This is a genomic window from Ottowia sp., assembly GCF_047975795.1.
GTDB lineage: Bacteria > Pseudomonadota > Gammaproteobacteria > Burkholderiales > Burkholderiaceae_C > Ottowia.
This window is the reverse complement of record NZ_JBKEEE010000008.1, coordinates 1-89,793: the sequence shown is the minus strand read 5'-3', so window position 1 is coordinate 89,793 and position 89,793 is coordinate 1. Positions and strand designations below refer to the sequence as shown.

The 89,793-nt window shown below is 61.9% G+C and carries 72 protein-coding genes and 1 pseudogene; 41 read left to right on the top strand and 32 right to left on the bottom strand.

Translation table 11 applies throughout. The annotated features are described in order from the left end of the window. The 5 genes from ACK5NW_RS00925 to ACK5NW_RS00905 all read left to right on the top strand — a co-directional run. The coding region (locus tag ACK5NW_RS00925) for a hypothetical protein (protein WP_416924369.1) at window positions 1-279 on the top strand (279 nt) is incomplete at its 5' end. Next, window positions 239-3,022 carry a preprotein translocase subunit SecA gene (gene secA, locus ACK5NW_RS00920; RefSeq protein ID WP_416924368.1) on the top strand — a complete coding sequence of 928 codons (2,784 nt, stop codon included), beginning with the start codon at window positions 239-241 and terminating at the stop codon, window positions 3,020-3,022. The genes ACK5NW_RS00925 and secA, both read left to right, overlap by 41 nt. Before the next feature lie 120 nt (window positions 3,023-3,142). Continuing rightward, entirely contained in the window at window positions 3,143-4,384 is a 1,242-nt protein-coding gene (argJ, locus tag ACK5NW_RS00915) for a bifunctional glutamate N-acetyltransferase/amino-acid acetyltransferase ArgJ (RefSeq protein WP_416924367.1), read from the top strand. Window positions 4,385-4,444: 60 nt separating this feature from the next. Continuing rightward, window positions 4,445-5,323, top strand: a complete 879-nt coding sequence (locus ACK5NW_RS00910; RefSeq protein ID WP_416924366.1) for an ATP-binding protein — start codon at window positions 4,445-4,447, stop codon at window positions 5,321-5,323. After that, window positions 5,307-5,795 carry an NUDIX domain-containing protein gene (locus ACK5NW_RS00905; protein WP_416924365.1) on the top strand — a complete coding sequence of 163 codons (489 nt, stop codon included), beginning with the start codon at window positions 5,307-5,309 and terminating at the stop codon, window positions 5,793-5,795. Before ACK5NW_RS00910 ends, ACK5NW_RS00905 begins: the two co-directional genes overlap by 17 nt. Before the next feature lie 85 nt (window positions 5,796-5,880). Here ACK5NW_RS00905 and ilvA read toward each other — a convergent pair whose 3' ends face one another. Then, on the bottom strand, window positions 5,881-7,458 hold the full coding sequence (gene ilvA / locus ACK5NW_RS00900; RefSeq protein ID WP_416924364.1) for a threonine ammonia-lyase, biosynthetic: 1,578 nt from the start codon (window positions 7,456-7,458) through the stop codon (window positions 5,881-5,883). A 402-nt stretch (window positions 7,459-7,860) separates the two neighbouring features. Here ilvA and ACK5NW_RS00895 point away from each other — a divergent pair, with 402 nt between their 5' ends. Beyond that, window positions 7,861-8,310 (top strand): OsmC family protein, encoded by a 450-nt coding sequence (locus tag ACK5NW_RS00895; RefSeq protein WP_416924363.1) that lies wholly within the window; start codon window positions 7,861-7,863, stop codon window positions 8,308-8,310. Between the two features lie 94 nt (window positions 8,311-8,404). On the opposite strand, the gene coq7 is transcribed toward ACK5NW_RS00895, so the two are convergent. Then, window positions 8,405-9,037, bottom strand: a complete 633-nt coding sequence (coq7, locus tag ACK5NW_RS00890) for a 2-polyprenyl-3-methyl-6-methoxy-1,4-benzoquinone monooxygenase (RefSeq protein ID WP_416924362.1) — start codon at window positions 9,035-9,037, stop codon at window positions 8,405-8,407. Window positions 9,038-9,313: 276 nt separating this feature from the next. Between coq7 and ACK5NW_RS00885 the strand changes: the two genes are divergently transcribed. Further along, a complete protein-coding gene (locus tag ACK5NW_RS00885; protein ID WP_416924361.1) occupies window positions 9,314-10,270 on the top strand; it encodes a porin in 957 nt (318 codons plus the stop codon). A 323-nt stretch (window positions 10,271-10,593) separates the two neighbouring features. Then, complete coding sequence (locus ACK5NW_RS00880) at window positions 10,594-11,538, top strand: porin (RefSeq protein WP_416924360.1); 945 nt, start codon at window positions 10,594-10,596, stop codon at window positions 11,536-11,538. Window positions 11,539-11,697: 159 nt separating this feature from the next. Here ACK5NW_RS00880 and ychF read toward each other — a convergent pair whose 3' ends face one another. Next, the gene (ychF, locus tag ACK5NW_RS00875; RefSeq protein ID WP_416924359.1) at window positions 11,698-12,792 is read right to left on the bottom strand and encodes a redox-regulated ATPase YchF; all 1,095 of its coding nucleotides are present in this window, start codon (window positions 12,790-12,792) and stop codon (window positions 11,698-11,700) included. 348 nt (window positions 12,793-13,140) lie between these two features. Between ychF and ACK5NW_RS00870 the strand changes: the two are divergent. Next, window positions 13,141-14,308: pseudogene (locus ACK5NW_RS00870) on the top strand (acyl-CoA dehydrogenase family protein). 132 nt (window positions 14,309-14,440) lie between these two features. Here ACK5NW_RS00870 and ACK5NW_RS00865 read toward each other — a convergent pair. Then, complete coding sequence (locus ACK5NW_RS00865; RefSeq protein ID WP_416924358.1) at window positions 14,441-17,131, bottom strand: GNAT family N-acetyltransferase; 2,691 nt, start codon at window positions 17,129-17,131, stop codon at window positions 14,441-14,443. A gap of 416 nt (window positions 17,132-17,547) precedes the next feature. Between ACK5NW_RS00865 and ACK5NW_RS00860 the strand changes: the two genes are divergently transcribed. From ACK5NW_RS00860 to ACK5NW_RS00815, 10 genes are all read left to right on the top strand, one after another. Beyond that, window positions 17,548-18,192, top strand: a complete 645-nt coding sequence (locus tag ACK5NW_RS00860) for a TetR/AcrR family transcriptional regulator (protein ID WP_416924357.1) — start codon at window positions 17,548-17,550, stop codon at window positions 18,190-18,192. A 46-nt stretch (window positions 18,193-18,238) separates the two neighbouring features. Continuing rightward, entirely contained in the window at window positions 18,239-20,035 is a 1,797-nt protein-coding gene (locus tag ACK5NW_RS00855) for an acyl-CoA dehydrogenase C-terminal domain-containing protein (RefSeq protein ID WP_416924356.1), read from the top strand. Between the two features lie 206 nt (window positions 20,036-20,241). Further along, entirely contained in the window at window positions 20,242-20,613 is a 372-nt protein-coding gene (locus ACK5NW_RS00850; protein WP_416924355.1) for a DUF2147 domain-containing protein, read from the top strand. Window positions 20,614-20,627: 14 nt separating this feature from the next. Beyond that, window positions 20,628-23,027: a 3-hydroxyacyl-CoA dehydrogenase/enoyl-CoA hydratase family protein gene (locus ACK5NW_RS00845; RefSeq protein WP_416924354.1), complete on the top strand. Its 2,400-nt coding sequence runs from the start codon at window positions 20,628-20,630 to the stop codon at window positions 23,025-23,027. A gap of 7 nt (window positions 23,028-23,034) precedes the next feature. After that, window positions 23,035-23,481 (top strand): endonuclease domain-containing protein, encoded by a 447-nt coding sequence (locus tag ACK5NW_RS00840; RefSeq protein WP_416924353.1) that lies wholly within the window; start codon window positions 23,035-23,037, stop codon window positions 23,479-23,481. Beyond that, window positions 23,478-24,683, top strand: a complete 1,206-nt coding sequence (locus tag ACK5NW_RS00835; protein WP_416924352.1) for an acetyl-CoA C-acyltransferase — start codon at window positions 23,478-23,480, stop codon at window positions 24,681-24,683. The genes ACK5NW_RS00840 and ACK5NW_RS00835 overlap by 4 nt, the downstream gene beginning before the upstream one ends. Before the next feature lie 52 nt (window positions 24,684-24,735). Continuing rightward, window positions 24,736-25,686, top strand: a complete 951-nt coding sequence (locus ACK5NW_RS00830) for a serine aminopeptidase domain-containing protein (protein ID WP_416924373.1) — start codon at window positions 24,736-24,738, stop codon at window positions 25,684-25,686. A 59-nt stretch (window positions 25,687-25,745) separates the two neighbouring features. Beyond that, window positions 25,746-26,597 (top strand): acyl-CoA thioesterase, encoded by an 852-nt coding sequence (locus tag ACK5NW_RS00825; RefSeq protein WP_416924351.1) that lies wholly within the window; start codon window positions 25,746-25,748, stop codon window positions 26,595-26,597. An 18-nt stretch (window positions 26,598-26,615) separates the two neighbouring features. After that, window positions 26,616-27,401: an enoyl-CoA hydratase gene (locus tag ACK5NW_RS00820; RefSeq protein WP_416924350.1), complete on the top strand. Its 786-nt coding sequence runs from the start codon at window positions 26,616-26,618 to the stop codon at window positions 27,399-27,401. Between the two features lie 132 nt (window positions 27,402-27,533). Beyond that, window positions 27,534-28,019, top strand: coding sequence for a thioesterase family protein (locus tag ACK5NW_RS00815; protein ID WP_416924349.1), 486 nt, complete (start codon window positions 27,534-27,536; stop codon window positions 28,017-28,019). Window positions 28,020-28,103: 84 nt separating this feature from the next. Here ACK5NW_RS00815 and ACK5NW_RS00810 read toward each other — a convergent pair whose 3' ends face one another. Further along, complete coding sequence (locus tag ACK5NW_RS00810; RefSeq protein WP_416924348.1) at window positions 28,104-28,589, bottom strand: acyl-CoA thioesterase; 486 nt, start codon at window positions 28,587-28,589, stop codon at window positions 28,104-28,106. A gap of 44 nt (window positions 28,590-28,633) precedes the next feature. Between ACK5NW_RS00810 and ACK5NW_RS00805 the strand changes: the two genes are divergently transcribed. From ACK5NW_RS00805 to ACK5NW_RS00785, 5 genes are all read left to right on the top strand, one after another. Continuing rightward, a complete protein-coding gene (locus ACK5NW_RS00805; protein WP_416924347.1) occupies window positions 28,634-30,466 on the top strand; it encodes an ABCB family ABC transporter ATP-binding protein/permease in 1,833 nt (610 codons plus the stop codon). 167 nt (window positions 30,467-30,633) lie between these two features. Beyond that, on the top strand, window positions 30,634-31,530 hold the full coding sequence (locus ACK5NW_RS00800; protein ID WP_416924346.1) for a transporter substrate-binding domain-containing protein: 897 nt from the start codon (window positions 30,634-30,636) through the stop codon (window positions 31,528-31,530). 133 nt (window positions 31,531-31,663) lie between these two features. Then, window positions 31,664-32,425 (top strand): amino acid ABC transporter permease, encoded by a 762-nt coding sequence (locus ACK5NW_RS00795; protein ID WP_416924345.1) that lies wholly within the window; start codon window positions 31,664-31,666, stop codon window positions 32,423-32,425. A gap of 1 nt (window position 32,426) precedes the next feature. Further along, window positions 32,427-33,092, top strand: a complete 666-nt coding sequence (locus ACK5NW_RS00790) for an amino acid ABC transporter permease (RefSeq protein ID WP_416924344.1) — start codon at window positions 32,427-32,429, stop codon at window positions 33,090-33,092. 21 nt (window positions 33,093-33,113) lie between these two features. After that, the gene (locus tag ACK5NW_RS00785) at window positions 33,114-33,851 is read left to right on the top strand and encodes an amino acid ABC transporter ATP-binding protein (RefSeq protein ID WP_416924372.1); all 738 of its coding nucleotides are present in this window, start codon (window positions 33,114-33,116) and stop codon (window positions 33,849-33,851) included. A 363-nt stretch (window positions 33,852-34,214) separates the two neighbouring features. Here ACK5NW_RS00785 and infA read toward each other — a convergent pair whose 3' ends face one another. The 6 genes from infA to purB all read right to left on the bottom strand — a co-directional run bounded on the left by infA (window position 34,215) and on the right by purB (window position 39,699). Next, entirely contained in the window at window positions 34,215-34,484 is a 270-nt protein-coding gene (gene infA / locus ACK5NW_RS00780) for a translation initiation factor IF-1 (protein ID WP_416924343.1), read from the bottom strand. Between the two features lie 336 nt (window positions 34,485-34,820). Continuing rightward, window positions 34,821-35,525 carry a hypothetical protein gene (locus tag ACK5NW_RS00775; RefSeq protein ID WP_416924342.1) on the bottom strand — a complete coding sequence of 235 codons (705 nt, stop codon included), beginning with the start codon at window positions 35,523-35,525 and terminating at the stop codon, window positions 34,821-34,823. Window positions 35,526-35,551: 26 nt separating this feature from the next. Beyond that, a complete protein-coding gene (locus tag ACK5NW_RS00770) occupies window positions 35,552-36,949 on the bottom strand; it encodes an FAD-dependent oxidoreductase (protein ID WP_416924341.1) in 1,398 nt (465 codons plus the stop codon). 78 nt (window positions 36,950-37,027) lie between these two features. Beyond that, the gene (locus tag ACK5NW_RS00765) at window positions 37,028-37,801 is read right to left on the bottom strand and encodes a tetratricopeptide repeat protein (RefSeq protein WP_416924340.1); all 774 of its coding nucleotides are present in this window, start codon (window positions 37,799-37,801) and stop codon (window positions 37,028-37,030) included. Between the two features lie 113 nt (window positions 37,802-37,914). After that, window positions 37,915-38,223: a putative signal transducing protein gene (locus ACK5NW_RS00760; protein WP_416924339.1), complete on the bottom strand. Its 309-nt coding sequence runs from the start codon at window positions 38,221-38,223 to the stop codon at window positions 37,915-37,917. A 69-nt stretch (window positions 38,224-38,292) separates the two neighbouring features. Next, complete coding sequence (gene purB / locus ACK5NW_RS00755) at window positions 38,293-39,699, bottom strand: adenylosuccinate lyase (RefSeq protein WP_416924338.1); 1,407 nt, start codon at window positions 39,697-39,699, stop codon at window positions 38,293-38,295. A gap of 159 nt (window positions 39,700-39,858) precedes the next feature. On the opposite strand from purB, the gene ACK5NW_RS00750 reads away from it, so the two are divergent. Beyond that, window positions 39,859-40,482: a glutathione S-transferase N-terminal domain-containing protein gene (locus ACK5NW_RS00750; RefSeq protein WP_416924371.1), complete on the top strand. Its 624-nt coding sequence runs from the start codon at window positions 39,859-39,861 to the stop codon at window positions 40,480-40,482. A 364-nt stretch (window positions 40,483-40,846) separates the two neighbouring features. Here the strand turns inward: ACK5NW_RS00750 and ACK5NW_RS00745 are convergent, their stop codons facing one another. The 4 genes from ACK5NW_RS00745 to ACK5NW_RS00730 all read right to left on the bottom strand — a co-directional run bounded on the left by ACK5NW_RS00745 (window position 40,847) and on the right by ACK5NW_RS00730 (window position 45,071). After that, on the bottom strand, window positions 40,847-42,484 hold the full coding sequence (locus ACK5NW_RS00745) for an FAD-dependent oxidoreductase (protein WP_416924337.1): 1,638 nt from the start codon (window positions 42,482-42,484) through the stop codon (window positions 40,847-40,849). Between the two features lie 20 nt (window positions 42,485-42,504). Next, window positions 42,505-42,840 carry a hypothetical protein gene (locus tag ACK5NW_RS00740; RefSeq protein WP_416924336.1) on the bottom strand — a complete coding sequence of 112 codons (336 nt, stop codon included), beginning with the start codon at window positions 42,838-42,840 and terminating at the stop codon, window positions 42,505-42,507. Continuing rightward, a complete protein-coding gene (locus ACK5NW_RS00735) occupies window positions 42,837-44,444 on the bottom strand; it encodes a polyamine aminopropyltransferase (RefSeq protein ID WP_416924335.1) in 1,608 nt (535 codons plus the stop codon). The genes ACK5NW_RS00740 and ACK5NW_RS00735 overlap by 4 nt, the downstream gene beginning before the upstream one ends. A gap of 147 nt (window positions 44,445-44,591) precedes the next feature. Further along, window positions 44,592-45,071, bottom strand: a complete 480-nt coding sequence (locus ACK5NW_RS00730; RefSeq protein ID WP_416924334.1) for a winged helix-turn-helix transcriptional regulator — start codon at window positions 45,069-45,071, stop codon at window positions 44,592-44,594. A 147-nt stretch (window positions 45,072-45,218) separates the two neighbouring features. Between ACK5NW_RS00730 and ACK5NW_RS00725 the strand changes: the two genes are divergently transcribed. Continuing rightward, window positions 45,219-46,565, top strand: coding sequence for a D-amino acid dehydrogenase (locus tag ACK5NW_RS00725; protein ID WP_416924333.1), 1,347 nt, complete (start codon window positions 45,219-45,221; stop codon window positions 46,563-46,565). A gap of 35 nt (window positions 46,566-46,600) precedes the next feature. Here ACK5NW_RS00725 and ACK5NW_RS00720 read toward each other — a convergent pair whose 3' ends face one another. The 6 genes from ACK5NW_RS00720 to ACK5NW_RS00695 form a co-directional block, all read right to left on the bottom strand. Then, window positions 46,601-46,912: a hypothetical protein gene (locus ACK5NW_RS00720; protein ID WP_416924332.1), complete on the bottom strand. Its 312-nt coding sequence runs from the start codon at window positions 46,910-46,912 to the stop codon at window positions 46,601-46,603. Window positions 46,913-47,024: 112 nt separating this feature from the next. Beyond that, window positions 47,025-48,149 (bottom strand): 3-deoxy-7-phosphoheptulonate synthase, encoded by a 1,125-nt coding sequence (locus tag ACK5NW_RS00715; protein WP_416924331.1) that lies wholly within the window; start codon window positions 48,147-48,149, stop codon window positions 47,025-47,027. A gap of 335 nt (window positions 48,150-48,484) precedes the next feature. Continuing rightward, on the bottom strand, window positions 48,485-49,945 hold the full coding sequence (gene tldD, locus ACK5NW_RS00710) for a metalloprotease TldD (RefSeq protein WP_416924330.1): 1,461 nt from the start codon (window positions 49,943-49,945) through the stop codon (window positions 48,485-48,487). Between the two features lie 185 nt (window positions 49,946-50,130). Continuing rightward, the gene (locus ACK5NW_RS00705) at window positions 50,131-51,504 is read right to left on the bottom strand and encodes an aspartate aminotransferase family protein (protein ID WP_416924329.1); all 1,374 of its coding nucleotides are present in this window, start codon (window positions 51,502-51,504) and stop codon (window positions 50,131-50,133) included. Window positions 51,505-51,674: 170 nt separating this feature from the next. Further along, entirely contained in the window at window positions 51,675-53,000 is a 1,326-nt protein-coding gene (locus tag ACK5NW_RS00700) for a hypothetical protein (RefSeq protein ID WP_416924328.1), read from the bottom strand. Between the two features lie 237 nt (window positions 53,001-53,237). Next, window positions 53,238-57,476 (bottom strand): YhdP family protein, encoded by a 4,239-nt coding sequence (locus ACK5NW_RS00695; protein ID WP_416924327.1) that lies wholly within the window; start codon window positions 57,474-57,476, stop codon window positions 53,238-53,240. 106 nt (window positions 57,477-57,582) lie between these two features. On the opposite strand from ACK5NW_RS00695, the gene glnE reads away from it, so the two are divergent. Then, a complete protein-coding gene (gene glnE, locus ACK5NW_RS00690; RefSeq protein WP_416924326.1) occupies window positions 57,583-60,444 on the top strand; it encodes a bifunctional [glutamate--ammonia ligase]-adenylyl-L-tyrosine phosphorylase/[glutamate--ammonia-ligase] adenylyltransferase in 2,862 nt (953 codons plus the stop codon). A gap of 342 nt (window positions 60,445-60,786) precedes the next feature. Here the strand turns inward: glnE and ACK5NW_RS00685 are convergent, their stop codons facing one another. The 5 genes from ACK5NW_RS00685 to purE all read right to left on the bottom strand — a co-directional run bounded on the left by ACK5NW_RS00685 (window position 60,787) and on the right by purE (window position 65,504). Then, window positions 60,787-61,560 (bottom strand): TerC family protein, encoded by a 774-nt coding sequence (locus tag ACK5NW_RS00685; RefSeq protein WP_416924325.1) that lies wholly within the window; start codon window positions 61,558-61,560, stop codon window positions 60,787-60,789. 221 nt (window positions 61,561-61,781) lie between these two features. Continuing rightward, window positions 61,782-62,696 carry a GDSL family lipase gene (locus ACK5NW_RS00680; RefSeq protein WP_416924324.1) on the bottom strand — a complete coding sequence of 305 codons (915 nt, stop codon included), beginning with the start codon at window positions 62,694-62,696 and terminating at the stop codon, window positions 61,782-61,784. 111 nt (window positions 62,697-62,807) lie between these two features. After that, the gene (locus tag ACK5NW_RS00675) at window positions 62,808-63,800 is read right to left on the bottom strand and encodes an L-threonylcarbamoyladenylate synthase (protein ID WP_416924323.1); all 993 of its coding nucleotides are present in this window, start codon (window positions 63,798-63,800) and stop codon (window positions 62,808-62,810) included. Window position 63,801: 1 nt separating this feature from the next. Then, a complete protein-coding gene (locus ACK5NW_RS00670; protein WP_416924322.1) occupies window positions 63,802-65,001 on the bottom strand; it encodes a 5-(carboxyamino)imidazole ribonucleotide synthase in 1,200 nt (399 codons plus the stop codon). A 5-nt stretch (window positions 65,002-65,006) separates the two neighbouring features. Further along, on the bottom strand, window positions 65,007-65,504 hold the full coding sequence (gene purE, locus ACK5NW_RS00665) for a 5-(carboxyamino)imidazole ribonucleotide mutase (protein WP_416924321.1): 498 nt from the start codon (window positions 65,502-65,504) through the stop codon (window positions 65,007-65,009). Between the two features lie 68 nt (window positions 65,505-65,572). On the opposite strand from purE, the gene trxA reads away from it, so the two are divergent. Beyond that, a complete protein-coding gene (gene trxA / locus ACK5NW_RS00660; RefSeq protein ID WP_416924320.1) occupies window positions 65,573-66,526 on the top strand; it encodes a thioredoxin in 954 nt (317 codons plus the stop codon). Between the two features lie 36 nt (window positions 66,527-66,562). On the opposite strand, the gene ACK5NW_RS00655 is transcribed toward trxA, so the two are convergent. From ACK5NW_RS00655 to ACK5NW_RS00640, 4 genes are all read right to left on the bottom strand, one after another. Beyond that, window positions 66,563-67,186 (bottom strand): class I SAM-dependent methyltransferase, encoded by a 624-nt coding sequence (locus ACK5NW_RS00655; protein ID WP_416924319.1) that lies wholly within the window; start codon window positions 67,184-67,186, stop codon window positions 66,563-66,565. Between the two features lie 49 nt (window positions 67,187-67,235). Continuing rightward, window positions 67,236-68,018, bottom strand: coding sequence for a 16S rRNA (adenine(1518)-N(6)/adenine(1519)-N(6))-dimethyltransferase RsmA (gene rsmA / locus ACK5NW_RS00650; protein ID WP_416924318.1), 783 nt, complete (start codon window positions 68,016-68,018; stop codon window positions 67,236-67,238). Between the two features lie 135 nt (window positions 68,019-68,153). Next, the gene (locus ACK5NW_RS00645) at window positions 68,154-69,611 is read right to left on the bottom strand and encodes a peptidylprolyl isomerase (RefSeq protein ID WP_416924317.1); all 1,458 of its coding nucleotides are present in this window, start codon (window positions 69,609-69,611) and stop codon (window positions 68,154-68,156) included. After that, complete coding sequence (locus tag ACK5NW_RS00640) at window positions 69,604-72,009, bottom strand: LPS-assembly protein LptD (protein WP_416924316.1); 2,406 nt, start codon at window positions 72,007-72,009, stop codon at window positions 69,604-69,606. Before ACK5NW_RS00640 ends, ACK5NW_RS00645 begins: the two co-directional genes overlap by 8 nt. A gap of 125 nt (window positions 72,010-72,134) precedes the next feature. On the opposite strand from ACK5NW_RS00640, the gene ACK5NW_RS00635 reads away from it, so the two are divergent. From ACK5NW_RS00635 to ACK5NW_RS00600, 8 genes are all read left to right on the top strand, one after another. Then, entirely contained in the window at window positions 72,135-73,292 is a 1,158-nt protein-coding gene (locus ACK5NW_RS00635) for an aminoglycoside phosphotransferase family protein (RefSeq protein ID WP_416924315.1), read from the top strand. Window positions 73,293-73,388: 96 nt separating this feature from the next. Further along, window positions 73,389-74,675, top strand: coding sequence for a solute carrier family 23 protein (locus tag ACK5NW_RS00630; protein WP_416924314.1), 1,287 nt, complete (start codon window positions 73,389-73,391; stop codon window positions 74,673-74,675). A 42-nt stretch (window positions 74,676-74,717) separates the two neighbouring features. Further along, window positions 74,718-75,293: a superoxide dismutase family protein gene (locus ACK5NW_RS00625; RefSeq protein WP_416924313.1), complete on the top strand. Its 576-nt coding sequence runs from the start codon at window positions 74,718-74,720 to the stop codon at window positions 75,291-75,293. A 427-nt stretch (window positions 75,294-75,720) separates the two neighbouring features. Next, window positions 75,721-77,289, top strand: a complete 1,569-nt coding sequence (locus tag ACK5NW_RS00620; protein ID WP_416924312.1) for a type I restriction-modification system subunit M — start codon at window positions 75,721-75,723, stop codon at window positions 77,287-77,289. Further along, window positions 77,282-78,280 carry a RhuM family protein gene (rhuM, locus tag ACK5NW_RS00615; RefSeq protein WP_416924311.1) on the top strand — a complete coding sequence of 333 codons (999 nt, stop codon included), beginning with the start codon at window positions 77,282-77,284 and terminating at the stop codon, window positions 78,278-78,280. Before ACK5NW_RS00620 ends, rhuM begins: the two co-directional genes overlap by 8 nt. Further along, window positions 78,277-78,468: a hypothetical protein gene (locus tag ACK5NW_RS00610; protein ID WP_416924310.1), complete on the top strand. Its 192-nt coding sequence runs from the start codon at window positions 78,277-78,279 to the stop codon at window positions 78,466-78,468. The genes rhuM and ACK5NW_RS00610 overlap by 4 nt, the downstream gene beginning before the upstream one ends. 17 nt (window positions 78,469-78,485) lie before the next feature. Then, window positions 78,486-79,679: a restriction endonuclease subunit S gene (locus tag ACK5NW_RS00605; protein WP_416924309.1), complete on the top strand. Its 1,194-nt coding sequence runs from the start codon at window positions 78,486-78,488 to the stop codon at window positions 79,677-79,679. Between the two features lie 90 nt (window positions 79,680-79,769). Then, complete coding sequence (locus tag ACK5NW_RS00600) at window positions 79,770-82,868, top strand: type I restriction endonuclease subunit R (protein ID WP_416924308.1); 3,099 nt, start codon at window positions 79,770-79,772, stop codon at window positions 82,866-82,868. A gap of 407 nt (window positions 82,869-83,275) precedes the next feature. On the opposite strand, the gene ACK5NW_RS00595 is transcribed toward ACK5NW_RS00600, so the two are convergent. Then, entirely contained in the window at window positions 83,276-84,184 is a 909-nt protein-coding gene (locus ACK5NW_RS00595; RefSeq protein ID WP_416924307.1) for a nucleotidyl transferase AbiEii/AbiGii toxin family protein, read from the bottom strand. Beyond that, complete coding sequence (locus ACK5NW_RS00590; protein WP_416924306.1) at window positions 84,181-84,780, bottom strand: type IV toxin-antitoxin system AbiEi family antitoxin domain-containing protein; 600 nt, start codon at window positions 84,778-84,780, stop codon at window positions 84,181-84,183. The genes ACK5NW_RS00595 and ACK5NW_RS00590 overlap by 4 nt, the downstream gene beginning before the upstream one ends. 193 nt (window positions 84,781-84,973) lie before the next feature. On the opposite strand from ACK5NW_RS00590, the gene ACK5NW_RS00585 reads away from it, so the two are divergent. From ACK5NW_RS00585 to ACK5NW_RS00565, 5 genes are all read left to right on the top strand, one after another. Then, window positions 84,974-85,456: a hypothetical protein gene (locus tag ACK5NW_RS00585; RefSeq protein ID WP_416924370.1), complete on the top strand. Its 483-nt coding sequence runs from the start codon at window positions 84,974-84,976 to the stop codon at window positions 85,454-85,456. A 137-nt stretch (window positions 85,457-85,593) separates the two neighbouring features. Continuing rightward, complete coding sequence (locus tag ACK5NW_RS00580; RefSeq protein ID WP_416924305.1) at window positions 85,594-87,159, top strand: recombinase family protein; 1,566 nt, start codon at window positions 85,594-85,596, stop codon at window positions 87,157-87,159. Further along, window positions 87,156-88,055, top strand: coding sequence for a plasmid partitioning protein RepB C-terminal domain-containing protein (locus ACK5NW_RS00575; RefSeq protein WP_416924304.1), 900 nt, complete (start codon window positions 87,156-87,158; stop codon window positions 88,053-88,055). The genes ACK5NW_RS00580 and ACK5NW_RS00575 overlap by 4 nt, the downstream gene beginning before the upstream one ends. After that, the gene (locus ACK5NW_RS00570) at window positions 88,052-88,936 is read left to right on the top strand and encodes a plasmid partitioning protein RepB C-terminal domain-containing protein (protein WP_416924303.1); all 885 of its coding nucleotides are present in this window, start codon (window positions 88,052-88,054) and stop codon (window positions 88,934-88,936) included. Before ACK5NW_RS00575 ends, ACK5NW_RS00570 begins: the two co-directional genes overlap by 4 nt. A 3-nt stretch (window positions 88,937-88,939) precedes the next feature. After that, window positions 88,940-89,793: DUF3987 domain-containing protein (locus ACK5NW_RS00565; RefSeq protein ID WP_416924302.1), on the top strand; the 854-nt coding region annotated here is incomplete at its 3' end.

Below are 89,793 nucleotides of genomic sequence, written 5' to 3'. Positions count from 1 at the left end.
TTATGGGGTGAGGTGATCGACACAAGGGGCGGCGGGCTAAAATGCCCAGTTGCGTTGCGGCGCCCCCGATGGTATTGGCACTTAGGATTTTTTGACTGCCTTGTTGAGTACCTTATTGGCTTGTTAATTGCGATTGGGCCGCCACCTTCGCACCTTGTACTAAAGACGATCAAAGGACTGCTGTTTTCTGGCTGGTGCGCGCTGCTTGTAGCGCGCATGGGCTGGGCGGCATCACTGCATGGCCACCACTTTCCTCACCAAGCTGTTTGGCAGCCGTAACGACCGGCTGCTCAAGCAATACCGCAAAACCGCTGCGCGCATCAACGCGCTGGAGCCTGAGTTTGAAAAACTCAGCGACGAGGCCCTGCGCGCCAAGACGCAAGAGTTCAAAGAGCGGGTTGGAAAAGGCGACACGCTCGAGCAGTTGCTGCCCGAGGCGTTTGCCGTGGTGCGCGAAGGCTCCAAGCGGGTGATGAAGATGCGCCACTTTGACGTGCAACTGATGGGCGGCATGGCGCTGCACGAGGGCAAGATTGCCGAGATGCGCACTGGCGAGGGCAAAACCCTCACCGCCACGCTGCCGGTGTACCTGAACGCGCTGTCCGGCCAGGGCGTGCACGTGGTCACGGTGAACGATTACCTGGCAAGCCGCGATGCGCAGTGGATGGGGCGGCTGTACAACTTTTTGGGCCTGTCGGTGGGCGTGAACCTGCCGCAGATGCCGCGCCAAGACAAACAAGCCGCCTACCACGCCGACATTACCTACGGCACCAACAACGAATACGGCTTTGACTACCTGCGCGACAACATGGTGTACGAGCAGACTGACCGTGTGCAGCGCAAGCTCAATTACGCCATCGTCGACGAGGTGGATTCCATCCTGATCGACGAGGCGCGCACGCCGCTCATCATCAGCGGCCAGGCCGAAGACCAGACCGCGCTGTACCTGGCCATCAACAAGGTGGTGCCCACGCTGACCAAGCAAGAAGGCGAGGCCGACCCCATCACGGGCCGCGGCGTGATGACCCCGGGCGACTTTGTGGCTGACGAAAAGTCGCACCAGATTTACCTGACCGAGCAGGGCCATGAGCACGCCGAGCAACTGCTGGCTTCGCACGGCCTGATTCCCGAAGGCACCAGCCTGTACGACCCGGCCAACATCGCGTTGATGCACCACTTGAACGCCGCCTTGCGCGCGCACCACATGTTCCATCGCGACCAGCATTACGTGGTGCAAAAGGGCGAGCAGGGGCAGACCGAAATCGTCATCGTCGATGAGTTCACGGGCCGCCTGATGAGCGGGCGCCGCTGGAGCGATGGCCTGCACCAGGCGGTGGAGGCCAAAGAAGGCGTGCCGATCCAGGCGGAAAACCAGACACTGGCCTCGATCACCTTTCAGAACTACTTTCGCCTCTACAACAAGCTGGCGGGCATGACGGGTACCGCCGATACCGAAGCTTATGAATTCCAGGAAATCTATGGCCTGGAAACCGTGGTGATTCCGCCCAACCGGCCCAGCAAGCGTGACGACCAGTTGGATCGCGTCTACAAAACCACCAAGGAAAAGTACGCCGCCGCCATTGCCGACATCCGCGACTGTTTTGACCGTGGCCAGCCGGTGCTGGTGGGCACCACGTCGATCGAAAACTCTGAGCTGATCGCCGACTTGCTGCAAAAAGAAAAGCTGCCGCACCAGGTGCTGAACGCCAAGCAGCACGCCAGCGAGGCCGAAATCGTGGCCCAGGCCGGGCGCGCCAAGATGATCACCATCGCCACCAACATGGCGGGCCGCGGCACCGACATCGTGCTGGGCGGCAATGTGGACAAACTGCTGGCTGCGGTTGAGGCCGATCCGGCCCTGGACGATGCCGCGCGCCAGTCGCGCGTGGCTGAGTTGCGCAGTCAGTGGACGCAAGACCACGATCACATCAAAGCGCTGGGAGGCTTGCGCATCATCGCCACCGAACGGCACGAAAGCCGCCGCATCGACAACCAGTTGCGTGGCCGCTCGGGCCGCCAGGGCGATCCGGGTTCATCCCGCTTTTACCTGAGTCTGGACGATCAGTTGATGCGCATTTTTGCGGGCGAGCGCGTGCGCGCCATCATGGATCGGCTGAAGATGCCCGAGGGCGAGGCAATCGAGGCGGGCATGGTCACCCGCAGCATCGAAAGCGCGCAGCGCAAGGTTGAGGCGCGCAACTTCGACATGCGCAAGCAACTGCTGGAATACGACGACGTGTCCAACGACCAGCGCAAGGTGATTTACCAGCAGCGCAACGACATTCTGGACGCTGAGGATTTAGCCGCCCAGATCACTGGCCTGCGCGAAGGCTGCATGACCGACGTGGTGCGCCAGTATGTGCCCGCCGAATCGGTGGAAGAGCAGTGGGACATTCCGGGGCTGCAAAAAGCGCTGGCCGAAGACTGGCACCTGGACGTGCCGGTGCAAAGCCTGGTGGAAGGCTCCAGCGCGATCAGCGACGAGGATATCGTTCAACAGGTGGAGACCGCTGCCAATCAGGCTTACGCGGCCAAGCTGGAGCAGGTGGGGGTGGACAACTTCCGCCAGTTCGAGCGCGCCGTGCTGCTGCAAGCCATTGACCTGCACTGGCGCGAGCATCTGTCGGCGCTGGACTACCTGCGCCAGGGCATCCACCTGCGCGGCTATGCGCAAAAACAGCCCAAGCAGGAATACAAGCGCGAGGCGTTTGAGCTGTTTGGCCAGATGCTGGACATCGTCAAAAACGAAGTCACGCGCACGCTGATGACGGTGCGCATCGCTTCTGGCGACGATGCCGAACAGGCTGCTGAAGCGATGGAGCAGCGCGGCGAGCGGGTGTCCAACGTGACCTACACCGCCCCTACCGAAACCGGCGAAGCCCAAGCCGTGCCGCAGTCTGGCGTGGGGGCTGCGGCGCTGGCGGGTGCCGCAGCCGATGCCGTTCCCCGCGTGGGCCGCAACGATCCTTGCCCGTGTGGCAGCGGCAAAAAATACAAGCAGTGCCATGGCGCTTTGAGCTAATCCGCAGCCCTCTTTTTGGCGATCACCAGCGGCGGGTTTCGGCCCGTTTGCTGTTTGTGGCAACCCCTACACTTGGCATCTGCACATCTGGCATCTACCCCATTTCAGGAGCACTCCATCATGCCCGTCAACCTGTCTGCCCCCGATCCCAGCACCTTATTGGCCGTGCCAGGCGTGCGCATTGGCGTGGCTGAAGCGGGCGTGCGTAAAGCGGGCCGCAAAGATGTGACCGTGTTCTTGTTGGATGAAGGTGCCAGCGTGGGCGGGGTGTTCACGCAAAACCGTTTTTGTGCCGCGCCGGTGCAGCTTTGTCGTCAGCGATTGGTCCAGGGGACGGCGAAAGGGTCATCCATCCGCGCCCTGGTGATCAACACCGGCAACGCCAATGCGGGTACGGGCGAAGATGGCCTGAAGCGGGCGCAGGCCGTGTGTGATGTGCTGGGCGGCTTGCTGCAAGTGCCTGCGGCCCAGGTGCTGCCGTTTTCCACTGGCGTCATCATGGAGCCGCTGCCGGTCGATCGCATCGTCGCTGGCTTGCCCGCTGCCATCGCCGATGCCCAGCCCGGCCACTGGCTGCGCGCGGCCGAAGGCATCATGACCACCGACACCGTGCCCAAAGCCTTCAGCGCCAAGGCGCAAGTGGGCGGCAAGACGGTGACCATCACCGGCATCAGCAAGGGCGCGGGCATGATCCGCCCCAACATGGCCACCATGCTGGGTTTTTTGGCCACTGACGCCTGTGTGGACCAGTCGGTCATGCACCAGTTGGCACGCGAGCTGGCCGAAGGCTCGTTCAACCGCGTCACGGTCGATGGCGATACCTCGACCAACGATTCTTTCATCGTCATCGCCAGCAACCAGGCGGGCCACGCGCCCATCACGGCGCTTGATTCCGCCGACGGCCAGGCGCTCAAAACTGCCTTGCTGGGCGTGGCGCGCCAACTGGCGCAGGCCATCGTGCGCGACGGTGAAGGGGCCACCAAGTTCATCACCGTGCAGGTCGATGGGGGCAAAACCGCTGATGAATGCCGCCGCGTGGCCTACGCCATTGCGCATTCGCCGCTGGTCAAGACGGCGTTTTTTGCCAGTGACCCCAACCTGGGCCGCATTCTGGCGGCGGTGGGTTATGCAGGCATCGACGATCTGGATCAAACCCACATCGAGCTGTACCTGGACGACGTGCACGTGGCCACGCGCGGCGGCCGCAAACCCGAATACCGCGAAGAAGACGGCCAGCGCGTGATGCAGCAGGCCGAATTGACGGTTCGGGTGCATTTGGGGCGCGGCGCGGCCAGCGACACGGTGTGGACGTGCGACCTGAGCCACGACTACGTCAGCATCAACGCCGACTATCGTTCCTGAGCCTGAAGACTATCAAAATAATAGCTGATTGCGCTTGTGTCGCAATCTTTAAACGCCAAAATGACCACCAATTTTGAACACCTGATTCTGCGCGCCGAACAGCTCATCGGCCGCATCGAAGCCGTGCTGCCGCAGCCACTGGGCGCGCCTGACTGGTCGCAGGCCGTGGCCTGGCGCTACCGCCAACGCGCCAGCGGCCACGGCGTGCTGGAGCCGGTGCGCCACATCGGCAGCCTGGCGCTGAACGACTTGAAAGAAATCGACGCGCAAAAAGCCAAGATCGAGCGCAACACACGCCAGTTTGTCGAAGGCCGCCCGGCCAACAACGTGCTGCTGACCGGCGCGCGCGGCACGGGCAAATCCTCGCTCATCAAAGCCTGTCTGAACGCCTATGCGCCGCAGGGCCTGCGCCTGATCGAGGTGGACAAGGCCGATTTGACCGATCTGCCCGACATTGTGGATGTGGTGGCTGACCGGCCCGAGAAGTTCATCATCTACTGCGACGACCTCAGCTTTGAAGAAGGCGAGGCGGGCTACAAGGCGCTGAAAAGCATTCTGGATGGCAGCGTGGCCGCCAGCACGCCCAACGTGCTGGTCTACGCCACCAGCAATCGCCGCCACCTGCTGCCCGAGTACATGAAGGACAACCTCAGCACCACCCACACCGACGACGGCGAAATCCATCCCGGCGAGGTGGTGGAAGAGAAGGTTTCGCTGTCCGAGCGCTTTGGTCTGTGGGTCAGTTTTTACCCTTTCAGCCAGGACGAATACCTGGCCATCGTGGCGCAATGGCTGGGCGCTTTAGGTGCCACGGCCCAGCAGATTGCCGCCGCCCGCCCGCAGGCGCTGGTGTGGGCGCTGGAGCGCGGATCGCGCTCGGGCCGCGTGGCGTATCAGTTTGCGCGCGACTACATGGGCCGTGATGGCGCGGCCGACTGATTCAAACTCCGCCGCTGGAGTGCTGACCGCCGACGCCCACTTGCGCCGCACGCAGCAGGGCGACCGACCGGTGGTGGATGTCGCTGTCGGCGTTTTGATGCAGCCAGATGGCCGCTTTTTGCTGACCTCGCGCCCCAAAGGCAAGGTGTACGCTGGGTACTGGGAATTTCCGGGCGGCAAGCTGGAGCGGGGCGAAACCGTGGCCCAGGCGTTGGCGCGCGAGCTGCATGAAGAGTTGGGCCTGATGGTCGAATCCACCGACGTGCACGCTTGGCGTGAACAACTGGTGGACTACCCGCATGCGCTGGTGCGCCTGCATTTTTGCAAACTGCATGCGTGGCGCGGCGAGTTGCACATGCGCGAAGGCCAAACCTTTGCATGGCAGACGTTGCCCGTGACCGTACAACCCGTGCTACCGGGTGCCATGCCGGTGCTGCAATGGCTGGCGCAGGAGGCGGCAGGAAAAGCCTGAAAGCATCAGGCTAAATGAGCTTTTGAGCAGATGCGACAAGCCTGATCTGCTATTGTTTTTAATGCGTTTGGCAGTCTGATGCGATTCAGGGCTGCAAGAACAGTTTGTACGCCGGATTGTCGGTTTCTTCGACCCAGGGGTAGCCCAGATCGGCCAGAAACTGCTGGAACGCCGCATCGTCGCCCTGCGGCACCTGCATGCCGACCAGAATGTGGCCATGGTCAGACCCCTGGTTGCGATAGTGAAACAGGCTGATGTTCCAGCTGGGCTGCATCAGCTTCAGAAACTTCAGCAGCGCGCCTGGTCGCTCGGGGAATACAAAGCGCAGCAGCCGCTCATCGTGCGCCAGCGGGGTACGTCCGCCGACCATGTAGCGCACGTGTTCCTTGGCCAGATCGTCGTGCGTCAAGTCCACGGCACCAAAACCGGCGCGTTCAAACGCCGCAGCCACGCGCGGTGATTCGCCCTTGCCCACGGTGGTCAGGCCCACGAACACATGCGCCTGGCCGGTGTTGGCGGCGTTGCTGATGCGGTAATTGAATTCGGTCACGTTGCGTGGCCCGCCCGGCAACTGGCCGATCAGCTCGCAAAAACGGCGAAAGCTGCCGCGCGCCTCAGGAATGGTGACGGCCAGCAACGCCTCGCGCTCTTCGCCCACTTCGGCGCGCTCGGCCACGAAACGCAGGCGATCGAAGTTCATGTTGGCACCGCACAAAATGGCGGCGTAGGTTTCCCCCTTGGTCTTGTGCGTGCTGACGTACTGCTTGACGGCCGCTACCGCCATGGCACCCGACGGCTCGACGATGCTGCGGGTGTCGACGAACACGTCTTTGATGGCGGCGCACACGGCGTCGGTGTCGACGGTGATGAACTCATCCACCAGCCCGCGCGCCAGACGGAAGGTTTCTTCGCCCACCAGCTTGACGGCAGTGCCGTCGGCAAACAGGCCCACATCGGCCAGTTGCACGCGCTCGCCTGCGGCCACCGACTGCGCCATGGCGTTGGAATCGTTCATCTGCACGCCAATCACCTTGACTTCGGGCCGCACAGCCTTGATGTAGGCACCCACCCCGCTGATCAGCCCGCCGCCGCCAATGGCCACGAACACCGCGTGCAGCGGCCCCTGATGCTGGCGCAGCATTTCCATGGCGATGGTGCCCTGGCCTGCGATGACCAGCGGGTCGTCAAACGGGTGGATGAAGGTCAGCCCCTGCACAGCCTGCAACTGCACGGCGTGTTCATACGCGTCGGAATAGCTGTCACCGGCCAGCACCACCTCGCCGCCCAGCGCCTTGACGGCATCTATCTTGACTTGCGGCGTGGTGGTCGGCATGACGATCACCGCCCGCGTGCCCAGTTTGTGTGCACCCAGCGCTACGCCCTGGGCGTGGTTGCCCGCGCTGGCACAAATAACCCCTTTGTCGAGCTGCTCCGACGTGAGGTGGGCCATTTTGTTGTAAGCCCCGCGCAGCTTGAAACTGAACACCGGCTGCTGGTCTTCGCGCTTGAGCAGCACCTTGTTGTGCAAGCGGCGGCTGAGCGTGGGGGCAGAGTCCAGCGCGGATTCAATCGCCACGTCGTACACGCGTGCCGTCAACACTTGCTGAAGGTAATGGACAGCGTCGCCAGGCAAGGCTGCGGCAGGGCTGCGGGGGGCGGACATTTTTTTAGGTACAGAAGATCGGGAAGGCATGGTGTGAAGCGCAGGTAAGCCCCACATGATACGAAGGGCGGACGGCCCTGGACAAGCCGTGAGCCAAAGGACGTGTGCGCCGCAACAAAAAAAAGCCCCAAACCACAAGGGCTGGGGCTTTGAATCCACCTATTGAAGGGGTGGAGGAGACAAAAGGTGCTTGTGAATAAAGGATTTATCTACAAGCTCAGGACGAAGTGTAGCGCAAGCGACAGAAAAAAGAACGGTCGTTCATCTGATTTTGCTGCAATGCAACACTCAATCTGGCAGATTTGCGACTTTTGTCCACATCAAGGCCATGGCAGCGCGGCTTCAAGGCCAATCCGCTACGCTTGCCAGCTTGGTAAAAACGCTTTTTTAAGGGATACAGACATGGAGTGCACAGTGAGTTGGACGGGCGCAGCGGGCACGCGCTCAGGCATGGGTTTTGTGGCCGAAACCGGCTCGGGCCACGTGTTGGCCATGGACGGTGCGCCCGATGCGGCCAAGCCCGACAACGGCGGCCAGAACCTGGCCCCACGCCCCATGGAAACCGTGCTGGCAGGCACCGGTGGCTGCACCGCTTACGACGTGGTGCTGATTCTCAAACGTGGGCGGCACGATGTGCGCGGCTGCTCGGTCAAGCTGACCAGCGAGCGTGCTGAGCAAGACCCCAAGGTGTTCACCGCCATCCACATGCACTTCACCGTCACTGGCCGTGGCGTGCCTGTCAGCGCGGTGGAGCGGGCTATTCAGCTCAGCCATGAAAAGTACTGCTCGGCCTCTATCATGCTGGGTAAGACGGCCGTCATAACGACATCGTTTGATTTGGTAGAAGCCTGATTTTGCTATTTAATAGATAGCAAACTTTGGTTGTAGTAGCAGCGGAAAGGTCAAATTTTAATACGAATTTTGTGTGGTGACTGGACGAAATGCATCAAATGCGATGCGCAATGGTGGTCATCACCTTGGCGGCCGCCCGCATCAGGCTGCGCACAGGCGCAGGCAGCGGCGTGCCGCCCGCGTGCAAGGCGGCATCGGCATGGGCGGCTTCGTCGGCTTTCATTTGCGCCACGATGGCACGCGAGGCGGCATCGGCAGCGGGCAGTTGGTCAAGGTGGCTGTCCAGGTGGGCTTCAACTTGGCGTTCGGTCTCCACCACAAAGCCCAGGCTCAGCCGATCACCGCCCACAGCCCCTGCCAGCAGGCCAATGCCGAAGGCCCCCGCGTACCACAGTGGATTGAGCAGCGACACGCGGTCACCCAATTGATCCAACCGCTCTCGTGTCCAGGCCAGGTGGTCGGTTTCTTCGCGCGCAGCGGCCTGCAACTGGCTGCGCAACTGGGCATCGCACGTGCCGAGTGCTTGCGCCGTGTACAGCGCCTGCGCACAGACCTCGCCCACATGATTGACGCGCATCAACGCGCCTGAAAGGCGTTTGTCGGCTTCGGACAGTGTGGGAGCAGGCTGTGCGACTACCGGGCTGGGGCGGGCACTTTTGGGTGCAGCCAGCACCGTGCGCAAAGCGCTGTCGGCGGCTGACAACACGCGGTCGGTCAAGGTGTGCATGGTCTCAATGGTAATCTCAGGATATACCCGCGAGTTGCCTTTTTTAAGGCAAAACCAAGGGTAATGCATAAGGCGTAATCGTTGTGTCATGGCAACGGTTTGCGAGAAATCCCGGTTTTATTCAGCCCAATGTTGTGCTTTGACGCTGCGTCTGGTGTCTAATTGGAAACAGCTTCCGGTGAGGTGGCTGACGGACGCGGAAATCGCGGCATCACGCAGGCGTCCTTTGTTGCTCCGAAGCCTGTTTCGCATCTCAAATTTCTTGGAGAACCTGCAATGAAAAAATCTCTGATTGCCCTGGCTGTTCTGGGTCTGTCTAGCGCCGCGATGGCTCAATCTTCTGTCACGCTGTATGGTGTGGCTGATGCTGGCGTGGGCCAGATCAAGTCTGACGGTGTTGGCAGCAACGATGCCAGCACCAAAACCGAATTTCTGGGTGCCAGCACCATGAACAACGGTACCAGCCGTCTGGGCGTGCGCGGTGTGGAAGATCTGGGCGGTGGCCTGCAAGTCGGTTTCAACTTTGAAACCGGCCTGGATCTGGACAACGGCGCTCAAGCCAGCAGCGGTGGCACCATGTGGGGTCGTCAAGCCAACATGTGGCTGGGAGGCAACTGGGGTACTGTGAAACTGGGCCGTCAGTTCACGCCCAGCTATCTGGTTGAGTCGACTTATGACCTGACCGGTGCAGCCAACTACTCTGCTCTGGCCAATACGTACAACTATGGTACGAACCAGAACGTGGGATCGCGTGCGCCTAGCGCGTTCGCTTATGTGTCGCCTACCTTCTATGGCTTCAAAGTGGCCGCTGCTTATGTGACCAAGCATGATCTGAACGGCGATTCTGATGCCTACGATCTGGGTGCTTTGTACAACCAAGGCCCCATCGCTATTGGCGCATCGGTCAACAAGGTTGAAGACCATAAAACAGCTTACCAAGTGGGCGGTAAGTACAACTTCGGCATGTTTGCCGTGGCAGGTTCTTACTCGCAAACCACCGATGGCGATCTGCGCCGTCGTGGCTTCAGCCTGGGTGCATCGGCCAACTGGGGTGCCTTCACCCTGACTGGCGATGTGACACGCGACTCCAAGAACGAGCTGACTGGCAAAAAGTACACCAACGGTGTGGTTGAAGCCAAATACGCTCTGTCGAAGCGCACCTTTGTTTACGGCGCATACCTGCGCTTTGACGGTGACAACAACTGGGGTCTGGGCGTTCGCCACAACTTCTGATCCAAAGTTGATCATTTAAAAGAAGAGGCCGCTGCTCAACTTCTTGAGTAGATCAGGCCAGCCGAAGAGTTTTCTCTTTGGTTATCGCAGCCAGTAGAACGTGGTTAATAGCCAACGTTTTGCTGGCTGTTGTTGTTTGTGCGCTACGAATTGAACCTAGGGGTTCTACTAGATCGGCTCTGAAGCCTTTGCAAGTTCTCTAACGCTCTGGTGCAATAGTTACAGCTTCCCGGTTGGGGAGGTTGGCCCCGAGGGGGCGGCGAATGTCGCAGCCTAACCCTTCAGCATCGGCGCCCTATGTGTTTAAACCTTGGAGACTTGCAATGAAAAAATCCTTGATCGCCTTGGCCGTGTTGGGCCTGTCCGGTGCCGCGATGGCGCAATCTTCCGTCACCTTGTATGGTGTGGCTGATGCGGGTATCGGCAAAATCGAACATGGCAATGGCACGCTGAATGATGGCAGTGACAAAGTCGAATTTCTCAGTGCCAGCCGCATGAACAACGGCAACAGCCGTTTGGGCGTGCGCGGTGTGGAGGACTTGGGCGGTGGTTTGCGCGCAGGTTTCCAGTTTGAAACGGGCCTTGATCTCGACGAGGGTTCAGTGCAAGGCTCTGGCGGTGGCTACTGGGGCCGTCATGCCTTCATGTGGTTGGGTGGCAACTGGGGTACCGTCAAGCTGGGCCGTACGTTGAATCCTACGTTCTACTCGGTGGCTGCCTGGGAACTGACGGGTATGGCCAACTACACCATCGCCAACGCCTACGGTTGGGGTGCCGGTGGCCCTCGTAACAGCAGCCAATTCGCCTATAAAACGCCTACTTTCTTTGGTGGTTTGACCGCTGAAGTTGGCTATATCACCAAGCACGACAACGCCGACAAAGCCAAGTGGGACATGAACGTGATTTATTCCAGCGGCCCGCTGGTAGCCAGCGTTGGTGTGAACAAAACCAAAGATCAGAAAACCCACTATGTAGTGGGTGGCCGTTACGACTTCGGCATGTTCCGAATTGCCGGCGGTTATGCGCAAGCCAGTCAGGGTGATTTGTATCGTCGCGGCTTCATGCTGGGCGGCACGATGACCTTCGGTGCGGCTTCGTTGACGCTTGATTTTTCGCGCGACACCAAGAACCAATGGAGCGGTGAAAAATACACCAACGGCCTGATCGAAGGCAAGTATGCCCTGTCCAAGCGCACTTTTGTTTATGCGGTGTACCACCGCTATGACGACACCGACAACTACGGCCTCGGTATTCGCCACAACTTCTGATGACTGGTTGAACAGCGTAGCCATGTACAAGCATGGCTGCATTGTTTAGTAAAGCCGCTTTCGAGCGGTTTTTTTGCTGGCACGGCTGGATGGGGGCAAGTCAGCGTCAACAAACTGTCACAAAACAACGGAAACAGATTCCAAACCTGGCAAGAGCGGTCAGACGTTGAACAAAAAATTCATCACATCCCCGTCGTGCACCACGTACTCCTTGCCTTCGGCGCGCATCTTACCGGCTTCTTTGGCACCTTGTTCGCCTTTGAACTGGATGAAGTCGTCGAAGGAGATGGTCTGGGCGCGGATGAAGCCGCGCTCGAAGTCGCCGTGGATCACGCCCGCCGCCTGCGGTGCGGTGTCGCCGGTGTGGATGGTCCAGGCGCGCACTTCTTTGACGCCAGCGGTGAAGTAAGTTTGCAGGCCCAGCAGCTTGAAGGCGGCGCGGATCAGGCGGTTCAAGCCCGGTTCGGCCTGGCCCATTTCTTCGAGGAACAGGGTTTTGTCGTCGTCGCTCATGTCGGCCATCTCGGCTTCCAGCTTGGCGCAGATGGCGACGACGGGGGCGCTCTGGCTGGTGGCGTAGTCTTTTAGCCGATCCAGCAGGGGGTTGTTGTCAAAGCCGTCTTCGCTGACGTTGCCGACGAACATGGCAGGCTTGGCGGTGATCAGGCACAGGGGTTTGAGCAGTGCTTGCTCGTCCTTGCTCAGCTCAAGCGTGCGCACAGGCTTGCCTTCGTTCAGTGCGGCTTGTACGGGGCCAAGCACTTTGAGCATGGCGGCGGCTTCTTTGTCGTTGCCGCTTTTGCTGGCCTTGGTATAGCGCTGCATGGCTTTGTCCACCGTGCCCAGATCGGCCAGGCACAGCTCGGTTTGGATCACTTCGATGTCGGCAATCGGGTCGACCTTGCCCGCCACGTGGATGACGTTGGCGTCTTCAAAGCAGCGCACCACGTTGACGATGGCGTCGGTTTCGCGGATGTGGGCCAGAAACTGGTTGCCTAGGCCTTCGCCCTGGCTGGCGCCGGCCACCAGGCCCGCAATGTCGACAAACTCGACAATGGCGGGCAGCACGCGTTCGGGCCTCACGATCTCGGCCAACGCTTGCAGGCGTGGGTCAGGCACCTCGACCACGCCGGTGTTCGGCTCGATGGTGCAAAAAGGGTAGTTTTCGGCGGCGATGCCGGCTTTGGTAAGGGCGTTGAAAAGCGTGGACTTGCCCACGTTGGGCAGGCCGACGATGCCGCATTGCAGGCTCATGGCGGGGCTTTCAGGGGATAGAAAAGAAAAGACCGATTTTACCGGTCAGCGTCAAAGATTAGACAAAATCAAAACAACAAATTGGTCTTTTGTGCAGGTGCTTCATGCAGTGACAGCTATCAAATTGATATTAACAAAGTGTTGAGAGGTTAGCTGATCAAGTTGGGGCAGTGCCAATATTCAGCCACCACACCAGGTGTGATGACAAGCGGCTAAAAAATGCGCAAAGAGTGCAGACATCAAGATAAGCTTTTGGCGCATGTCCAAACTGGCGTTGGCCTTGACCCAATGCTACGCTGTCGCCAGATTGGATAGACACCCTGTCTTGCGCACTGAATAATAGGGGGCATGAAAACACTGACCTCCCCCCTTTTTACGCCCGACCACGACGCCTTTCGCGACCAGGTGCGGCGCTTTTGCGAGAAAGAAATCGCCCCCCAGCATGCCGAATGGGAAGCCGCTCACGGCGTGCCGCGCGCTGTCTGGAAGCAGGCGGGCGATAACGGCCTGCTGTGCTGCTGGGTGCCCGAGGCGCTGGGTGGGCCGGGGGCTGATTTGCTGTTTGACTTCATCGTGGCCGAAGAGCTGGGACGCATTGGGGCCACCGGGCCGGGCTTTTCGCTGCATTCGGTGATCGTCACGCCGTATCTGGTGGCGCACGGCACGCCTGAGCTGCAACAGGCGCTGTTGCCTGCCATGGTGGCGGGCGACAAAATCGCCGCCATCGCCATGACCGAGCCAGGCACTGGCAGCGACGTGGCCGCCATTCGCCGCCCACGCCCGCCGCGAGAGCGACGCTTCGGGCGATCATTACGTGCTGAACGGGCAAAAAACCTTCATCACCAACGGCCATAACGCCGATGTGGTGGTGGTGGCCTGCAAGACCGATCCTGAACTGGGCACGCGCGGCGTGTCGCTGCTGGTGGTCGAGCGCGACATGGAGGGCTTCACGCGCGGGCGCAACCTGCTCAAGATTGGCCAGCATGCGCAAGACACAGCCGAGCTGTTTTTCGACAACGTGCGCGTGCCTGCCAGCCACCTGTTGGGAGAAGAAGGCCAGGGTTTCAAATACCTGATGCAAAAGCTGGCGCAAGAGCGCCTGCTGGTCAGCGTGCAATGCCAGGCGCGCGCAGAGGCGGCGCTGGCCTGGACGGTGGATTACGTCAAAGAGCGCAAAGCCTTTCGCCAGCGCGTGGCTGATTTTCAAAACACACGCTTCAAACTGGCTGCACTGACCACCGACCTCGCGGCCGGGCGCGCCTATTGCAACCAGTTGATCGCCCAGCATCTGGCTGGCGAGCTGGACGCTGTGGGCGCTGCCGCAGGCAAGTTGTGGCACAGCGAGCTGCTGGGCCGCGTCACCGACGAATGTCTGCAACTGTTTGGCGGCTATGGCTACATGCACGAATACCCCATCGCCCGCGCCTATGCCGACGCGCGGATCGAACGCATCTACGCTGGCACGTCAGAGATCATGAAAGAAATCGTCGCGCGCGATTTGCTGGACAAGCCCTGAGTTCGTAAGCAAAGGCTTGCGGAGCAAGCCATGCGCGAGACCGCCGTGGCCCAGCTTGCGCCGGCCAGTGGGCGGTGTCTTCCCCTCAGAGGAAGGCGCTTTCAGCGCCTCAAGGAAAGCGTCACAGGGGCGTCATAGCCCATGCGTGACCAGCCGGAAGTCGGGGTCTTCGGCATAGGCTTTCACCTCATAACCCAGGCTGCGCATCAGGCGCAGCATGCCGTCGTTGTGCGTCAGCACCAGGCCGATGATTTCTTCCAGGCCCTTGTCGCGCGCCACGTCCATGATGCTGAGCATCAGGCGCGAGCCCAGGCCCTGGCCAGCAAAGGCGTCGTCCACCACCAAGGAGAACTCGCAGCTTTTGTGGTCGGGGTTGGTGATATAGCGCGATACGCCGATGATGCGCTCGCGCGTGGTTTTGCTGCCGTCGTCAGCGGTCACCTCGTCTTCGATCACGGCGCACAGCGCCATTTCGCGGTCGTAGTCGATCAGCGTAAAGCGCGCCAACATGGCCGGTGGCAGCTCTGCCATGCTGGAGACGAAGCGGAAGTAGCGGCTTTCGGACGACAGGCGTTTGACCAAATCTTGCAGACCCTGCGCGTCGTCTGGGTGGATGGGGCGCACGGTGTATTCATCGCCACCTTTGAGCGGCCAGCGCTGCTCGTAGCGCGCCGGGTAGGGCAGGATGGACAGGTGTCCATAGCCGCCTGCACGGCCCGGCGCAGTTTGCGCCGCCGCGCCGATGACGATGCGCGCGTCCACCGCCAGCGCGCCGCGCTCGTCGACGATGATGGGGTTGATGTCCATCTCGCGCAACTGGGGCAGCTCGCACACCATCTCGGACACGCGCAGCAGCACCTGCTCCAGCGCGGCCATGTCCACCGCAGGCGCGCCGCGCCAGGCGTCCAGCGTTTCAGCCACGCGCGATCGCTCGATCAGGCGGCGGGCCAGAAACTGGTTCAACGGCGGCAGCTCCATGGCGTGGTCGTTCATCAGCTCGATCATGGTGCCGCCCGCGCCAAAGGCGATCACGGGGCCAAACGGGTCGTCGCGCACCACGCCGATGTACAGCTCGCGTCCGCGCGGCTTGCGCGCCATGGCCTGCACCGTTACACCGTTGATGCGTGCATCAGGCTGACGCTGGCGCACGGCGTCCATCATGTCGTGCCAAATGTCGCGCACAGCGGCGGCGTTCATCACATTCAGCGCCACACCGCCCACATCGCTTTTGTGGCTGATGTCGGGCGAATCGATTTTCAGTGCCACCGGAAAGCCCAGTTGGGTGGCAATCATCATCGCCTCGCTGCTGCTGCGCGCCAGCAAAGTCTGAGTGACGGGGATGTGAAAGGCCGACAGCAGAGACTTGGATTCCATCTCGGTCAGCACTTTGCGCCGCTCGGTCAGCACGCCTTCAATCAGCAGGCGTGCGCCTTCCACGTCGGGTGCTGCCAGGTTGGAAAGCGGCGGCGGGGTTTGCTGCAGCAGTTGCTGGTTTTGATAAAAGCTGGCGATGTTGCCAAACGCGCCCACCGCTGCTTCGGGCGTGCGAAAGCTGGGGATTTGCGCCGTTGCCAGTTCATGCCGCGCGCCCTGCACCGACACGTCGCCCATCCAGCAGGCCACCAGCGGCTTGCTCATCTTGGGCTTGGCCTGCACCATGGCCTGGGCCACGGCGTCGGCATCGCCATCGAATTTGGGTGAATAAATCACCAGCACGCCGTCGATCTGGCGGTCTTTGCTGGCGACTTCGATGGCCGCGCGATAGTGCTCGGCGGTGGCATCCTCGGTCAAATCCATCAAATCGGCCAGCGAGGCGTGCGCAGGCAGCAAGGGCTGGAGTGCGCGCACGCTGTCTTCGCCCAGCACGCCCAGCGACAAGTCCAGCTCGCTCACCCAGTCGGCGGCCAACACGCCGGGGCCGCCGCCGTTGGTGATGACGGCCAGCCGCCTGCCCACTGGCCGGTAGCGCGAGGCCAGGCATTTGGCGGCCGAAAACAGCTCGACAAAAGAGCGCACCCGCACCGCCCCGGCGCGGCGCAGTACAGCGTCGAACACGTCGTCGCTGCCGACGATGGCGCTGGAATGGGTTTGCGCCGCCGCATTGCCCGCCGATTTGCGCCCGGCCTTGAGCACCACCACCGGCTTGGCGTTGGCCGCTGCGCGCAAGGCGCTGGTAAAGCGGCGTGCGTTGGCAATGCCTTCCATGTAGACCACGATGCCCTGGGTGTAACGGTCGGCAGCCAGAAAATCCAGCGTGTCGGCCAGCGTGACGCCGGTGTGCGGCCCTAGTGCCACCACGGTCGAAAATCCCACACTGTTTTGCTTGGCCCAGTCGAGAATGGAGGCCGTCAATGCGCCCGACTGCGACACCAGCGCCAGCTGCCCATTGGCCGCCAGATGGCCCGCCGAACTGGCGTTCAGCCCCAAGTGTGGACGCTGATAACCCTGACTGTTTGGCCCCAGCAGCCAAAAGCCGTGGCGCTGCGCAATGCGCACCATGCCCGCGGCCTGCGTGGCCCCAATGCCGTTGGACATCACCAGCGCGGCCTTGACGCGAATGCGCCCGGCCATCTCCAGCGCGGCGGTGATTTCGTCCGGTGGCAGGGCGATCACGGCCACGTCGGCCTTGACCTGCGCCAGATCGGCCAGCGTGCCGGTGGTGCGGGTGTCCAGCGGGGTAATGGTGCCCTTGAACTGCTGCGCCTTCAGGTGCGCCAGCAAGGCACGCGCCTGCGGGGTTTGCTGCTCAGGCGCGTCTTGCGGCCCGGTGAACAAGGCGATGGACTTGGGTTCAAACAGGGGGGAGAGGTAATGCAGATCCATGATTTTTTCCTGCCCGCGCCTTGCAAGAAAGTAAAGGCGCTGCAAAGCGTCATTTTGCGCCTCAGGGCGTCAGCATGACAGGGGCAATAGCGTAAGTTTGATGCAATGCAACAAACTATAGCCTGTGCCTGTGCAATGTGGCGTGGTGACGGGTGCGCTGCGGACGGTATTGCTGCAATGCAGTATGACGTCGCGCTCGCGTCGAGACAGCTTTCTTCCTCGCGACATGAGCCACCGTCCAAACTCAGGGGAAACACTGAGCTTGCAGGCCCCCTGGAGGCTTGGCAAGAAAAGCTTGTTCTTACAAAATAGCACGATCGTTCGTTTTGTGAATGTCCGTTGAAACGCCCGCTGATTTTTGTGCGATTGGTTTTTTCTTTATGCTCCGCTCTGCGCTTCGTTCACCTGTACGTGTGATGTCTTCTGCGCGCGCTACACCTTTGAGGGCTGCGCGTTCTGTGCGCGCGCAAGCCAAGGGCCAACAAACCAGACAAGCCATTGTCGATGCAGCGCTGCGCATTTCTGCGCAACTGGGGCTGGAAGGCTTGTCCATCGGTGGGCTGGCTGATGCCATGAATATGAGCAAATCCGGCGTGTTCGCGCACTTTGGCGCGCGCGAAGAGTTGCAAATTTCCGTGGTGCGCGAATATTACGCGCGCTTTGAACAGCAGGTGTTTCAGCCCGCTTTGCAAGCGCCGCGCGGGCTGCCGCGCGTGCGTGCGCTGTTTGATCACTGGATGCGCTTTACCAGCGTGGAGATTGAGTCGGGCTGCCTGTTCATCAGCGGCGCGGTAGATTTTGATGACCGGCCCGGCCCCGTGCGCGATGCGCTGGCCGCCGCTGTCAACGCCTGGATGGATGCCATGGCGCGCGCCGTGGCGCTGGCGCGCAGCGAAGGGCATTTGAAAGCCGACGCTGATGCTGACCACCAAATTGCCTTTGAAATCCACGGTCTGATTCTGGCGCTGCACTACGAAGCCCGCTTTTTGCAACGCCCTGGTGCCGTTGAACGCGCGCAGCGGGGTTTTGACAACCTGCTGGCGCGCTACGCCGCCGTCTGAAATTCACTGAACCCCTCTTGACTGGACCTTGAAGGAGAACGCACGCATGCCTACCTACACCCCACCCCTGCGCGACATGCAGTTCGTCATGCACGAGGTGCTCAACGCTGTGGACGAACTCAAAGCCATCCCCCAGCACGCCGATCTGGACGCCGACACGCTGAATGCCGTGCTGGAAGAAGGCGGCCGGTTTGCCGCCGAAGTGACGCAGCCGCTCAACCTGAACGGCGATGCGCAAGGCTGCGTGCTGGACAAGGACACGCACGAAGTCAAAACCCCAAGCGGGTTCAAACAAGCCTATGCCCAGTACGTCGAAGGTGGCTGGCCTGCGCTGTCGTGCGATCCGGCCTTTGGCGGGCAGGGCTTGCCAGTGTTGATCAACCAGTGCATTTACGAAATGCTCAACAGCGCCAACCAGGCCTGGACCATGTACCCCGGTCTGTCGCACGGTGCTTATGAAGCGCTGCACGCGCACGGCACGGATGCGCAGAAAAAAACCTATCTTGGCAAGCTGACCAGCGGCCACTGGACTGGCACCATGTGCCTGACCGAGCCGCATTGCGGCACCGACCTGGGACTGCTGCGCACCAAAGCTGAACCGCAAGCCGATGGCACCTACAAAATCACCGGCAACAAGATTTTCATCAGTGCGGGCGAGCACGACATGGCCGAGAACATCGTGCACCTGGTGCTGGCGCGCCTGCCCGATGCACCCAAAGGCAGCAAGGGCATCAGCCTGTTCCTGGTGCCCAAGTTCATGGTGAATGCCGACGGCAGCCTGGGCGCGCGCAACCCCATCTTCTGCACCGGACTGGAGCACAAGATGGGCATCCACGGCAACGCCACCGCGCAGATCGCGCTGGACGGCGCGGTGGGCACGATGGTGGGTCAGCCCCACAAGGGTCTGGCCGCCATGTTCGTGATGATGAACGCTGCGCGCCTGGGCGTGGGCAACCAGTCGCTGGGCTTGACCGAGGTGGCCTATCAGAACGCCCTGGCCTACGCCAAAGAGCGCCAGCAAATGCGCAGTCTGTCTGGCCCCAAGGCCAAAGATCAACCGGCCGATCCCATCATCGTGCACCCCGACGTGCGCAAGATGCTGCTGACGGCCAAGGCGTATGCCGAGGGCGGCCGCGCCATGGCGATGTACTGCGCCATGATGCTCGACAAGTCGCTCCATCACCCGGATGAGAAGGCACGCAAGGATGCCGATGAAATCGTCGCCCTGCTCACCCCCATCGTCAAAGCTTTCATTACCGACAACGGCTTTGCCGCCACCAACGCCTGCATGCAGGTGTTTGGCGGCCACGGCTACATCCATGAAACGGGCATGGAGCAATTTGTGCGCGACGCGCGCATCAACCTGATTTACGAGGGCACCAACACCGTCCAATCTCTCGATTTACTGGGCCGCAAGGTGCTGGCCAACCAGGGCGCGTCGCTGCGCAAGTTTGGTAAACAGATCGAGGCGCTGATCCAGCAAGAAGGTGTGAACGAGCAGATGGCCGAGTTCATCAATCCGCTGGCCGGGTTGGCCGAGCAGATGACCAAATTCACCACTGAAATCGGCTTCAAGGGCTTGACCAATCCGGACGAGGTGGGCGGTGCCAGCGTGGACTATCTGCGTGTGGCTGGCCATCTGGTGTTTGGCTATTTCTTCGCCCGCATGGCCAGCGTGGCGCTGCAAAAAATCGCCGAAGGCAGTGCCGACCCGTTCTACACCGCCAAACTGCAAACCGCGCGCTTTTACTTTGCGCGCCTGTTTCCTGAAACCGCCAGCCTGATGCGCACGGCCCGTTCCGGCGTGGCCAACCTGCTTGATACTGACGCTGCCCTGGCATGAATAGGCGTACCCCCCTGAGCCGCCTGCGGCGTCTTCCCCCCTCTTGCTTCGCGAGGGGGAACAATGCCACTGGCCGGGGAAACACCGGCCACGACGTTCTTCAACCGACTGGTCTGCTTTGCGGTCTTTTGAAGTTTTCTGCATTTGTGGCGCGTTATGGATGGGTGCTTTGGGCTATCTTTTTAGGTGCATCTGCGTCGGCTCAGATGACGCCTGTGGGCACCTGGCGCATTGTGGACGACCAGGCGCAGCAAGCCACGGCGTATCTGGTCATCGTTGAGCGCGATGGTCTGCTGTGGGGGCACATCGACGAACTGCTGCGCCCCAGTGATCGTCTGGCGGTTTGCCGCGCATGCAAGGATGATTTGAAAAACCAGCCTATTTTGGGACTGGAGATTGTCCGCCACGCCAAAAAAGCAGAGGGTGAGGATGTCTGGGACGACGCCAGTCTTCTCAGCCCCGAAACCGGCGAGTTTTATGCCTTGCGCATGCGGCCGGTGGATGGCGGGCAGCAACTGGAAATGGACGTGCTGGTGGACACCCGCTGGCGCACACAAGCCTGGCAACGGGTGAAGTAAAGGAAAAGCAGCGCATGTCACGTTTCAGTGTCAAAAAAGTCGCCGTCCTCGGCGCGGGGGTGATGGGCGCGCAGATCGCGGCCCATCTGGTCAACTGCAAGGTGCCTGTGGTGCTGTTCGATTTGTCCGCCAAGGAAGGCGACAAGAGCGGCATCGTTTTGAAGGCCATCGATCACCTGAAGAAGCTCAAACCCGCGCCGCTGGCGGTGGCGGGCGACGCCGCGCTGATCGAAGCGGCCAACTACGCGGACGACCTGAAAAAACTCAAGGGCTGCGACCTCATCATCGAGGCCATTGCCGAGCGCATGGACTTCAAGAGCGAGCTGTACGCCAAAATTGCCCCGCATGTGGCTGGGCACGCTCTGCTGGCCAGCAACACATCGGGCCTATCGATCACGAAGCTGAGCGAGGCTTTGCCCGAGGCGCTGCGCCCGCGCTTTTGCGGCATCCACTTTTTCAACCCGCCGCGCTACATGCAACTGGTGGAGCTGATTGCTACGCCCGCCACTGAAGGCCAGGTGCTGGACAAGCTGGAAACCTTTGTCACCACCGCACTGGGCAAAGGCGTGGTGCGCGCCAAGGACACGCCCAACTTCGTCGCCAACCGCATCGGCACAGCGGGCATGCTGACCACCATGCGAGAGGCGGAGAAATTCGGTCTCAGCGCTGACGTGGTGGACGACCTGACCGGCAAGCGCATGGGGCGCGCCTCCAGCGGCACCTTCCGCACTGCCGACGTGGTGGGGTTGGACACTCTGGCCCACGTCGTCAAGACCTTGCAAGACAACTTGAGCGCACAGGCCGACACGTTTTACGCCAGTTTTGGCACCCCACCCGTGTTGGCCAAACTGCTGGAGCTGAAGCATCTGGGCCAAAAAAGCGGCGCGGGTTTCTACAAGAAAGTCGGGCGCGACATCCTGCGTTTTGATTTGACCTCGGGTGACTACATGCCCGCAGGCCAGAAGGCCGACGAGGTGTATGGCCGCATGCTCAAACGCCCGGCAGCGGAGCGGCTGAAATTGCTGCGCGATTCGCAAGGGCCGCAGGGACAATTTTTGTGGGCCATTTTGCGCAACAGTTTTCATTACGCTGCGGTGCATTTGCAAACCATCGCCGAGACCGCACGCGACGTCGATCAGGCCATGCGCTGGGGTTTCGGCATGAAGCAAGGCCCGTTCGAGCTGTGGCAAGAGGCTGGCTGGCTGGAAGTGGCCGAGATGGTGCAAGCCGACATTGATGCGGGCAAAGCGCTGAGCAAGGAGCCGCTGCCCGACTGGGTGTTCAAGGGACCGGTGGCTGAAGCCGGCGGCGTGCACACCGCCGATGGTTCTTGGAACCCCACCAGTGGCCGCTTTGAGCCACGCCGCCAGTTGCCGGTGTACCAGCGCCAGCTGTTCCCCGAGCTGCTGCTGGGCGAGGCCGGGCCGCGCCCAGACACGGCAGGCACCACGCTGGATGAGGACGACGCCATCCGCATCTGGACGCTGGACGGCGAGGTGCTGATTGCCACTCTGAAAACCAAAATGCGCGCCATCAGCCCTGTGGCTGCCGAAGGGCTGGCGCGCGCCGTGGCGTTGGCTGAAGGCGGCTACCAGGGGCTGGTGGTGTGGCCGGGCGACGACCCGTTCAGCGTCGGTGCCGATCTGCAAGCCATGCTGCCGGGTTATGTGGCGGGCGGTGTCGAACTGATCGACTCGATGGAGCAGGAATTGCAGCAAGTGATGCTGCGCCTGCGTTACGCCAGCGTGCCCACCGTGGCTGCCGTGCGCGGCATGGCGCTGGGCGGCGGTTGTGAGCTGGCGGTGCACTGCGCGCGCCGTGTGGCGGCGATGGAAAGTTACATGGGGCTGGTGGAAGTCGGCGTCGGCCTGGTGCCTGGGGCGGGTGGCTTGACGTACATCGCCCGCCGTGCGGCCGAGAACGCGCAGGCCAGCACGGGCAAGGATTTGCTGCCATTTCTGACCGAAGGCTTCACCGCCGCCGCCATGGCCAAGGTGGGCACCAGCGCGTTGGAGTCACGCCAGTTGGGCTATCTGCTGTGGAGCGACGTGATCGTGCCGCACAAGGACGAACTGCTGTACGTGGCCATCCAGCAGGCCAAGGCTATGCATGCTGCGGGCTACCGCCCGCCCATGCCGCGCCCGTTTGCCGTGGCCGGGCGCGACGGCAAGGCCACCATTTTGGGTCAGTTGGTCAACATGCGTGACGGCGGCTTTATCAGCCCGCATGACTTTCACGTTGCCGAACTGATTGCCAATGTGGTGACAGGCGGCGAGGTTGATCCCGGCACGCTGGTGGATGAAGAGTATTTGATGGCGCTGGAGCGTCGCGCCTTCACCGCGCTGCTGGGCCACCCCAAAACGCATGAGCGGATCATGGGCATGCTGTCCACGGGTAAACCCGTGCGCAATTGACGCGGCGATGATGACGGTCGAGCGCGCCTCCGATTCCCTCTCCCGCGCGCGGGAGAGGGTTAGGGTCAGGGCCAGCGAACTCCGCACCAACGCCACCGAAGCTGAATCGCTGCTCTGGCACCATCTGCGCGACCGCCGCCTCGGCGGCTTCAAGTTCCGCCGGCAGCGCCCCATCGGCCCGTACTTCGCCGACTTCGCCTGTATCGAGGCGCAACTCGTGATTGAGCTGGACGGTGGTCAGTACGTCGAACAGGCGGCAGCCGATGCCCAGCGCACGCGCTTCATCGAGCAGCAGGACTTTCGCGTGCTGCGGTTCTGGAACCACGAGGTGCTGACGGAAACCGAAGCGGTGCTGGAGCGAATTGTGCAGGCTTGTCAGAACTCTCCCACCCTCACCCCAACCCTCTCCCGCGCACGGGAGAGGGGGCAAGACACAGAAGGACATCGGTCATGAAACAAATTCAAGACGCCTACATCGTCGCTGCCACGCGCACGCCGATCGGCAAGTCGCACAAGGGCTATTTCAAGAACACCCGGCCGGATGATTTGCTGGCGCATGTGCTGCGCGTCGCCGTGGCGCAGGCGCCGGGGCTGGATCCGGCGGCCATTGAGGACATCGTTTGCGGCTGCGCCATCCCCGAGGCGCAGCAGGGGCTGAACGTGGCGCGCGTGGCCGCCGTGCTGGCTGGGTTGCCCCAAAGCGTGGGTGGTGTCACTGTGAACCGCTTCTGCGCCTCGGGCCTGTCGGCGGTGCAGATGGCGGCCGACCGCATCCGCGTCGGCGAGGCCGAGGTGATGATCGCCGCCGGCGTGGAAAGCATGAGCCTGGTGCCGATGATGGGCAACGCGCCCAGCCTGTCGCCGGCCATCTTTGCCGACACGAACAACATCGACGACTACGGCATCGCCTACGGCATGGGCCTGACGGCCGAGAAGGTGGCGCAGCAGTGGAAAGTGAGCCGCGCCGCGCAGGACGCGTTTGCCCTGCAGTCCAACCAGCGGGCGGTGGCGGCCATCGCGGCGGGTGAGTTCAAGGACGAAATCACGCCGATCACCGTGACCGAACGCCGCATCAACCTGACGGCGGCCGAGGTCGCCACCAGCGAGCGCGTGGTCGACATCGACGAAGGCCCGCGCACCGACACCACGCTGGAAGGGCTGGCCAAACTGCGCGCCGTGTTTGCCGCCCGTGGCAGCGTGACGGCGGGCAACAGCAGCCAGACCAGCGACGGCGCGGGGGCGTTGATCCTGGCCAGCGAGACGGCGGTCAAGCGCTTTGGTTTGACGCCGCTGGCGCGCTTTGTGTCGTTTGCCGCACGCGGCGTACCGCCGCAGATCATGGGCATCGGCCCGATCGAGGCGATTCCGGCGGCGCTGAAGAACGCCGGGCTGAAGCAGGACGATCTGGACTGGATCGAGCTGAACGAGGCCTTTGCCGCCCAGTCGCTGGCGGTGATGAACACGCTGGGGCTGGATGCGGCCAAGGTGAACCCCATGGGTGGTGCCATCGCCCTTGGCCATCCGCTGGGCGCCACGGGTGCCATTCGCTCGGCCACCGTGGTGCACGCGCTGCGCCGCCACAACAAAAAATACGGCATGGTCACCATGTGCGTGGGCATGGGGCAAGGCGCAGCGGGCATTTTTGAACGTGTGTGATGGTGCGGCATGCATGACGCAGCAAGCGATTCAATCCATAGCCATTAACGCCATGACCGATGCGGTGGAAAACGAAGTGTTGATCGAGTCGCCTGACGGTGGCCGTGTCGCCGCGCACGTGTTCGAGCCGCCAACGGGCTTGTCTGTCACGCGGCAGGTGGTGATCGCCCCGGCCATGGGTGTGGCGCAAAGCCGTTATGCCGCGTTTGCATCTTGGCTGGCTGTGCAGGGCGTGCGGGTGCTGACGTTCGACTACCGGGGCCAGGGCGCATCGCTGCTGCTGGCCGATAGCGGCAAGTTGCGGCGCGTGCGCGCCACGCTGGACGATTGGCGGGCCGATTACGAAGCGGCAACACAGTATTTGCACGCTCGTGCGCCCGATCTGCCGCTGACCCTGATCGGTCACAGCCTGGGCGCACAACTGCCGGGTTTGTTTGAACGCACCGGACACATCGGCGGCCTGCTGTCGGTGGCCTCGGGCAGCGGCTACTGGCGCGAAAACGCGCCTGCCTTGCGCGCACGGGCGCTGCTCATGTGGCATGGCATGGTGCCGCTGTTCACCCCCTTGTTCGGTTACTTTCCGGGGCGGCGGCTGGGGGCGGTGGGTGACTTGCCTGCGGGCGTGATTCGTCAATGGCGGCGCTGGTGCCTGCACCCGCGCTACAGCGGTGCGGAGGGCGATGAGGCGCTGGCGCGCTATGCGGCAGTGCGCTTTCCGGTGCTGGCGCTGTCGGTGACCGACGACGAGATGATGACGCTGCGTGGTACTCAAAGCCTGCTGGCGCTGTACGCGGGCGCGCCCAGCCGCATCGAGCGTGTGGCCCCAGCCGATTTTGGGCTGCCCCGCATTGGGCACCTGGGCTGGTTTCACCCGCGCCATCAAGATACGCTGTGGCTGCATGCGCGCGATGCCTTGTTCAACCTGCACGCGCGGGTGGCGGCGGGCGCGGAGCCGGGCATTGACTCAGATGGACCTTCAGGCGCGTGGGCGACAGCCAGTTGATGGCTGCGTGCTAATGTTTAAAGACGCCATTTTTCTGTCAAGCCGCATTTCTTTAAGCCATGACACACCCTTTTGACCAAGCTCTGACGCTTGACTTGCAAGCCCTGCCGCCTGATGCGGATCAAGCGCAGGCCGCGCGCGTATTTGCAGGCCGTACCCATCCTGACTACGCCAACATGGTGGGGCCGTTTGGCGGTGTGACGGCGGCGCAAATGCTGCAAGCGGTGCTGCGGCACCCTGACCGGCTGGGCGATCCGTTGGCGCTGACGGTGAACTACGCCGCAGGCTTGCGTGATGCGCCTTTTCGCATCGAAGCGCGGCCCGCCCGCACCAACCGTTCCACCCAGCACTGGACGCTGTCGCTGGTGCAGGTGGATGAAGGCGGACAGGAATCCACCTACGTCACAGCCACTGCGGTCACGGCAGCGCGCCGCAGCACCTGGAGCGCGGTAGAAGCGCCCATGCCCAGCGATGTTCCTGCGCCGGAGAGCACCGAACGCGTGGCCGCACCTGGGCGCGTGCGCTGGACCGATCGTTACGACATGCGCGCCATCGCAGGCCGCTTGCCCATGCAGTGGGACGGCACCGAGGCCGACAGCGTGACCCGGCTGTGGGTGCGCGATGATCCGCTCCGTCCGCTGGACTTTGCCAGCCTGGCGGCCATGTCGGACGTGTTCTTTCCCCGCGTGTGGCGTCGCCGCGCGCACATGACGCCTGCGGGCACCGTGTCGATCACGGTGTACTTTCACGTCAGCGCCGACGGGCTGGCCGCCACCGGCACCGGCTGGCTGCTGGGGCAGGCGCGGGCGCAATCGTTTTTCAATGGTTTTTTTGACCAGAGCGCAGAGCTGTGGAACGAAGCGGGCCACCTGCTGGCCACCACGCACCAGATTGTTTACTACAAGGAATAGGCAAGGAGATTAAGGCTTATGACCCAGGAAATTTTGGAACACCAGGACGGCGCGGTACTGACGCTGACCTTCAATCGGCTGGCGCGCAAAAACAGCATCAACACCGCCATGTACGAAGCGCTGGCCGCGGCCGTCAAACGCAGCGCCACCGATGATTCGGTGCGCGTGCTGGTGATGCAGGGGCACGAAACCGTGTTCTCGGCGGGCAACGACATTGAAGATTTTTTGCGCATGCAAAAAACAGAAGCATCAAACGGCAGCCAGGGCGAAGCAGCGGTGTTCCGGTTTTTGCGTGACCTGGCCGCCTATCCCAAACCCGTGGTGGCAGCCGTGTGCGGCCCTGCGGTGGGCATTGGCACCACTTTGCTGATGCACTGCGACTTGATCTATGCGGGCGACAATGCGGCGTTTTCCATGCCCTTCGTCAACCTGGGGTTGTGCCCGGAAGCGGCGTCCAGCCTGTTGGTGCCGCGGCTGTTTGGTTACCAGCGCGGGGCCGAAGTGCTGTTGCTGGGCGAGCCTTTCATGGCCGAGGCCGCGCTGGAGGTCGGCCTGGTCAACCGGGTGGTGCCGCCCGCCGAATGCAACGCATTGGCGCAAGCGCAGGCGCACAAACTGGCGGCCAAGCCGCTGTCCAGCGTGGTGGCGATCAAGCGTTTGATGAAAGGCGATGTGCAAGACGCCGTACAGCGCCGCATGGACGAAGAAAACGCCGAATTCGCCCGCCTGCTGCCCTTGCCCGCCGCCCGCGAAGCCATGACCGCCTTCATGGAAAAGCGCAAGCCGGATTTCAGCCAATGCTGAAATCTGAGCGCACCGTCAGGTGCGAGGCCGCGCAGCGGCGTGCGCAGCTTTCGATAAAAGCGCAAGCCGGATTTCAGCCAATGCTGAAATCTGATCAAGACTCAAACGCCTCTATATGAAGATGACCGCACCATGACCCGGCATGCCCCCACACCGCCCGTGCCGTTTGAGCCTGAGTTCACGCAGCGCCTGCGCCACATTTTTGAAGAGCTGATCGTGTTCAACCAGGTGCTGGGCCTGAAGCTGATCGACATTGCCGCCGACCACGTCAGTGGCCGCGTCGATATGCGTCCCGAGCTGATTGGTCACTTTGGCCATCAGCGTCTGCATGGCGGTGTGATCAGCGCCACGCTGGACGCCATGGGTGGGGTGGCCGTGATGGCGGCTATCGGCGCGCGCCACATGGACGAGCCGCCTGAAAAGCGGCTGGAACGCTTTGGCAAGTTGGGCACGATCGATTTGCGCATCGACTATTTGCGCCCTGGACTGGGTGAGTTTTTCACCACCCATGCCGAGGTGATGCGCCTGGGTTCGCGCGTGGCCACCACGCGGATGGAATTTCGCGATGCGGCGGGCAAGCTTCTGTCCACCGGCTCTGCGGCGTACATTGTTTCTTGATTTTTGCTATATAAAAAGAAGCTGCTTTCGCTTTCTGGAAAAGCGCTGAAGGCAGATTTGTCTTAAAAGTTCAGAGCACTTGATCTACAGCAGGCTTTGTGGCACCGCCCGGGGCTTGCCATGGTCGTCAATGGCCACGTAGGTCAGAGTGGCCTCGGTCACCTTGATGTAGCGGCCCTGGCTGGCAAAGCGCTCGGCGTAGACGCCGACGTTGACTGTCATTGAGGTGCGGCCAATGCGCTCCATCCTGGCGTAGAACGACAAAATGTCGCCCACGCGTACCGGCTGCTTGAAGATGAACTGGTTCACCGCTACCGTGGCCATGCGCCCTTGTGCGTAGCGTGCGGGCAGCACCGACCCGGCCAGATCCACCTGCGCCATCACCCAGCCGCCAAAGATGTCGCCGTTGGCGTTGGCATCGGCGGGCATGGGAATCACCTTCAGCACCAGCTCATGGTCGGCGGGTACCTGTGCTTCGGGGGCGTTGACCGGCGTGGTGTTCGGTTGGCGCAGATGAATGTGTGCAGGAGTATGGGCCGGGGCGTGGGCGGGATTGGATGAATCAGACATGGGCACAATCCGGGAACAAGAAGTTGAATCAAGGATTGTCCACGATGCGCGGCGACGGCGAGCGTTCTTTGTCAAATCCGGCACCTGAAAGCGCCAACCCACACCAGTCCGACTGGCGCACCCTGAGGCGTCTGGCGCCTTACCTGTGGCAATACAAATGGCGCGTGGTGGTGGCGCTGCTGTTTGTGGTGGGTGCCAAGGTGGCCAACGTGGGCGTGCCGGTGCTACTGAAAAATTTGGTGGACGCCATGACGCTCAAGCCTGGCGAGCCTGCCGCCTTGCTGGTGGTGCCGGTGGGGCTGCTGCTGGCTTACGGGCTGTTGCGGCTGTTGACATCGATATTTACCGAGTTGCGCGAGTTGGTGTTTGCCAAGGCCACGCAAGGTGCCGCACGGCACATTGCGCTGCAAACGTTTGAGCACCTGCATGGCTTGAGTCTGCGTTTTCACCTGGAGCGGCAAACCGGCGGCATGACGCGCGACATCGAACGCGGTGTGCGCGGCATGGAGTCGCTGGTGTCGTTTTCGCTTTATTCGATCGTGCCCACACTGGTGGAGCTGGTGCTGGTGTTGGGTATTTTGGCGCTGCGCTTTGACGCTGGGTTTGCGTGGATCACCGGGGCCGCCCTGGCGATCTACATCGTTTTTACGGTGAGCGTGACCGAGTGGCGCACGCAGTTTCGCAGGCAAGCCAACGAGTTTGATTCGGCCGCGCACACCAAGGCTATCGACACGCTGATCAACTATGAAACGGTCAAATATTTTGGTAACGAACACTTCGAGGCACGCCGTTACGACGACAGCCTGGAAAAGCTGCGTCTGGCCCGGTTGAAAAGCCAGACCTCGCTGTCGCTGCTGAACACGGGACAGCAAATCATCATCGCCACGGCTTTGGTGGCGGTGCTGTGGCGCGCTACCCAAGGCGTGGCCGATGGCCGCCTGACGCTGGGCGATTTGGTGATGATCAACGCTTTCATGATCCAGCTTTACATCCCGCTCAATTTTCTGGGCACGATCTACCGCAGTCTCAAGCAAAACCTGACCGATGTGGACAAGATGTTCCGCCTGCTGGACAGCCCGCGCGAAGTGGCTGACGCGTCCGGTGCGCAGCCGCTGCACACCAACGGCCCGGTGGACGTGCGCTTTGACGACGTGTCTTTCGCTTATGAAGCGGATCGGCCGATTTTGTCGGGCGTGAGCTTTCATATCCCTGCAGGCCGGACGGTGGCGGTGGTGGGGCCGTCAGGCGCGGGCAAATCCACGCTCGGCCGGTTGCTTTACCGCTTTTACGACGCCCAGCAAGGATCGGTTCTGGTTGCCGGACAAGACGTTCGCCATGTCACGCAGGCCAGCGTGCGCCATGCCATCGGCATCGTGCCGCAGGATACGGTGTTGTTCAACGACACGGTGGCCTACAACATCCGTTATGGCCGCACCGATGCCACCGATGCCGAGGTGCAAGCCGCTGCGCGTGCGGCGCATATCCACGACTTCATCATGAGCACACCGCACGGCTACCAGACCATGGTGGGCGAGCGCGGGCTGAAACTGTCCGGCGGCGAAAAGCAGCGCATCGCCATCGCGCGTACGCTGCTCAAAAATCCGCCCATTCTGATTTTTGATGAAGCCACCAGTGCGCTCGACTCGGCCAATGAACGCGCCATTCAACGCGAATTGCAGCGCGCCGCTGAAGGCAAGACCACGCTGGTGATTGCGCACCGTTTATCGACGGTAGTGGATGCGCACGAGATCCTGGTGATGGCGCAAGGACGCATTGTCGAGCGTGGCACGCATCCTGCATTACTGGCTGCGCAAGGCGTTTATGCACGCATGTGGGCATTGCAGCAGCATGCCGGGCATGCGAGTGTGAGCGATTGAAATGGGTTCAGCACTCGCCCCCCGTTTGTAGGGCAAGAAAGCGCACCAAAAACAAGACAGGCGCGCACCACAATGGGGTTAACCATGAGTGCCGCGTCCGTAGAATGGCGTTGTAGGGGTGGCGAGTCAGTTCACCGCTATTTATATTTTGTGAAAGGGTATTTCGAATGAAAAAGCACATCATGGCCTTGACGGTTTTTGCGTTGGCAGCGGGTGCGGCCTATGCGCAATCGAATGACACGCTGGCGAAGATCAAAGCCAGCGGTGAAGTGAGTCTGGGCGTTCGGGATTCCTCTGGTCTGGGCTTCACCATTGGTGGCGGCAAATACGTCGGCTTTCATACAGAGATGGCCGAACGCATCATTGACGACCTGAGCAAACAGGTGGGCGCACCGCTGAAGATCAAGCATCAGGTCATCACCTCGCAAAACCGCATTCCGCTGCTGCAAAACGGCACCATCGACTTTGAATGCGGATCCACCACCAATAACGCCACGCGCCAAAAAGACGTGGCATTTGCGGTGACCACCTATGTGGAAGAAGTGCGCATTGCGACCAAGGCCAACTCGGGCATCAAGTCCATCAAGGATCTGGATGGCAAGACCGTGGCGGTGACTACAGGCACCACGTCGGTGCAGCACCTGCGCAAGCACGAGCGCGGTGAGGGTGTGAATTTCAAGGAAGTCATGGGCAAAGACCATGCCGACAGCTTTTTGCTGCTGGAGTCTGGCCGCGCCGATGCGTTTGTGATGGACGGCTCTATCCTGGCGGCCAACATCGCCAAGTCCAAGTCGCCCAAAGACTTCGCCATCGTGGGCGAGGTGGTGAACGTTGAGCCAATTGCCTGCATGCTGCGCAAGGACGACCCAAAAATGAAGACCGCCATAGACGAGAGCATCAAGCGCCAGATCAAGGATGGCTCGCTGGCCAAGTTGTATGACAAGTGGTTCATGCAGCCGATTCCGCCGAACAACGTAACGCTGAATATGCCTTTGTCTGAAAGCACCAAGGCCGCGTGGGCCAACCCCAACGACAAGCCGATGGAAGACTACGCCAAGAAGTGATCTTGGGTGATGCAGGCTGATGATTCATGGGCCTGCTGAACTTAAGCGCCCGTCAGGCATGTGATCTGGCGGGCGTTTTTGGTTGAACGGCCACAGGCTTTTTCTGGAATGATTTGAGGAGCGGAGGCATGCAATGCTGAACATGAACTGGGCGGTGTTCTGTCAGGACACCGTGACAGGCGACGCGATTTCTGGCTGCTTCGGCACGGGCCAGGACTTCACGTACCTCGACTGGATTTTCAAAGCCTGGGGCTGGACAGTGGGCGTGTCGCTGACGGCGCTGCTGGTGGCCTTGGTGGCGGGATCCATCATTGGCGTGATGCGCACTTTGCCCGACAGCCCGTGGCTGGTGCGCTTTGGCAATGCCTGGGTGGAGTGGTTTCGCAACATTCCGCTGCTGGTGCAGATTTTTTGCTGGTATTTCGTGGCACCGTCGATCATCACGCCCATGCAGGCTTTGCCGCCTTTCGTGCTGGTGGTGCTGGCATTGGGTTTGTTTACCTCGGCGCGCATTGCCGAGCAGGTGCGCGCAGGCATTCAGGCTTTGCCCAAGGGGCAGCGGTATGCGGGCATGGCCCTGGGCTTTACCACGCCGCAGTATTACCGCTATGTGATCTTGCCGATGGCGTACCGCATCATCATTCCGCCGCTGACCAGCGAATCGATGAACATCTTCAAAAACTCGTCGGTGGCGTTTGCGGTGTCGATCTCTGAGCTGACCCAGTACGCCATGCAGGTGGGTGAAGAGACTTCACGCCCGGTCGAGGTTTATCTGGCTGTCACAGTGCTGTACGTGATTTCAGCGCTGGTCATCAACCGCATCATGGCCTTCATTGAAAAGCGCGCACGTGTTCCGGGCTTTGTTGCGTCGGGCGCTGGGGCGGGGGGGCATTGAAATGAACCTCGATTTTTCCCTGGTCAATTGGCAGCTGATTCAAGGTTTTATCCTCAAAGGGCTGTGGTTCAGCATCGTGCTGACGGCGGTGGCTACGCTGGGCGGCATTTTCTTTGGCACCTTGCTGGCCTTGATGCGTCTGTCGGGCAAAAAGTGGCTGGACGCGCCCGCCGCCATCTACGTCAACGGCATGCGTTCCATCCCGTTGGTGATGGTGATTCTGTGGTTCTTCCTGCTGGTGCCCTTCATCATCGGACGGCCCATTGGGGCGGAGTATTCGGCCTTCGTGACCTTTATCGCGTTCGAGGCAGCGTACTTTTCCGAGATCATGCGTGCGGGCATTCAGTCCATCCCGCGCGGGCAGGTATTTGCGGGTCAAGCGCTGGGCATGAGCTATCAACAGAATATGATGTTGGTGATCTTGCCGCAAGCTTTCCGCAACATGCTGCCGGTGCTGCTGACGCAAACCATTATTCTGTTCCAGGACACCTCGCTGGTGTACGCCATCGGTGCGTATGACCTGCTCAAGGGCTTCGAGACGGCAGGCAAAAACTATGGTCGCCCGATCGAGATGTACCTGCTGGCCGCTGTGACCTACTTTGTCATTTGCTTTTCGCTGTCTGCCGTCGTCAAGCGGATTCACCGCAAGATCGCCATCATTCGATAGAGGTTATTCATGTCCGATCACATGATTCAAATTAAAAACGTGTCCAAGTGGTACGGCCCGGTGCAGGTGCTCAGCGACTGCTCGGTCAACATCGACAAGGGCGATGTGGTGGTGGTGTGCGGGCCTTCTGGCTCGGGCAAATCCACGCTCATCAAAACCGTGAACGCGCTGGAGCCGTATCAAAAAGGCGAAATCGTGGTCAACGACATCTCGCTGTCTGATCCCAAGACCAATCTGCCGAAACTGCGCAGCCAGGTGGGCATGGTGTTCCAGCACTTCGAGCTGTTTCCGCACTTGTCGGTGACCGAAAACCTGACGATTGCACAGGTCAAGGTGCTGGGCCGCAGCGCCGACGAAGCCAAAGCGCGCGGTCTGAAAATGCTTGACCGTGTGGGTTTGATGGCGCACAAGGACAAGTTTCCCGGTCAATTGTCAGGCGGCCAGCAGCAGCGTGTGGCGATTGCGCGTGCGCTGTCGATGGATCCGGTGGTGATGCTGTTCGACGAACCTACTTCTGCGCTCGATCCTGAGATGGTGGGCGAGGTGCTGGACGTGATGGTCAGCCTGGCTGGCGAAGGCATGACCATGATGTGCGTCACGCACGAGATGGGTTTTGCACGTAAGGTCGCCAGCCGGGTGATCTTCATCGACGTGGGCGGCCACATTCTGGAAGATTGTTCCAAAGACGAGTTCTTTGGCAACCCCGAGGCGCGTCAGCCGCGCACCAAAGATTTTTTGAGCAAGATATTGAACCATTGATATCGGTACAAAGCCTGCTCCCAGGCTGCCCAAGCTTCGCGTTGCTTCTCTATCGCCTCAAGAAGACTCCGCTATTGCTTGGAGATTTCTTGGCCACAGTGATGCTCGGGTGGTGGTCAGTTTTGCGACCTTGGGTTTGCTCGCGGGTGGGAGAAAAGGTGGGATGTACGGATGCTCCTTGCCGCAGCGTGAAGCACGCTTGCCCAAAAATGCTTGCAGTAACGGATGGGTAGGCGCAGGAGGCTATGCCAGCGACAGCGTTTGAAATTGAAAAGGCCCTCGTCAAAGGGCCTTTGATTGGTGCGACAGGATATACCTGCTACATCGCGAGCGCGGTCTCTGGTGCTACGCCCGTGCCGTGCTTCAACGGCGGCGCTGGCCTTGTCCGCCCGGCGGTGGGCCATCAGTGCGGCGCTCCAGGTGGCGGAAGTTGATGCGGCCCTTGCTCAGGTCATAAGGCGACATCTCCAGCGACACGCGGTCGCCCGCCAGAATGCGGATGCGATTTTTTTTCATTTTGCCGGCTGAATAGGCCACCAGCTCATGGCCGTTGTCCAGTGTGACGCGAAAGCGCGTGTCTGGCAGCACTTCGTTGACGATGCCTTGCATCTCGATCAGTTCTTCCTTGGCCATGCGGGCCTCTCCTTGTGCGTCCTGCACATAAATCTGACCTCCCTGCCGCGCCTTCTGGACGCAGGCGATAGCGCGACGGAGATTGACGGTGGCCGGAAAAATGGGGGTGCTGAAAGACTCAAAATTGTTCGTCCGTGGAACCTAAAAGCCATTTCCAGCAATGGTCAGAAATCAATGCGTTGAAGCATGTTCTGCGCCGCAAACCCTCCACCTGGGCCGCGCACAGCCCACACCGCCGCGCTGGCTACCGATGGTCTGACGAACTGCGCATTATAAATCACGAGGTCATTTTTGTGTGGTTCAAACCACACATCGAACGGCTGGCTGGTGGTAGTTTCAGGTACCGACTTTTTCGTCCACCACCTTCGCAGGCGCGCTTTGGCGGGCTGCGGGCACGGCGCATTGGATAGCTTCGGCATGGCTGCGCAGATCGACCAGACGGGTGGCGATATGGTCGAGCACCGGCGGGGGCAGGGGTTGCTGAAATTCGTAATCTAGCCGGGTCACCTCGGCCACCAGAAAGTTGCAATCGGCCTGCTGCTGGCCTGGTGTGCTGAACGCGACAGGTTGCGCCACTGTGGTGGTTGCGCTGCTACCGGTTGATCCGGCCACACCGTTGGCGTCCATGCCGGTGACTCCAGGCGGCGGCGGCGGATTGGCAGCTTCAGGGCAGGGAGCGTTGGTGTAGGTGACGTGACCGTCCACCACACATTTGTTGACCGCACCACCTATCACGGCCGGGGCGATCATGCCCTGGCTGGAATCGGACACCAGGGGGGATGTATTGGGCACTGATGCGGGCGGTGTGGGTGCGGTGGCGTGGGTTGCCTCCATGGGCGCAGGGGCTGTGACTTCGGCATTAACGGCCACGGCGCGGCGGCGAGCAATGTCACCCACCAGCCAGTTATAGGCCATGTAAGCACCCACGCCCAGCAAGGCCAGCGTCACCATGTTCACGATCCAGCGACCCAGGCTGGTGCCAGCAGAAGACTCAGGTGGCAAAAGAGGGCGGTCGTCAGAGCTAAGAGTGTCGGGCTTCATGGTGGCACGGCAAGTAAGGCTTGATTTTATTGAATTGGTGCGTCCAGTTTGCCGATGCCGTCCAGCCCCAAATACGTGCCTTCATGGCGCAACCGCGCTTGCAGTGCAGCCACGTCGATTTGGCGCGGCGACACGCCCGCTTGCAGCGCCAGCGCAGCACCCGTGCCCGCTGCCTGTCCCATCACGAAGCAGCCGCCCGACACGCGTGCCGCTGACTGGCCACCGTGCGTCATCGACGCGCAGCGCCCAGCCACCAATAGGTTGCTCTGTCCGCGCGGCAGCAGCATGCGCCAGGGCAAGTGGTTGAAGCCGCGCACCTGCGGGATGTCGGCAAAGCGAAATTGCACATCGCCCGCCACATGGTCTTCCACCATCCAGCCGTTGACGCCGATGCTGTCGTCAAAACTGGCGCATTGCAGCACGTCGGTCTCAGTCAACTGGTAGTCGCCCAGTACGCGGCGAGTTTCGCGCACGCCCACCTGCGGGGCAATTTCCAGCAGATAAGCATTTTCAAAGCCTGGCGCGTAGCTGCGCAAAAAGGTCATGAACTGGGCGATTTGCTGGCGGCCCTGTACTTCGGCCGCGCTGAGTTGGCGCGCATCGGTACCGTCAACCGGACTGCCGTCGGCGTTGGCCAGTTGGGTGACATTGGCGCGCCACTCCGCAGGATTTTTTTGCGGGCGAATAATGGGCGCTTTACGTGCAAAGCGCAGACCGTCGCGCTCGGCGCGTGCCATCAGCGGGTCAAAGTGGTTCCAGGCATCGCCCGCACGTGCCGCATCCACACCGTGAATGCGGAACATGGTGGATGGGTACATCATGGCGTTGCCGCTGGTGGAATCGTCGCCTTTTTCAAAATCAGCGCCCGCCCACGCCGTCAGATCGCCGTCGCCTGAAGCGTCAATGAACATTCGCCCCAGCACCGCCTGGCGGCCTGACTTGGTTTCAATCAGCAGCGCCTTGATTTCGCCAGGCGCACGCATCAGCGCCCCCACCGCCTGCGCATGAAACAGCACCTGCGCTTTGCTGCCCAGCACCAGCGCATCGGCTGCCAGCTTGAAGGCCGCGTTGTCGTAAGCCTGCGCGGCGATGCGACCGTCAAACAATAAATGTGGTTCGTTCAACCCGCCCAGCGCGCGCATGTGACCCAGCAGCTCGTCTGCCAAGCCGTGCACCACCTGCTGGATGTGGCCGAATACGTTCGCGTGCAGGCCACAGAAATTGGTCACCCCCGCTGCCGTGCCCATGCCGCCCAGAAAGCCGTAGGCTTTTACCAGCAGTGTGCGGCAGCCCGCGCGCGCCGCCGCTGTGGCCGCCATGATGCCCGCCGGGCCACCGCCCAGCACCACCACGTCAAATTCGCCAAATACCGGTGTCTGGCGAGCGGGTTCGGTCAGGGTGGCGGGATGGGCCGTAGACGGCATTGTGTTTGTTGATTGTTTGGGCTGTTTTTTTGCAGTACCAGAAAGCGATAAAAGCTATATAAACAGTAGCATTTTGAGCTATCCCCGTGATTCGGCTGATGGCTTGCTGGCCAGTGCGCGTGCTGTCTTCAGGCGCTGAAACACCGGGGCGTTCAATTCGCGTGTTTGCGGGCCCCAGCGGGCAGAGATTTTTTCCAGCTCGGCGTGCAGGCGCTGGGCGGTGGCGGTGTCGCCCGTGGCGTAGGCCCAGATGGCGTATTCGGCCTTGGCCTCATAGGTGCCAAATTTGTCCATGGCCGATGCGTATTCTTGCTGCGCCTCGGCCGCGCGCCCGGTGCCGGCCAGCGCGCGGGCGATGAGCAACGACACGGCTTCGGGATAGTAATCAGGCCGCTCGGTGCGCAGCGGCTCCAGCTGGCGCAGGGCGTCGGCATAGCGCTCGCAGCCGACGTAGGCGCGGGCGGTGCCCAGGCGAACTTCGGGGTCGGTGGCAAAGGGGCCGCGCAGGCATTGCTCGTATTGCTGCACGGCACCCGGCGCGTCTCCCACATCCAGCAAAGCAGCGGCCAGGCGCATCTGGTTTTGCGCCGTGGGCGTGTCTTCAAACGCGGTGCGCGCTTCGCGCACCTCGCGCTGGGGATCGATGGCGCGTACGGCGGCCGACACTACCTTGCCCGCATGGCGCTGCAAGCGCGAATTGGGCAGATAGATGGCAAAAAAGTACACCGCGCTGCCCAGCAGCGGAAACGCAAAAAGGATAAACAGCCAATACGTGTTCTGGCCCGTGCGCACCGCGTGGATGGCGCACAGCACGGCCAGCACAACGTGCAGTCCTAAACCGGCAAATGGCATGGCGCAAAGCTCCCTTTATTAAATGATGGTGTGGTCAAGCGCGGCAATGATAGCGCTCGGGTGGTGCCAGCGTGGCGGCGTGCGGCGTTGTATGTGGCGCTCTGTACGTGGCATCAGGCTGCCGGTGCCCAGGCCCCACAGGCCCAACATTGGTCAAAGCCGCCTTCGACCAGCTCGCCGCAGCCTGCGCATGTCCAGCGCCGCTGGGGCAGGCGTTCCAGCTCGGCCAGCAGAGCGCGCGCGGCAGTTTCATGCTCAGGGTGGCGCAGCCACAGCTCGGGCAGGCACTGGTCGGGCGGCAGCTCGCCTGCCAGGCCGTTCAAATAGCGGCGCTCGACCACCGTGGGGTAACCGGCTTCGCACAGCAAATCGGCCCAGATTTGGGCGATGGCGGCGTTGGGGGCCTGCATCAGGCGGTGCATGGGGCGGTGCCGAGATGAGGTGTTGTCGATAACGTCAGTCCACTGGTAGACCGCACTTTGAACACGCTCTTAAACCCGCTGGGCCAGCTCGACCGCCTTGCCCACGTAAGCCGCAGGTGTGAGCGCCAGCAGGCGGTCTTTTTCGGCTGGCGGGATATCCAGCCCGCGGATCAGCCCATGCAGCGCCTCGCGCGTCACCGCTTGCCCGCGCGTGACTTCCTTGAGTTTTTCATACGCGCCGGGCACGCCGTAACGCCGCATCACGGTTTGAATCGGCTCGGCCAGCACCTCCCAGGCGCTGTTCAGATCGGCTGCCAACTGGGCCTGGTTCAGCTCCAGCTTGTTCAAACCCGTCAGCAGCGACTGGTAGGCCAGCACGGCGTACCCTAAGCCCACGCCCATGTTGCGCAGCACGGTGGAATCGGTCAGATCGCGCTGCCAGCGGCTGATCGGCAGCTTCTCGCTCAAGTGGCGCAGCACCGCATTGGCCAGGCCCAGGTTGCCTTCGGCGTTCTCGAAGTCGATCGGGTTGACCTTGTGCGGCATGGTCGACGAGCCGATCTCGCCCGCCTTGGTCTTTTGTTTGAAGTAGCCAACGCTGATGTAGCCCCACACGTCGCGCGCCAGGTCGATGCAAATGGTGTTGGCACGTGCCACCGCGTCGAACAGCTCGGCCATGTAGTCGTGCGGCTCGATCTGGATGCTGTAGGGCTGAAAGGTCAGGCCCAGGCCGAAGGGCTGGCTGGCGTCGCCGCCAGCCGTAAGCTCAGGCGTTTCGAGCACGCGGCGGCTGAAGGCCTCCCAGTCAAAGTCGGGCCAAGCCGACAGGTGGGCGTTGTAGTTGCCGACAGCGCCGTTCATCTTGGCCAGCAGCTTGACCGAGGCTATGGCGGAGCGCGCGGCATTCAGGCGCACCACCACGTTGGCCAGCTCCTTGCCGACGGTGGTGGGGCTGGCGGTCTGGCCGTGGGTGCGGCTGAGCATGGGCACGGCGGCAAATTCCCGCGCCAGTGCGCGCAGGCGTTCGATCACCCCGTCCAGCGCGGGCAGCAACACGGCGTCGCGCCCGCTTTTGAGTTGCAGCGCGTGGCTGGTGTTGTTGATGTCCTCGCTGGTACAGGCAAAGTGCACGAACTCGCTGGCTGCTTCCAGCTCGGGCTGGTCTTTGAACTGATTTTTGATCCAGTACTCGACGGCCTTCACGTCGTGGTTGGTGGTTTTCTCGATGTCCTTGATGGCTTGGCCGTCAGCTTCGCCAAACTGTTGCACTAATTTTTTGATGTAAGCGCGCCCTTCCTTTGAAAGCGGCTTGAATTCATCAAACCCGGCATCCGACAGAGCGACAAACCAGGTCAACTCGACCTGCACACGGCGGTGCATGTAGCCCAGCTCGCTCATGATGGGGCGCAGGGGAGAGAGCTTGCTGGCGTAGCGGCCATCCAGCGGCGAAACGGCGGTCAGTGCAGTGAGGTTCATGCCTAAATTGTAGAAGCCGCGCGCCCCCGTTTGAGTGCTGTTCGGATGCTGGCATGGTGCATGACCCCATCCCCCATTTGATTGATGCCGCTGCCCGCAGGCTTGCCCTAGAATGGCCGACACTTTTTTATTCGCGCCAGCGCCCACGCACCCATGTCCATGCGATTGATCGGCTCTCTGACCAGCCCCTACGTGCGCAAGGTGCGTGTGGTGATGGCGGAGAAAAAACTGGAGTACCAGTTCATCAGCGAAAACGTCTGGGCCGATGACACGCAGATTGCCGCGTCCAACCCGCTGGGCAAAGTGCCGTGCCTGGTGATGGATGGGCAAGAGGCGGTGTTTGATTCACGCGTGATCGTTGAATACCTGGAAACGCTGTCGCCCGTGGGCAAACTGATTCCCGCAGCAGGCCGCCAGCGGGTGGAGGTGAAAACCTGGGAAGCGCTGGCCGATGGTTTGTGCGACGCCGCCATTTTGGCGCGCATGGAGCGCACCTGGACGGGCCGTACCGACACTGAGCGCAGCCAGAGCTGGATCGACCGCCAGATGCACAAGGTAGACACCGCGCTGGTGGCCATGAGCCGTGGCCTGGGCGATAAACCGTGGTGTTCGCCTGGCGTGCACTTGACCTTGGCCGATCTGGCCGTGGGTTGCGCGCTGGGCTATCTGGACTTTCGATTTCCTGAGTTGGACTGGCGCAGTCGTCACGACAATCTGGCGCGCCTGCTGGACGAACGGTTGATGCAGCGTGCCAGCTTTGTGGACACTGCGCCCAAGGACTGAACGTCCCCGCTACCCCCCAACCCCGTCCGGGGTTTTTTTATGCCCAACCCAAAGCGAAGCGCCGCCTGCGGTGCTTAACCCGAGGCGGCGCGTTCTGAATAAAAAAGCTGCCAGAGCGGCCTGAAGCGAATGAGGAGGGAGGGAGGGAGGAGGAAGTGCGCTTCAGGTTTTCAAAAGACTCACAGAGACCAAAGGCTCGGCAGCGTCAAGGTTGATTCATTCAACCACTCACATTACATGGGTTCAGAGGCGACTTGCACAAGAGGAGTTCCGCAAATTCCGAAACCAATGCGTAAAGAACTGTGAACTGGCGCACGCGTTTGTCAGTGCAGTCACGTATCGGCCTATGCGTATCCAGCGGTTTTCAGGCCAATGCCACCCCGGCAGCATGGCCCAGAGCAAAAGCTTCTTCAAACACCGAATAGCCCGACCAGTCAGCGTGCGCAAAGGCCAGTCGGGGTGCATCGGCAAATCGCAGCGCGGTGGTACGGGCGGCACTGGTGGGCAATGCTCCCGCCTTGATTTGCCGCACCTGCGCCAGTGTGCCCTGCGTCGGTATGGTCATGGCGTGGCCGTAGCGGGTCAAATCCATGCGCAGCAGTTTGCCCGCCAGATCGGGGTGGGGCACTGACAATTCGGCCAGGATCTGGTCGCGCCAATGCGTCCACGGGTGTTGCAGCAGCTCGGCGCGGCCATTCGGCCCATCGCCCAGCGCCCGGTAATACGTCAGCACTGTGGGGCCGGGCACGGTTTGCAGGCTTTGGTGCATGGCGTCGACATAGCCCAGTCCGGCGTTGCCGTACAGCACGTTGTCCCACGCCGGTGCGGCGCCGGGGCGATCTTGCAGCGGCGCGCGCAGGCGCAGGTTGGCGACCAGCCAGGGCGCGGTGGCCTGGTGCGTGGCTATGTGGGTGGCGCGTGCGCGCAGCGCTGCCGGGGGCGTGGCCAGCACGCGCGCGGCCACGTGCACTGGCAGCGCCACCACCACTTGCGCGGCTTGCCAGCGCTCCAGCCGACCGCTGGGTACATGCAGGGCATCGACTGTCACGCCGTGGCGGCCTTCGGTCACGCGGCCCACCACACGTTGCGTGTGCAAGCGTTCACCCAGCGGGGCGGCCAGGCGCTCGCTCAGCCAGCCGTTGCCTTGCGGCCAGGTCAGCAAGCCTTCTTCGCCATCGCCAGCGTGGTCATCGCCGGGGGCATGAAAGCCGTGTCGACTGGCAAAGTAATGCAGACCGGCCCAGGCCGACACTTGCGTCAAACCCGCGCCATAGTCGTCGCGGCAGCAGTAGTCCAGGTACCAGCGCAGGTGCGGGTCGGTCAAGCCATGTTGTTGCAACCAAGCATCAAAAGTTATAGCGTCCTGCGTATGTTGAATGGGCGCAAACGCTGACTTGTGCACCGGAATGGCATAGTGCGCTGCCTGCTGCGCCGTATTTACTTCGGCGGCAAACCGGCGGTACTGTGCCAGCGTTGACGGCCCCACGCCTTGCATGGGCAACAGCCCTTCTTGCCACTGACCACCAAAGAACAGGCGCTCTTGCGGGCTGTGGCACAGGTGGCGCTCGTCGTAGCGCCAACGGCCCGCCACGTGCTGGCGCAGGCCCAGCTCTTCCAAAAAATCCTGTACTTCAGGCACATCGTCGCCGGGCAGCGGCAAGTAGTGCGCGCCTTGCGGGCAGGCAATGCCCAGCACTTCAGTGCCACGACTGTTGCCGCCCGCTGTGTCTTCCAGTTCCAACAAAACGAAATCATCGTGCCCCGCCAGCCGCAGTGCCCGTGCAGCCGCCAAACCGGCAATGCCGCCACCGACGATCAGGGTGTGTACGCGGCGCGTGACGTCGGGCGCGCGCTGCGGCCAGGGCTGACGCAGCAGATGGCCACGTTCGTCGGCGATACCGGTGAAGCCGCCGGGAATGTCGTTGGCATCGCGGCGCGTACAGCCTGCGATGGAAAACGCGGCGACTGACGCTGACGTGGCCAAAAATGTGCGGCGGTGCATGCGCGACGATGCCTCGTTGGTCAATGCAGCGCAGCCAGTAGGCTGATTTTGATCGTGACGGCGGTGGCGTAGAACATCGCAACGGTTGATGCCGCCGCGCACAGCATGCCCAGCGCCAAAGATAACCACAGGGAAAAAGCTCGGCAGCGGCAAACCCATCCGGCGCAGATGCCGAACGCCACGCCGGCCATGCAAAGTGCTACCGCATTGCCGAAGATCATCCACATGGCTTGAGGCGGATAGTCGAAAGCATTCAATCCCCAATTCGACTCCGCCCACCACCGAAGTATCCACGCCATCGTCCACAAGCCGAGGCCGGTGGCAGCCAACCAGGACGGTGACAACCGCTTCATCATTCCATCGCCCTTCCCCATTCCTGCTCATACGTGTGCACCAGCACCTGGTTCGACAGCCGGTTGACCTCGGCGGGCACGCGCGCCATGTCGGCGGGAAAGTCGAACAGCAGTGGCAGCGTTTGTGGCGTCAGATACCGCAAGCCTTTGGGCAGTGCGCTGGGCTGTCGCCACGGCCTGCGGCTGGCGATGACGAAGCCCCATTCACCAAAGCTGGGTACGTGGGCGTGGTAAGGGGTGGCGGCCAGGCCCGCCGATTCGATGGTGTGCACCACGGTCCAGAAGCTGTGGCGCGCCACCAGGGGCGAGGTGGTCTGGATCACGGCGTAGCCGCTGGCCGCAAGGCGCTTTTCCAGCAGGGCGTAAAAGCTTTGCGTGTAGAGCTTGCCGACGTTGAAATTGGTGGGGTCGGGGAAGTCCACGATCACGACATCGAAATACGCCTCTTCTGTTTGCAGCCACTGGAACGCATCCGTGTTGGTGACCTTGACTTTGGGCGAAGCCAGCGCGCCGTCGTTGAGCGCCGCCAGCGCCGGATTGCTGCCAAACAGCGTGGTCATGGCCGGATCCAGCTCCACCAGCGTCACGCTTTCGACGCTGGGGTATTTGAGAATTTCGCGCACCGCCATGCCATCGCCACCGCCCAGCACGGCCACCCGGCGCGGCGCGCCGTGCGCCGCCATGGCTGGGTGCACCAGGGCTTCGTGGTAACGGTATTCATCGCGTTCGGCAAATTGCAGGTTGCCGTTCAAAAACAGGCGGTAACCCGGTCGCCCCTCACCCGGCGCATGGGTGAGCACGATGCGTTGGTACGGCGTGGTTTGCGCCAGCACAATGCGGTCAGCGTACAGTTTTTCCTCGGCCAAGGTGGTGATGTGTTCCGCCCCCGCCCAGGCTGCGGCCAGCAGCGCCAGCGCCAATGCGCACGCCGTGGCGTGCGCTGCAAAATGGCGCAGCTCGTGCCTGAACAGCCACAGCGCCCACAGCGCCACAGCGGCATTCATCAGCCCGAACAGCAACCCCGTGCGGATCAAGCCCAGTTGCGGCACCAGCACCAGCGGGAAAGCCAGCGACACCGCCAGCGCACCCAGGTAGTCGAACGTCAGCACCTGCGACACCAGTTCTTTAAGCTGCACATTGCGCCGCAAAATGCGCATCACCAGCGGAATCTCCAGCCCCACCAGCATGCCCACCAGCAGCACCAATCCGTACAGCAGCATGCGAAAGGCATCGGGCACATACGCATTGGCCATGAACAGCGCTACCGGCAGCAGCCCGCCCGCCAGCGCCACCATCAGCTCGATGCGCAAAAAGTGCGCGGGCAGTTGGCGGTCAAAAAAGCGCGACAGGTACGACCCCACACCCATGGCAAACAGGTATGCACCGATCACGGTGGAAAACTGCAAGATCGAATCGCCCAGCACATAACTGGCAATTGCCCCCGCCGCCAGCTCATACAACAGCCCACAGGCGGCGATGACGAACACACTGGCCAGCAGGGCGACTTCAAGCGGGTGGGGCGGTTGGCGCGCGGTGCGCCCATCAGGCGGCGGCGCGGGGGCAGCAGCAGTAACAGCTGAATCAGGGTTCAAGACAGGCGCAGGCACGATGACCGCACTGTAACGCCCCGTGCTGGGTGGTATGAGCACAGGCTTTGAGAACTATGATTTCGATAGCTTTTAAGGCTTGATTGGCAGGATGAATAGTTCGTTCAAGCCGAACCCCCCTCGTCGCTCGCGGAGCGGCTTAGCTCGTTATGTCGGCAACTCCAACGTTTCTTTGATTTCTTCCATCACCACATAGCTGTTGCTTTGTGCGGGCACGGGAATTTTCTTCAAGATTTGTGCCAGCAGTTCGCGGTATTCGCTCATGGCTGCCAGGCGCGCTTTGATGAGGTAGTCAAACCGGCCTGAGACCAGGTGGCATTCGAGCACACGCGGCTCGTGCAGCAACTCGCCGCGCAGTTTTTCAAACAGTTCGCCCGATTTGGACGACAAGGTCAGCTCCACAAACACCAGCAGCGGCCTGCCCAGTGCGGCAGGGTGGACATGGGCGTGGTAGCCGGTGATGACGCCCGCGCGCTCCAGTCGGCGCACGCGCTCGGCCACGGGCGAAGTGGACAAGCCCACTTCTTGCGCCAGCTCGGTCAGCGGCAGGCGGCCCTGGCGTTGCAAGGCGGCGAGGATTTTGCGGTCGATGCGGTCGGTTTGAAGCTCGGGCGGGGGCATGGTCATGGGGTTTGCTGCGCAGCAGGTGGCAAGAGGATGAAATCAGTGCTTTCAACTTTAATATCAGATAATTTCAGTGATATTTACTGATGCCATCGTCCTACAGTTCGTACATCACTGCAAGCAGTGCTTTCCAGCGTTCAGGAGTTCGGCATGAAAGTCATCGTTTTGGGCGGCGGCGTGGTCGGCATCACGACTGCGTATTACTTGGCTCGCGGCGGCGCACAGGTCACTGTGGTCGAGGCCCAGAGCGGCCCAGCGCTGGAAACCAGTTTTGCCAATGCGGGACAGGTCTCGCCCGGTTATTCCACCCCCTGGGCTGCGCCCGGCATTCCAGTCAAGGCCATGAAATGGTTGCTGCAACGCCATGCACCGTTGTCTATCCGTGCTGATGGCAGCTTGTTTCAGTGGCGCTGGATGGCGCAGATGCTGCGCAATTGCACCAGCGCGCGCTACGCCATCAACAAAGAGCGGATGACCCGTGTGGCCGAATACAGCCGCGACTGCTTGAGGCAGTTGCGTGCCGACACCGGCATCGCCTACGACCAACGCACACGCGGCACGCTGCAAGTATTCCGCTCGCCCAAACAGTTGCAAGCCGCCCAGCGCGACATCGCCGTGTTGCAAAGCTGTGGCGTGCCCTACCGCTTGCTGTCCGCACACGAGCTGCCCGAGATCGAACCCGCATTGGCCAACGCTCCCGGTCTGCTGGGGGGCCTGCACCTGCCGGGCGACGAAACCGGCGACTGCCACCAGTTCACCCATCAACTGGCCAAGCTGGCAAGCGACTTGGGCGTGCGGTTTCGCTGGAATACCACCGTACACGGGCTGATGCGCCAGGGCCGCCATGTCACGGGCGTGCAACTGGACAGCGCCGACTTGCTGCAAGCCACCGTGCTGCCTGCTGATCGCGTGGTGGTGGCGCTGGGCTGCGCTTCGCGCGAGTTGTTGAGCACGCTGGGGCTGGACTTGCCGGTGTACCCGGTCAAGGGCTATTCGCTCACCGTGCCTATCGTGGACGAGGCCCGCGCGCCGCAATCCACGGTGATGGACGAAACCTACAAAGTCGCCGTTACCCGCTTGGGCAACCGCATCCGGGTTGGCGGCATGGCCGAGTTGGCGGGTTTTGACAAGCGACTGAATCCGCGTCGCCGCGAAACACTGGAAATGGTGGCCAATGGCCTGTTCGCGGGTGCTGGCGATTGGCCTGCGGCGCAGTTCTGGACGGGCCTGCGCCCTATGACGCCCGACGGCACCCCCATCCTGGGCCGTGCGCCAGGTTGGGACAATTTGCTCATCAACACCGGCCACGGCACCCTGGGCTGGACCATGGCCTGCGGCTCGGGCAAGCTGGTGGCGGATGTGGCGCTGGTGCGTGTACCCGATATTTCAGCAGCGGGCTTGGGACTGGAGCGCTATGCGGGTCTTCGCCCCAATTTTCGCCCAAGCCTTCACCCCAATGATCCCGGGCAGCCAAAACCAGTCGGCCTTTGGACTTGATCGGGGCATCAATCTGCCGCTATCCGTATGGATGATCAATAGCTGATCGCCATCGCTCGCAAATCCACCGTCACCACGGGCTTGCCCAGCACGGCGCTGGCAGCGTGAGCGAATTGAGCGCCCCATTCGGCATCATTGAGCAGGCGTGGCCCGGCGTCGCGGGCGACGACCAGCACTTTGTCGGCCAGCAGCAGCTTGCCAGAGGCACGCAAAGGCTCGCTTTCCAGCGCGATGAACTGGGCGTCGAGCCAGTCGCGGGCTTCGTGCGGGCTGATGGCGGTGGCGGGATCGAGTTCAAAGCGCCATTCGGTACGCTCGTCCTGAATGACGCGGACTTCGCTTTGCATGGTGAGGCCATCTCCTGTAAATCAAAGGTTCCAGGCGGGTGCCGTCTTGGCGAGCACAGCCTGGGCGGTGTGTTTTACTGTAACGGATTGTCGCCTGTTCCTGCACCGAAGATCAGCGCGCACGGCGCTGGCGCACGGCGTCGGACAGCACTTGCAAAATGGTCTGGGTGCCGTCCCAGTCGATGCAGGCGTCGGTGATGCTTTTACCATAGGCCAGTTGGGCCACGTCGTCCTTGCCGGGGGTGAATTTCTGCGCGCCGCCGTGGATGTGGCTTTCAATCATGGCACCAAACACCCTGGTGGAGCCACCCGCAATCTGCTGCGCCACATCGCGCGCCACGTCAAGCTGGCGCTCGGCCTGTTTGTTGCTGTTGGCGTGGCTGAAGTCAACCATGACGGTGGGGCGCAGTTTGGCGGCATCCAGTTCTTTGCAGGCGGCATCGACACTGGCGGCATCGTAGTTGGGCGTTTTGCCGCCGCGCAGGATGACGTGGCAATCTTTATTGCCATCTGTGTGGACGATGGCCACCTGGCCGCTTTTGTGTACCGACAGAAAGTGGTGGCCGCGCGCCGCAGCCTGGATGGCATCGGTGGCGATTTTGATGTTGCCGTCGGTGCCGTTTTTAAAACCAATGGGGGCCGACAGGCCACTGGCCAGCTCGCGGTGCACCTGGCTTTCGGTTGTGCGCGCGCCAATGGCCCCCCAGGCGATCAGGTCGGCAATGTATTGCGGCGAGATCACGTCCAAGAACTCGCTGCCTGCGGGCAGCCCCAGGCGGTTGATCTCGATCAGCAACTGACGGGCGATGCGTAGACCTTCGTCGATGCGGTAGCTTTCGTCCAGATAGGGGTCGTTGATCAAACCCTTCCAGCCAACGGTGGTGCGGGGCTTTTCAAAGTACACGCGCATCACCACTTCCAGCGTGTCGGCGTAATGGTCGCGCAAAGGCTTCAGGCGCTTGGCGTAATCCATGGCCGCTGCGGGATCGTGGATGGAGCACGGGCCGACGATGACCAGCAGGCGATCATCTTTGCCGCTGACCATGCGCCGGATGGCCTTGCGGGTGTTGCCAATCAGTTGCTCGACCGGTGTGTTGCGGATGGGAAAAAAGCGGATCAGGTGCTCGGGTGGGGGCAGGACGGTGATGTCCTTGATGCGCTCATCATCGGTCTGGCTGGTGCGCTCTTGCGCGCGCTGCCAGGCTTGGGTGGGCTGGGCAATGGCTTTGGCGTTCATGGGAATGGGCTTTCCTTTTTTGTTGAATAAAGTGATCGGCTTGCCAACGCGGGGCGGACAATAAAAAACCGCCGGGCTTTGAAAAGCGTCGGCGGTTTGGTCGAAAAGCTGTGCTGGTCAGTGCTTACACAAAAGCCTCTCGTCCGCCGGGACTGAGAACCAAAAGTAAAAGCTGAAAGCAACGCGCTTGTTCATGACGGGGCGACTTTAGCACAGTTGCTGGGTCGCCACTGGAGATGCAGGCAGAGCGATCAAGCATTGAGAAACTCATTTTTTAATAGCCTTGTATGCAATAGCAGCAAGCGAAAATGGCCAGTTTGACTTGCAAATATTCGCTATGCCGTGCCGCCTACCGTCAAGCCTTCGATGCGCAGTGTGGGCTGTCCCACACCGACCGGCACGCTCTGGCCTTCCTTGCCGCAGGTACCAACGCCTGAATCAAGCGCCATGTCGTTGCCGATCATGGTGATTTTTTTCAGCGACTCAGGCCCGCTGCCAACGATGGTGGCTCCTTTGACAGGGTACTGAATTTGGCCGTTCTCGACCCAAAACGCTTCGCTGGCCGAGAATACGAACTTGCCGCTGGTGATGTCCACCTGACCGCCGCCGAAGTTGGTGGCGTACAAACCTTTTTTGATGCTGGCGACGATCTCGCGCGGGTCTTTGTCGCCGCCCAGCATGTAGGTGTTGGTCATGCGCGGCATGGGAATATGGGCGTAGCTTTCGCGGCGGCCGTTGCCGGTGGGTTTGACCTTCATCAGGCGCGCGTTCATGGCATCCTGGATATAGCCTTTCAAAATGCCGTCTTCAATCAGCACGTTGCGCTGGGTGGGGTGGCCTTCGTCGTCCACGTTCAGGCTGCCGCGGCGGTCGGCGATGGTGCCGTCGTCCAGCACCGTCACCCCCTTGGCCGCCACGCGCTGGCCAATGCGGCCACTGAACGCGCTGGAACCCTTACGATTGAAATCGCCTTCCAGTCCATGGCCCACCGCTTCGTGCAGCAGCACACCCGGCCAACCGGGGCCAAGCACCACCGTCATCTCTCCTGCGGGGGCTGGGCGCGATTCAAGATTAGTCAATGCAGCCGTGACCGCCTCATCCACGTAGTGCGTGGTCAACGCATCATCAAAGTAAGCCAAACCAAAGCGGCCACCGCCGCCAAATGACCCCACCTCACGCCGCCCGTTTTGCTCGGCAATCACCGTGACCGACAGGCGCACCAGCGGACGTACATCGGCAGCCAGTGTGCCGTCCAGCCGGGCAATCAACACCACGTCGTACTCGCTGGCCAGCCCGGCCATGACCTGCACGATGCGCGGGTCTTTGGCGCGCGCGCGTTGTTCCACTTTTTCCAGCAAAGCGACTTTGGCCGCGCTGTCCAAAGTGGTGATCGGATCCAGCTCGGGGTACAGCACACGGCTTGCCGCTACGCGGCGTCTCGCCAATTGGATGCGCTTGTTCTGATTCGCTTGGCCAATAGTGCGCACGGTGCTGGCCGCATCGGCCAATGAGCTGGCTGAAATGTCGTCCGAATAGGCAAACGCGGTTTTTTCACCCACCACCGCCCGCACGCCCACGCCTTGGTCAATCGAAAAGCTGCCGGTTTTGACAATACCTTCTTCCAGGCTCCAGCCCTCGCTGCGCGTGTATTGAAAGTACAAATCCGCATCGTCAACCCGGTGCGTGGCAATCTGCGCCAGGGTTTGGCCCAAATCGGCCTCGGTCAAACCAAAAGGCTGAAGCAGTAACTGGCTGGCCGTCGCCAGCCGTTCAAGCGTAGGGTCTCGGGAAATCATGGGCCGATTGTCCACCATGCGAAGAAAAAGTCCGCTCAACTGCGACATTCCAAGTCGTTGCCTGAGCCTAGATCCAGCAGTTGATCGCTTGAGTTCTTCTTGAAAGCCGCGTGAATACGCAACTTTCTGCCCTTTCCTACGCTCACCTTGAAGATCAAGGCGCTACGCACCCACTGGCACTGCGCTCACCTTACTTCGCCCAGCGCTTGCCCCAACGCCCCAACCAGTCGGTCAATTTCGGCCTTTTCGCTGATGAACGGCGGTGCGAGCTGAATGGTGTCGCCGCCGTAACGCACGTAAAAGCCTTTCTTCCAGCAGGCCATGGCGATCTCGAACGGACGTTTGGCAGGCTCGCCCGGTGCGGCGGCGATGGTGATGCCGGCCGCCAAGCCATAGTTGCGAATGTCGACCACGTGCGGCGCACCTTTCAGACTGTGCACGGCGGCTTCAAAGTGTGGTGCCAGGGCCTTGGCGCGGCCGGGGCCGTCTTCGCGCCCCAGCAAATCCAGCGTGGCCAGGGCGGCGGCGCAGGCAACGGGGTGGGCGGAGTAGGTGTAGCCGTGGGCAAATTCGAGCATGTAATCCGGCCCGCCTGCGGCCATGAAGGTGTCGTAAATGCCTTTGCTGGCGATGACGCCACCCAGCGGCTGTACGCCGTTGGTGACTTGTTTGGCAAAGGTCATCAAGTCGGGCGTGACGCCAAAGGCTTGCGAGCCGGTCATCGCGCCGCAGCGGCCAAAGGCGGTAATCACTTCATCAAAGATCAGCAAAATGTCGTGCTGGGTGCAGATTTCGCGCAGGCGCTGCAAGTAGCCCACGGGCGGAATCACGACACCGGCAGAGCCTGAAAACGGCTCGACGATGACGGCAGCGATGTTGCTGGCGTCGTGCAGGTTGATGATGTCGAGCAGCCGGTCGGCCAGCGCACGGCCCCCATCGGCAGGTTGGCCTTTGGCAAAGGTGCCTGCGGGCGGTTGAGTGTGCGGCAGGTGGTCGGCGGGCACGGTGGGGCCGTAGAGCTTGCGATTGGCGGACAGCCCACCCACGCTGATGCCACCAAAGTTGACGCCGTGGTAGCCCTTTTCGCGCCCCACCAGCAAGGTCTTGCCACCCTGGCCTTGCAGACGCCAATAGGCGCGCGCCATCTTCAGTGCGGTGTCGGCGGCTTCGGAGCCGCTGGCGGTGAAGAACACGTGGTCCAGGCCGTCTGGTGTCAAAGATTTCAGCCGGTTGGCCAGCTCGAACGACAGCGGGTGACCAAACTGGAAGGCGGGCGAATAATCCAGCGCAGCCGCCTGGCGGCCGACGGCCTCGGCGATCTCGCGCCGCCCATGACCTAGGCCACAGCACCACAGACCGGACAGACCATCAAAAATCTGGCGACCTTCGTGGTCGGTGTAATACGCGCCTTGTGCACCAGTGATGAGGCGCGGCTCGCGCAGAAACTGGCGGTTGCCGGTAAAGGGCATCCAGTGCGCGGCCAGCCATTCGGCGTCCTGGCGGGGTGCAGCGGATGGCATGGCAGTGGCTGCCGTGATAGGGGTGGCGATGGTGTTCATCTGCGTATCCTTGAACCTTGAAAGCAAGTCAACAGACCATGATCGGTCTGTGCGAGCTGATGACTCCACAGGATAGCGCGTTATGCACACCGATGCCAAAGCATCCTTCGCTGGACGATCGCTGCGGCACAACGCCACAGCATGACGGTTTTGGACAGAGGTAACGGGCGTCAGCGGGCCGCAAAGCGCCGCTTCTGGCGACGTGCCGACCAGCCGCCCGCCACCAGCACCGGCGGCAGCAGCAGCCACCAGGAGCCGACGGGCACGGCGGTGACGCCTGCGCCTGCCGGGGTGCTGCCAGCTGTCACCACGATGGTGGCCGTGGCCGTCACGCAAGCCGCAGGTGCGCTGGCCGCGCGCACGTCGCACAGCTCGTAAGCATAGGCGTAGGTGCCGGGCGTGGTGCCTGCGGCAATCGTGACCGTGCCATCGGCTGCCATGGTGATCGAACCCGCCGCAGGCGCGGGTGCTGCGCCTGGGGTGATGGAGTAGTTGGGTGCAACCGGCAGCACGCCGCCCACATAGTCGTTGGCCAGCACGGCGGTGGTGGTCACGCTGGCGGTATTGATCGCCGAATAGCTGTCGTCCACCGCCACCGGCAGGCTGCGCACGCCAAAGCCGATCCACTCGCGGTAGGTAAAGCCCACCACGGTAGAAGTGGGGTTCTGCCAATTGCCCTGCTGATTGCCCGTCAACCCCACCGTGACCGTGGTCGCATATGGAAAATCAAACCGGTACTGTGACAGATCGTTGGCCACGCCATAGATCTGCACTTCATCGCCACTGGCCAGAGTGGTCGATGCCGCCAATGGGTCGCAATTGGCCGCTGGCGTGACGTTGCGAACTATTGGGTTCGGGCACGACGGCAACAACGGGTCACGCACCTGTGGGATGACCAAGCCCCCAATGGCCGTTCCGTTGGCGTCTTTCATTTCCACATCGGGGTTGGCCGCCAGAACGCCCGACGACGGTGTGCCTGACACCGGCGCGGCGCCCGAAAAACCCAGAACCATTCGTGCGATATCGCTATTGCCCGTTGGCAAGCTGCCATCGACCGCACCTTGCACCACCTCCGTCAGCAGTCCGGCGTTCGGCAGATCAGGCACCAGCGTCAGTTGGTAAGTGAAATGACCGGGAGGGGGATGGGTGGTGGTGCATCCGGTGGCGTTGGGCCGTATCCCACAAGTTGCATTGGCCGCCGTGATGCCTGTGCCGTTGGTAAAAAACTCAGGGTTGCCCGGGTGGCCGCCCACCGCCGTGCGCTCCAGCGTGAACGTGCCAGTGTCGCCCTGGGGGGTGGTGAAAGTGCCCGTTACCGTCGTCAGCGTGCCTACGGCAGGGTCGGTCGACGGCAGGGCTGTTGCCACGCCCGTGCCCGCAAACGTGCCCGACCCATTGATGGCCCAGGCGGGCGCGGCCAGCAACCCAATGGCCAAACCTATGGCGGAAATGGTGAAACGAGGGGTGCGCTCAGCGACGCAATGGCGGCGTGTCATGTTGGTCTCTCCCTGTTTGGTACGCGAACCACTATACCCCTCACGAATACCAATGGCTTTACCACACCCCGCAATCCGGTGCGTTTGAGATATTGTTTGACGAATAGCTGATTTTCCGAGGCCGCTTCAACACAGGACGACAACCCGCACCGGAGGGTTGAGTTCAGTCTCAAATCAGGCTTTGTGGCCTGCTGTAAGTGGTCTGCATGCCCGGCACCATTGGAATGGCCACCACTTTCATGACGCCTCACCGGCTTTGGGCATCGTCGGCGCGCTGTTGGCGGGCACCGGTGCCGATGCGGGATCAAGCGCCGTGCGTGCGGCGCGCTCGCGCGCATCAGCGGGCGTGACTTGAGGGTCTGTCCATGTTCCGCTGATGTCAAATTCGCGCGTGGCCGCACGGTTGATCGGCTCTTTGAGCACCAGTTGCGCCACAAACGCGCCCAGGCCAATCACCGGATTGATCGCCGCCGCTGCCAACGCCGCCGTGCCTGCGTCAATGTCGGGCACCACCAGCACGTGCAGGTTTTGCGTTTCCTTGTCGAGGTCGGCACTGCCTTCCATCAGCACGGCGGCGTTGACCCCTTTCATTTGCAGGTTGCGGGTTTGCGCCACACCGCTTTGCACACCGACATCCCCGCGCACAAAGTCAAACGCAAAGCCCGACGAAAACACGTCGCGAAAATCCATGCTCAAGCGCCGCGGCAGCGCTTGCAGGCTGATGACGCCCAGCAGCTTGCCAATACCAGGGCTGGCTTTGAGAAACTGGCCCGCGCCCATGTCCACCCGCAACTGACCCTGCATGCTGGGGTAATGCGGCGTGGCGGGCGCACCTTCCCAACCGATGTTGCCCGACAGCTTGCCCTGCCCGCGCGCCAGCACGCCGGGCATGTTCAGCCGCGTGAGCAAAGCGCCCGCGTCGCGGACGTCCAAATCGAAGTCCAGTTCGGTGCGGCGCGCATCGTTGCGGCGCACGCTGGCCCCCGCATTTGCTGCGCCGGTGTCTTTGCCCACGTCGGGCCGCGCCGCACGTGCGCCTGCGGCCCAATAGCCGCTGGCGGTAAAAGTGGCCTCGGGCGTGCGCAGCGACAGGCTGTTGAGTTGCCAGTCCTGCCTGCTACCCGCACCTGCAGCCACCATGCCTGCACGGGTTGAATCGCGGTTCACCGCCTGCACCTCCAGCCGCCCCAGTTTTTTGTCGCGCAACTCAAAATCGTCCACCACGATGTCCAGCGCCGGCATGTTGGACGGTGGCTCGGTCAGCAGCGAAGTTTGCTCCGGCGTGGCCTCTTCAGGCACCGACAGGCGCGTCAATCTTGCTTGCACCTTGCCTGGACGCTGGTTTTCGCCTTCGCTGTAGGCGATGCGCCCGGCCAGCTCGCGCGCCTGAATGTTGGTGCGCCAGGTGCTGCCTTCACGCGCGCCATGGGCTACCAGATCATGCAAGCTGCGCTCGTGCACCCGCAGCTCGCCCACCCGCAGCGCCCAGGTGTTGGGTACATACGCGCGGCTGGCCAAACCGGGCGTGGCGCTGGCCTGTGGTGGCGTTGGTGCCGTTGTGCTGCTGTTTTCCTCCCTGCCCAGCCGGGACTGCACCGCCAACCAGGCATCGACGTCCAGTTGCGGCAACTGCAACTGCCCTATGACGCCGGATGCGGGTAACGACAGGTTTTTGGTGACCTGCGGTCCCACCCCAATGGCACCGCGCAGCACGCGCGCGGGCAAGGTGGTGTCGTCCAGCTCATAGTCCAGCGCCAGCCGGTCGGCCAGCGTGGCACGCACACGTTCGCGGCTGGTGCGCCCAGAGGCGGCGGGCTGCCGACGCGCGTCATAGCGCAGCGGCCACGCCGCATCGGCGGCTTTGTCCAGCGGGGGGGGCAAATCCAGCGTGATGCCTTTCAGGTCGCTGGTCACCAGCACGTCCGGCCCGTCGGCATGAAAGCCCACCACCGCCTCATACGCCGCGCTGCCGCGGGCCACTTCGGCAATGGCGGGCACGGGTGCCCAGTCTTTCATGGTGCGCAGCGCTTCGGCGCTGGCCGTGCCGCTGGCGCGCAGCACCACGGATGGCGCGCCTTGAATGCCGGATGTCGCCTCCGGCTGCAAGCCACCGCTGATGCGCGCATCGCCGCCCAGCATGCGCACCTGCGCGTCCTGCACCGTAAAACCGCTTTGCGAAAACGCCACTGTGCCGCGCGCCTGCCCCAGCATGGGCGACGCGGGCGAAATGCGCACGTCGTTGCCCTGCAAAGTGGCCAGCCCGTCCACCTGGGCTTTGTCGATATCGTCTACCGGCAAATCCAGCTCCAGCCGCAGTGCGGCATCACCGGTGCCGGTGGCCTGATCGAGCAGCCCGTCGATAAAGCCCGATACGGGCGATTGGCGCACGATGCCCAGCGCCGCCGTCAGTGGCCCCCGGCTTTCGGCCTGCACCTGCACGCGGGCGTGTTCCATGTCGGCGATGCGGGTTGTGATGTCGGTAAATTGCCAGCCCGGGTGACCCTTGACCTTGGCCGTGGCCCCACGCACCTGCATGCTGCCCCGGTCAAACACCAGCTCGCCCGACAAGCCTTCCAGCGCGGGCCAGGCCGCTTGCCCCTTGGGCTGCAAAAACGTCGGCACATAGGCCAGGGTCACGCCCGACACTTTGCCTGCAAACCTGAATTCGCCCACAGCAGGCTGCCGGTCAAAAGGCACATCGTTCAATGGCCCCTTGATGCGCACCGCAAAATCCCGCGCTTCGCCTTTTTGCACGGCATCGCGCACGTAACGCCGCGCATCGGCAGGAATCACCAGCGGCAGATAGCGGTGCACCCGCGCGCCATTGGCCCGGCTGAAAGCGCCTTTCAAGTCCAGCACACCGGGCAACGTGGGTTTTCCTTCACGCCCAGACTCAGACGTTTTCCAATGCGCCTGAAAGCTGCCCGTGGCATCGGCGTTGCGCAGGTTCAGCTCGTCCACGTCCGCTTCGATTTGCTGGCCCTGCACCCGCCAGCGCGTTTTCAGGTTCAGCTCATCCAGCGCAATGCGTGGCTCTTCCAGCACGCCGGGCAAGGTGACGGCACCATCTTTCACCGTCAAGCTGGCCTGCCCGCCGGTGCGACTGGCGGTCACCTCCAGTGCCGCGCCTTCCAGGCTGGGCCAGGCTGCACTGGCGGGTTGACTGCCCGGTGCAGACGCCGCACCGACGCCCACCGACAGCGCCGACACGCGCGCCTGCACGTTCCAGTCGCGCGGCGCATCCAGCGCGCCGTCCCAGTGCGCGCTCAAACTGTCCACCATGCCTTGCAGCGGATGGGCTTGCAGGCGTTCGCGCACGTTGTCAGGCAACGGCAGGCTGAGGGCGATACGGCCCAAGGCCGCCAGATCCAGCTTGTCGCTCCGCAATTGGCCGCCTGCGGCCTGGCCGTTGCGGCCATCGCGGTAATGCAAGGCCAGATTGCCGCCCGGCCAGGTCGCACCTGCGGCGTCCACAAAATGCAGATTGCGGGTGTCAAACACCATCTCGCCGTTCAAATCGCGCCAGCCCAGACGCCCGCCCAGGTTGGCAAAGGCCAGCGGGGCCAGACGCTCGCCAAAGCTGACCGACACCGCATCCAGTTGCAAATCGGCCGTGGCGCTGACCACCGCGCCGCGCTGCACCTCGGCCCAGGCGCGCAGTGCGCCACGGCCTTCGCGCAAATCGGCCCCCCAGTCGGCGCGCAGATCGACGTAGCGGCGCAACTCGGACACATCGGTGCGCGGCAGGTGCACGAACACTTGGCCCACCCAATCGCGCCAAGCCCCCGCATGGCGGCTGAACACCGGTTGGCGAAACTGCCCTATCACCGTCAGCCGCTGCTCGCCCCAGCCCTGCGGCGGCAGCGCATCCAGCCGTATCTGGTGCTGCCGCCTGCCATTGCGCAGCACCACCTGCACGCCTTGCAGGGCCACCGGCGGCGCATCGCGCTGCTCGTCTACCCAAGTGATGCGCCCGCCGCGCAGCACCAGCTCAGGCTGCGAGAAAACCCAGTCTGCGGCGGCGTGATTGGCCCCGCTGCCTGCTGCACTGCCGCCCGACAGGTCGATGCCGCCCACCAGCAAGCGGCCATCGGCTGTGCGGCGCAATTGCAGATCGGGCTGGTCAATCACCAGTTGGGCCAACTCGCCCTTGGCCAGTGACAGCACCGAAAACGCCACCAGCACACTGGGCAGCCGCAAGCCCACCTGCCCCTGGGTGTCGTGAATGCGCACTTCGTGCAGCGACACGGCAGGCATCAGCGCGTTGGATTCCGCCGTGATGGCTCCAATCGTCACCGACGCACCCACCGCGCGCGAGGCCAGCGCCTGAAGCCGAGGGCGGAAGTCGTCGATTCGCGGCACAATCACCCAATGCAGGGCCGACCATGCCAGCACCGCCAGCAAGGCCAACGCCGCCAGGCCACGCAAGGCCCAGCGCATCAGCACGGCAAAAAAGTGAATGGAAAACTGGGCCAACGGTGTCCAAAGGTGAGATGAGCAGGCCGCCACCAGAGGGTGTCAGCGGATCGCGCCAAGAAGAAGACCATCCTTTAAGACCAGTCGACCCGCAGCAAAGGAAATTATGACCCGCAGCGACGTTGCCAGTTCCCATCCCCACCCCCATGTCCATGCAGCATTGTCAGCAGGTGTGCCAGACAGCGCCGTCCATTCGCGTCTGGTGCAGCGTCTGCGCCGCCGCTACGCCGATGAACTGGCGCTGCTGCCCGCTGGCGCGCCCACCTGCGCCAGCATGACCGCCTGCCTGGCGGCGCTGGCCGAGCGCGGCCATGACCTCAGCGCGCGCTTGCGCATCCTGCGCCAGTTGGTGATGGAACGGCTGGTGGTGCTGGACTGCGAGCAGGGCGCGCCACTGGCCGACGTAACCCGCGCCGTGACCGAGCTGGCCGAGCTGGCCCTGGACGCCGCCTGCGAAGACGCTTTTGCCCAACTGGACGAGCGCCACGGCGTGCCCACCACCGAGTCCGGCCAGCGCGCCAACCTGTGGGTGATTGGCATGGGCAAGCTGGGCGCGCGCGAGTTGAACGTGTCGTCCGACATCGACCTGATCTACATCTACGACGACGACGGCGAAACCACTGGCCGCAGCGATGGCCGGGGCCAAATCTCGGTGCATGAATACTTCACCCGCGCGGTCAAACGCATTCAGGTGCTGGTGGGCGAAACCACCGAACACGGTCTGGTGTTCCGCGTCGATCTGGCGCTGCGCCCCAACGGCAACTCCGGCCCCACGGTGTGCTCGCTGGAGGCGCTGGAAGAATACATGCTGGTGCAAGGCCGCGAATGGGAGCGCTTTGCCTGGATGAAAAGCCGCGCCATCGCGCCGCGCGTGGCCATCACGGGTGGCTCGGCCCAGGCGTTGCGCGGCGCGGTGCTGCCGTTTGTGTTCCGCCGTTATCTGGATTACAGCGTGTTCGAGTCGCTGCGCACGCTGCACCACCAGATCCGCGACCACGCGGCTAAACGCAGTGCCGGTCGGCCCGAACGGGCCAACGACGTCAAGCTCTCGCGCGGCGGCATCCGCGAGATCGAATTCACCGTGCAATTGCTGCAAGTGGTGCGCGGCGGCCAGTTCCCTGAGCTGCGCACCCGCCCCACGCTAGAAGCTTTGCAGCGCGTGGCCCGCGCCGGGCTGATGCCCCAGGCCACCGCCGACGCGCTGGCCCGTGCCTACGTGTTCCTGCGCCAGGTAGAGCACCGCATCCAGTACCTGGACGACCAGCAAACCCATATTTTGCCGACGCAAGATGCTGACTTGGACTGGATCGCCCGCACCATGGGCTTCGACAGCGCCGGCCCGTTTCTGGACGCACTGGGCGCGCACCGCGAACTGGTGGCGCAAGAATTTGACCGCCTGCTGGGCGGCGACGCGCCGTGCAAAGGCTGTCAAAAAGGTGGCACCCAAGCTGATGCCAACCGCCACACGCCGCCTGATTTTGACGCCGTGGCCGCGCTGTTTCCTGACGAGGTGCGCAGCCGCATCGATCAATGGCGCGAACACCCGCGTGTGCTGGCCCTGCGCGAGCAAGCGCGTGGCCGCCTGCTGCGCCTGCTGCAACGCACCGGCCAGTGGCTGGACGAAGGCCGTGTCAGCCAAGACGCCGTGCTGCGCCTGCTGGACTGGGTAGAGCCGCTTTTGCGACGCGAAAGCTACATTGCCCTGCTGCTGGAACGCCCCGCCGTGCACGAGCGGCTGTTGCGCGTGCTGGGCGCGGCGCGCTGGCCCGCACGCTATTTGATGCAGCACCCCGGCGTCATTGACGAGCTGGCCAGCGCCAGCATGCAGGACGAACGCTTTGACACCCGCGCTTTTGAAAGCGAGCTGCAGGCGCGCCATGTCGCCCTGAAAAGCACGGGCGAAGATGACGAAGAAAACCTGCTCAACCTGCTGCGCCGCGCGCACCATGCCGAGCTGTTCCGCACCCTGGTGCGCGACGTGTCGGGCAAGCTCACCGTAGAGCAGGTGGCCGACGATCTGTCCGCCCTGGCCGACGCCACTTTGCGCATCACCGTGCGCTGGTGCTGGCCGCGCCTGCGCCACAAGCACCGCGACGTGCCGCGCTTGGGCGTCATCGCCTACGGCAAGCTGGGCGGTAAAGAACTGGGCTACGGCAGCGATCTGGACATCGTGTTCGTGTTCGACGACGACGACGACAACGCACCCGAAATTTACGGCGCGCTGGTGCGACGGCTGATCAACTGGTTGACGGTAAAAACCGGTGAGGGCGACTTGTTCGAGATCGACACCGCGCTGCGCCCCAATGGCAATTCGGGCCTGCTGGTGACCAGCATCGAAGCCTATGCCGACTATCAGGAAAACCGCGGCAGCAACACCGCCTGGACCTGGGAGCACCAGGCCATGACCAGAGCCAGAATGATTGGCCCCACGCTGGGTGCCGGGCGGCTGGCGCGCGGCGAGGCGGGTGCCGATTCGCCCGAAGCGGCCAACGAAGCCGATGCGTTTGGCGCCGCGCTGATGGCGCGTTTCAACGCCGTGCGCCATGCGGTGGTGACTGCCGGGCGCGACATCCCGGCCTTGCAGCAGGAAATCATCGCCATGCGCCAGCGCATGCGCGATGCGCACCCGGTGCCGGTGGGACAGTTTGACCTCAAGCACAGCCCCGGCGGCATGGTCGATACCGAATTCGTGACCCAATACATGGTGCTGGCCCACAGCCGCACGCACCCCACGCTGGAGCCGAACCTGGGCAACATCACCGTGTTGCGCCTGGCCGAAGAAGCGGGTTTGCTGCCTCAGGGCGTGGGGCTGGCCGCAGGCAACGCCTACCGCAGCCTGCGCCGCCGCCAGCACATGGCGCGGCTGAACGAACAATCCACCCAGGTGGCACCGGACGACATCGCCGCCGAGCGCGATGCCATTCTGGCGCTGTGGGCGGCGGTGTTTGGGGCGGCGCAGGGCGACTGAGCCTAGTGCAGTGTTCGACGCTATCTGGCACATACAAACGCGTCTTTGCCGCCATGACGGCGTTGCTCGTCCTTGCGGGCAGCAAAGCCCGCAGCGCCTTCGCGTCTTGCCTGGCACACCGATCACAGCACCATCGGATGCGTCCAACGGCCGGATCTAGTGTCCTGAGTTGTAAGTTCGTTGAAATGAGAAATCTACCGAAATCGGTACCAGGCAAGGCGCAAAACGCAGCGATACCGGACGGTATCGCGAGGCGTTTGCAACGCCGCATGGTGCCGATTCTCGGTGGATTTGTTCGACGAATTTCCAATTCAGGACACTGGGCTGATAAGCCATTGCTTTTTAGCCGCCACCTGATCCCGGCATGCGCTTGTGCAGTCTGGTGGCGCGCGCCTGGTTGCGGCGCATGCGGATGTTGAGCATTTCAACGGTGAATGAAAATGCCATTCCAAAGTACACGTAACCCTTGGGAATGTGCTGACCAAAGCCTTCGGCAATCAGCAAAATGCCCACCACCACCAGAAACGACAGCGCCAGCATCTTGATGGTGGGGTGCGCGTCCACAAAGTCGCCAATCGGCTTGGCGGCGAACATCATCACCCCGACAGCGGCCACCACGGCAATGACCATGATGGCGATGTCGCCCACCATGCCCACGGCAGTGATGACCGAATCCAGCGAGAACACAATGTCAATGACGGCAATTTGCGCGATCAAGCCCACAAACGAAGCACGCGCGGTGCCAACGATGCCATCGCCATCGGCATCTTCGCCCGGCGTCATCGACTGGTGAATCTCGTGCACGCTTTTCCACAACAGGAACAGGCCGCCGCCGATCAAAATCAAGTCACGCCCCGTCACGCTGACACCAAACAGCGAAAACAGCGGCGTGGTCAACTGCATCACCCAGGTGATGGACAGCAGCAGCAGGATGCGCGTGAGCATGGCAAAACCCAGCCCCAGACGGCGGCCCAGGTTGCGCTGCGCCGGTGGCAGGCGATTGACCAGAATCGAGATGAAGATGATGTTGTCCACCCCCAGCACGATCTCCAGCCCGACCAGCGTGACCAGGGCCACCCAGCCTTGTGCCGTTGACATCCATCCCAGCCAGTCCATGCCGGTCTTCTCCTGTTGCTGCGCCTGATGCGTGCAAAGCTTATACCCCGGCAACGCATTGAGGTGTGATTTTTGCCCCCAAAATTTGTCAGTAAAACTGCCTGATAACGCTGTATTTATAGGCAACTATTGCTATTAAAAATGAAGTTGAAAGATTTCTGCTGCCCATGAGAAAGCGGCCTCGAAGGCCGCTTTTCAGACAAGTATTCACGCCTTGCGCGTCACCAGCGGTTTTGAAAATCGGTGTGAATGTTTTCTGAATAGCTGGTGTTGGCAAACTTGCGCAGAATTTCGGGGGCCATGTACAGGCTGTCTGCAAACAGCCAGTCTTCGGTGTCGGTCACGCCATCGACCAGCGTGGACGTGGTGCAGGTGGTCACGTCGGGCGTGGTGCACACGGCCTCGTTTTGGTGCTCCATGCCGTAGTTGTCGTGGTTGTTGTAGGCCAGGGTGAAGAACTGCGCGGCGTCGAAGTACAGCACGTTGTTGCCCAGATCGGCAATGCTGAGCAGCAAGGCGGTGTTGAAATCATCGGACAAGTCGTTGATCGCGTCTTCCTGATCCAGCCCACGGCCCCAGGGGGTGTGGCCCAGCCAGTACACGCCAGTGACTACCACGTGCGTGGCACCGGCTTCGACCAGGCGGCGCGTTTGCTCGCCCAGCGCGGTGCCAGCGGCCTTGACGGTGGCGGTGGTGGCGTCCGAGATGCCGGTGTCGTTGACGGCGGCCACGATGTCGGACATGCCGCCGTTGATCATCATCACGTCGTTGTCCTGGAATGTGGTGCGTGCCAGCAGGGTGTCGATCTGCTCTTTCACGCTGGGCGCGTTGGTGCCGCTGCTGGTGTCGGCGCTGGCCACGCGGGCATGGCCTTGCGAGTAACCCCAGCCGCCTTCCGATGCGGGCGTGATGGTTTGGTCGTAATGCGAAGCCAGGTACTGGTTCCAGGTCAGTGAGCCGTCGTTGACGGTGTAGCGGTAGCCCAGTTGGCCCACGTCGGTAAAGCCGTCGCCCACCGAGATAAAGCGCTCAGGGTCCAGATCAGACACCACCGAGCCATCGCCGCAGGCGCTGACCAGGGCCGTGCCTGCACAAACCAGCGCCAGGGCGGCGCGTCGAAACCACATCGTTGTCATGAAAAGTGCACTCCAGTTGGCAAGCTGACTAGTTTAACGAGGCTGGGCCGCGCCCGGGTTGTAACGGTGCGCAAAGCCGCCGCAGGCCTGAGGGGCCTGCGCGCACGGGTTTCAAGCCGATGCTGCCGCACGTTGCAGGCGGTCGCGCACGCCGTCCCATTCGGGCGTGTCGGGCAGCGCCTCGACCCAGATCAAGCGCACACCCGCTGCGTCAAATTCGCGCAGCACGGCAAACAGTTGCTGGGCTGCCGTATCGGCATCGTCAGGCATGGGGCGCAGCAGCACATGGCGCGAATCGCTGCGCAGCGGCGTGCGCGCCCACACGGCCATATGGCGTGCGTCAGCGCCCAGCACGCCCAGCGCAGCGCGCAAGTCGCGCGCGCCCATCAGGCGCACTTTGGCCTGCGGCGCATAGTGCGCCAAAAGCGTGCCTGATGCGTGTGGATCAGGCGTTGAAAGCATATTTTTTGAGAGCAGTGGAACACCCGCCGCCTGCTCGATCTGCGCGCGCGTGATGTGCCCTGGGCGCAGCAGCACCGGGGCGCGGCGAGTGCAGTCAACGATGCTGGATTCAATGCCCACGGCGCACGGGCCACCATCGAGCACCATCAGGTCATCGCCCAATTCCGCCACCACGTGCGCCGCTGTGGTGGGGCTGACGCGGCCAAAGCGATTGGCGCTGGGCGCAGCCAGACCGTGGATGCCGCGCGCGGCCAGCGTGGCCAGCAGGCGCTGCGCCACCGGGTGCGACGGGCAGCGCAGGCCGATGCTGGCGTGGCCCCCGGCGGCGGCATCGGCCACGCCGGGGCGGCGCGGCAGGATCAGCGTCAGCGGGCCGGGCCAGAAGGTATCGATCAGTTTCTGGGCAAAGGCGGGAATATCGGCGGCAAAGTGCGCCACGGCTTCGGGGCCTGCCACGTGCACGATCAGCGGGTGGTCGGCCGGGCGGCCCTTGGTGGTAAAGATAGCGCGCACGGCGGCGTCTTGCGCCGCGTCGGCGGCCAGGCCGTAGACGGTTTCGGTCGGCAGGCCAACCAGACCGCCCGCGCTGAGGCGGTCTGCGGCAGTGGCTATGGAGTCAGTGTTGTCTCCGGGCAGCAACATTTCAAAACGCTTCCATGCCCAGCATCTCAGCGGCGCGCAGGGCCTGGGCGCGTACGCTGGCGGCATCGGCCCCGGTGAACGTCAGGTGACCCATCTTGCGCCCTGGCCGCGCCTGGGCTTTGCCGTACAGGTGCAGGTGTGCGCCGGGCAGGGCCAGCAGATCGGCCCAAGGCGGTGTGCGCGCTGCCCCTTCGACATCAAACCACAAATCGCCCAGCAGGTTGAGCATGACGGCGGCGCTGTGTTGGCGTGGCGGCACCAGTGGCAACCCGGTCAGGGTACGCACTTGTAAATCAAACTGCGACTGGTCGCACGCATCCACTGTGTAGTGGCCGCTGTTGTGCGGGCGCGGGGCCATTTCGTTGACGACCAGTGTGCCGCCCTCCAGCACGAAATATTCCACGCACAGAACACCCACGTAATCCAGTTCATTCGCTATGTTTATCGTAGCCTCCTGCGCTTGATGTACCTGCTTTGAAGGCAAATTCTGTTCATAAACCTCGGTCACAGCCAGGATGCCGCTGCGGTGCAAGTTGCGCTGCGCTGGCAAGCTGACCACCTGCCCATCGCGGCCACGGGCGACGATGACCGAGCATTCAGCCGCCAGCGGCAGCAACTGCTCCAGCACGCAGGCCGCACGGCCCATGCGCTGCCAGGCGGCGGCCAGTTCTGCGTGGTTGTTCACACGGGCCTGCCCTTTGCCGTCATAGCCCAGGCGGGCGGTTTTCAAGATGCCGGGCAGCAGGGCCACAGGCACGGCGGCCAAATCAGCCTCAGAGCTGATCACGGCATAGGGCGCGGGGGCCACGCCGCTGCGGGCGGCGCAGCGGGCAAAGTGGGCTTTTTCGCGCACCCGGTCCTGTGCGATGGCCACAGCTTCAGCCACGGGCGATACCGCCAGTGTGCGCGCCAGCGCGGCCAGCGCGGCAGCGGGCACGTTTTCAAATTCAGTGGTGACAGCGTGGGCCTGGGCTGCCAGCTGGTGCAGGGCGTTTTCGTCCTGGTAGTCGGCCTGGATGAAGTGGTGGCTAGCACGACCGGCGGGACTGCTTGGATCGGGATCGAGCACCACAGTGTCGTAGCCCAGCGCCTGTGCGGCGTGCACGAACATGCGGCCCAGCTGGCCGCCACCCAGCACGCCCAGGGTGGCAGCGCGGCCATCGGGCTGTACGCCGGGCAGCAATGGTGAAATGGTGGACATCAGGGTCATGAACCGGCCACCGGCAGCGTCATGGCGCGAGCGGCAGCGGTTTGTTCGGCGCGAAAGGCTTGCAGCCGCTCGCGCAGGTGCCCGTCGTTGCCCGCCAGCATGGCCGCCACAAACAGCGCCGCATTGGCCGCACCCGCCGCGCCAATGGCAAACGTGGCCACCGGCACGCCTTTGGGCATTTGCACAATGCTGTGCAGCGAATCCACGCCCTGCAAATGGCGCGACGCCACCGGCACGCCCAGCACCGGCACCACGGTCTTGGCTGCCAGCATGCCCGGCAGGTGCGCCGCGCCACCGGCTCCGGCAATGATGGCGCGCAGGCCGCGCCCGGCGGCGGCCTCGGCATAGGTAAACATATCGTCGGGCATGCGGTGGGCCGACAGCACACGCGCTTCGTACGCGATGCCAAACTGGTGCAGGATTTCCACGGCGTGCTGCATGGTGTCCCAGTCGCTGCTGGAACCCATCACCACGCCCACGAGGGTGCTCGTCATAAGGCTATTTGAAGGCTATTGCACAATGGCTGCTGGTAAAGCCTGATTTTGCCCCCAAGTCAACACACATGATCAACGTCACCGTACAAAACTTTGAAGCCGAGGTGATCGCCGCCTCGATGCAAACCCCTGTGCTGGTGGATTTCTGGGCACCCTGGTGCGGCCCCTGCAAATCCCTCGGCCCCGTGCTGGAGCAGCTGGAAACCGAATACGCGGGCCGCTTCAAACTGGTCAAGATCGACTCCGACCAAGAGCAGCAATTGGCCGCCGCCTTTGGTATTCGCTCCATCCCCACCTGCATCTTGCTGAAAAACGGCCAGCCTGTGGACGGCTTTGCAGGCGCGCTGCCCGCAGGCCAGGTGCGCCAGTTTCTGGACAAGCACGTGCCCAGCGAAGGCGCTTTGGTGGCCGAGGCCGAAGTGAGCGAAGCCGAGGCTCTGATCGAATCCGGCGACACCCAGGCCGCGCTGGCCAAGTTGGCCGACGCCTTGGCGCAAGACCCGGCCAATGACGACGCCCGCGCCGATTACGTGCGCCTGCTGATCGCCACTGGCGCTTATGAAGAAGCTGCCGCCACTTTGCAAGAGCCGCTGGCGCGCGAGCCACGCCCGCTGCGCTTTGACGCCCTGCGCCGCTGGCTGGATGCGATGCAATTCGTTGAAAAAGACGAGCGCGGCAACTGGCCGCTGGAGCAGTTTGACGCCAAGATAGCCGATAACAAACGCGATTTCGACACCCGCTTTGCCAAAGCCCAGGTGCTGATGGCCGAAGGTAACTGGGCACCTGCCATGGACGAGCTGCTGGACATCATCCTGCGCGACAAAACATGGAACGACGAGATGGCGCGTAAAACCTACGTCGCCATCTTGGAGCTGCTGACCCCACCACCGCCAAAAACTGCTGCTGCCGACGGCAAGAGCGCAGGTGGTATCGAGCTGACCGGCAAGGCCGCCATGCAGGAAGACCCGCAGGCAGCGCTGCTGTCAAGCTATCGGCGCAAACTGAGCATGGCCTTGAACTGAGCTTGACCGCGTTGTGGCGGCCACTCCATGTAGTGGTCACTCATGCGGTGGCAGGCCAAAACGGGTGCGGGTTGCCTCGTCCGGAGATTGCAAAAACGCCATGGCCGAAATCTCCAGATTGCCAACGGCGGTATAGACCACCTGAAACCCGGCCGCCGACAGCACCTTGGTCAGCAACAGGCGGCTGAACCCGGTTTTGTGAGCATAAAAGTCAACACCGCTTTGCTCGATCTGCTTGCCCCAGCCGTACAGCACATCCAGCACCTGAATCGGCCCGCCCGCGCTTTGATACAGCACATCATCGGGTTCCAGGTTGCGAGCAATCGCCGCTTTCATCACCTCCACAATATCGGGCACCCTGATGTGTGCAAAGCCATCTGGCTTGAGCACATGCACGAAGCCCGCTAGCACCTTGGGTACCTCATGCCGGTGGTAGTGCTCCAGGTTGTGCGAGCAATACACGGCGTCGAACTGCGCGCCCGGCGTGGATTGCAACTCACGCGCATCGCACAACAGATCGGGCGAGCCTTTGGGGTCGATGTCGAGCAGCAAGTGCTCATACCCCTCAAAAATCGGTGGCAGCGCAATGGCTTTGGAGTTGCCTCCAACGTTCAATACCTTGCGGCGAACGGTCGAATCTTTTGCAGGGGTTGTGTTCATGGCTTGGGAGGATAGCGGGTCTGTACCAACGAGGTGTGCGCTTGGGATATCAGGGGGCCATCAACACCAGGGCCAGCGCCACATATTCATCCACCGGTACCTCTTCGGCGCGGCGCTGTAAATCGAAGTCGCCGGTAAAGCCTTGGGTTTGCAGCCACTTGCCTAGGCTGTGGCGCAGCAGTTTGCGGCGCTGACTGAAAGCCACTTGTACCAGCTCGGAAAAAGCGGCGACATGAAGCGGTGCAAAGTCGGTGCGAGGCAGCATGCGCACCACGGCGCTGTCCACGCGTGGGGGCGGATTGAACGCAGTGGGCGGCACGAACAGCACATTTTCCATCGCGTAGCGCCATTGCAGCATGACCGACAGGCGGCCATAGTCGGTCGTGGCGGGTGCAGCCACCATGCGGTCAATGACTTCTTTTTGCAGCATGAAGTGCTGGTCTTCGATCACTGGCGCAAACGGCAGCAGGTGGAACAGGATGGGGGTGGAGATGTTGTAGGGCAGATTGCCGCAGACTCTTAATTTTTCAGCTCCTGTTTCTGTAGCTGTTTGCGCTTGTTGTACCTGCGAAAAATCGACTTTCAAGACATCGGATTCAATCACTTCAAGCTGCGGATGCTGGCGCAGCCGTGTGGCCAGGTCACGGTCCAGCTCGATCACCGCAAGCCGCCCCAGGCGTTCTACCAAAGGCTGGGTCAGCGCGGCCAGACCAGGGCCAATTTCCACCATTGCTTGCCCCGGCTGCGGATCAATCGCCCGCACGATGGCATCGATGATGGCCGGATCGGCCAGAAAATGCTGTCCAAAGCGTTTGCGCGGGATGTGTTTCATGAAACCTTGCGACTCACCACTGTGCTTAAAACAGTCAAGCAACCCAGATCAGCAGTCGCCATAGAGTAGGCTTGGCTCGGCCACTGCTGGCGACGTCCCCCTTTGGGGGAAGCCGCGTTAGCGGCTCAGGGGGGATTAATTTGGCCCATCGCGGTATTCGACGTAAGCGCGCCCACGCACTTCTTTGGCCCAGGTGTCGAATTCGTCTTGGGCTTTTTTCTCGCGCAGCATGTTGCGCGCCAACTGGCGCTGTTCCTCGGGGGTAAGCACTTGCTCGCGTCTGCCGTCCACGCGGATCAGGTGCACGCCGAAGCGGCTGACGACAGGGTCACTGACCTGGCGTGTGTTCAGGTTGTTCATGGCCTGCTCAAATTCGGGCACGAACTGGCCGGGCATGGCCCAGCCCAGGTCGCCGCCTTCGGCCGCGCTGTCGTCTTGCGAGTGCTGGCGCGCCAGTTCTTCAAAACCGGCTTGACCGGCGTCGATGCGGCGCTTGAAGTCGGCCATGCGTTCGCGCGCCAGTTGCTCGCTTTGCGAAGGGCCGGTGCGCAGCAGGATGTGGCGCACGTGGGTTTGCGGAATCTTGACCTCGGGCAGTTCGTTGTTTTGCTTGCGCTCCAGCAGCTTGAGGACGTGAAAGCCCGCCGCCGACTGCACCGGGCCAACCACGTCGCCCACGCGAGCGCTTTGGGTGCTGTTGACGAACAGCTCGGGGTAACGGTCGGCCGGGCGCAGGCCCAGCTCGCCACCATCGCGCCCGCGCTGGTTGGCGTCTGAAAATTCGCGCGCTAAAGCAGCAAAGTCTTCGCCTGCACGGGCGCGCCGTGCCACGTCATCGGCGCGGGCGCGCAGGCGCTCTGCGTCGGCTGTCGGGCTGTTTTCGGGTACGGCCACCAAAATCATGGCCATGTTCAGTTCCATGGTGGCGGGGCGTGCGCCGGTTTGCTCGCGGATGAAGGCATCGACCTCGGCATCGGTCACCCTTAAACGGGGTTCGATCTCGCGCTCGCGCAGGCGGGCCAGCAGCACCTGGTTGCGCACGTCGTCGCGGAAGTCCTTGACGGTCAGGCCTTCTTGCTGAATGCGCTGGTGCAGCGCTTCAATACTGTCCAACTGGTTCTGGCGGGCAATCGACAGCTCGGCTTGCACCAGCGCTGAATCGTCCACCTTCAGGCCCATTTCTTTGGCGTATTGGAGTTGTGCGCGCTCGCTGATCAGGCGCTCCAGCATGTCTTTGCGCAATGCTTCCAGCGGGGGCTGTTGCATATTGCGCTCGGCCATCTGCCGCTGCGCACGCGCCATGCGGGCGCGTACTTCGTTGTTGGTAACTGGCTCGGTGTTGACCACGGCCACGATGTGGTCGGCCGCGCGCGGCCCGAGGTTGACCGGGTCTTTGGCCGCTTGCGCACGCGCGGCCGGTGCACTGGCTGGGGCGGCGGGTGCCGATGCCTTGGGCGGGGTCTTGCGTGCGCTGTTTTTGCTGGACGTATTTTTGCCCGACGTGCTGCCGGTTTGCGCCAGTGCCACAGGGGTCAGTACGGCCCCGGTCAGCAGGGTCAGGGTAGCCAGGGTAAAGCGAAGTGGTTTAGTCATAAGTGGTGAAGCGGCTGGGTGCTGGCAAGTCGGGGGGCAGGTTCTGGTAACGGGGAATGCTGTCGCGCAAGGTGCTTAAGGGGTTGCTGCCCACGCGCGACAGGCCACGCAGCTCAATCTGGAACATGACCCGCTTGGTCGACGATGACGACAGGCTGTGCTGCTCTTGCTCGTACACCATGCGCCCGATCCAGCAGCCTGCATCGTACTCAAAGCCGATGATGGCGTCGGCCATGCGGTTGTCGCTCATGCTGTAGTTCAGCCGCCCTACGCTGTACCAGCCGGTGCCGTTGCAGCGCCCGCCGCTGCCGCGTGCGCGGGTGGTGCCCAGTTCTTTGCGGCCGCTCCACAGGTGGCTCAAAGGCCATTGCCAGCCGATGTCGATCGATTCGCTGTCGACGTCGCGCTGGTAACGGTAGGCGGCGCTGACGGTGCGGTACGGGCCGGGCGAATAGCGCATGTGCAGCGTGTGGCGCGCAGAGCGGTCAGTGTCCGGGTTGTACTGCACCACCGAATCAAAGCTCCAGCGCGGATCCCAGTTGATGGATGCGCCCAGCATGATGTCCGACCAGCCCTGGCCGGTGGGTGTGTCGCCGGGCAGCACCACGCTTTGGTCAGAAAAACGGTAGCGCTGTGCAATGCCCAGACGCACTGCCTCGGCCCCGGTTTCGGGGTCGAGCAGGCGTGTGGTCAGCCCGCCCGTGATGAGGTTGTTGTCAACGATGCGGTCATTGCCCGCAAACAGGTTGGTCGACCAGATGGTGGCAAAGTTGAAGTCGTACAGCCCCGAGTCGTAATTGGGCAAATGGTTTTGTTCGCGGTACGGGGTGTAGACGTACATCAGGCGCGGCTCCAGCGTTTGCGTGAAACCACGGCCAAAGTAGCTGGCGGCGCGCTCAAAAATCAGCCCGCCGTCCAGGCTGCCGGTGGGCAGGGCGCGGTTGGCCGAGCGGTGGCCGTTGCTGAGCGCGTCGTCAAAACTGTAGGTGGTGGCGTGCATTTGCAGCCGGGGCACGAAAAAGCCCCAGGGCCGGGTAAAGGGCCGCGCCACCTGCGCCAGCATGTAGGCACGTTCGGCATTGGGCTGCAAGGTCAGCATCCGGTCACCCCGAAAGCGGGTGTAGTCGGTCTCGATGGAATAGTCAAAGCCTCGGTCGTGCTCGCGCCCCCAGCGGCCCACGATTTGCGGCAAGCGATCGTAAGGCGGCACGATCGGCGAAGTGACGTCTTGCAGCGTCTGCCACTTGAGCGTGCGCGCCGTCAGCGCAAAGTCGCCACGCGCCCAATCGAGCGACGCGTCGTTGGCCAACAGGCGGTCTGAGGACGACAGACCCTTGTGCGAAAAATCGCTCCAGTAGTTGTCATCGCTCACGCGGTTCAGGTTCAGGTGCAGGCCCAGCGCGCCAATGCTGTCGACGCCTGTGGGCAGCGTGCCGTCGTGGCGCACAAAGTAGCTCCAGCGGTCGCGGTCACGCAGCCGGTCGGACGGCATGTAATAGCCTTCCACACGGCCGCGGTAGTTGTTTTCCAGGTAGCGGAACTCGCCCCCCATTTCAACGCCACGCCGCACCATCACGGCGGGGGTGAAGGTGGCGTCGCGGTTGGGTGCGATGTTCCAGTAGTGCGGCACCGACAGATTCAGGCCACTTTTGTTGTCCAGCCCCACGGTGGGCGGCAGCCAGCCCGATTTGCGTCGCGCACTGATTGGAAAGCTGAAGTTGGGACTGGCCAGCACCGGCACGCCCTTGAAGTGCAGCACGGCCCCTTCGGCCCGGCCCTCGTCCGCCTCGCGGTCGATGTCGATGCGGTCGGCCACCAAAATCCAGTCGGGCCGCCAGTCGCCTTCTTCGCGGCGGCAGGTGGTGTAGCTGCCTGCATACACCAGGGTACGGTCGCGGTCTAAAAACTCCATGCGATCGGCGTTGCCATACGCCTGGGTTTGCAAAAAGTCGTAGCTCGGTTGCAGCAAAAAACCCTCGAATGCATCCACCTGCAACTGCCCTTGCGTGGCGCTGTAGCGGTCACCCTTGGCATTGAGCCGCACACCGCCGGACACGGTGGCGATGTCGGTGCTTTGGTCGTACACCAGTTGGTCGCTGTGCAGCGTCATGCCGGGGCGGCGCAGCTCGGCCGCACCTTCCAGGGTGGCTTCCAGCCCGGTGCGGCCGCTGTAGCGATCGCCCGACACGAAGGCTGGTGGATTGGGGTTGGGCGGCACTTGCTCCGACAGCAGCGGCGTGGCTTGAAGTTGCAGTGGCTCGGACAGCGATGGCGGCGGTAAAGCCGACGACTCGGCCGTCTGGCCCCAGGCTGCGCCCGCCAGCAGCGCCAGCACGCCTGCCACCACGGGGCGGATGCGTGGATGTACGCGCGCAGGCCAACGGTCTGGTGCAGCCATCAAGAAAAACAATGGGGAAGTCAAAACGGGCACGAGGACGACGAATAGCGGTCAGTAAGGCTTTTTTCAGGGGCACTTGAATGCGGGCATCGCGTCTGCGCGCTGCCCTCTAGAATCGATTATCCATGAGCGACACCACCCCTTCTGCCCCCCCCCTTTCACCCCCCCCTGCGCCCACTGAAGCACCGGTTGAAACGTCCGTCACCTGGGCCGAGGCGGCCCGCCAAGATGCCTTTGCGCATTGGCTGGCGCGTGTGACCCTCGCCCACGGGTTGGAGGCGGGCAGCCTGCGTGTGGCCTCGGCCGACGCCAGCTTTCGGCGCTACCTGCGTGTGGACGCCACGGATGGTGCCACCCGCATCGTCATGGACGCACCGCCCGCGCACGAAAACTGCGCACCGTTTATGCAGGTGGCGGGTTTGATGCAGCAAGCCGGGCTGAACGTGCCGCAGGTGCTGGATTGGGATGAGGCGCAGGGCTTCATGCTGCTGACCGATTTGGGGCACCAGACCATGATGAGCGCCATCGACCCCGCCCAGCCCGAGCGCAACCGCCCGCTGTACCAGACTGCGCTCGATCAGTTGCTGCCCTGGCAGCAGGCATCGCGCCCCGGCGTGCTGCCGCCTTACGACCAAGCGCTGCTGCGGCGCGAGTTGCAACTGTTTCCCGACTGGTACCTGGGCCGCCACCGAGGCGTGACGCTGAACGACGCCGACACCGCCACGCTGAATGCGGCGTTTGAGCTGATCGTGGCGCGCAACCTGGCCGCGCCCAGCGTGTACGTGCACCGCGATTTCATGCCCCGTAATCTGATGATGCCCCCACGCTCGCCTGCTGCGCATGGTGCGCAGCACGCCCCACTGGGCGTGCTGGATTTCCAGGACGCCGTCTATGGCCCCCTGACCTACGACATCGCCAGTCTGATGCGTGATGCGTTTTTGAGCTGGGACGAAGAATTCGTACTCGACATCACCATCCGCTACTGGGAGCGCGCCAAAAAGCTCGGGCTGATGGACTTTGAGGACTGGCACCACGATTTCGGCAGTTTTTGGCGCGCGGTGGAATGGATGGGCCTGCAACGGCACCTGAAAGTGGCGGGCATTTTTGCGCGCCTGACGCTGCGCGACGGCAAACCAAAATACCTGGCTGATGCGCCGCGCTTTATCGCCTACATCCGCCACACCGCCAGCCGCTACCGCGAGCTGACGCCGCTGCTCAAACTGATCGACCGCATCGAAGGCACTGAAGCGGCCACCGGGTGGGCGTTTGGACGGGCGGGTTGATTTTGCAAACAAAATCGTCTGTATCGCTTTTTTAGTAAGCGTATGCAGCTATCAAAATAATACTCATAATTTATGCAAGAGGATGGAAAGCACCCCATGAGCCTGTTCCACTGGACTGAGCGCCCCACCGCCGCATTGCAAGACGGCGGCGTCATCCCCCCCGATGAACGCCTGCCCTGGCCGCAAACCACGGCCATGGGTGTGCAGCACGTGATTGCCATGTTTGGTGCCACGGTGCTGGCCCCCATCCTGATGGGGTTCGATCCCAATCTGGCCATCTTCATGAGCGGCATCGGCACGCTGATTTTTTACTTTGCCACTGGCGGCAAGGTGCCCAGTTATTTGGGATCGTCGTTCGGCTTCATCGGTGTGGTGATTGCGGCCACGGCTTACGCAGGGCAGGGGCCTAACGCCCACATCGCCGTGGCGTTGGGCGGCATCATTGCCTGCGGTGCGCTCTATGCGCTGATGGGTGTGCTGGTGCAGGTGGTGGGCACCGGCTGGATCGAGCGGTTGATGCCGCCCGTGGTGACTGGTGCGGTGGTGGCCGTGATTGGCCTGAACCTGGCCAGCGTGCCCATCAAGAACATGGCGGCCAGCAACTTCGACAGTTGGATGCAGCTCATCACCTTCGTCTGCGTGGCGCTGGTGGCGGTGTTCACAAGTGGCATGGTGCAACGGTTGTTGATTCTGGTGGGGCTGGCACTGGCCACGCTGATCTATCTGGTGCTGACCAACGGCATGGGGCTGGGCAAGCCGATGGATTTTTCCGGCATTGCAGCCGCGTCGTGGGTGGGGCTGCCGAATTTCACCGCGCCAGTGTTCGAGGCCAATGCCATTTTGCTGATCGCTCCGGTCGCACTGATACTGGTGGCCGAAAACCTGGGCCACATCAAGGCCGTGGCCGCCATGACGGGCAAAAATCTGGACGCCAGCATTGGCCGCGCCTTCATTGGCGACGGCGTGGCCACCATGGTGTCGGGCGCGGCGGGCGGCACCGGCGTGACCACGTACGCCGAAAACATCGGCGTCATGGCCGCCACGCGCATTTATTCCACCGCCGTGTTTCTGGTGGCTGCCTGCATTGCGCTGCTGCTGGGCTTTTCTCCCAAATTTGGCGCGCTGATCCAGGCCATTCCGCTGCCAGTGATGGGCGGTGTGTCGATCGTGGTGTTTGGCCTCATCACCATCGCCGGGGCCAAAATCTGGGTCGACAACAAGGTGGATTTCAGCGCCCCGGCCAACCTGCTCACCGCCGCCGTCACGCTGATTTTGGGTACGGGCGAATTTACCCTCAAATTCGGCAGCTTTGCGCTGGGCGGCATTGGCACCGCCACCTTTGGCGCGGTGCTGCTGTATGCGGTATTGCGGCGGGGCCGCTAAGATGGCTTTTTGTCAATCCCGCACAGCCAAGGAAACTGCACCATGCCCCGCACCACTGACTACGCACTGAACACCACCGCTCGCCTGGCGCTACTGGCCGCCGCAGGCGCGGTCGCTGCACTGGCCTTGACCGGCTGCTCGGCCCTGTCGTGGGGTAAAACGGCCAGCGTGCAACTGCAAGCCACCAGCGTGCCGCAGCCTAACGCGGCGCAGCCCGTGGCGGGCCAACTCAAATTCAGCCCCGTGGCCGGTGGCGTGCGCGTGACGGGCACCGTGTCCGGCCTCAAGCCCAACGCACCGCAAGCCTTTCATGTGCACGAAAAAGGCGACTGCTCGGCCGCCGATGCGAGCAGCGCAGGCGGCCACTTCAACCCCACCGGCCAGCCGCACGGCGCTTTCACCGCCCACGCGCACCATGTGGGCGACATGCCCTCGCTGCAAGCCAACGCCAGCGGCGTCGCCAAGGTAGATTTCATCAGCCAGGAATTTGCGCTGGAAGGTGCCAGCAGCATCGTCGGCAAATCGGTCATCGTGCACCGCGACCCCGATGACGTGAACAGCCAGCCCTCAGGCAACGCCGGGCCACGCCTGGCTTGCGGCGTGATCGTCAAGGGTTGAACAGAACAGCCCAATGCGTGCCCTGCATCACCGCAGCCGGTAGACAGCGGCAGCCATGCAAAGCTTCGCTGGCAACAAAAAGGCGCGAAGAAAATCCGAGCCTCTTTGTGTTTGGTAGGCGGAACACGGGGCTGAACCCGCGTCCGGATGAGAGCGCCATCCCGACGCCGAGCAGCCGCCCAAGGCTTGGTGTGATGAAGCAGCCAATGCAGCCTGAACCGGATGCGCGCGCAGCGGTAACGGGCTACATGTTGCTGCTGCGCTGGAGCGTGGACTGCTCGCCCGACCACCGTCTCAAAGAAGGGCAGTGTCGCCTATCCCTAAGCGCTGTGCGGCGTGGAGAATGCCAAGCTCGCGCGCCGGGTTATCGACCGCCAATAGATGCTTTGAAAAAATAAAGCCTACGAATCGAATCAGGAATAACACCATGACCAGCCAACAACAGCGTGCCGAACTGCACCGCCGCATCTGGCAAATAGCCAACGAGGTGCGCGGTGCCGTCGACGGCTGGGACTTCAAGCAGTACGTGCTGGGTGCCCTGTTCTACCGCTTCATCAGTGAGAACTTTGCGGCCTACATCGAAGGCGGTGACGACAGCGTCGACTATGCCGGGTTGAACGACGTTGTCATCACCCCGGCGGTTAAAGAGGACGCCATCAAAACCAAGGGCTTTTTTCTGTACCCCAGCCAGCTGTTTGCCAACGTGGTGGCCAAGGCCAGCAGCAACGAAAGCCTGAATACCGATCTGGCCGCCATCTTCGCTGCCATTGAAACGTCTGCCCTCGGCTACCCGTCGGAGCACGACATCAAGGGCCTGTTTGCCGACTTCGACACCACCAGCAACCGCCTGGGCAACACCGTCAAAGACAAAAATACCCGCCTGGCCGCCGTGCTCAAAGGCGTGGCCGAGCTGGATTTTGGTGATTCTCACGACGGTGATTTTGAAGGCAACCAGATCGACCTGTTTGGCGACGCCTACGAATTCCTCATCTCCAACTACGCCGCCAATGCTGGCAAGTCGGGCGGCGAGTTCTTCACCCCGCAGCATGTCTCCAAACTGATCGCCCGGCTGGCCATGCACGGGCAGAGCAGCGTCAACAAAATTTACGACCCGGCCTGCGGCTCGGCCTCCTTGCTGCTGCAAGCCAAAAAGCAGTTTGACGCGCACGTCATTGAAGACGGCTTTTTTGGGCAGGAAATCAACCACACCACCTACAACCTGGCGCGGATGAACATGTTCCTACACAACGTCAACTACGACAAGTTCAACATCCAGCTCGGCAACACCCTGATCGACCCGCACTTTGGGGGCGACAAGCCGTTTGACGCCATCGTCTCCAACCCGCCGTATTCGGTCAAATGGGTGGGCAGCGACGATCCCACCCTCATCAACGACGACCGCTTTGCCCCCGCTGGCGTGCTGGCGCCCAAATCCAAGGCCGACTTTGCCTTTGTGCTGCATGCGCTCAGTTACCTCTCCAGCAAAGGCCGCGCCGCCATCGTCTGCTTTCCCGGCATCTTTTACCGCGGCGGGGCCGAGAAGAAGATTCGCCAATACCTGGTGGACAACAACGTTGTGGAAACGGTGATTGCGCTCGCACCCAATCTGTTCTTTGGCACCACCATCGCCGTCAATATTCTGGTGCTGGCCAAAAACAAAACCGACACCGCCACCCAGTTCATCGACGCCAGCGGCCTGTTCAAAAAAGAAACCAACAACAACGTGCTGCTGGACGTGCACATCGACCAGATCATGGCGGTGTTCGACAGCAAGGCGAACGTCGATCACTTCGCCCAGTCCGTCCCGCTCGAAAAGGTTGCCGACAACGACTACAACCTGTCAGTCAGCAGCTATGTGGAAGCCAAAGACACCCGCGAAATCATTGACATCAAAAAACTCAACGCCGAGCTGAAAACCACCGTCGCCAAGATCGACCAACTCCGCAAAGATATTGATGCGATTGTGGTCGAGCTTGAAGGAACAGGACATGAGTGAAATCATTCTGTATACCACGGATGATGGCATTACCACTATCGACCTGCAACTTGAAGAGGGGACCGCCTGGCTCTCTCAACTTGAATTGGCCGAACTGTTTCAAACCAGTAAACAGAACATCAGTAAGCACATAAAGTCGATTTACAGTGATCAAGAATTGATAGAAGCGGCAACTGTCAACCAAAAGTTGACTGTTCAAAACGAGGGCGGTCGAGAGGTTTCTCGCACCATTACACTGTACAACCTTGATGTGATACTGGCGGTGGGGTATCGCGTGCGTTCACCGCGAGGCGCGCAATTTCGGCGCTATGCCTCAACAGTACTCAAAGAATACCTCGAAAAAGGCTTCGCGCTGAATGACGAACGGCTGAAGAACCTCGGCGGTAGTAATTATTGGAAAGAGTTACTTGATCGCATCCGCGACATTCGTTCCAGCGAAAAGGTCATGTACCGGCAGGTGTTGGATTTGTATGCCACGGCCACCGATTACGCCCCCCGAGACAAAGCCAGCCTGTCGTTTTTCAAGATCGTGCAGAACAAACTGCACTATGCAGCACATGGCCACACCGCCAGCGAAGTCATTTACCTGCGTGTGGACAGCGACAAACCCTTTGCCGGATTGAGTAATTTCAAAGGCAGCCAGCCCACCCAGGCTGAAGCCATGATTGCCAAGAACTATCTTGATGAACAGGAACTCAAAGTATTGAACAACCTGGTGTCGGCTTACTTTGACCTGGCCGAATTGAACGCCATCGAACACCGTGAAATGCGCATGGCCGATTACGTGCGCGAGCTGGACACAATTCTTGGCTCCGCTGGTCGCAAGCTGCTGGACAACGTCGGCAGCATCTCGCACAACGCCGCAGCAGAGAAAGCCAGGCATGAACTTAAAAAATACAAATCCAAAACCCTGGACGCTGTCGAAAAAGACTATCTAAAAACCATTGCCACACTGGAAAAGCAGGCGAAAAAAGTGAGCCGTAAAACATGAGCACCATTGGCCCTGAGGCGTGCATGCGCTTTTTTGAAAAAACCAGCAGCGTTCGCTTTGTGGACACCCGCACAGGCCCGCCCGCCCTGGAGGTTTTGCAAGAAGAAAAACAAAAATCCGACTACGACCACTGGCTGGCAGCGCAAGACGAAGCGACGCAGCGGGAACACAACATGGGGGCGATTTGATGGCTGGCGTTAGCTTCTTGGACAAGCTGCTGGACGGGGTGGCGGTGGAGTGGATGGCGCTGGGGGAACTTGGTAACTTACTTCGAGGCAACGGATTGCAAAAGAAGGATTTCACTGATACCGGGGTGCCAGCAATCCACTATGGTCAGATTTATACCTATTACGGACTATCGACCAAAGAAACAAAATCATTTGTGTCGCCTGATTTGGCCAGGCAACTGCGGAAAGTCAACACCGGCGATGTTGTCATCACAAACACAAGCGAAAATCTTGCAGATGTGGGGAAGGCTTTGGTGTATCTTGGCGAGCGCCAGGCCGTCACTGGTGGGCATGCAAGCATATTGAAACCTGGCGATTGCTTATTGGGAAAGTACTTTGCTTACTTCACCCAGACAGACACATTTGCAACTGAAAAAAGAAAACTAGCAAAAGGCACAAAGGTCATTGATGTTTCGGCCACGGATATGGCCAAAATAAAAATCCCCATCCCCTGTCCAGACAACCCCAAAAAATCGCTTGAAATCCAGGCCGAAATCGTCCGTATTCTGGACGCATTTACCGCCATGACCGCCGAGCTGACCGCCGAGCTTAGCATGCGTAAACAACAATACAACCACTACCGCGACCGGTTGTTGAGTTTTAAAGAAGGGGAGGTGGAGTGGAAGATATTGGGGGAACTGGCCGAGAACCTCGACTCAAAAAGAAAGCCAATTACGAGCGGCTTGAGGGAAGAGGGCAATATTCCGTATTACGGTGCATCTGGAATTGTCGATTACGTTAAAGACTATATTTTCGATGGCGACTTTTTGCTCGTTTCTGAAGATGGTGCAAATCTATTGGCGCGAAATACACCAATAGCATTTAGTATCAGCGGAAAAACGTGGGTTAACAATCATGCCCATGTGCTTAAATTCGACACTTATGCAGAAAGAAGATACGTTGAGTATTACCTGAATAGTATTGATTTGACGCCCTATATTTCTGGCGCTGCACAACCGAAACTAAACAAGAAAAACTTGGAAAGCGTCCGTATCCCAAGCCCATCGCCAACAGAAAAAGAACGAATCGTTTCAGTCCTCGACAAATTCGATGCGCTCACCCATTCCATCACCGAAGGCCTGCCCCGCGAAATCGAGCTGCGCCAGAAGCAATACGAGTATTACCGCGATCTATTGCTGAGCTTCCCGAAGCCGGAAGAGGCGGCCAGCTGACATGAGCAAGACGCTGCAGGACCATGAGGGCGTGGACAGGCCGCTTCGGGCATTGAGTCAGGCAAAAACCAAACCGCCAGAGGGCAGGGCATGACCGACTACAAAACCATCGCTGAATCCAACCACTTCATCGTTCTGGACAAATACACCAAGGACTGGCAAGTCAACGAGAGCTACCAGAGCGAAGACGATCTGGAACGCGAGTTCATCCAGGATTTGCAAAATCAGGGTTATGACTACCTGCCCGGCCTGAACACGCCGGACGCCTTGCTGGCCAATGTGCGTGTGCAACTGCAAACGCTCAATAACGTGCAGTTTGCAGAGGGCGAGTGGCTGCGCTTGGTGGAGACCTGGCTGGACAGGCCCAGCGACGGCATCGTTGAGAAGACCCGCAAGATTCACGACGACTACATTCACGACTTTGTCTTTGATGACGGGCGCATCCAGAACATCTATTTGCTGGACAAGAAGAACATTGCCCGCAACAAGGTGCAGGTGATCAGGCAGTTTGAGCAGACCGGCACCCACGCCAACCGCTACGATGTCACCATTCTGGTCAACGGTCTGCCGCTGGTGCAGGTGGAATTAAAGAAGCGCGGCGTGGCGATTCGCGAGGCCTTCAACCAGGTGCACCGCTACAGCAAGGAGAGCTTCAACAGTGAGCATTCCCTGTTCAAGTATCTGCAGTTGTTCGTGATTTCCAACGGCACCGACAGCCGTTACTTTGCCAACACCACGCAGCGCAACAAGAACAGCTTCGACTTCACCATGAACTGGGCGAAGGCGGACAACAGTTTGATCAAGGACCTGAAGGACGTCACCGCCACCTTCTTCCAGAAGCACACGCTGCTGAACGTGCTGCTGCATTACTCGGTGTTCGATGTCAGCGATACGCTGCTGGTGATGCGCCCCTACCAGATTGCCGCCACGGAGCGCATTCTGTGGAAGATCAACAGCGCATATCAGGCTAGGAACTGGCGCAAGCCGGAAGGCGGAGGCTATGTCTGGCACACCACCGGCAGTGGCAAGACGCTGACCAGCTTCAAGGCGGCGCGGCTGGCCACCGAGCTGGCCTTCATCGACAAGGTGTTTTTTGTGGTGGACCGCAAGGATCTGGATTACCAGACCATGAAGGAGTACCAGCGCTTTTCACCCGACAGCGTGAACGGCTCGGACAGCACGGCGGGCCTGAAGCGCAACCTGGACAAGGACGACAGCAAGATTGTCGTGACCACCATCCAGAAGCTCAACAACCTGATGAAGAGCGAGGCTGACCTGCCCATCTACGGCAAGCAGGTGGTCTTTATTTTTGACGAATGCCACCGCAGCCAGTTTGGTGAGGCGCAGAAGAACCTGAAGAAGAAGTTCAAGCAGTTCTATCAGTTCGGCTTTACCGGTACGCCCATCTTCCCGAAAAACGCCCTGGGTGCAGACACCACCGCCAGCGTGTTTGGCCGCGAGCTGCATTCGTATGTGATCACCGACGCGATCCGCGACGAGAAGGTGCTGAAGTTCAAGGTCGACTACAACGATGTGCGCCCGCAGTTCAAGGCCATTGAAACTGAGCAGGACGAGAAGAAACTGAGCGCGGCGGAAAACAGGCAAGCCTTGCTGCACCCCGACCGCATCCGCGAAATCGCCCAGTACATCCTGAACAACTTCCGGCAGAAAACCCACCGCACGCAAGCCGGGGCGACAGGGTTCAACGCCATGTTTGCGGTGAGCAGCGTGGACGCGGCCAAGCTGTATTACGAGGCTTTCAAGGCACTGCAGAAGGGCGGCGACAAGCCGTTGCGGGTGGCCACCATCTTCTCGTTTGCGGCCAACGAGGAGCAAGACGCCGTCGGCGATATTCAGGATGAGAGTTTTGACGTGTCTGCCATGAGCAGCAGCGCCAAGGAGTTTCTGGGTGCGGCCATTGCCGATTACAACGCGGCGTTCAAAACCAATTTCAGCGTCGACAGCAATGGCTTCCAGAACTACTACCGCGACCTGGCCAAACGGGTTAAATCCAAAGAAGTTGACCTGCTGATCGTGGTGGGCATGTTTCTGACCGGCTTTGACGCGCCCACGCTGAACACCTTGTTTGTGGACAAAAACCTGCGTTACCACGGCCTGATGCAGGCCTATTCGCGCACCAACCGGATCTATGACGCCACCAAGACCTTCGGCAACATCGTCACCTTCCGCAACCTGGAGCAGGCGACCATTGATGCCATCACCCTGTTCGGCGACAAGAACACCAGGAACGTGGTGCTGGAAAAGAGCTACAAGGAATACATGGAAGGCTTCACCGATGCGGCCACCGGTGAGGCGCGGCGGGGTTTCATGGACGTGGTGAAGGAGTTGGAAACACGCTTTCCCGACCCGGCCGCCATTGAAAAAGAGGCCGACAAGAAGGCCTTCGCCAAGCTGTTTGGCGAGTATTTGCGCGTCGAAAACGTGCTGCAGAACTACGACGAGTTCGCCAGCCTGAGGGCATTGCAAAGCGTCGATATGGCTGACCCGGCAGCGGTGGAGGCGTTCAAGGCCAGGCACTATCTGAGTGACGAAGACCTGATGGTGCTGCAAGCCATCACACTCCCGACCGAGCGGAAAATTCAGGATTACCGTTCGACCTACAACGATGTGCGCGACTGGCTGAGGCGCGAGAAGGCGTCTGCTGAGAAAGAGCAATCCACCGTTGACTGGGATGACGTGGTTTTTGAGGTGGATCTGCTCAAGTCGCAGGAAATCAATCTGGACTACATCCTGGAGCTGATTTTTGAGCACAACAAAAAGACCAAGAGCAAGTCAGACCTGGTGGATGAAGTGCGGCGGGTGATTCGCGCCAGCCTGGGCAACCGCTCCAAGGAGAGCTTGGTCGTCGACTTCATCAACCAGACCGATCTGGACCAGATCGGCGATAAAGCCAGTGTGATTGATGCCTTCTTTGCCTTTGCCCAGGCGGAGCAGCAGCGCGAGGCGCAAGAGCTGATCAGCGCCGAGAACCTGAATGCCGAGGCGGCCCGGCGCTATATCACCACCTCGCTCAAGCGCGAGTTCGCCAGCGACAGTGGCACGGAACTGAACGCCGTGCTGCCCAAGATGAGCCCGCTAAATCCGCAATATCTGACCAAGAAGCAAAGCGTGTTCCAGAAAATCGTGGCCTTTGTGGAGAAGTTCAAGGGCGTGGGTGGAAAGGTTTAATCAGGCTTTTCTATGCTCGTGCTCGCGTCACCCGGGTGGGCGCGTCGCGTCCAGCGTTAGCAACCGGCTACGGGCGGTTTTTTTGTGACCGCTCGGCACTCAGTCGCCACCACTACAGGAGTGGCCAACCATAACCAACCGCCTCTAAACCTGCGCCAACACTGGGGGAACAGGTAAAAAAATCCCAACCGATGAGGGTTGGGATTTTGGGTATTGGTGGTGTAGTTCCACCGTATAGATAACCCGCCATCTCGCAACAACGGGCAATCCGTTGGGCGCGATTCTACACTGGTCGCGCATCGGAGGAAAAACCGGACGCATCCGCGCATTTGCTCGCTGCCGAAGGCAACGAACGGTCTGCGGTTCGCTCCCCAAACGCGGAATCGAACGGACGCGCTGGCCTGACGTCAGGTCGCATTCCAGCCCGCGCCTGCCTGCCACTGCCGGTCGAAGCCGTTGCCCGCCGCGAGCGCCGCCAGCACCGGCAGCAAGAATTCGCGCAACGCCTCGATCACCGCCGCCAGCGGCATCGGCTCCAGGGCGTTCTTGCGCAGGAACGCCGAGCACTGCTTGATCTTCTGCTCGTCCAGCCCGTACTCGTCAGTCAGGCCCAACGGCGCGCCGGACGGGATGGCCGTGCCCCGCCGCTCGAACGTGGCGCGAATCGCCTGCGCCAGCACCGCGCCATCGAAGTCGGAATGCCGCGCCAGCACCCACAGGTCGAAGTAGTCCTTCAACCGGCTGTTGAGGATGCCGAGCTTCACCATCGCTTCCAGCTTTTCGGCGACCACGGTGTAGCGGGGATAGACCCGCAGTTGCGGTTGCGGCATGCCATCGAGGATGACCGGGTAATGCACGTTCTCCGGCGCAGGCGTGACGGCGTCGCCGAAGCCGATGTCGATCTGCACCGGACAGCGCGCGCCGTCGAGCAGGCCGATCATCGTCACCCGGACACCCGCGTAGTTCGCCTCCTTGCGGATTTCGGCGGCCTTCACGCTGTCAGCCTGAAACACGATGCCGTCATCGCTGGCGATCTGGCTGATCTCGCGGAACAGCTTTTCCAGATGGGGAACTTCGGTGGAGCCGAAGCCCAGCAGGTCGGCGTCGTGTGTCGGGCGATGCGGCAGGTCGAACCAGAGGTCGAACAGCAACGCGCCTTTCAGCAGGAACTGCCCGCGCTCCTCAGAGACGCTCAGGCGATACAGCATCCGCTCCAGCGCGTAGCGGGTCAACAGCAGGTTGAAGTCGAGTTTTTCGGCGCGTGCCTTGTTGAGCAGCCGGGCGCGAACCGACGCGGCGACATTGCGCTGGTTCATGCCAGGCTCTCCAGATAGGGACGCATCACGTTGGCGACGCGGTCGATCTTGGCGTAGTGCCAGATTTCATCACTGGTCATGCGCTTGCCGTTCCACGCATCGCGCAGCGCCTCCAGCGCCACGTCGAGGCCGATCTTGTTGCGGTACTTGAAGCAGTCGGCCACGGTTTTGGCGACGCCCGTGACGCGGACGGTCACGCCATCGACGACGTGCTCTTCGACACCCTCGGCCAGCGCCGCGCCGGAGAAGCGCACGAGGCGCAGCGGCGGGTAGTCCAGTTTCGGCGTGGCCGCCTTGTTGTCGATGGCCAGCCAGACCTCGAACGGAGCCTGCGTCGTCAGGTCGTGGAAGCGCAGCGCCGACAGCAGGCACACGACGCCCTTGGGCACGCGGCGGGCGACCTCGGCCAGCGTGCCGTGGGCCGACACCGGACGCGCCGTGAGGCCGTACAGGCCGCGCCCGACGCGCTCCAGTTGCCCGCGCCGCACCGCCCGCGTCAGGGCCACCCGTGGGATGCCCAGCGGGGCCAGATCGTGCGGGCGGAGCAGTCCCTGCGCTCGCACCAGCTCCCGCAGTTTGTCGGTGGTCGTGTCCATGATCCGGCATATTGTTCCATAACATCGGTAGTTGTCAATAACAACCGATGAATAGGAACCCGCGCCGCTGAGCGCACACCCCGAACGAGGAGAACGCCCCACTGACGGATCGAGGCCAAGCGTCCCCGCATGCGGGTGCGGCAGCAGTGCCGTCGCGGTTTCCAGCACCCCTTTGCATATGGAGATCCCGACGATGACCCGACGCTGCGCCTGCTGCGGCAAGCCTTTCGCACCCCGCCCGCAAGTTCCCGACCAAGCCTACTGCGCCGACCCTGACTGCCAGCGCGCTCGCAAGCGCCAGTGGCAACGGGCCAAGCTCCAGTACGATCCCGACTACCGGGACAACCAGCGCGCCGCGCAGCAGGCGTGGTCGCAGCGCAATCCGGATTACTGGCGCGACTACCGCGCCGACCGTCCTGACTACGCGCAGCGCAACCGTGAGCAGCAGCGGCTGCGCGACGCCAGTGTGCGGAATCAGGGGGCAGACGTCGATCTTGCAAAGATGGACGTGTGCGACCTGCCGCCGGGCCTCTACCGCATCACACTCCACCCGGCGTTTCCAAGGGAAAGCGGCGCATCGTGGGTCGTCGAGATCACGCCGGTGGCCGTGACGTGTCCGCGCAAGATAGACGTGTCAAGAGAGGACTTGATCGACACCCCGGCGGTCTGCCCGTAACTTCGCCTCCAAACGGGTTCTCGAACATCCTGCATGGCAACGATTCCAACCGTGTGCGCGGCTACCGTCAGGCGGCGGCGCAACCATTGAAGGGAGCGGCAGACCCGAGAACGTCAACCATCGAAGTGACCGGGTCTATGCAATCGAACGAATCGCCTCCAAGCCCTTCAGGGTCAGGGCCGGTGTACCGCGCGGCGCAGTACGTGCGCATGTCCACCGAGCACCAGCAGTACTCGACGGAGAACCAGGGCGACAAAATCCGCGAGTACGCCGCCCGGCGCAACATCGAGATCGTCCGCACCTACGCCGACGAGGGCAAGAGCGGGTTGCGCATCGATGGTCGCCAAGCCTTGCAGCAACTGATCGCCGACGTGCAGGCGGGCAAGGCCGATTTCCAGATCATCCTCGTCTACGACGTCAGCCGCTGGGGTCGGTTTCAAGACGCCGACGAAAGCGCCTACTACGAATACATCTGCCGCCGCGCCGGAATTCAGGTCGCCTACTGCGCCGAACAGTTCGAGAACGACGGCTCGCCGGTGTCCACCATCGTCAAGGGCGTCAAGCGCGCGATGGCGGGCGAATACAGCCGTGAGTTGTCGGCGAAGGTGTTCGCTGGGCAATGCCGCCTGATCGAGTTGGGCTTCCGGCAAGGCGGGCCAGCGGGCTACGGCCTGCGTCGCGTGCTGATCGATCAGTCCGGTTCGGTGAAAGGCGAACTTTCGCGCGGCGAGCACAAGAGCCTGCAAACCGACCGCGTGATCTTGCAGCCCGGCCCGGATGCCGAAGTCGCTGTCGTGAACCAGATCTACCGCTGGTTCGTTGAGGACGCGCTGTTCGAATCGGAGATCGCCGAACGGCTCAACGCCAAGGGCATCCAGACCGACCTCGGGCGCGACTGGACGCGGGCCACGGTGCGGGAAGTTCTCTCCAACGAAAAGTACATCGGCAACAACGTCTACAACCGGCGCTCCTTCAAGCTCAAGAAGGTGCGGGTCGTGAACCAGCCGGAGATGTGGATCAAGAAAGAAGGCGCGTTCGAGGGCATCGTGCCGCCCGACCTGTTTTACACCGCGCAGGGCATCCTGCGCGCACGGGCATACCGCTTCAGCAACGAGGAACTGATCGAGAAGCTGCGGCGGTTGTTCCAGCAGCACGGGTACCTCTCCGGCCTGATCATCGACGAGGCCGAAGGCATGCCCTCGGCGGCAGCCTACGCGCACCGCTTCGGAAGTCTCATTCGGGCTTACCAGACGGTCGGGTTCACGCCGGATCGGGACTATCAGTATCTGGAGGTCAATCAGTTCCTGCGTCGCCTGCACCCGGAGATCGTCGGCGAGACCGAGCGGATGATCGCCGAGGTCGGTGGCGCGGTCGTGCGCGATCCGGCGAGCGACCTGCTCACCGTCAACCGCGAATTCACCGTTTCGCTCGTGCTCTCGCGCTGCCAGTTGCAGGACAACGGACGCAGGCGGTGGAAAGTGCGCTTCGACACCAGCCTGACGCCGGACATCACGGTCGCCGTCCGGCTCGACGAAACGAACCAAGCACCGCTGGACTACTACCAGCTGCCGCGTCTGGACTTCGGCCAGTCGGGCATCCATCTGGCCGATCACAACGGCCTTGAATTCGAGAGCTACCGCTTCGACAGCCTGGACTACCTCTACAGCATGGCCGAGCGCAGCCGCTTGAGGAGAGTCGCATGACGAAGAAGCACCACGCCACCGACCTGCAAATGATCCCGGTCGATCAGATCGCCGTGCTCAACCCACGCGACCGCAATGGCCGTGTGTTCGAGGAGATCGTCGGCAACATCAAAAGCCTTGGCCTGAAAAAGCCCGTCACGGTCACGCCGCGTGACGATCTGGAGGACGGCAAACGCTACTTGCTGATCTGCGGCGAAGGCAGGCTCAAGGCGTTCAAGTCGCTTGGCGAGAAGGAAATCCCGGCGCTGGTCGTCGCGGTCAATGACGAAGACGCCTTCATCATGAGCCTGACCGAGAACATCGCCCGCAGGAAATACAGTGCGCTGGAACTGCTGATGAGCATCGAGCAGTTGAGCGAACGGGGATACGACAAGCGCGTCATCGCGCAAAAGACGGGCTTGAGCCTCGACTACATCAAGGGCATCCTGCTGCTCTTCGAGAAAGGCGAGGAGCGCCTGCTGGCGGCCGTGGAGTCCGGACGGGTTCCGCTCAACGTCGCCATCACCATCGCGGGCGCGAGCGACGAAGAATCCGTCCAGACCGCCTTGCAGGATGCCTACGAAAGCGGCCAGTTGCGCGGCGGGCAGTTGATGCAGGTGCGGCGTGTGCTTCAGCGGCGCAGCACTCTCGGCAAGACACTGAAACACCGGCCCGCGCGCAAGGGGGCGGCCGTCACCACTTCCAGTCTGGTGCGCAACTACCAGAACGAGGTCGAGCGCCAGAAACTGACCATCAAAAAGGCTGAGTTCACGCAGCAGCGCATGTTGTTCGTGATCGAAGCGCTGCGCCAGTTGCTGGCCGACGAGCATTTTTCCAACCTGCTGCGTGCCGAAGGGCTGGACACCTTGCCCAAGCAGTTGGCGGAACGCGTCTGGGGCGGAGGCCACGCGGCATGAGCAAACCACCGCTGGGGTTCATTCCGGAGCCGATCACACTGGCGCTGGATCAGATTCTGCCGTCCCGCAAACCGCCGGAAGGTCTGCAGGCATCGCGGAAATTCAAGCAGATCGTGGCCTCGATGGAAGCTGTCGGGCTGATCGAACCCCTGAGCGTGGGCAAGGCCGACAAGAAAACCGGTCAGCACATCCTGCTTGATGGCCACATGCGGTTGCTGGCGTTGCAGCAGATCGGCTACACCGACGCGCCGTGCCTGATCGCCACTGACGATGAAAGCTACACCTATAACAACCGGATCAACCGCATCTCGTCCATTCAGGAGCACCACATGCTCCGGCGCGCGGTGGAGCGTGGCGTGACGCAAGATCGGCTGGCGAAGGCGCTGAACGTGGACATCAGCCAGATCCACAAGAAGGTCGGTCTGCTTGAAGGCATCTGCCCGGAGGCCGTCGAGATGCTGAAGGATCAGCATTTTTCGGCCAACCTCGGCTCGGTGCTGCGCAAGATGAAGCCCACGCGGCAGGTCGAGTGCGTGGAACTGATGCTGACCGCCAACAACATGACCGTCGCTTACGCCGAAGCCTTGCTGGCGGCTACGCCCCCACATCTGCTGGTCAGCGAAAAGCGACCCCGGAAGCTCTCCGGCGTCACGGCGGAACAGATGGTAAAGATGGAGCGCGAAATGGGAAACATCCAAAACCAATTGAAGCTGGTCGAGAAGTCCTACGGTCAGGACGTGCTGCTCCTGACGCTGGCGCGTGGCTACCTTGGCAAGCTGATCGGCAACAAAGCCGTGTTCCGCTTCCTGTCACAACGCCAACCGGACGTGTTGGCCGAGTTCGAGAATATCGTCCAGACCGTGGCGCTGGACGGAAAATGACGAATGCATCGGATCGTCGATGTCACCCCGGCATCTCATGCCGTGTCACCGCTTGACGCCACCGATGACGACGACGGTGCAGCCGTGGCCGCTCACCGTAATGCCCCGGACGCTGATCCGGCCTGCCTCTACGGCCTGATCGGCGATGTGGCCCGCGCGGGCAGCGACGGCACGGAAACCAACGCCTTCGCCATCGCCGCCAACTTCATGGCCTACCTGTCCTGCGCGGTCGGGCGCGGCGTGTACCTGCCCATCGGCAACACCCGACATCACGCGCGCCTGTTCTGCCTGCACATCGGGCGTTCGGGGCGTGGTCGCAAGGGCGACGCGGTGTCGCTGGTGCTGCGCATCGATCAGGCGTTGCGGGCGATGGATGACGCTTTCGCGCCGCAGATTCACCGTGGCGGCCTGTCCACGCGCGAGGGATTGGCGGCATTGATCCACGACAGCTACCGGCAAGGTCGGCAGGACGTACCTGCCATCGAGGACAAGCGGCTGTGGGTGGTCGAATCCGAGTTCGCCAACGTGCTGCACCAAGGGCGGCGCGATGGCAACACCTTGTCGGCGGCGCTGCGCGACTGTTGGGATGGCGTCGATCTCAAGCCTGCCACCAAATCGAACCGGCTCTACGCCAGCGACCCGCACGTCTGCTTGAGCGGCGCGATCTCGCCGGGCGAGCTGACCGGCCTGATGAGCGCCCGCGAACTGACCAATGGCTTCGCCAACCGCTTCCTGATGATCTGGGCCGAACGCACGCGGATGCTGCCGTTCCCGAAGGAAACGCCGCAGGTCGTGGTCGAGCATCTGGCGCGCAGAACACGGGAAGTGCTGGCCTTCGTCCGTGCCGACCGGCATGG

What these genes read in the sequence shown, in the direction of transcription:
- secA (WP_416924368.1), top strand. Translation starts at nt 239, where the DNA reads ATGGCCACCACTTTCCTCACCAAGCTGTTTGGCAGCCGTAACGACCGG.
- argJ (WP_416924367.1), top strand. Translation starts at nt 3,143, where the DNA reads ATGCCCGTCAACCTGTCTGCCCCCGATCCCAGCACCTTATTGGCCGTG.
- ACK5NW_RS00910 (WP_416924366.1), top strand. Translation starts at nt 4,445, where the DNA reads ATGACCACCAATTTTGAACACCTGATTCTGCGCGCCGAACAGCTCATC.
- ACK5NW_RS00905 (WP_416924365.1), top strand. Translation starts at nt 5,307, where the DNA reads ATGGCGCGGCCGACTGATTCAAACTCCGCCGCTGGAGTGCTGACCGCC.
- ilvA (WP_416924364.1), bottom strand. Translation starts at nt 7,458, where the DNA reads ATGTCCGCCCCCCGCAGCCCTGCCGCAGCCTTGCCTGGCGACGCTGTC.
- ACK5NW_RS00895 (WP_416924363.1), top strand. Translation starts at nt 7,861, where the DNA reads ATGGAGTGCACAGTGAGTTGGACGGGCGCAGCGGGCACGCGCTCAGGC.
- coq7 (WP_416924362.1), bottom strand. Translation starts at nt 9,037, where the DNA reads ATGCACACCTTGACCGACCGCGTGTTGTCAGCCGCCGACAGCGCTTTG.
- ACK5NW_RS00885 (WP_416924361.1), top strand. Translation starts at nt 9,314, where the DNA reads ATGAAAAAATCTCTGATTGCCCTGGCTGTTCTGGGTCTGTCTAGCGCC.
- ACK5NW_RS00880 (WP_416924360.1), top strand. Translation starts at nt 10,594, where the DNA reads ATGAAAAAATCCTTGATCGCCTTGGCCGTGTTGGGCCTGTCCGGTGCC.
- ychF (WP_416924359.1), bottom strand. Translation starts at nt 12,792, where the DNA reads ATGAGCCTGCAATGCGGCATCGTCGGCCTGCCCAACGTGGGCAAGTCC.
- ACK5NW_RS00865 (WP_416924358.1), bottom strand. Translation starts at nt 17,131, where the DNA reads ATGGATCTGCATTACCTCTCCCCCCTGTTTGAACCCAAGTCCATCGCC.
- ACK5NW_RS00860 (WP_416924357.1), top strand. Translation starts at nt 17,548, where the DNA reads ATGTCTTCTGCGCGCGCTACACCTTTGAGGGCTGCGCGTTCTGTGCGC.
- ACK5NW_RS00855 (WP_416924356.1), top strand. Translation starts at nt 18,239, where the DNA reads ATGCCTACCTACACCCCACCCCTGCGCGACATGCAGTTCGTCATGCAC.
- ACK5NW_RS00850 (WP_416924355.1), top strand. Translation starts at nt 20,242, where the DNA reads ATGACGCCTGTGGGCACCTGGCGCATTGTGGACGACCAGGCGCAGCAA.
- ACK5NW_RS00845 (WP_416924354.1), top strand. Translation starts at nt 20,628, where the DNA reads ATGTCACGTTTCAGTGTCAAAAAAGTCGCCGTCCTCGGCGCGGGGGTG.
- ACK5NW_RS00840 (WP_416924353.1), top strand. Translation starts at nt 23,035, where the DNA reads ATGATGACGGTCGAGCGCGCCTCCGATTCCCTCTCCCGCGCGCGGGAG.
- ACK5NW_RS00835 (WP_416924352.1), top strand. Translation starts at nt 23,478, where the DNA reads ATGAAACAAATTCAAGACGCCTACATCGTCGCTGCCACGCGCACGCCG.
- ACK5NW_RS00830 (WP_416924373.1), top strand. Translation starts at nt 24,736, where the DNA reads ATGACCGATGCGGTGGAAAACGAAGTGTTGATCGAGTCGCCTGACGGT.
- ACK5NW_RS00825 (WP_416924351.1), top strand. Translation starts at nt 25,746, where the DNA reads ATGACACACCCTTTTGACCAAGCTCTGACGCTTGACTTGCAAGCCCTG.
- ACK5NW_RS00820 (WP_416924350.1), top strand. Translation starts at nt 26,616, where the DNA reads ATGACCCAGGAAATTTTGGAACACCAGGACGGCGCGGTACTGACGCTG.
- ACK5NW_RS00815 (WP_416924349.1), top strand. Translation starts at nt 27,534, where the DNA reads ATGACCCGGCATGCCCCCACACCGCCCGTGCCGTTTGAGCCTGAGTTC.
- ACK5NW_RS00810 (WP_416924348.1), bottom strand. Translation starts at nt 28,589, where the DNA reads ATGTCTGATTCATCCAATCCCGCCCACGCCCCGGCCCATACTCCTGCA.
- ACK5NW_RS00805 (WP_416924347.1), top strand. Translation starts at nt 28,634, where the DNA reads ATGCGCGGCGACGGCGAGCGTTCTTTGTCAAATCCGGCACCTGAAAGC.
- ACK5NW_RS00800 (WP_416924346.1), top strand. Translation starts at nt 30,634, where the DNA reads ATGAAAAAGCACATCATGGCCTTGACGGTTTTTGCGTTGGCAGCGGGT.
- ACK5NW_RS00795 (WP_416924345.1), top strand. Translation starts at nt 31,664, where the DNA reads ATGCTGAACATGAACTGGGCGGTGTTCTGTCAGGACACCGTGACAGGC.
- ACK5NW_RS00790 (WP_416924344.1), top strand. Translation starts at nt 32,427, where the DNA reads ATGAACCTCGATTTTTCCCTGGTCAATTGGCAGCTGATTCAAGGTTTT.
- ACK5NW_RS00785 (WP_416924372.1), top strand. Translation starts at nt 33,114, where the DNA reads ATGATTCAAATTAAAAACGTGTCCAAGTGGTACGGCCCGGTGCAGGTG.
- infA (WP_416924343.1), bottom strand. Translation starts at nt 34,484, where the DNA reads ATGGCCAAGGAAGAACTGATCGAGATGCAAGGCATCGTCAACGAAGTG.
- ACK5NW_RS00775 (WP_416924342.1), bottom strand. Translation starts at nt 35,525, where the DNA reads ATGAAGCCCGACACTCTTAGCTCTGACGACCGCCCTCTTTTGCCACCT.
- ACK5NW_RS00770 (WP_416924341.1), bottom strand. Translation starts at nt 36,949, where the DNA reads ATGCCGTCTACGGCCCATCCCGCCACCCTGACCGAACCCGCTCGCCAG.
- ACK5NW_RS00765 (WP_416924340.1), bottom strand. Translation starts at nt 37,801, where the DNA reads ATGCCATTTGCCGGTTTAGGACTGCACGTTGTGCTGGCCGTGCTGTGC.
- ACK5NW_RS00760 (WP_416924339.1), bottom strand. Translation starts at nt 38,223, where the DNA reads ATGCACCGCCTGATGCAGGCCCCCAACGCCGCCATCGCCCAAATCTGG.
- purB (WP_416924338.1), bottom strand. Translation starts at nt 39,699, where the DNA reads ATGAACCTCACTGCACTGACCGCCGTTTCGCCGCTGGATGGCCGCTAC.
- ACK5NW_RS00750 (WP_416924371.1), top strand. Translation starts at nt 39,859, where the DNA reads ATGCGATTGATCGGCTCTCTGACCAGCCCCTACGTGCGCAAGGTGCGT.
- ACK5NW_RS00745 (WP_416924337.1), bottom strand. Translation starts at nt 42,484, where the DNA reads ATGCACCGCCGCACATTTTTGGCCACGTCAGCGTCAGTCGCCGCGTTT.
- ACK5NW_RS00740 (WP_416924336.1), bottom strand. Translation starts at nt 42,840, where the DNA reads ATGATGAAGCGGTTGTCACCGTCCTGGTTGGCTGCCACCGGCCTCGGC.
- ACK5NW_RS00730 (WP_416924334.1), bottom strand. Translation starts at nt 45,071, where the DNA reads ATGACCATGCCCCCGCCCGAGCTTCAAACCGACCGCATCGACCGCAAA.
- ACK5NW_RS00725 (WP_416924333.1), top strand. Translation starts at nt 45,219, where the DNA reads ATGAAAGTCATCGTTTTGGGCGGCGGCGTGGTCGGCATCACGACTGCG.
- ACK5NW_RS00720 (WP_416924332.1), bottom strand. Translation starts at nt 46,912, where the DNA reads ATGCAAAGCGAAGTCCGCGTCATTCAGGACGAGCGTACCGAATGGCGC.
- ACK5NW_RS00715 (WP_416924331.1), bottom strand. Translation starts at nt 48,149, where the DNA reads ATGAACGCCAAAGCCATTGCCCAGCCCACCCAAGCCTGGCAGCGCGCG.
- tldD (WP_416924330.1), bottom strand. Translation starts at nt 49,945, where the DNA reads ATGATTTCCCGAGACCCTACGCTTGAACGGCTGGCGACGGCCAGCCAG.
- ACK5NW_RS00705 (WP_416924329.1), bottom strand. Translation starts at nt 51,504, where the DNA reads ATGAACACCATCGCCACCCCTATCACGGCAGCCACTGCCATGCCATCC.
- ACK5NW_RS00700 (WP_416924328.1), bottom strand. Translation starts at nt 53,000, where the DNA reads ATGACACGCCGCCATTGCGTCGCTGAGCGCACCCCTCGTTTCACCATT.
- glnE (WP_416924326.1), top strand. Translation starts at nt 57,583, where the DNA reads ATGACCCGCAGCGACGTTGCCAGTTCCCATCCCCACCCCCATGTCCAT.
- ACK5NW_RS00685 (WP_416924325.1), bottom strand. Translation starts at nt 61,560, where the DNA reads ATGGACTGGCTGGGATGGATGTCAACGGCACAAGGCTGGGTGGCCCTG.
- ACK5NW_RS00680 (WP_416924324.1), bottom strand. Translation starts at nt 62,696, where the DNA reads ATGACAACGATGTGGTTTCGACGCGCCGCCCTGGCGCTGGTTTGTGCA.
- ACK5NW_RS00675 (WP_416924323.1), bottom strand. Translation starts at nt 63,800, where the DNA reads ATGTTGCTGCCCGGAGACAACACTGACTCCATAGCCACTGCCGCAGAC.
- ACK5NW_RS00670 (WP_416924322.1), bottom strand. Translation starts at nt 65,001, where the DNA reads ATGTCCACCATTTCACCATTGCTGCCCGGCGTACAGCCCGATGGCCGC.
- purE (WP_416924321.1), bottom strand. Translation starts at nt 65,504, where the DNA reads ATGACGAGCACCCTCGTGGGCGTGGTGATGGGTTCCAGCAGCGACTGG.
- trxA (WP_416924320.1), top strand. Translation starts at nt 65,573, where the DNA reads ATGATCAACGTCACCGTACAAAACTTTGAAGCCGAGGTGATCGCCGCC.
- ACK5NW_RS00655 (WP_416924319.1), bottom strand. Translation starts at nt 67,186, where the DNA reads ATGAACACAACCCCTGCAAAAGATTCGACCGTTCGCCGCAAGGTATTG.
- rsmA (WP_416924318.1), bottom strand. Translation starts at nt 68,018, where the DNA reads ATGAAACACATCCCGCGCAAACGCTTTGGACAGCATTTTCTGGCCGAT.
- ACK5NW_RS00645 (WP_416924317.1), bottom strand. Translation starts at nt 69,611, where the DNA reads ATGACTAAACCACTTCGCTTTACCCTGGCTACCCTGACCCTGCTGACC.
- ACK5NW_RS00640 (WP_416924316.1), bottom strand. Translation starts at nt 72,009, where the DNA reads ATGGCTGCACCAGACCGTTGGCCTGCGCGCGTACATCCACGCATCCGC.
- ACK5NW_RS00635 (WP_416924315.1), top strand. Translation starts at nt 72,135, where the DNA reads ATGAGCGACACCACCCCTTCTGCCCCCCCCCTTTCACCCCCCCCTGCG.
- ACK5NW_RS00630 (WP_416924314.1), top strand. Translation starts at nt 73,389, where the DNA reads ATGAGCCTGTTCCACTGGACTGAGCGCCCCACCGCCGCATTGCAAGAC.
- ACK5NW_RS00625 (WP_416924313.1), top strand. Translation starts at nt 74,718, where the DNA reads ATGCCCCGCACCACTGACTACGCACTGAACACCACCGCTCGCCTGGCG.
- ACK5NW_RS00620 (WP_416924312.1), top strand. Translation starts at nt 75,721, where the DNA reads ATGACCAGCCAACAACAGCGTGCCGAACTGCACCGCCGCATCTGGCAA.
- rhuM (WP_416924311.1), top strand. Translation starts at nt 77,282, where the DNA reads ATGAGTGAAATCATTCTGTATACCACGGATGATGGCATTACCACTATC.
- ACK5NW_RS00610 (WP_416924310.1), top strand. Translation starts at nt 78,277, where the DNA reads ATGAGCACCATTGGCCCTGAGGCGTGCATGCGCTTTTTTGAAAAAACC.
- ACK5NW_RS00600 (WP_416924308.1), top strand. Translation starts at nt 79,770, where the DNA reads ATGACCGACTACAAAACCATCGCTGAATCCAACCACTTCATCGTTCTG.
- ACK5NW_RS00595 (WP_416924307.1), bottom strand. Translation starts at nt 84,184, where the DNA reads ATGAACCAGCGCAATGTCGCCGCGTCGGTTCGCGCCCGGCTGCTCAAC.
- ACK5NW_RS00590 (WP_416924306.1), bottom strand. Translation starts at nt 84,780, where the DNA reads ATGGACACGACCACCGACAAACTGCGGGAGCTGGTGCGAGCGCAGGGA.
- ACK5NW_RS00585 (WP_416924370.1), top strand. Translation starts at nt 84,974, where the DNA reads ATGACCCGACGCTGCGCCTGCTGCGGCAAGCCTTTCGCACCCCGCCCG.
- ACK5NW_RS00580 (WP_416924305.1), top strand. Translation starts at nt 85,594, where the DNA reads ATGCAATCGAACGAATCGCCTCCAAGCCCTTCAGGGTCAGGGCCGGTG.
- ACK5NW_RS00575 (WP_416924304.1), top strand. Translation starts at nt 87,156, where the DNA reads ATGACGAAGAAGCACCACGCCACCGACCTGCAAATGATCCCGGTCGAT.
- ACK5NW_RS00570 (WP_416924303.1), top strand. Translation starts at nt 88,052, where the DNA reads ATGAGCAAACCACCGCTGGGGTTCATTCCGGAGCCGATCACACTGGCG.